General features: G+C 33.4%; 76 protein-coding genes and 2 tRNA genes (1 of these 78 cut by a window edge). 44 read left to right on the forward strand and 34 right to left on the reverse strand.

Annotation, left to right across the window (positions count from 1 at the left end):
* The 4 genes from N4A31_00875 to N4A31_00890 form a co-directional block, all read left to right on the forward strand.
* Positions 1–2,208, forward strand: the 3' portion of a protein-coding gene (locus tag N4A31_00875) for a VirB4 family type IV secretion/conjugal transfer ATPase (protein ID MCT4634785.1). It extends 216 nt beyond the left edge of the window; 2,208 of the gene's 2,424 nt are visible here — the last part of the coding sequence; the start codon falls outside the window, past its left edge; it ends in the stop codon at positions 2,206–2,208.
* A complete protein-coding gene (locus tag N4A31_00880; GenBank protein ID MCT4634786.1) occupies positions 2,205–4,370 on the forward strand; it encodes a type IV secretion system protein in 2,166 nt (721 codons plus the stop codon). Before N4A31_00875 ends, N4A31_00880 begins: the two co-directional genes overlap by 4 nt.
* A gap of 78 nt (positions 4,371–4,448) precedes the next feature.
* The gene (locus tag N4A31_00885; GenBank protein ID MCT4634787.1) at positions 4,449–7,055 is read left to right on the forward strand and encodes a type IV secretion system protein; all 2,607 of its coding nucleotides are present in this window, start codon (positions 4,449–4,451) and stop codon (positions 7,053–7,055) included.
* A gap of 5 nt (positions 7,056–7,060) precedes the next feature.
* The gene (locus N4A31_00890; protein MCT4634788.1) at positions 7,061–12,637 is read left to right on the forward strand and encodes a type IV secretion system protein; all 5,577 of its coding nucleotides are present in this window, start codon (positions 7,061–7,063) and stop codon (positions 12,635–12,637) included.
* Between the two features lie 43 nt (positions 12,638–12,680).
* On the opposite strand, the gene N4A31_00895 is transcribed toward N4A31_00890, so the two are convergent.
* Complete coding sequence (locus N4A31_00895) at positions 12,681–14,705, reverse strand: hypothetical protein (protein MCT4634789.1); 2,025 nt, start codon at positions 14,703–14,705, stop codon at positions 12,681–12,683.
* Between the two features lie 152 nt (positions 14,706–14,857).
* Between N4A31_00895 and obgE the strand changes: the two genes are divergently transcribed.
* From obgE to N4A31_00950, 11 genes are all read left to right on the forward strand, one after another.
* On the forward strand, positions 14,858–15,853 hold the full coding sequence (gene obgE / locus N4A31_00900) for a GTPase ObgE (protein MCT4634790.1): 996 nt from the start codon (positions 14,858–14,860) through the stop codon (positions 15,851–15,853).
* Positions 15,850–17,229, forward strand: a complete 1,380-nt coding sequence (gene murF, locus N4A31_00905; GenBank protein ID MCT4634791.1) for a UDP-N-acetylmuramoyl-tripeptide--D-alanyl-D-alanine ligase — start codon at positions 15,850–15,852, stop codon at positions 17,227–17,229. The genes obgE and murF overlap by 4 nt, the downstream gene beginning before the upstream one ends.
* Positions 17,230–17,231: 2 nt before the next feature.
* The gene (locus N4A31_00910) at positions 17,232–17,732 is read left to right on the forward strand and encodes a hypothetical protein (protein ID MCT4634792.1); all 501 of its coding nucleotides are present in this window, start codon (positions 17,232–17,234) and stop codon (positions 17,730–17,732) included.
* A gap of 2 nt (positions 17,733–17,734) precedes the next feature.
* Positions 17,735–18,358 (forward strand): CatB-related O-acetyltransferase, encoded by a 624-nt coding sequence (locus N4A31_00915; protein ID MCT4634793.1) that lies wholly within the window; start codon positions 17,735–17,737, stop codon positions 18,356–18,358.
* 91 nt (positions 18,359–18,449) lie between these two features.
* Positions 18,450–18,929 (forward strand): response regulator, encoded by a 480-nt coding sequence (locus N4A31_00920; GenBank protein MCT4634794.1) that lies wholly within the window; start codon positions 18,450–18,452, stop codon positions 18,927–18,929.
* A 30-nt stretch (positions 18,930–18,959) separates the two neighbouring features.
* A complete protein-coding gene (locus tag N4A31_00925; GenBank protein MCT4634795.1) occupies positions 18,960–20,399 on the forward strand; it encodes a response regulator in 1,440 nt (479 codons plus the stop codon).
* Between the two features lie 266 nt (positions 20,400–20,665).
* A complete protein-coding gene (gene mraY / locus N4A31_00930; GenBank protein MCT4634796.1) occupies positions 20,666–21,754 on the forward strand; it encodes a phospho-N-acetylmuramoyl-pentapeptide-transferase in 1,089 nt (362 codons plus the stop codon).
* 20 nt (positions 21,755–21,774) lie between these two features.
* On the forward strand, positions 21,775–22,287 hold the full coding sequence (locus N4A31_00935; protein MCT4634797.1) for a rhodanese-like domain-containing protein: 513 nt from the start codon (positions 21,775–21,777) through the stop codon (positions 22,285–22,287).
* Between the two features lie 53 nt (positions 22,288–22,340).
* Complete coding sequence (locus N4A31_00940; GenBank protein MCT4634798.1) at positions 22,341–23,195, forward strand: MBL fold metallo-hydrolase; 855 nt, start codon at positions 22,341–22,343, stop codon at positions 23,193–23,195.
* A gap of 102 nt (positions 23,196–23,297) precedes the next feature.
* Positions 23,298–25,703 (forward strand): ATP-binding cassette domain-containing protein, encoded by a 2,406-nt coding sequence (locus N4A31_00945; GenBank protein MCT4634799.1) that lies wholly within the window; start codon positions 23,298–23,300, stop codon positions 25,701–25,703.
* 107 nt (positions 25,704–25,810) lie between these two features.
* The gene (locus tag N4A31_00950) at positions 25,811–26,347 is read left to right on the forward strand and encodes a shikimate kinase (GenBank protein ID MCT4634800.1); all 537 of its coding nucleotides are present in this window, start codon (positions 25,811–25,813) and stop codon (positions 26,345–26,347) included.
* Here the strand turns inward: N4A31_00950 and N4A31_00955 are convergent.
* The 4 genes from N4A31_00955 to N4A31_00970 form a co-directional block, all read right to left on the reverse strand.
* Positions 26,344–27,435, reverse strand: a complete 1,092-nt coding sequence (locus tag N4A31_00955) for an extracellular solute-binding protein (protein ID MCT4634801.1) — start codon at positions 27,433–27,435, stop codon at positions 26,344–26,346. The genes N4A31_00950 and N4A31_00955 overlap by 4 nt on opposite strands.
* A 212-nt stretch (positions 27,436–27,647) precedes the next feature.
* Entirely contained in the window at positions 27,648–28,115 is a 468-nt protein-coding gene (locus N4A31_00960) for a chemotaxis protein CheW (GenBank protein MCT4634802.1), read from the reverse strand.
* A 2-nt stretch (positions 28,116–28,117) separates the two neighbouring features.
* Entirely contained in the window at positions 28,118–30,679 is a 2,562-nt protein-coding gene (locus N4A31_00965) for a chemotaxis protein CheW (protein MCT4634803.1), read from the reverse strand.
* 24 nt (positions 30,680–30,703) lie between these two features.
* Positions 30,704–31,309 carry a histidine phosphotransferase family protein gene (locus tag N4A31_00970; GenBank protein MCT4634804.1) on the reverse strand — a complete coding sequence of 202 codons (606 nt, stop codon included), beginning with the start codon at positions 31,307–31,309 and terminating at the stop codon, positions 30,704–30,706.
* A gap of 88 nt (positions 31,310–31,397) precedes the next feature.
* Here N4A31_00970 and N4A31_00975 point away from each other — a divergent pair, with 88 nt between their 5' ends.
* Entirely contained in the window at positions 31,398–31,973 is a 576-nt protein-coding gene (locus tag N4A31_00975) for a 5-formyltetrahydrofolate cyclo-ligase (GenBank protein MCT4634805.1), read from the forward strand.
* 56 nt (positions 31,974–32,029) lie between these two features.
* Here N4A31_00975 and N4A31_00980 read toward each other — a convergent pair whose 3' ends face one another.
* Positions 32,030–32,773 carry a response regulator transcription factor gene (locus N4A31_00980; protein ID MCT4634806.1) on the reverse strand — a complete coding sequence of 248 codons (744 nt, stop codon included), beginning with the start codon at positions 32,771–32,773 and terminating at the stop codon, positions 32,030–32,032.
* A 225-nt stretch (positions 32,774–32,998) separates the two neighbouring features.
* Between N4A31_00980 and tilS the strand changes: the two genes are divergently transcribed.
* The 3 genes from tilS to N4A31_00995 all read left to right on the forward strand — a co-directional run bounded on the left by tilS (position 32,999) and on the right by N4A31_00995 (position 35,819).
* Positions 32,999–33,952: a tRNA lysidine(34) synthetase TilS gene (gene tilS / locus N4A31_00985; protein ID MCT4634807.1), complete on the forward strand. Its 954-nt coding sequence runs from the start codon at positions 32,999–33,001 to the stop codon at positions 33,950–33,952.
* Entirely contained in the window at positions 33,949–34,500 is a 552-nt protein-coding gene (locus N4A31_00990) for a GNAT family N-acetyltransferase (protein ID MCT4634808.1), read from the forward strand. Before tilS ends, N4A31_00990 begins: the two co-directional genes overlap by 4 nt.
* A gap of 161 nt (positions 34,501–34,661) precedes the next feature.
* Positions 34,662–35,819 (forward strand): dicarboxylate/amino acid:cation symporter, encoded by a 1,158-nt coding sequence (locus tag N4A31_00995; protein ID MCT4634809.1) that lies wholly within the window; start codon positions 34,662–34,664, stop codon positions 35,817–35,819.
* A gap of 24 nt (positions 35,820–35,843) precedes the next feature.
* On the opposite strand, the gene N4A31_01000 is transcribed toward N4A31_00995, so the two are convergent.
* Entirely contained in the window at positions 35,844–36,575 is a 732-nt protein-coding gene (locus N4A31_01000; GenBank protein ID MCT4634810.1) for a gamma-glutamyl-gamma-aminobutyrate hydrolase family protein, read from the reverse strand.
* Between the two features lie 65 nt (positions 36,576–36,640).
* On the opposite strand from N4A31_01000, the gene N4A31_01005 reads away from it, so the two are divergent.
* The 4 genes from N4A31_01005 (at position 36,641) to N4A31_01020 (ending at position 40,090) form a co-directional block, all read left to right on the forward strand.
* The gene (locus N4A31_01005) at positions 36,641–37,999 is read left to right on the forward strand and encodes a DNA photolyase family protein (protein ID MCT4634811.1); all 1,359 of its coding nucleotides are present in this window, start codon (positions 36,641–36,643) and stop codon (positions 37,997–37,999) included.
* Positions 38,000–38,136: 137 nt separating this feature from the next.
* Positions 38,137–38,652, forward strand: coding sequence for an NAD(P)H-dependent oxidoreductase (locus N4A31_01010; protein MCT4634812.1), 516 nt, complete (start codon positions 38,137–38,139; stop codon positions 38,650–38,652).
* 61 nt (positions 38,653–38,713) lie between these two features.
* Positions 38,714–39,547 carry a hypothetical protein gene (locus N4A31_01015; GenBank protein ID MCT4634813.1) on the forward strand — a complete coding sequence of 278 codons (834 nt, stop codon included), beginning with the start codon at positions 38,714–38,716 and terminating at the stop codon, positions 39,545–39,547.
* Positions 39,548–39,619: 72 nt separating this feature from the next.
* Positions 39,620–40,090, forward strand: coding sequence for a hypothetical protein (locus N4A31_01020; protein ID MCT4634814.1), 471 nt, complete (start codon positions 39,620–39,622; stop codon positions 40,088–40,090).
* A 20-nt stretch (positions 40,091–40,110) separates the two neighbouring features.
* Here the strand turns inward: N4A31_01020 and N4A31_01025 are convergent, their stop codons facing one another.
* The gene (locus N4A31_01025; GenBank protein MCT4634815.1) at positions 40,111–40,443 is read right to left on the reverse strand and encodes a hypothetical protein; all 333 of its coding nucleotides are present in this window, start codon (positions 40,441–40,443) and stop codon (positions 40,111–40,113) included.
* A 137-nt stretch (positions 40,444–40,580) separates the two neighbouring features.
* Here N4A31_01025 and N4A31_01030 point away from each other — a divergent pair, with 137 nt between their 5' ends.
* The 9 genes from N4A31_01030 to lpxB all read left to right on the forward strand — a co-directional run bounded on the left by N4A31_01030 (position 40,581) and on the right by lpxB (position 50,662).
* Positions 40,581–41,495 carry an ABC transporter ATP-binding protein gene (locus N4A31_01030; protein MCT4634816.1) on the forward strand — a complete coding sequence of 305 codons (915 nt, stop codon included), beginning with the start codon at positions 40,581–40,583 and terminating at the stop codon, positions 41,493–41,495.
* A gap of 4 nt (positions 41,496–41,499) precedes the next feature.
* A complete protein-coding gene (locus N4A31_01035; protein ID MCT4634817.1) occupies positions 41,500–42,273 on the forward strand; it encodes an ABC transporter permease in 774 nt (257 codons plus the stop codon).
* Positions 42,274–42,468: 195 nt separating this feature from the next.
* Positions 42,469–43,212, forward strand: a complete 744-nt coding sequence (gene tolQ / locus N4A31_01040) for a protein TolQ (protein MCT4634818.1) — start codon at positions 42,469–42,471, stop codon at positions 43,210–43,212.
* Positions 43,193–43,618, forward strand: a complete 426-nt coding sequence (locus N4A31_01045; GenBank protein ID MCT4634819.1) for a biopolymer transporter ExbD — start codon at positions 43,193–43,195, stop codon at positions 43,616–43,618. The genes tolQ and N4A31_01045 overlap by 20 nt, the downstream gene beginning before the upstream one ends.
* Positions 43,619–43,622: 4 nt before the next feature.
* Positions 43,623–44,426, forward strand: a complete 804-nt coding sequence (locus N4A31_01050; protein MCT4634820.1) for a hypothetical protein — start codon at positions 43,623–43,625, stop codon at positions 44,424–44,426.
* A gap of 11 nt (positions 44,427–44,437) precedes the next feature.
* On the forward strand, positions 44,438–45,736 hold the full coding sequence (tolB, locus tag N4A31_01055) for a Tol-Pal system beta propeller repeat protein TolB (protein ID MCT4634821.1): 1,299 nt from the start codon (positions 44,438–44,440) through the stop codon (positions 45,734–45,736).
* Between the two features lie 210 nt (positions 45,737–45,946).
* Positions 45,947–47,701: a type I secretion system permease/ATPase gene (locus N4A31_01060; protein ID MCT4634822.1), complete on the forward strand. Its 1,755-nt coding sequence runs from the start codon at positions 45,947–45,949 to the stop codon at positions 47,699–47,701.
* A gap of 17 nt (positions 47,702–47,718) precedes the next feature.
* Positions 47,719–49,422: an HlyD family type I secretion periplasmic adaptor subunit gene (locus N4A31_01065; protein MCT4634823.1), complete on the forward strand. Its 1,704-nt coding sequence runs from the start codon at positions 47,719–47,721 to the stop codon at positions 49,420–49,422.
* A gap of 112 nt (positions 49,423–49,534) precedes the next feature.
* Positions 49,535–50,662 (forward strand): lipid-A-disaccharide synthase, encoded by a 1,128-nt coding sequence (lpxB, locus tag N4A31_01070; GenBank protein MCT4634824.1) that lies wholly within the window; start codon positions 49,535–49,537, stop codon positions 50,660–50,662.
* A 1-nt stretch (position 50,663) separates the two neighbouring features.
* Here the strand turns inward: lpxB and N4A31_01075 are convergent, their stop codons facing one another.
* From N4A31_01075 to fabI, 3 genes are read right to left on the reverse strand one after another with little or no spacing between them, the layout of a single operon-like run.
* Positions 50,664–51,278, reverse strand: coding sequence for a carbonic anhydrase (locus N4A31_01075; protein ID MCT4634825.1), 615 nt, complete (start codon positions 51,276–51,278; stop codon positions 50,664–50,666).
* Positions 51,279–51,299: 21 nt separating this feature from the next.
* Positions 51,300–52,082, reverse strand: a complete 783-nt coding sequence (locus tag N4A31_01080) for a DUF3431 domain-containing protein (GenBank protein ID MCT4634826.1) — start codon at positions 52,080–52,082, stop codon at positions 51,300–51,302.
* 10 nt (positions 52,083–52,092) lie between these two features.
* Positions 52,093–52,932 carry an enoyl-ACP reductase FabI gene (fabI, locus tag N4A31_01085; GenBank protein MCT4634827.1) on the reverse strand — a complete coding sequence of 280 codons (840 nt, stop codon included), beginning with the start codon at positions 52,930–52,932 and terminating at the stop codon, positions 52,093–52,095.
* A gap of 448 nt (positions 52,933–53,380) precedes the next feature.
* Between fabI and N4A31_01090 the strand changes: the two genes are divergently transcribed.
* On the forward strand, positions 53,381–54,322 hold the full coding sequence (locus N4A31_01090; GenBank protein ID MCT4634828.1) for a cation diffusion facilitator family transporter: 942 nt from the start codon (positions 53,381–53,383) through the stop codon (positions 54,320–54,322).
* A gap of 18 nt (positions 54,323–54,340) precedes the next feature.
* Complete coding sequence (locus tag N4A31_01095; GenBank protein MCT4634829.1) at positions 54,341–54,769, forward strand: nucleoside deaminase; 429 nt, start codon at positions 54,341–54,343, stop codon at positions 54,767–54,769.
* A 17-nt stretch (positions 54,770–54,786) separates the two neighbouring features.
* On the opposite strand, the gene N4A31_01100 is transcribed toward N4A31_01095, so the two are convergent.
* The 4 genes from N4A31_01100 to N4A31_01115 form a co-directional block, all read right to left on the reverse strand.
* Complete coding sequence (locus N4A31_01100) at positions 54,787–55,524, reverse strand: Bax inhibitor-1/YccA family protein (GenBank protein ID MCT4634830.1); 738 nt, start codon at positions 55,522–55,524, stop codon at positions 54,787–54,789.
* 204 nt (positions 55,525–55,728) lie between these two features.
* Positions 55,729–56,736 carry a DMT family transporter gene (locus N4A31_01105; GenBank protein MCT4634831.1) on the reverse strand — a complete coding sequence of 336 codons (1,008 nt, stop codon included), beginning with the start codon at positions 56,734–56,736 and terminating at the stop codon, positions 55,729–55,731.
* A 213-nt stretch (positions 56,737–56,949) separates the two neighbouring features.
* Positions 56,950–59,220, reverse strand: a complete 2,271-nt coding sequence (locus N4A31_01110) for an AAA family ATPase (GenBank protein MCT4634832.1) — start codon at positions 59,218–59,220, stop codon at positions 56,950–56,952.
* Positions 59,221–59,298: 78 nt separating this feature from the next.
* A complete protein-coding gene (locus tag N4A31_01115) occupies positions 59,299–59,955 on the reverse strand; it encodes a hypothetical protein (protein MCT4634833.1) in 657 nt (218 codons plus the stop codon).
* A gap of 72 nt (positions 59,956–60,027) precedes the next feature.
* Here N4A31_01115 and N4A31_01120 point away from each other — a divergent pair, with 72 nt between their 5' ends.
* Positions 60,028–60,960 carry a sulfate ABC transporter substrate-binding protein gene (locus N4A31_01120; protein MCT4634834.1) on the forward strand — a complete coding sequence of 311 codons (933 nt, stop codon included), beginning with the start codon at positions 60,028–60,030 and terminating at the stop codon, positions 60,958–60,960.
* A 37-nt stretch (positions 60,961–60,997) separates the two neighbouring features.
* Positions 60,998–61,765, forward strand: a complete 768-nt coding sequence (locus tag N4A31_01125) for a hypothetical protein (protein MCT4634835.1) — start codon at positions 60,998–61,000, stop codon at positions 61,763–61,765.
* A 2-nt stretch (positions 61,766–61,767) separates the two neighbouring features.
* On the opposite strand, the gene pstB is transcribed toward N4A31_01125, so the two are convergent.
* The 5 genes from pstB to N4A31_01150 all read right to left on the reverse strand — a co-directional run bounded on the left by pstB (position 61,768) and on the right by N4A31_01150 (position 65,932).
* The gene (gene pstB / locus N4A31_01130) at positions 61,768–62,529 is read right to left on the reverse strand and encodes a phosphate ABC transporter ATP-binding protein PstB (GenBank protein MCT4634836.1); all 762 of its coding nucleotides are present in this window, start codon (positions 62,527–62,529) and stop codon (positions 61,768–61,770) included.
* 3 nt (positions 62,530–62,532) lie between these two features.
* A complete protein-coding gene (gene pstA / locus N4A31_01135; GenBank protein MCT4634837.1) occupies positions 62,533–63,681 on the reverse strand; it encodes a phosphate ABC transporter permease PstA in 1,149 nt (382 codons plus the stop codon).
* Positions 63,674–64,855, reverse strand: coding sequence for a phosphate ABC transporter permease subunit PstC (gene pstC, locus N4A31_01140; GenBank protein ID MCT4634838.1), 1,182 nt, complete (start codon positions 64,853–64,855; stop codon positions 63,674–63,676). Before pstC ends, pstA begins: the two co-directional genes overlap by 8 nt.
* Before the next feature lie 3 nt (positions 64,856–64,858).
* Positions 64,859–65,149: a YggT family protein gene (locus N4A31_01145; GenBank protein MCT4634839.1), complete on the reverse strand. Its 291-nt coding sequence runs from the start codon at positions 65,147–65,149 to the stop codon at positions 64,859–64,861.
* A gap of 123 nt (positions 65,150–65,272) precedes the next feature.
* Positions 65,273–65,932: a hypothetical protein gene (locus tag N4A31_01150; GenBank protein MCT4634840.1), complete on the reverse strand. Its 660-nt coding sequence runs from the start codon at positions 65,930–65,932 to the stop codon at positions 65,273–65,275.
* A gap of 629 nt (positions 65,933–66,561) precedes the next feature.
* Here N4A31_01150 and N4A31_01155 point away from each other — a divergent pair.
* From N4A31_01155 to N4A31_01165, 3 genes are all read left to right on the forward strand, one after another.
* Positions 66,562–67,305: a carbonic anhydrase family protein gene (locus N4A31_01155; GenBank protein MCT4634841.1), complete on the forward strand. Its 744-nt coding sequence runs from the start codon at positions 66,562–66,564 to the stop codon at positions 67,303–67,305.
* Between the two features lie 26 nt (positions 67,306–67,331).
* Complete coding sequence (rbfA, locus tag N4A31_01160) at positions 67,332–67,712, forward strand: 30S ribosome-binding factor RbfA (GenBank protein ID MCT4634842.1); 381 nt, start codon at positions 67,332–67,334, stop codon at positions 67,710–67,712.
* Positions 67,713–67,810: 98 nt separating this feature from the next.
* Positions 67,811–68,647, forward strand: a complete 837-nt coding sequence (locus N4A31_01165) for a hypothetical protein (GenBank protein ID MCT4634843.1) — start codon at positions 67,811–67,813, stop codon at positions 68,645–68,647.
* On the opposite strand, the gene N4A31_01170 is transcribed toward N4A31_01165, so the two are convergent.
* Together N4A31_01170 and N4A31_01175 are read right to left on the reverse strand one after the other, a co-directional pair.
* Complete coding sequence (locus N4A31_01170) at positions 68,637–69,536, reverse strand: hypothetical protein (protein MCT4634844.1); 900 nt, start codon at positions 69,534–69,536, stop codon at positions 68,637–68,639. The genes N4A31_01165 and N4A31_01170 overlap by 11 nt on opposite strands.
* 16 nt (positions 69,537–69,552) lie before the next feature.
* Positions 69,553–70,251: an outer membrane beta-barrel protein gene (locus tag N4A31_01175; GenBank protein MCT4634845.1), complete on the reverse strand. Its 699-nt coding sequence runs from the start codon at positions 70,249–70,251 to the stop codon at positions 69,553–69,555.
* 317 nt (positions 70,252–70,568) lie between these two features.
* Here N4A31_01175 and N4A31_01180 point away from each other — a divergent pair, with 317 nt between their 5' ends.
* Positions 70,569–71,852, forward strand: a complete 1,284-nt coding sequence (locus N4A31_01180; GenBank protein ID MCT4634846.1) for an amino acid permease — start codon at positions 70,569–70,571, stop codon at positions 71,850–71,852.
* A gap of 56 nt (positions 71,853–71,908) precedes the next feature.
* The gene (locus N4A31_01185; GenBank protein MCT4634847.1) at positions 71,909–72,862 is read left to right on the forward strand and encodes a hypothetical protein; all 954 of its coding nucleotides are present in this window, start codon (positions 71,909–71,911) and stop codon (positions 72,860–72,862) included.
* A 1-nt stretch (position 72,863) separates the two neighbouring features.
* Here the strand turns inward: N4A31_01185 and ftsY are convergent, their stop codons facing one another.
* The 11 genes from ftsY to thrS form a co-directional block, all read right to left on the reverse strand.
* Complete coding sequence (ftsY, locus tag N4A31_01190; protein ID MCT4634848.1) at positions 72,864–73,775, reverse strand: signal recognition particle-docking protein FtsY; 912 nt, start codon at positions 73,773–73,775, stop codon at positions 72,864–72,866.
* A complete protein-coding gene (locus N4A31_01195; GenBank protein ID MCT4634849.1) occupies positions 73,769–74,368 on the reverse strand; it encodes an ATP-dependent Clp protease proteolytic subunit in 600 nt (199 codons plus the stop codon). The genes ftsY and N4A31_01195 overlap by 7 nt, the downstream gene beginning before the upstream one ends.
* A gap of 146 nt (positions 74,369–74,514) precedes the next feature.
* Positions 74,515–75,903, reverse strand: a complete 1,389-nt coding sequence (gene tig, locus N4A31_01200) for a trigger factor (GenBank protein MCT4634850.1) — start codon at positions 75,901–75,903, stop codon at positions 74,515–74,517.
* A gap of 24 nt (positions 75,904–75,927) precedes the next feature.
* Positions 75,928–76,012: transfer RNA gene (locus tag N4A31_01205), tRNA-Leu, on the reverse strand.
* A 152-nt stretch (positions 76,013–76,164) separates the two neighbouring features.
* On the reverse strand, positions 76,165–76,830 hold the full coding sequence (locus N4A31_01210; GenBank protein MCT4634851.1) for an outer membrane lipoprotein carrier protein LolA: 666 nt from the start codon (positions 76,828–76,830) through the stop codon (positions 76,165–76,167).
* Positions 76,814–78,154: a glutamate--tRNA ligase gene (gltX, locus tag N4A31_01215; GenBank protein MCT4634852.1), complete on the reverse strand. Its 1,341-nt coding sequence runs from the start codon at positions 78,152–78,154 to the stop codon at positions 76,814–76,816. The genes N4A31_01210 and gltX overlap by 17 nt, the downstream gene beginning before the upstream one ends.
* A 130-nt stretch (positions 78,155–78,284) precedes the next feature.
* Positions 78,285–79,313, reverse strand: coding sequence for a hypothetical protein (locus N4A31_01220; GenBank protein MCT4634853.1), 1,029 nt, complete (start codon positions 79,311–79,313; stop codon positions 78,285–78,287).
* 182 nt (positions 79,314–79,495) lie between these two features.
* Positions 79,496–81,160 carry a chaperonin GroEL gene (gene groL / locus N4A31_01225; GenBank protein ID MCT4634854.1) on the reverse strand — a complete coding sequence of 555 codons (1,665 nt, stop codon included), beginning with the start codon at positions 81,158–81,160 and terminating at the stop codon, positions 79,496–79,498.
* Positions 81,160–81,450, reverse strand: a complete 291-nt coding sequence (gene groES, locus N4A31_01230) for a co-chaperone GroES (protein ID MCT4634855.1) — start codon at positions 81,448–81,450, stop codon at positions 81,160–81,162. The genes groL and groES overlap by 1 nt, the downstream gene beginning before the upstream one ends.
* A 135-nt stretch (positions 81,451–81,585) precedes the next feature.
* Complete coding sequence (gene infC / locus N4A31_01235; GenBank protein MCT4634856.1) at positions 81,586–82,104, reverse strand: translation initiation factor IF-3; 519 nt, start codon at positions 82,102–82,104, stop codon at positions 81,586–81,588.
* A 31-nt stretch (positions 82,105–82,135) separates the two neighbouring features.
* On the reverse strand, positions 82,136–84,049 hold the full coding sequence (thrS, locus tag N4A31_01240) for a threonine--tRNA ligase (protein MCT4634857.1): 1,914 nt from the start codon (positions 84,047–84,049) through the stop codon (positions 82,136–82,138).
* A 157-nt stretch (positions 84,050–84,206) separates the two neighbouring features.
* Between thrS and N4A31_01245 the strand changes: the two genes are divergently transcribed.
* Positions 84,207–84,626 (forward strand): hypothetical protein, encoded by a 420-nt coding sequence (locus tag N4A31_01245; GenBank protein ID MCT4634858.1) that lies wholly within the window; start codon positions 84,207–84,209, stop codon positions 84,624–84,626.
* A gap of 32 nt (positions 84,627–84,658) precedes the next feature.
* Here the strand turns inward: N4A31_01245 and N4A31_01250 are convergent.
* A tRNA-Asp gene (locus N4A31_01250) sits at positions 84,659–84,735 on the reverse strand.
* A 368-nt stretch (positions 84,736–85,103) separates the two neighbouring features.
* Between N4A31_01250 and N4A31_01255 the strand changes: the two genes are divergently transcribed.
* Both N4A31_01255 and N4A31_01260 read left to right on the forward strand, forming a co-directional pair.
* Positions 85,104–85,817 (forward strand): outer membrane beta-barrel protein, encoded by a 714-nt coding sequence (locus N4A31_01255; protein ID MCT4634859.1) that lies wholly within the window; start codon positions 85,104–85,106, stop codon positions 85,815–85,817.
* Positions 85,818–85,853: 36 nt separating this feature from the next.
* A partial coding sequence (locus tag N4A31_01260; protein MCT4634860.1) for a hypothetical protein occupies positions 85,854–86,664 on the forward strand: 811 nt, incomplete at its 3' end.

An 86,664-nucleotide genomic window follows, 5' to 3' on the forward strand; every position in this document is an offset into this window, starting at 1 on the left:
TTTAAAGGTTTCCAAACCGGTGGATTTTTACTTTACTTTCACACCCTTAGGAGAAGAGCAGATCCTTTGGAAGGGGAAGTTACTTCTACAGATCCTTATATAACCAGGCCCAAAAGCTTTAGTGATTATGTGGCTCAAGAATGGGATAAAAAATATTCTAGTAGACAGTCTTTTGTAAATGAGCTTTATGTTTCAGTAATAAAAAGACCTGATACTAGAGGAGCTGCAATTGTTGAGCATTTAATTAAAAAATTTAAGGCTACAGCAGATAAAAGAGCGTGGGAAGAAGATATTCGTGATGCATTCGAAGAATTGGAAGAGGCTACCGGAAGAATATTAAGTACTTTAAGGGATTATAATCCTGAAGTATTGGGAGTGAAAGTAAAAGAGAATGGGGCTTTCTGCGAGATATTAGAATTTCTAGGAAAACTGGTAAATTGTGGTTCTTCTTCGCCAATGTTGGTTCCTACAACTAGTATAGATAAACACTTGCCCATAAATCGTCTTTATTTTGGTAGTAAGGCTATTGAAATAAGAGGAGGCGATAGAAACAGAATGGCCGGCATATTAAGCATTAAGGAATATGGTCCAACTTCTAATGCCGGGATGATTGATGGTTTCTTGCAAATGCCTTTTGAGTTGATTATCTCACAATCTTTTAACTTTGCTAATCGTCAAGTTGCAATTGGTAAGATGCAATTACAGCAAAATAGGATGGTTCAGGCAGAAGATAAAGCTGTTTCACAAATTGCTGAAATTAATCAGGCCCTTGATATGGCAATGAGTGGAGACATTGCCTTTGGAGAACATCATTTAACTATTTTATGTATTAATGATGGTCTTAAATCTTTAGAAAGTTCTATTTCAATGGCTTCAGTAGAGCTGCAAAATGTAGGTGGTCAGCCAGTGCGTGAGAAGGTAAATATGGAGCCTGCATATTGGGCTCAACTTCCTGGAAATGATGATTTTATTGTACGGAAATCTACAGTCAACTCTTTGAATTTAGCTGGCTTTGCATCCTTACATAATTATCCTACGGGAAAAGCGAAGGGTAATCATTGGGGTGATTCTGTAGCTGTGTTTGATACTACATCTGGTACTCCTTATCATTTTAACTTTCACTTAAGAGATGTTGGGCATTCCTTAATTATAGGTCCTACTGGAGCTGGTAAAACAGTGTTGATGAACTTCTTATGTGCCATGTCACAGAAATTTAAATGTAGAATGTTCTTTTTTGATAAAGATAGAGGTGCGGAGATTTTCATTCGAGCCTTGGGAGGTGTTCATACTATTATTGACCCAAGTAAAAGATCAAATTTCAATCCATTTCAATTGCCGGATAATGGTACAAACCGTACCTTCTTATTAGATTTGTTAAAGTTATTAGTTACTGTAAATGGTGAGGAAATTTCTGCGGAAGATATAATGGCTTTAACTCAAGCTGTTGCTGGTAATTATAAATTAGCAAAAAAAGATAGATGTTTATCAAATATTGTGCCTTTCTTGGGGATTGAGGGTCCTGGAAGTTTAGCTACAAGGATAGCTATGTGGCATTCTAAAGGTTCTCATGCAAATGTTTTTGATAACCCTGAAGATGCTTTAGATTTAGATACTGATCGAATCTTTGGTTTTGAGATGGCAGAATTACTTAAAGATACTATTTGTTTAGGTCCTGTCTTGTTATATATTTTCCATCGTATTAATATATCTCTTGATGGAACGGCAACCATGATAGTGCTCGATGAGGCTTGGGCTTTAATAGATAATCCTATCTTCGCTCCTAGAATTAAAGATTGGCTTAAAGTTTTACGTAAACTTAATACCTTCGTAATTTTTGCGACACAAAGTGTTGAAGATGCTAGTAAAAGTGAGATAAGTGATACCTTAATTCAACAAACTGCTACTCAAATTTTCTTACCTAACCTTAAAGCAACTGATGTTTATAAAACTGTGTTTATGTTGAGTCAACGTGAGTTTACGCTTATTAAAACAACTGATCCTAGTAGTCGTTATTTCTTAATAAAACAGGGTCCAAGTGCTGTGGTGGCCAGAATAGATTTAAGCGGTATGCCAGATATTATAAATGTGCTTTCAGGCAGAACAGAAACTGTTTTACTTGTGGATAAATTAAGAGAAAAATATGGCGAAAATCCTGACAAATGGCTCCATCATTTTTATGAGCAATTACAACAGGCGCCGAAGAAATGAATAAGATTAGAGTATTAGTTTTAACCCTCTTATTATTGTTGTCCTTTAACCAATTTGCTTATTCATATGGTGATGATAATTCTTTAGATGATACTTGCACTGAAGGTACTGGAATTTTAAATAGAATAGTGGCTGATATTACCTCTTTAGGCCTTTTTTCTGCTTATAGTGAAACTTTTTATATAGAAGGCGCCAATGGTCGTGGTGACGAAAGGGGTTGTGAAAAAGACTTTTATGCATCAAGCGGAACTAGCTTCAGTGATGGAGAATGGCATAAAGGTAAATATTGTGAAGATGGAGATACTTCTGCCGAGTGTAACCCTAGCTATGCTGAATGTGACCCTGAAGGTGGAGTTTTTTATTGCTATAAACAAGACTATGTACCATATGGAGATTATGGATGCAGCTCATTTGAGGGTTGCACAAATATGGATGTATGTGAATGGGCCCAGGATGGATATGGTCCCAAGTGGTTTTGGACACCTCCAGGAACCATTCGAGTAGCAAAATTTGGTGATAAATTATGTGTACAATTTGATACTACTTTATCATATCAGTCTATTGGCTGTAAATATCTTCCCCAATGTGAGACTTTTGAACTAGAAGAAGATTGTTTTGTTGCTCCATCTTGTTCTGACCCAAAGGCTCAAGAATCTATTACTATGTTGCCGTTAACTGGAATCATAATCCAATGTATTAGCGAAAGTCTCACTAGTTTATTTGTTCAGGATGAAGCCTGTACTGATGGTGGAAGCTATACAGTAACTTCTTTTCCTGCTTTTCAAGACGCTATGCGCAATGTTGTAAGAAGTTGCTTAATGCTATATGTGATACTTTATGGTTTAAAAATTGTTCTTGGAGCTGATGTTCCTAATAAGAAAGAAATGTTTGTTTTTGGAGCTAAATTTGTTTTGGTTATGTATTTCTCCGTAGGTATTAATATACATATTAATGAAGATAAAAAAGCAGAATATTCTGATGGTATAACCACTTATATGTTGCCTCTTTATTTTAATGGATCATCCGAATTAGCTAATATGGTTTATTCTTCGGGAGGATCTGAAGGTCTTTGCTCTTATGATGACGAAGTTTATCCTGATGGATATTCTTATCTTTCTCTTTGGGACAGCATAGATTGTAGAATATTATATTATTTTGGTATAGATCAAAGTAATTTTGCTGGTCAAACTGATATTGATTTATCAAATTTTGAGCCTAATTTATTAGGCTTGTTATTACCTGCAATATTCTCTTTCCAATTAGTATTCCTAGTGTTTAGTATAATGTTTTTTGTTTTTTTCCTCTCGATAGTGATTTATTTTGTTAATATTACAGTAATTTCTCTAATATTAATGAATATTCTAATATATTTGGCTCCTGTTTTTGTTCCAATGGTGCTTTTTGAAGTGACAAAAGGTTATTATGACAGTTGGTTAAAGCTAGTGACTTCATATGCTTTGCAGCCCATGATAATAGCAGTTTATATTGCTATGATGATGACAATTTATGATCAAACAATGTTCGGTGATTGTAAGTTTACAAAATCTACTGCTAATGTGACATTGGGTGGTTATACAAGAAGTGATGTTCCTATTTTTACAATATGTGATCCAGCTAATGATAGTGCTTGTACAACCTCTGCAAATGTTTGTGAAGCAGATGATGAAAATTGTGAAGCGGATAGTAATATTACACCATGTGAGGATAGCATAGGTTATATATTAAACCCTATCATTCCTGATCAAAAATATACACAAGATATTGATGCTATATTTTTTACAATTACAATTTTGAAATCAAATGTGGTGACGGATATGCTTAATGGTCTTGTTACATTATGTCTATTTGGATATTTATTCTATAAATTTGCTGATATGTTAAGTGAGATTACTGGAGAATTAACAGGTGGTCCTCCTATAGGGGCAGCCGCTGGCAGTCCTATGGCACTGGTAGACAAAGCAGGAGGTGCAGTCAAGTCTGCTGCTAAAGCTGCGATAGGAGGCGGTGGTAAAGGTGGCTCCGGTGCGTCTTCATCTGATGAAGGGGGGAAACCAAGATCTGGAGCAGAAAGTAGTGCCCAAGGTGGAGGTGGTTCCGGAGCTTCTTCGGCTGCTGAAGGTGGTAAAAAGTCCGAGGGTGACAAATCTGAAGATAATAAATAACTTAATCCATAGGATGATCAAAATTGATAAAATTATATAAGTTTATTAAAAAAAATATGGATAATAAAGGCATGTGAAGTGAAAAAGCTATATCTATATTCATTGCTTATAGTCTTATTTGTCTTATCGGGTTGTAGTTGTGGCACTGATGCAGTAACAGGAGACACGGATAATTATATAACTTATAACTCCTCAGTAAATATTTTTGCAGATGGGTGTAGCGATATTAATGGCTCTACGTCCATGAGTCAAACAGGAAATTCTAGCACCTCTTCTGTTTATTCTCCAACAGGAGAATGTGATGATTACTATGGAGGATCAGGAAGTTGGGCTAATCGTGGACGTTGGATAAAAGTTCCAGGTGATGCTTCTTCGGTGTTAAATGGAGATAATTTTTCTGTTACAGTTCACGGTAATATTAATTATTGCTCCTATGGGTATGACAATAAAAACCCTTCTCCTTTAATTACCGCTGTACCTAATAACTCTATGCAAACGTGGTTTGAATATGACTCTACATTATATAGCGAAGGTGAACTGCCAGCTCCCACACAATTGCCTGTTCAGGCGGGGCAATTAATTGTTCTAGAAATATCCCAGACTCCTCTTACTACAGGAATATCACTAGCTAAAGCTTCTGACAATATAACAGATATTTGTGCTGACACTGACTATGATGGTTTTGTCGCCGGAACTTGCAGAGGTATAAACGGATTCGGTTTAACTATTTACGTTGGTGATGATAATTCTGGTTACAAAGAAGTGGTTACTCTTGATAATAAAGCTTCAAGTGATTCAACTTATACAGCAGCTACATCTAGATATCCTGATATGTTTAAGCCTCTAATAAGCACAAGGTATTATGATGACGCTACGCAGACATGGGTTACAACTACATATGATAATGCATTAGAGAATTTTGATGAATGGGTTTTTGACAAATATGGAGTTGAAAGTATTTCTACTATAGGTCCTGGAAAATATGTTTTTAAGGTTCCTGAAGACATGAATGGAGTTTTAGGTTTTTCTATTGCTCAAGGTACCGTGTTTTCATCAGAAGCAGTAAATGATTATGACGGATACTATACTATAAATGTTTTATCTGCACATCCTGGTTGCCATGTTAGAGATTCTGTTGTTAGTGATCTTGGAAGTAGAGGAGCCATGCAAATTTTACTTGTAGAGCCTGGGCTTAATCCTAATATTGAAGATACAACTACAGAGTTTCCAGATAATACAACAACTATTACTGAATATTATCCTGAATTACTTAAATTTATATCACAAAATGCAGGTATAACTATAGAAAGCGATGCTGCAGTATTAGGTGACTTGGCTGCTTATTCAGAATATGAACAAACTTTGATTTTAGTAGATTCTCAAGAATATAGTGGAAGAGCGCCTGGAACTGGAGATCTGTGGTTAAAAGTACGAGACGATTATTATCATGATAATGTAGGCCAATATCAGGCGGATGTGGAGGTGACCACAAAAAAGCAAACTTTAGTTTCGAGTTTCTTAGCTGATATATCTGATCCAATTATTGATTCTCTTAATACTACTACTAAAATTATTTATGATAGTTTTTCTACAAGTTCGAATTGGACAAACATAATGCAGATGTCATTATTTCTGTATATTATTATTTATGGAGCTGGGTTTATATTAGGCATTGCTCAAACATCTGCAAATGACATGGTAATTAGAGTTATAAAAATAGGTGTTGTTACTGTATTATTTGAGCCCAATAGTTGGGACTTCTTTAATACTTATTTTTTCAAGTTGTTTACTGACGGTAAAGATTATTTGATTTCGGCTGTAACTGGCGATACATCAAGTGATTTATCAGGAGTTTTTGGTTTTATTGATGATATGTTCTATACATTCTTTTCCCAATATACTTGGGAAAAGCTAGCAGCTCTTGTTCCTTACCTGATTGGCATTGTGTATATATTTATTTTTTTAACCACAATGGTTTTATATATGGTGGCTATGTCTCAGGTATTTATTGTTTATCTTTTAACTATAATTGGAATTTCATTGTTATTATCCATAGCCCCGTTATTTATGGTTACTCTGTTATTTGAAAGAACTAGAACAATCTTTCTCAATTGGGTGAAATATCTTGCAGATTACGCTATGCAACCTGTAATACTTTTTGCTACTTTATATGTAATGAATGAAATCTTCATGACATTCTGGAATACTGCGCTTGATATAGATATTAGATATGGAGGAGTATGGGAGCTAGACTTTTTTGGAGTGGATGGTTGGACTTATGGATGGATTCCTTCTTTTAGCTTTGGTTGTGTGCAATTTTGGTATATTGATGGGGGGCTTGATGTATATAGTATGTTTGTTAGTGTGCTGATATTGTATATATTTGTTTATACAATTCAAGCAATACTTGCACATATTCCTCAGTTGACCGAGCATCTTATGAGTACATCCACTGCATCTAGTACTTTTGGTACTGCTGGTAAAATAATGCAACAAGCTGTTAACTTTGCTCAAGGGGGAGACCCGGTAGCAAAAATGAATTATAGAAAAGGGTTAGAAGAAAGAGCTAAGAAAGAAGAGAAAGATAAAGAAAAAGGGGATAGTATAAGGGGAAGGGGTAAAGACGTACCAGATGATGGTAAAAACAAACAAAAACCAGATGAAGATAAAGAAGAAATGAAGTAGGTGATATGATTAAATTTATAAAAAATACATATTATACTGCCTCTAGCAAGCTATTAAAGCTAATATTGCTATTTTTAGCTAGTCTTCTAATTTCTGCTTGTGATCAAGACCTTCCTCCTATTGAGGCAGATGATTTTGGCTATCCCAAAGTTACCGTTTATGCAAAAGGAGAGAATGTTTCAGGTGAAGAGGAGAATCAATTATCTGAATGGGTGCCCACTGGCTATAAATACAATGGCGATAAGATTGTAATAATGGTATATAATCCCGCCTATAGTTATGGTGGTAGTCAGCCTCCTCTGAAATATACCTGGAATTCGTGGCTTTGTGAAGGAGAGAGTGATATATGTTCATCTATGTATAACTCGCCAGCTTGCAATTTTCCACAAGGTTATTGTCATTCCCCAACAGATAAATATGAAACAATTGACAATGCTCCATGTTATCTATCTCAGGGACAAGGTTTATATCTTCTTGTGACATATCCTGATGGCGATGTTGATGATCCTAATATTTATGAAAGTATTAACAGATTACCATCTGAAGCTGATATGTATACTAAGAGTTTGTGGGATCCTCCTGTTTCTGGTGCTGAGATGTATAACAATGGCTCAGCAGCTTATGGATTTAGTGGGGAGTTAGAGCCTAATCCAACTATTAGCACTGATTCTGAGACTAAAGTAACAACTGAAATTCCAAGTGATTTAAGCCAAAGTGATTATGTAGGTGGGAGAGCATATTTTAAAATTCTTGATCGATATTATGGTGATAATTCTGGACATCAATATGCTGTTATGAAACGAGGTTTTGATTCCGTGGTGCCTCCTCCAATAGCTACTGTTATTGAATTTGTGACTGAAACTATGGATAGAATGTCAGAATCTTTATATAAAGAAATTGTAAATAATTATGACTTCCGACTTTCAATAAAAACCTTATTAGTTTTATATATTATTGTTCACGGGGTTTTATTCATTGGTGGGGCATCAGACATGACTCAAAGTGAGTTAGTGTCTTTGTTTATAAAGCTAGTTATAGTAATTCAACTCCTAACAGGAGAAGATAGCTGGACATTATTTAATAATTATTTCTTCAAGTTTTTTACTTCGGGGCTGGATGAAATGATTGGTATCGTCACCTCTAATATAGATCAAAGTGACAATGGATTCACGTTCTTTGATACTTTACTTAGTTTGTTATTCTCTTATGAAACCAGTATGAAAATTCAAGCTTTAGTCTGGAGCTTCCCTTCTGGATTTTTGGTAACTTTTATAATATATGCAGGCTTTGCTTTATTTACTATTGCTATAGCTAAAGCGGTAATGATTTATTTACTAGCATATATGGCTATTGCATTATTGATTATTGTAGCGCCTATTTTTATATGCTTTATGTTATTTAATCAGACCAGACCATTATTTGAAACATGGCTTAATGCATTTGCTAATTATTTTCTACAAGCGGTATTAGTTATGGCTGCCTTGAATTTATTAGGACAGATAATAGTGGATCAAATATATATGATTTTAGGATTTAAAGCCTGTTTTGAAGATAATCCCTCATTAACAATTGGCACTTGGTGTTTTTCTAAAACTTGGTTCATTTGTTCTGACCTTTCTACCGGACTTGTTCCTACTGAAGTTCCTGGATATGGATATAATACTACTACTACTGTAAATTGTGATGCTAGTTCCGGCTTTGAATGTCAAGACACAAGTGTATATTGTGAACCGTTTGAATGTATTGATGATCGTTACCCAGATCTACCATTTCTTGATCCAGAGATAGAAAAGGAACATGACTTAATCGATAATTTTAAATCTCCAAATTCATTAAGTATACCGATGCTTTACGAATCTTCTGTTTTATTGTTAATGTGTTATTTGATGATGAAATTTAATGATGTTGTTCCAGGATTAGGTAAAGGTTTAGCGAAAGGAGGAAGTGCTGGAAGAACTGCTCTTGGAGCTACGGCCAGCTCGTCTATGACTGATTTCAAGAATACATTATCAGGAATGAAAAATGCTAGTTTGAAATTAGTAACTGGAAAATCTGAATTAGAGAGGGGGATTGCTAGAAGAGAAAAATTTAATGAAGTTGTTAATGTAGTCAAAAGGGACGTTGTTAGGGCAGTCGCATTAACAAAGGCAACTGTAACAGGTTTTGACAAAGCTGCAAGCGATGTATACAAAAAATCTGGTAAGCTAAAAGCTCTCTTTTATCCGGTAAAGAAAGTGAAGCAATTAGCAGTTCTTGCTGCTAAATCCCCTGTTCTTGTTCTAAAAGGGGGGCTCATAGGAGCTAGTCTCTTGAAGGATACGATTCTTAAACCAGGAAATTTAATGATAGGAACTCCTGAAGAAATTGCGGCTAGAAACAAGGCTGTTAAGGAGGCTAAAGCATATAATAGAGCAAAAGATGCATCCGAAGGCAAACAAGTTTCTCTATCCTATAAAGAAAAACTCACAAAAAGCATACAAGATAAAACTGGCATAACAAAATTCAATCAGAGAGTTGCTGATTTTGATGAAAAATACACGAAAGATGGGAAACTTCACTTAAGATCTGTTGGTGGAGCAATGAGAAGAGGTGTTGGAAGAGCTCTTTATAATACACGACCAGGGAAAGCTGTTTATGACGGTGCTACACGCTTGAAAGATTCTATTAAAGAAGAATATAGGGCTAGATTTACTGAACAAGGCAGAATAGATCGAGAAAATGCTAGAAGAAAAGACAATCAAATTCGTGCTCTTGCAGAACAATATCAGAAGGATGCTCCAGAAAGAAATAGAAGAGAAAAACTAGATCGCCTTGCATCTGAAGCTTTGGAACAGCATTGTAAAAATTTAAATCTTGATAAAGAGTTATTATTAGGAATGTCTCAAGAAGACCAAGAACTATATATTAAAAGAGCCTATGCAGAACTTCCTGAACATCTTAGAAGTTCTATCGCAGCCACAACTTCCTTTGATATGCTCAAAGCTCATCTAGAAAATGATAGAATTAACAGAACGATAACAGATACAGACCCAAGTATTTTAGTAAATGAAGCTTATGATGCGTTAGATATAGACAAGGGAGCTTTTAACTCTCTAGATACCAAAGGAAAATTAGCGGCTTTAGAAAAAGGATTACGTGCTGCAGACCTTACAGGACCAGGTGCAATGGATTCATATCGTGCCTATCGATATTTAAAAGAAAAAGCTGAAGCTCAATTAGCGCAAGAAAAAGCAGCCCAAAAAGAGCAGAAAAGACAGCAATCATTTAGATATAAAGCTGGACAAGCTATAGGTGGAATGAAGCGAGGTATAGGACAAATGGGCCGAGGAATGAAGGGGCTTGGCCAAGGGGGTGTCCGTAGAGTGCAAAATGGCTTAAGTAGAATATCTAGAATAAGAGCAAGAGATATAACCTTAAGAAATGTTGCTGTTGGTACAGCCAGTGTTGCTTATGGAGCAATAAAATTTGCTACAAAGCCAGTAAGAATGACCGGACGAGCTATTAAGAGGTCCTTTAATGAAGCTTTAGATAAAAGAGGAGTGAAAATTGACTTTAGTATGGGGTTCTATCGTCCTGCCACCTTTAGCTATACCAGAAAAGTTGCTAGCTTAGAAGGAAAAGGAACAACAAGGGAGAAACAATTATTGGGCTATAAGCAAAGATATGATAAAGACAAACTAAAAATTAATTATAAAAATGCAGATAGAATTTTACAAGAATCTTGTGCTGTTTTGGGAATTACCAAAGCTGCAATAGATACAATGCCACCTGAAAAAAGAAAGGCATATATAGAAAAAGAATTCAATTCAACAATAGATATGGATATTTCACGAGACTTTGAAAGATATAAAGCTTATCGTGCTGCTCAAGCGGTGGTGGAGCATCGTGCTGCACAACCAGAAAAAACCAAGCTTGCCAAGAAACATAAGAAATCAGTTATAGAAGAATTGAATAAAAAAGAGGTTGATAGAAAACAAGCCATTGCAGATGCAAGGCGAGCTGAGCAGGTAGGAATAGCAAGAGAGCAAGCAGAAGAACGTAAAGTGCTAGAGCAACGAAGAAATAAAGATACCGCTCAATTATGTAAAGCTTTAAAAATGGATTATAAAGAGTTTGTGATGATGGACAAAGAGTCTCAAGGAAGGTATCTATCCAGAGCTTATGCGGAATTACCACAAGATAAAAAAGACGCTAAGTTAAATAAATTATATAGAGAAATAAGAGATGATATAGCAAGTAATGGAGAGATAACAACAGCTATAACCAGGATGAATAAAGGACTAGCTGAGTTAGGATTAAGCGAAGCAAGATATAACTCCCTTTCTCCAGAAGATCGTTTGGCAGCTTTAGAAAAAAGATTTAAGGAATCTGATCTTAATGTTAATGGTGGAGAGAAATATGCTGCATATCAATATTTCAAACGTAAAGCTCAAATAGAGGTGGACAATCTTGCAAGAGAGGAAGCAGCTAAAGGAACATTTTCTTATAAAGCTACAGGAGCAGTAATAGACGCAGTGGATAAAGCAAGTTCTGTTTTAACTAGTGTTAAGAATAAAGCTAAAGGTGCCAAAAACTATCTAGGTGAACAGGCAACTAAAGCAGGAAATACATGGGATCTTCTTAGAGGTAGAAGTGTAAGGCTAGAGGGAAAACAAACAACAGTAGCAAAAATGGCTGATTCTCATTATGCACATGCTAAACGTATTGTTAATGATGATAATGCAGGACAATTATTTACAGAAGCTTGTTCCACTTTAAATATTGATACAACAGCCTTTCATTCCATGAGCAAAGAAAGGAGTTTAGAATATATTTCAGAGAGACTTGATGCAAGGGCAGCTGAAATTACAAAAGGCAAAAAAATAAAAGAAAACACCGATGCGTTTAATACACTTGCTGATTCAACACGTGCTCATGCTAATTTAAAAGCAATTATAGAAAAAGGTGCAAAGGTTGAAGATCCGCTTGCTTCTGTTCAAGATCAAAGAGAGAAAACTATATCTTCTTATGAAAGTCAACATAGACAGGATCGTCATATGCAAGAAGTTACAGGAGAAGGAGATTCTTCAAATAGCTTGATAACCCGTGATGTTGGTGTTGAGTTAGGTCTAAATGGTGCTGTATTAGATTTAATGACTCATAAAAAAATTAGAACAGAAGCGATTGGAGAAAAAGCTGCAGAAGTTTTAGGGTTTAGTGAAGAAGATGCACAAACTTTCCTATCTTCAGAACAAGAAAAACAGCTTGAAATGCTAAATAAGGCAATGAGAGAAGAAACTATGGATTTATCTAGGAAGGAAGATGGTAATGCTGATTTAAGTGATGATAAACACTATCTTGCCTATAGGACCTTAAAAGAAATAGCAGATAAAAATGTTCCTGCCTCAACTAATCCTTTTGATGATAACTACGTTGACCCTGCAGAAACCGCTGCTTCGTCTATAATAGAAGAAACCGCTCCGAAAAAACCAAGTATTTTTGAAAAGGGTGAAAAAGATCTTAAATCTAGATCCAAAAAAGATCTTTTTGGCGATGAATCTGGTGATGATATGCTTGATTCAAAAGATCCTAAAAATAAATAAGAGGGTATAAAGATTTGAGAATAATTGCTGAAAAACTTTAATATTATTTTGATCTTTGATTGGGGTTTTTAGTTTTTATTACGTTCCGAGCCCAGCTTCCTGCATTCTTAATTTTGGCAAAAACAGAACTTAATTTACTAGCTTCCTTTCTAGCTTCAGTCTTCGCTTTAGGAGTTAAAGATTTACAAGATTTATAGTAAATAGGAACTATGGTATATAAATTTTTAATGACAAAAGTTCTATTATTTGTTTTGGCAACAAGTTTTGAAATGGTTATTTTATCTTCCATATAATCTGCAAGAGCGTTTAGTCCTTCTTTATTGCCTATCCTTTTTGCAAATTCCGCCAATTTCTCTTCTTTTACACCCAATCTATTTAATTCTACAACATTAGGGTTACTAGGATTATTCCTGATAAAATCGCCAATTAGTTTTTTTAATTGAGGATCTGCAAAAAAACTTTGTATGGACTCACTATCCATATCCTCAGATGCTTTGCGAATAACATCAGCAATATTTGTATCTTTTGAAGTGCTGGTTTTAACTAATTCTATTTCTTTTGTTTTAGGTTCTGAGTTTCTTTTTCCTCTTATTTTGCTAGAAATGGATTCTGCCATTCTTTTGAGAGAGTCAAAATAATTCTTTCCCTTTTCTGTTATAATTTCTTGCTTATTGTCTTCAATTATTTCTGGAGAATCTTCTAAAGCTCTTTCTGACACAGCTTTAATACTAGTATCACTATATGCTTTCAATATAACCTTAAGTATTTGAGGTTTTGTTGATAGAGTATTGGCCATGTTTTTAAATAAATCCCCATATTCTCTATATCCTGCAAACCCTTCCATCTTTAAAAGATTATCTACAAAACTCTTTGATAATAAAGGAGTAATCTTTTCTGCTATTCTTGGTTCAGCTGCAATTTTAGAAAATTCTAGTATCATATCTGCTCTAATAGCTTCATTTTCTGGAGTCTTTTCATCGGTTGAAGATAAATAAGCAAGTAGTTTTGTTGTTGCAGGAAGAATAGTTTCTTTATAAGGACTGGCTAAAATTGCTTCAACTAAATCTTGGAATTCTTTAGGGTTATCTTTAGCTAAGTCAGAAATTAAAGTTCTAGAATATTGTTGGTTTTTCAAGGCATCGAGATTGTAAATATCCTCAATTAATTTTTCTGTTGCCACTTTCTTTAAATCGCCCCGAACCTCTTCTTTAGAAGCCAGCTCTACAAGAGAATGGATCATTTCCTCCCAGTTCTTTTGAGTTAGTTTCTCTAATTCTTTATCATTCGTTTCATTATAAGGGAGGTTTGTATAACCTAATATGGCATTGGTGACTTTATCTCTAGTTTTTTTGTCTTGAGAAAGAATTGTTCCAACTAATTTTTGAGATTCCTTAGGCCGATTACGGGGCAGATTTGAAAATAATTTTTTAGAATTAGGATATATATCCAATCTAGGAATTTCATGAATATGATCCATTAACCTAGAGGTTGCGAGAGGTTTTAAGTTTTCTCTAACTTTTGGTTCTGAAGCTAAATCTACTAAAGAAATTACAAATTCATTATATCTATTATTAACATCATCAATGGTAACCGGAGGAACTGATGCAAAATTTACATAAGTGGATTGATAGCGAGTTAATTTCTCATATATGTTTAAGAGGGTTTTTGGTTTTGCTAGACAAGCAGCAATAAATTCTGGGGCATTTAAATGGTTTGTGATGTTTTTATATGACTGTTGTTCTATAATCAAGGGGTGATTAAAAACAATTTCTAATATTCTTTGTAATTTTTCTGGCTCTATTTCAGCTAATTCTTCTGCTAACCCATTTTGAAGAAAGGTTCTTAAAGGATCATCACTAGCTTTTAGCCATAACCTTGTTCCCCTATAAAGAAAAGTGCTTGATCCTCTTAAGCCAAACTGCCAGAGAGTTTTTAATGATGGAGTTTTACCCTTTTGCCAATGGGATATATTATCTAATAAAATAAGAGTAGATTCAGGATTTCTAGCTAATTCTTGAGCAACCAGATTTATATCATATCTAATATTTTCGTCTATATCAGACGTCATAGCTTTCTCTAATTCTCTAATATTGTAACTTATTATTTAAGACATAAGAATATTCTAATATAATTAATTCTTTATTAAGATTTATTGATTCTTGCACATTTAAGGCCTTACAGCTATAATTTGCTATGGTTTTGATAATGTTCGAGAAAAATATGAAATTTCTAGATGAAGCAAAGATATATATAAAAAGTGGTGATGGTGGTTCTGGTTGCAGAAGTTTTCGTAGAGAGAAATTCGTTGCTGAAGGTGGACCTAACGGAGGTAATGGAGGAAAAGGTGGGCATGTTTATGTTGAATGTGTGGCCAATCTTAATACATTGATAGACTTTCGTTATCAACAACATTTTAAAGCTAAAAATGGTGCCTCAGGTGGTGGACAAGACTGCCATGGAGCATCTGCTGAGCCTTTGGTTATTAAGGTTCCTGTTGGAACAGAAATATTGACTGAAGATGGAGAGCATGTGATTGCTGATTTCACCGAAGTGGGGCAAAAAATATTATTAGCCAAAGGTGGTGATGGTGGATTTGGTAATGCTCATTTTAAATCTTCAACTAATCAAGCTCCTGAGCGCAAAACTCTTGGCTGGCCTGGAGAAGAAATGTGGGTTTGGCTTAGACTTAAATTGATTTCTGATTCTGGATTAGTGGGCTTGCCAAATGCAGGAAAGTCTACTTTTCTTTCTAGTGTTTCTGCAGCAAAACCTAAGATAGCCGATTATCCTTTTACCACTTTAAAGCCTCAGCTTGGTGTGGTTTATATTGACGATAGTGAATTTGTGATTGCAGATTTACCAGGGCTTATTGCTGGGGCACATGAGGGGGTAGGCCTTGGTGATAAATTCTTAAAACATGTGGAACGTTCGGGAGTTTTACTTCATTTAATAGATGCAACTCAAGAAAATATTATAGAAGCTTATGATATTATTCGTACAGAATTGGTTGAATATGGATTAGAGAATAAAATTGAAGTGATTTCTTTAAGTAAATGTGATGCTTTGGATGAAGAGGAAATAAAGAAAAAACAGGCTCTTTTGAAGAAACATACTAAGCAAAAAATTTATGCCATTTCATCGGCAGCGAAACAAGGAATAAAACCTGTATTGCGCGAGCTTTATAAACATATTGAAGAGTTTAGAGAAACTGCATGAGTTGGACATCTAAAGAAGCAGTTTTAGCAACAAAAGGAGAGGCTTTCTCAGATTGGCAGGGAGAAAATATTGTTTTTGATAGTCGTCTTATTAAAAAAGGAGATATTTTCCTAGCCCTTCCAGGGGGAGCTTCAGATGGTCATGATTATGTAAAATCTGCTTTAGAAAAAGGAGCATCTGGCGCCATTGTTTCAAGAGTTCCTGAAATGGTAAATAAAGAGAAATTGCTCTTAGTTTCTGATTGCCTAAAAGCCTTATCAGACATGGCTCTTTACAAACGCAAGAAATCCAATGCTAAATTTATAGCAGTGACCGGCAGTGTTGGTAAGACTAGCACCAAGGAATTATTAGGTCTTGCTTTATCTGCGCATGGTAAAACATTTATCAGCAGAGGAAATTATAATAATTTTTTAGGTGTGCCAATTAATTTAGCTTCCTTGTCCGATGATGCAGAATATGCAGTTATTGAAATGGGCATGGATCATAAGGGAGAGATCACTCCTTTAAGCAATTTAACCAAGCCTGATATTGCCATAATCACAGCAATTGAAAAAATCCATATAGCAAATTTTGATTCCATTGAAGGAATTGCTGAAGCTAAAGCAGAAATCTTCACAGGAATGAATAAAGAAGGAATCGCCATAATAAATTCTTTAAGTAATTGTCATGAGTTGCTGAAGAAGAAGGCCGCTCCACATGGAGCAATTAGTTTAGGGGTGGAAAGCAAGGTTTCTAATTATCAGGTTAAAAATAATGCTACTAAAGCTGAGTTAAATATATTGGATAAAGAAATTACTCTTAATATAGATAATATTTTAGGAATTCACCAAATTAACAACATGGCTATGGCATTATCCTGCGTGGCAAGTTTAAATCTTGATCCTGCAAAATCAATTCCATATTTAGAAAAATTTCAATTGCCAAGGGGCAGGGGGCTTGTTTCTAAAATTTCCGTTAATGATAAAAATATTACCTTAATTGATGATAGCTATAATGCGGGACCAGTTTCTGTTAAAGCAGCTCTTAAAAACCTTAGTTACTATAATGGAAGAAGAGTTGTTATTTTGGGCGATATGGTTGATATGGGCGATGAGGCCTTAAAACTTCATTTAGACTTGAAGCAAGATATAATAGATAATAAAATTGATAAAGTGATTTGCTTTGGCAAAATGATGAGCAATTTATATGAAACTTTGCCTGAAGATAAAAAACTGGGTAAGTACTTAACCTTAAAGGAATTGGCTTTAGAGCTGCCAGATAAATTAGCAAATGGAGATGTTTTACTTATTAAAGGATCTTTCTATTTGACTAAATTATATTGGTTTACCCAGCATTTAATGGATGGAACTTTAGATATTATAATTGGAGAAAAGTAGTAATGAATAAAAATGTTTCTGTGCTAAAGAAAATAACAAAGTTTTTATTTTTGAATTTAATAGTTTTTGCTGTGCCGATTGTGCTTATATGGATGTTTTCTGACTCTACAAATGCTGTAATGGTGGAGAAAATCTTGCGAAGCCTTTGCCCCAAAGTTGGGTTGGATACTTCCTTAAAATATAGTTTGATAATCTCTTTTTCATTGCTTCTTTGCTCTTTTGTTTTTTTATTCTGGAGCATTTGTAAATTATATAAATATTTAATTACCAAGCTAAGTAAATCTTTCAATATAATTATGGCAGTGATTATCTCTGCAATTTATGTTGCGATATTTAGAGGGGTGCTGGTTATACTCTGGTTAATAGATTCCTTCTATTATGAAATGCCTTCAAACCGTGAATCTATAAATTATTTAGGAGAGCATTTTATTTGGTTCGGTGGAGCTTTGTTTATTGTGACTCTGGTTTGGAAGATTTCTAAAATTTATAAGAAGAGAAAGTAGCTATGATACATCCTGATCCAAGTGTTTTATATCCCATTGAAGGAGTTACAAGAACCTGTTTTTTAAAAAACATCATAACCAAGCCACAAATAATTGTTGGTGATTATACTTATTATGATGATCCTGAGGATATATATAATTTTGAGAAAAATGTTCTATATCTATTTGATTTTTCAGTAGAGAAGCTCATTATTGGTAAGTTCTGTCAAATTGCCACTGGGGTTAGATTCATTACCAATGGAGGGAGTCATTCTTTTAATGGCATTTCAACTTATCCTTTTAAGGTTATGGGAAAGTCTTGGGCTAATTCTTCAATGAAAACTGTTAGTAAAGGTGATACAATAATTGGTAATGATGTTTGGATTGGCAATAGCGCCACTATAATGAATGGAATTACTGTTGGTGATGGGGCCATTATTGGTGCAAATAGCCTGGTAACTAAGGATGTTGATCCTTATACTATTGTTGGGGGAAACCCAGCAAAAGTTATTCGCAAAAGATTTGATGATAAAACAATAGAGTTTCTTCTTGAGCTAGCTTGGTGGAATTGGTCGGTTGAAAAAATCACCAAGAATCTTAAGGCAATAACTACTGGAGATTTAGAAGCTTTAAAGTCTAAAGTTTGAGGTTGAAGAAAGCATTGCTTTTTTATTTCCTTGTTATATATAATTATGCTATAGTTAATTATTAAATTAATTGTAATATAAAGAGAAATATATGCTATCAGAGAATAGTATTATAAAAAAAGATGATCTAAAATTTACTTTTAATGTCTTTAAGGAAGTTAGTATACCCAGGGGTGACAAAAAGATAAATATTATTGTAATAGACGACAGTAAAAAAGATGTTGAGCTATTAAACGATCTTCTGTTAGAAGAAAGTGATCTAAATTTCCATCTTGAATCCTATAATCATCCCAATGAAGCTATGTCTTCGTTGTCTAATAAATCTATAAAGCCTGATTTAATTATTGTTGATTTAGTTATGCCAGAAATGAATGGTAATGTTGTACTAAATAACCTTAAAGAAATAGAACATATTAGAAGTGTTCCAATAATCATTCATTCGTCTATGAATAATTATGAAAATATTAAAAAAGTATGTGGTTTAAATGAGCAAGTAGTTGCCTTTTTTGGTAAACCTATAAGGGTAAGTGGGTTTATGTCTTTGTTTCAAAAAAAGTTAAAAAATAGGTAGTTACGTATCTTTTTTATCTAAAGGAAGAAAATGGAAGTTTTAATATTTGGTCAAAGGCCAAATAGAGCATATTATCATCTTTTATTGAGTGATATATCTCTTTTGCATGTAGACTATTTTGAAAATTTAAATAGGTCAATCGAAGCTCTAGAAAATAAAATATATGACCTTATCTTAATTGACTATACGATCCCTCTCACAGATTTAGTTTCTTTCGCTAAGGCATATAGTTTAAATGAGCATAATAATAATGTTTCCATCATAATTCTAACTTACAAACAAAATCAAATAGTAAATAGCATACTGATGGGAATAACTAATAATATTAAACCTATATGTATAGAAAAGAAAAAAAATATTTCATTATATGCTTCTCAAATGGCGATTAAATCTTTTATCGATAACGATAATTTTTTTGATATTCTTATTATTGATGATTCTATAGAAGATTGTGAGTTATACTCTAGATTATTAGAAAGGATTTTTAGTAACTATACAATTGATCATTGTGAATCAGCAGAAGAAGGAATAGAAAGAATAAAACATAATAAATATTCATTAATTTTGTTGGATTATTATTTGTATGGTATGAATGGAATTGATTTTTTATCTGAAATTGCCCCTTTGAAACAAGAAGCCCCTATTATTGCCTTAACGGGATCAGGAAATGAAGAAGTTGCCATTAACTTTATGAAAATGGGAGTAGGAGATTACATAACAAAATCCAATGTAAATTTTGATATTCTATCTGAATCTATTCTGAATGTATTGAAAAAATCTAGAAACGTAAAAATAGAGCAAGAAAAGCAGCATGAACTTTCTCTCTTTGCTTATAATGTTGCTCATGACCTTAAGTCTCCTTTAGGAAGAATTAATAGCTATGCTCAATTAATCTACAAAAAACATCCTGAGTTAGAGTCAAGATATATACAAAATATTATTGAAGATTCTCAATATATGGAATCTTTTTTAAGTAATCTTTTGCTTTACTCAGAAATGGGTAGATCTAGACTGTCATTATCCAAAGTGGATTTAAATTCTGTGTTTAGGCAAAGTATTTCTAACTTAGAATTAGAAATTAAGAATAAAAATGCTGTTATTAAAATAGAAGAGATGCCTGAAGTTTATGGGCATTATATTTCCTTAGTACAGTTGTTTCAAAATTTAATAGCCAATTCTATAAAATATTGCACGAAAACACCCATAATAAAGGTTTTTTCTAGAATAGAGGATAATAATCTGCATATAGAGCTATCCGATAATGGAATAGGAATTGATAAAGACAAGGCCAAAGATATTTTTAAACCATTTACAAGAATAGATAATAACCTAAACACATTAGGTACAGGTATTGGGTTGGCAATCTGCTTAACAATTGTAAAGCAGCATCATGCTCAAATAAAAGTTGAATCTAATGAAGTTGGAGGTGCAAGATTTATAATTACTTTCTCCTTAGGCCCTCTAAATTAAAATATCTTTGGCTGTTTTTGCGTTCTTGAAGAAAAAAACAGTTAAGTCAGCAATACATTAATACTTCACATAATTACTGATTCCTCAGGGTTTTCTTGATTATCTCCAATTACCTGACCACACATGCACAAAGCAAAGGTAATGTCCATTATATTTCCTAGAACAAGTCTTTATTTTATATAAATATAATTAATAATATAGTAACATAATTCGTATATACTTCAAAACATAAGTAATTATAGATTACTAAGAAACAGGAAAAATTAATGCTTTATAATTTGTTATATCCACTTGCTGAACAGCTTCATTTATTAAACTTATTGCGCTATATTACATTTCGCAGTGCTGGGGCGCTTCTAACTTCGCTAATTATTGCTCTTGTTATAATTCCTTATTTAATTAAATATTTACGCAAGACTTTTAATAAAGGACAGCCAATTAGAGATGATGGACCGCAGCAGCATTTATCTAAAAAAGGAACCCCCACCATGGGAGGAATAGCAATTATTGCTTCGGTGATAGGTTCGGTGCTTCTATGGGGAGATTTAAATAATTATTATTTATGGGTGGTGATATTTGTAACTATAGGATATGCAATTTTAGGTTTTATAGATGATTATTTAAAGCTTGCAAAATATAATACCAAAGGTGTTCCTGGAAGAATAAAGCTGCTTTGTCAGATTACCATAGCAATTATTGCTGGACTTGGAATACAAAGCGTTGCTGATCCTTCTTACAACTCACATATTACTTTACCTCTATTTAAAGATCTTCTTATTAACCTTGGATGGCTTTATATTCCATTTGTTATAGTTGTTATTGTTGGAGCGTCTAATGCTGTTAATTTAACTGATGGGCTAGATGGATTGGCAATTATGCCGATAATTATTGCAGCTAGTTGCTTTGCACTGCTTGCCTATTTAACTGGAAGTTTAAATTTTGCATCTTACTTGCAAATTCAACATGTTCAAGGAGTAGCTGAATTAGCTGTGTTTGGTGCTGCTATGGTTGGAGCGGGGCTTGGTTTTCTTTGGTATAATTCTCAGCCGGCAGAAATTTTTATGGGAGATGTTGGAAGTCTTGCATGTGGTGGAGCCTTAGGCGTTATGAGTGTGATTGTAAAACACGAGGTGTTATTAGCAATTATTGGAGGTCTTTTCGTAATTGAAGCTACATCTGTTATTGTTCAGGTTTATTATTTTAAGTTTACGAAGGGAAAAAGGTTCTTCAAGATGGCGCCAATTCATCATCATTTTGAAAAATCAGGTTGGAGTGAATCAAAAGTTGTTACAAGATTCTGGATCATAGCGGTTATTTTTGCAATTATTGGCCTTTCAACTTTGAAGATTAGATAGATTCAATTTAAGGAGTATATATGTCACTAAAAACAGTGAATGCTCACACTTTAAAAGAGTGGATAAAAGAAGATAAAGCAATTGTAATTGATGTTAGAGAAGAGGAAGAACATCAAGCAAATAATATACCTTATTCAATATCTATTCCACTTGGAAAAATAAGCAAGAAACTTCTCCCCAAGAATGATAAGAAGCATATTGTGATTCATTGCCTTTCAGGATCTCGTAGCAATAATGCTGGTGAAAAGTTATTGGCTGAAGACCCTAATCTTGAGCTTTATAATCTTGCTGGAGGAATTTCTGAATGGAACAAATTAGAGAATCCATCAAAAATATCAATAGATCGACAAGTGTATATAACTGTAGGTTCTGCTGTTTTGATAACAAGCATTTTAGGATATTTTATAAGTCCCGTATTTCTTTTGTTAACAGGATTCTTTGGAGCAGGCTTAATGTTTTCAGGTCTTAGTAACTTATGTTTTTTAGGAATATTACTTGCACGCATGCCCTGGAATAAATCTTCCAAGCCCTAGGCTATGATTATAGGAATATTATTAATTAGAACACTCATATTTAAGGTAATCTAATGAAAATAGAACATTTTTTTGATCAAAAAACTTCAACTTTTACATATTTGGTAATAGACACAACAAGCAATAAATGCGCTATTATTGATTCTGTTTTGGATTACGATATGAATTCTGGAAGAGTTACGACCGATTCAGCAGATAAAGTAATTCAATACATTAAGCAAAATAAACTAGATTTAGAATGGATATTAGAAACTCATGCTCATGCTGATCATTTAACGGCTTCCTCTTATATAAAGAAAGCATTAGGGGGAAAGATTGGTATTGGTGAACACATAAAGAAAGTTTTAGAATTTTGGGTTCCTTTATTTAACACGGGGCATGATACTAAGCTTGATGGATCACAGTTTGATCACTTATTTAGAGATGAAGAAGTTTTTAAGATAGGTTCTATTGAGGTTAAAGTTATTCACACTCCGGGCCATACTCCCGCTTGTTTGAGTTATTTAATGGAAGATGCTGTATTTGTTGGTGATACTATCTTCATGCCATATGTTGGAACAGCGCGTACAGATTTTCCTGGCGGAAGCGCAAAAACACTTTATCAATCAATTCATAAATTATTTTCTCTAAAAGATACAACACGCATTTTAACTTGTCATGACTATCCTCCTAAAGGTCAAAATGTAAAATTTATGTCTACAGTAGCGGAGCAGAAACTTAATAATGTTATGATTAATGTAAACGTTAGCGAAGAAGAATATATAATTGCTAGAAATAAAAAAGATGAAGGAAAAAAGGTTCCTCGTTTACTATTGCCTTCAATTCAAGTAAATATGCGGGCAGGAGACTTAGGAGAAAAAGAGAATAACGGAAAAAATTATATAAAAATTCCTATTAACTCCATTTAATAGTGAGAAAGTATTGGTTTGTTTATAATTGACTTAATAGTAAAGATTAGTTAGGGTTTGCTCGAATTCATCTGAGAATCAGAACAAACCTTGAGGCCATCTATGTTATATTTTTCTAAAGAATATTTAAACAATATTTGGAATAACTATGTTGTTAATAATCTAGATTATATAAATTTTGCAGCACCTTTTTTATTTGCAAGGTTACTTACTCCATTTAGAGCAAATGAACCTGCGTCCAATAGGCTCATGGAAGGAGTTCTCTTCTCTCTAAGTGCTTGTGCTGTTCACTATAATATAGAAAATGAAAATTTAGAGGATTATTCTTACAGCTATATTCCTGTTATTGGATCCATGGTTTATCATAATATTGATAGCAATAACCAAGTTGTTAAATTTGCTGGTGCCAGTATAGCAGGTTTGGTTTTTAAGGGGGCTGTAGACTCCAATAGTTTAATTTCTTTAATCCCTCCTGTTATAACTTATGGTGTGGCTAAACTAAATGATATTTCGACTCCACATGCAACAGCTTTGGCAGCTTCTTCAAACATAATAGATAATTATTTCTCTTTAATAAATAATCCTGCTAATTGGGGAACAGTTGGAAGTATTATATCTTATAATTTAGCTTCTAAATATCATAGCGCAAAGTATCTATCTTCTTCTGTTGGATTTTTAGCTGGAACCATGATTTCTTTGTATCAAGATATATTGCTGGATCAATTATTCACTCCAAATCATTTTAAAAATTCATATAACTCAATAGCTCAATTCATTGAGCACAGTCAACTAAACCCCGCATTGGCTAAGCATTATATTATTATGTTGAATGTGCAGATAGGAATGGGGTTTTATGGCAATTATTTATTAACTAGAATGCAAGAAAAGACCAATGTCTTTGCTACTATGGGTGAAGGACAGCATGATAAATTGATCAAATTCGCTTATTTATCTACAAAATATGTAGGAATTGCTGTTTGCTATACAACTGTTAGAACCTTAGTGGATGGAATAAATGCATATCATATAAGCCAATTAACGTCTTCTATCCAGAATGATATACGTGATAATTATTTTACAACTAAAGAAAATTTTATTCTCCTTTCTAAAAGTAACCATACTACCCAGACATATTTGAGTGATATTAGAACGATATTAAGTTCTAATAATGATGTTCTATTATGGACTAGTTTTGGCATAGCTAAACTTAGCAAAATAGATTCTTTTACTTTAGAGTCATATTTAGGAATTGGAGGAGTTGTAGCAATTGACTACTGCGTTAATAATCTATTTCAGTTGTTAATAATAGAAATGCAGAAGTTTTCTGAAAGAGGAACTAAGTGTTCCTCTGAGTTTGTAAAAAATAATGAACATGATAAGGAATATGCTGTAACTATTTTGCAGAAGAATGCATTAGATTATATTCGCGATGAATGGAGTGTTTCTCAAGAATGTGAGCAATATAATAGTTTAGGAAATGCTGTACTTGCAAGTTCTATTAATGTTTTGATGGGGTTTTATAACCAAGATGTATTATATCCTATATTACATATTCTTGTGGCTCATATGAGTGTTAAGGGGGTTATTGATGTAGGAGAATTATTTTTATATACACGCACATTACAAACTTCTGTTGAAATAATTCTATTTAAATCAAAAAATCAAGCAGAATTTAGTAAAATAGATTCATCTATTGATAGACTGAATGAATTATCTATGTATTTAAACTCTGCTAAAGATACAATTTCAAAAGTTTATTTTTATACAAATGAATCTAGAGAGAGTCTACTAATAGAAAACCTTGAATTTGTTAGAGGAAACAAAGAGCAGGCAACAAGAGTATTTATTGAAAATATAGAGTTATTTATAGGAAAAATTTATGCAGTTACTGGAGCTAATGGCAGTGGAAAATCATCTCTTACTACATTACTACAATATGTGATAGAGGGAATTTCAGATCCAAGCTTTTCTGTTCTTAATGGAACTATAATTTATCCTAGCTCTTCTATTGCAGTAATATCTCAAAAAGATTACGTTCCTTTAAAAAGTTCTTTATTTGATTTGATCATGCATCCTTTTAAATCATCTCAATATCCTGAAAATATAAGAGATGAAATTGAAACAAAAATAATTAAATATGTAAATGAATTTCAGGTGTTTAAGAACCCTATAACTTCTGGTTCATTGCATGAAGTACAAGAAAAATGGAACGATTTAAGTGGAGGGCAAAAGAAGAAATTATTTTTAATACAAAACCTTATTGAGTGCCCTAAGATTTTAATTATGGATGAAGTTTTTGGTCCTCTAGATTCAGAAGCAAGACATTTAGTAATGGATAAAATAGAGCAATCTTGCCTAACAAATTCTTTATTAATGGTGGTTTGGCATCAAGATAAAAATTCAGATAATACAAGTTGTGTCACTGAAAATTTCTTTGATTATGAGCTTCATTTACAAAATGAAGAAGTGTTCTTAGGAGAAGTAGGAGTAAATTGTTTAGATTATTAGCTTTTTAAGCAAACAAAAACTATTTTGATATAATCATTGTTTTTAAGTAGTTAGTTGGTTATACTGTGATTAATAATCAATTAAATTTTAGTTTGTAGTAATAAGTTATGGCATATATGGATCTTGTTTCATTAAACAAGCCGATAGTATTAGTAGGGACGATGGGGGCTGGAAAGTCAACTGTAGGCACTCGCTTGGCTAGAAAGCTTAAGGTTTCTTTTTATGATACTGATAATCTAGTTCAAGATATGGCTGGTTGTTCAATAGATGATATATTTAAATATGCTGGAGAGGCTTTCTTTCGTGCTAAAGAAAGACAAGTTGTTGAAGAGCTTCTTAACTTAACAAATTGCATTATATCAACAGGCGGTGAGGCTTTTATTGATCCTACCAATCGTAAACTTATAAAAGAAAAATCTGTGTCCATCTGGCTTAGAGCTGATTATGATACTATTTTAGAACGCGTTTCTCGTAGGAATACTAGACCTACTTTGAGAGATGGTAACAAAGCAGATCTTGTGGATAAGCTTATAAAAGAGAACTATCCAATCTATGAGGAAGCAGATATTTGTGTTAACAGCGGTAATGGCCCGCATATGCTGATAGTTGATGATATTATAAAAAAAGTTGCTGCTCTAGTTTAGTAAACGTCATCACTCAAAAATTTCATCCATGCTCTATTGCGCAGACGATTAAATGCTGAAGTAGAAATCTTTAAGGTGTGTAGGGACTCACCTCGGTTATGTTGTAAGGGATATAGGTTAGAATCTTCTCTGAGGATTTTATGAATTAGGGGGTAGCTTTCTATATTAGGGCTTGTAAATCCTGTAGAATTAGCTATTTGGGCATTAATCTCTGGACGCATAAGGAAGTCCATAAATTTATAAGCATTTTCTTTATTAGCTGCAGAAACTGGGATAGCCATTAAATCTAAAGTCATTACAGATCCTTCTTTAGGTAAAATATATCTAATATCTAGATTATTTCCAGATTGTTCAGACATTTTTTTAGCATGTCTAATGTCCCCTGAATAACCAATGACCAAACAATTATCACCACTGGCTAAATTATTGAAATATAATGTTCCATTTATGTTATTTACAAAGGGACGAATTCCATGGAGAACTTCAAAGGCCTTTTTTAAGTCTTCCTCTGATTCACTATTTGGATCAAGTCCTAAGTATATAAGGGCCAATGCAAAAATCTCTTCTGAAGAATCCAGCATCTCTACACCACATTTGGCAAAATTCTTAACTATGTTGGGGTCAAAGACCATGTTAAGGCTATCAAGAGGGGCATTTGGCATTATTTCTATAATTTCTTTATGATTATAACCAATACCAACGGTATCAACCATAAAAGGAGCGGCGTAATTTTCGCTATTATTTGCTTCTTTTTCGAAAGCAATTACCTTCTCGTCAATATACTTATAGTTTTTAAGTTTAGAGTGATCTAAAGCTTGGAACAAACCAAATTGCACTTGGCGCATAAAGAATGGAGCTAAGGCTGGCAGAGTTAGATCGTAATCATTATTAATAGAAATGATTTTTGCCTCTAATGCGTATTGACTATCTACATAATCTAAATTGACTTTAATTCCAGATTCTTGTTCAAATTGTTTTATGATAGCTGGGCTAATATAACCAGCCCAGGTAAGAAAGTTTACCTCACCACCGGATTTTGCTACAGCTAAAAATGGCACTAAAATAAGTAGTAATAAAAGGTTTCTCACCTGAATAATATTTTATTTAATAATCTTTTTTAAAGAATATCATAGTTAAAGATGGCTATCAAGAGGGGGTTAATGAAGCGTATAATGTTATTCGTCTTTATACTCTACTCATAATTGCCAATTACTTTGAATCCTAAGTTTTGATATATTTTATATCTAGAATTAGAAGAGGAAGAAAGACAAGCGTAGCTAGAGCCATTTACTTAATTTTGTTATATAGAATCACTCTCTGTTTTGGATACCAACTCTATCAGTTTATTAATATCTAGAATTATCACTAAGTCATCTTCATTCAAAGAAGGATGAATGCCTAAAGATATTTTTTTCCATAATTCACCTAAATTATCTGGAGTTTTTACTAAAGAATCTGTAGAGAACTCCCTTACTTCTTTAACTTCATCAACTGTAAAACTAAAGGTATCTTTAATGCAGTCTAAAATTATACATCTTTCAAGATTGTTATTTTTTGAAGTATTATTGATACCTAATAATAATTTTATATCTAGATCTGTAACTATTTTTCCTCTTACATTAATTGATCCTTTTATTTCTTTGGGAGATAGTGGAATAGGAAAAATTTTCTGAGGCAATAATACATCAATTATATGCTGTGTTGGAATACCAAATTCTTGATTACCCAATTTTATAATTACTATTTTTTGTAAATCACTGTTTACCATTTTTAAGTACCTGTAAGTAAAGAATCAATAGTCGTAATTAATTCTGAATGATTAGATTTGGGAATGAAGTCTTTTATAATCCCACTTGCGGCTTCTTTAGTTTTTTTAGGTAATTTTACTATTGAAATTAAGCTGATAATTGGAATATTTTGTGATTTTGAGTTTTCTTTACATTGTTTTGCTAACTCTAAGCCATCCATATTAGGCATATCAAAATCTGTTATAATTAAATTAAAGTCTAGATCTTCTTCTTTTATTAAGCCTAGTGCTTCTTGGCCATTTTTTGTAGGTGATACGTTATATCCTTCTGATCTTAGCAATGAAGTAATTAATTTACGGAAATAAGGGCTATCCTCAACTAATAAAATTTTATATTTAGAATTCTCAGAGTTAACTGAGTCTTCTGAAGTAAAAAATAATTTATCAAAATAACTATTAACGTCAATAATATCTGTGGTCTTCCCATCTAGGACCAAAGTGGATATATTATCTAAACTACTATTCATTTTGTCTTCTATGTTTTGCTCAACTATTTCTATAATTTTTTCTACTACTAAACCAATCAGGTGCTCGTCATTATCTAATACTATAACTAATTGCTTTTTATTTTTAGAGATTTGATGATTCGGATCAAGTGATTCTACATACATTAATGTATCTCGGTATTGGATTACTTTATTACCTTTAATAATTTCCAATTTGGTCATGTCTATTTCTTCTATCCTGGAAACTAACTCTAAAGGGATAGCTTTATATTCTTCTCCAAATTTAACTAGAAGAAAACTAGATAATATATCCTCATGAGCTTCTTCTTTTGTGTTTTGTTCTATTTCAGTATGAGTCAAAGAAACTTGTTCTGTAATCCCGTTAAGATCAAGTATTATGATGATTTCTCCGTTACCAAGAACTGTTATGCCTGAATATAGCTTTATAGATTTCAAGACTGATGATGTGGGTTTTAACACTATCTCTTCTGTGTCATATATATTATCTACAATAATACCAAAGTTAATATTATTTATGCTGCAGACTATAACATAGTATTCTTGCTTCTCCTTAGGTTTTTGTAGTTGTAAAATCTCTGATAACGTCACTAATGGTAATAAAGACTCACGTAATCGTAAAATTTTATGATTACTAATTTCTTCGATTTGTTGTTCGGACTCTTCGTTAATCAAAATCATTTCAAGAATATTGTTTTGAGGGATGCCAAATTTTTGCCCTTCTGTATCTATTATTAAAACAGGCATAATTGCTAAAGTTAATGGAATTTTAATAATGAAGGTAGAGCCTTTTCCTGTTACTGATTTAAGTTCAACGCTGCCCCGAATTTTATCAATATTATTTTTCACCACATCCATTCCAACGCCCCTACCAGATACGGAGGTTATAGCTGCGGATGTTGAAAATCCGGCTTTAAAAATGTATTGTATTATTTGTTGTTCAGAAAGAGCTTCAAGCTCCTTTTCTGTAGCTAAATAATTTTCTAATACTTTACTTTTTACTTTATCTATATTAATTCCATAACCATCATCTGAAACTTCTATTATGATATAACCACTGGAATGATAAGCTTTAAGAGTTATGGTTCCTTCTGCTGACTTTCCAGATGCCAAACGATCTTCTTCTTTTTCTAATCCATGATCAGCAGAGTTACGCACCATATGCATTAAAGGGTCTTTAATTGCTTCTATTAATTGTTTATCTAGTTCTGTTTCCTGGCCGACCATTTCTAATTTTATTTTCTTATTTAGGTCTCTTGATAGATCTCTAACTAATCTAGGCATTTTTATCCAGGCGTTGCTAATGGGTTGCATTCTAGTTTGCATAACTATTTCTTGAAGCGATGTTGTAAGACTATTTAAATCTTTGAGAGAAGATGACAATTTATTATTACGAATGTTACGATCAAGTTGAAGCAATCGATTACGACTTAATACTAGTTCGCTAACTGTTTGCATTAATTCTTCTAGTCTTTTTACCTTAACTCTAACTGTTTGATTATCCTCATTTTCTTGGGATGAGGATGCAGGAGCAGGAAGGCTATCTACCTCTTCCTTTTTATTAGGTTCTTCGGTAGGAGTCGATTGTTTTGTTTCAATTTTGGGGTCTTCTTGTTTTTCTTTGTCAGGGGACTCTGGGGCAGCAGAGGATGATTCTTGTTCTTCTGCTGATGAAGTGTTATTTTTTCCTTTTATGCTGCTATTGATTTTGTTGATTAAATCTGAATAATCTGTTTCTGGTTCTTTCCCATTATTTTGAATATAACTAACTATATCTTTTATTGTGTCAATAGATTCAAAAATAATGGAAATATTCTCTGAGCTAATTGGAATTTTTTTGCTTCGCATTTGATCCAGAATATTTTCACCTGCATGAGCAATAGATGCAAGTTTGTCTAATCCTAGAAAACCACAGGTTCCTTTGATGGTATGCATGACCCTAAAAATTTTGCCTAAGAGTTTATCATTTTCTGGGTTGCTTTCTAGCTCTACTATTTCATTATCAAGGTTTAGTAGGCTTTCAGAAGCTTCGGATATAAAATCTGCAACTAATTCATCCATTACATACCTATTATAAATAAAAAATTATTTTATAATAAACTCCGCTGTGCTAGAGGTTTTGTTTATTGTTATTGAATATTTAGCATCATTCATAACCATATGAGTATAGTATATTTGAATATTAGCCGACGATAAATTAATATAGCTTAAATCTCCTTTAAGTAGTGAAATTGTTTCGTCACTTAGAATAAGATCTTTTCCTTTGAGTGTTATTTTTAGCTCTTCTTTAGTTGCAATAATCTCTAGGTCTCCACCATAAATCATCGCCCCCACAGCTATAATCACAATATTCATAATTAACTTGTTAAAACTACTACTAATTATGATATTGTTATCATTGGAACAAATTAATGTGACTTTTGTTTTTTCTAAGAATTCTTCAACTAGAGGAAGAGCATCACGCAAAGAGATTTCTTGATCATTTACAGGGCCATATGCTTGGCGAAAATATTTAAGACGAAGAATGGCTTCATTGCTGCTTGATTTTACAACTCCTAAGGCTTTGTCTCTAATTTCTTGATTTTCTTCTTCAAAAAATTCAAGACTATTATTTACAGCTCCTATTGGACCTGCTAAGTCATGAAACATTCTAGCACTCATTAATTCTAATAGTCTTATTTGATCTACCATTTTACATCCTCTACTATATTAGATTTATCTGTACCTTTATAAGGATACCATGTTAATGTTAACAAAAAGCTAATTTTTGTAATTAAAAATGTTTTCACAAGATAAAAAACAAATTCGTAAAACCATTATATCTCTTCGTAATAATTTACCCGAGTTAGAAAGGCAACGTTTGCAGCTTTCAATTGCTAAACAATTTAAAGAGCTTATTTTGCCTATCATCGGTGAAAAAAAACTAGTAGCTGTTTATTATCCCACAAAGTATGAATTAGATATTTTGACTGTTTTCAAAAAAACATCAATAAAATTATTACTTCCTGTGATTAATCAGTCATCAAAAGTCTTAAATTTCTATTCTTGGAAGCTTTCTGATAAAATTACTTTATCTAAATATGCTAAAGATATAAAGGAGCCGTATTTTCAATTAGATCCTATAATTCCTGATGTTGTAATTGCTCCACTTATTGCTTGTGATCTACAATGTAATAGAGTTGGTAGTGGAAAAGCTATGTATGATTATACAATTGAAAAATTAAGGCGCCAAAATCCTAAGATAATTTATATGACTGTATGTTATGATTTCCAACTTCTAGATTCTGTTCCCACTGAACCTCATGATCAAAAGTTAGATATTATTTTAACTGAATCAAGAATTATTCGTAGATAAGCATGGTAAGCATGGGAAGCTATTTTATAAAATAGCTTCGTCCATGTGCAATAATTTTATTCTTCCATAGCTGCTGATGGTTGAACGCTATTTTTTTCTTCTTCTGTTAGAAGATCTTCCATTGGATATTCTTTTAGCATATATCCACGTCCCCAAACTGTTTCAATATAGTTGGTTCCACCAGAAGCTTCTGCTAGTTTTTTTCTTAATTTACAAACAAACACATCTATAATCTTGAGTTCAGGTTCGTCGATACCACCATATAAATGATTCAAGAACATTTCTTTAGTTAGAACAGTTCCTCTTCTCATAGCAAGTAATTCTAGGATAGCGTATTCTTTGCTCGTTAGGTGAACAGGAGCTGAGTCCACTTCTACAATTCTAGTGTCTAAATTCACTGCAACTTTATCAAATCTAAGTACAGATTCGGAATGTCCTTTAGATCTTCTTACAATGGCTTGAATTCGAGCGACTAATTCTCCACGATTAAATGGTTTTGTTAAATAGTCGTCTGCTCCGAATCCTAAACCTTTGATTTTTTGATCAGCACTTGATAAACCTGACAAAATTAGCACAGGGATTTTTACTTTTGCAGAACGAAGACGTAACAATACTTCATAGCCATCTATATCTGGTAAAATTAGATCTAATATAATTAAGTCATACCAGTCATAAAGTTTACCAACTTCTAAACCTTCTTGACCTAGTCCACAGACATCACAAATGATACCTTCGGACGCAAGCGCTAGTTCAATTGAACTAGCGGTAGAATTATCATCTTCAACAAGTAATACTCGCATCTTTTGCTCCTAATAAATACAGAATTTTATATTAATTAATTGACGTTTTATATCCATATCGCTATATATAATAGATATGAATTAAAAGGCCAATTTAACTATCATAGTTTTAATATCTCATAGAATTAACACATAGCGCAACAAAAAAAACACAAGTTTTACGTTTTTTGTTAACTATTTTTTAAGACTCTTCAAAAACAACTAATTAGCAACAGTATATAAGTTATGATTTACTCTAAGTTTTGCCAAGATATTGTTACTCCCTTAAAGGAGATCCAAGTGGCTGTGGCTGTTTCTGGAGGAAGCGATTCTGTGGCTCTATGCATCTTGTTAAATAGATTTGTTAAAGAGTATGGAGGAGAGCTACATTGTTTAACTATAGATCATCAGTTAAGAAGCGATTCATTATCTGAAGCTATTAAAGTTGGAGAAATTTTAAAAAAACGGGGCGTTAACCACCAAATTATTTCATGGAAGGGAAAGAAGCCTAAGTCTAACATTCAAGAAGAAGCACGTCTTGCTAGGTATAGCTTACTTACAGAATATTGTCATAAAAATAATATTTCTTATTTGGCTACTGGCCATCAAAAAAATGACCAAGCCGAAAACTTTATTATTAGGCTTGATCACGGAAGCGGAGTTTATGGATTATCTGGTATTCCAAGGATTGGAGAATTTAATAAAATTAAAATTATTAGACCCCTCTTAAATTTTACTAAACAAGAGTTACAAGAGTTTTTAGTTTCTCAAAATATTAAATGGATTGAAGATCCTTCTAATCACAATGAGAAATTTACTAGGGTGAAAATTCGTAATATATTAAAGCAATATCCTGAATGGATCGACAAACTTGCAACAGTAAGCGATAATTTATCCAAAACTAAAGACTGTATTGAATATTTTCTTAATAAATCAATTAAAGAATTAGTGGAGGTTCACTCTGACTTTGTTTCTATAAAACAAGAAGGCTTTAATGAATTGCCCCAAGAGATTAGATTTAGAATGCTAACAAAGCTGTTGCAGGAATTTAGTTCTAATTTAAAGCCTGCAAGAGGGGAAAGATTAGAAAATTTATTAGCAAAGATTAAAACCGGCAAAGAATTTAAAGCATCCACTTTATCCGGATGTTTGATCTCTAGAAAAAAAGATAACATTATTATTACATTGGAAGAAAAATGAGCATTATTATAGAAACTGAAAGATTGTTTTTAAGAACTTGGGAAGAAAAAGATATTGAGCCCTTCTATTCTATGAATCAAGACCCTAAAGTTATTGAATACTTGGCTGGTCCTATGGATATAGAGCAAGTGGAAGACTTTATTCAAAAGATGAAAATTCAGCAACAGAAAAGAAATTATAGTTTATGGGCTGTAGAGTTAAAAAGCTCAGGTGAATTTATTGGATTTATTGGTCTTAATTATACAGATTGGGAAGCGCATTTCACTCCAGCTGTTGAAGTGGGATGGAGGCTTGATTCTAAATATTGGGGAAATGGTTACGCACCTGAAGGAGCAAAAGCCTGCTTAGATTATGGTTTTAATAAAATAGGCCTTGAAGAGATTATCTCTTTTACCGTGCCAGAAAATGCTAACTCACTGAGAGTTATGGATAAAATTGGTTTAAAAAGAGATATAAAAGATGACTTTATACACCCTAAGCTGCCGAAAGAGAGTCGACTATCACAACATGTGTTATATAGACTAAGGAAAGAACCTTACTTAAAATAATATTCTTGTCTTTATTTTTAAAATTCATATAATCTTAAATTATGGATATAAAACATGAAACTCAGTTAACTATAACTACTACAACCGGTTAGTCCGGTCATATATCTTTTCGCTCATTTTTCAATTGGTTTTTAAAAATTTCTTAAATTAAAGAGAGTCTCATGTTTCGTCAAATGCCTTTTATTTTATTAGCAATAATTTTAACAGTTATATTGCTAAATCCTCTATTGCCTTTAAGTTTGCAGCAATTTTTATATGCAATAAGTCTATCTATAAAGTCTATAATTATTATTATATTGCCTTTTATTATTTTTGCTCTGTTATTTAAAGCAGCAGTTACTTTATCTAATAAAGCCACCAAGATTATTGGGTTTATTCTAATATTAATTTGTTGCTCTAATTTTATTGCCACTTTTTTAAGTCATTATGTAGGGATGTGGATTTATAATTTTGATTTATCAATGCTTGCTCCAGAGAAATCATCCGAGCTTAATCCATTATGGTCTTTAGAATTTCCAAAGTTAATTGCTAATGATAAGGCAATGTTTGCTGGAATTATCTTAGGTTTAATTGCCACAAAGTTTGCTGAAAAGAAATCAACAAAAATAGCGAATATCTTTGATATCATTGTAAATAAAGTTTTGAATTGGATTGTTTATGCTATTCCGTTTTTTGTTGCTGGATTTGTTGTGAAATTGCAATCTGATGGAGTGGTGGGGATTATTATAAAAGACTATGGCTTAATTTTCCTCATTATTGCCTTAGCTCAGTTTAGTTATATTATATTGGCTTATTTTATTTTAAATAACTTAAAGATTAAAGCGGCTCTTAATAATATAAAAAATATGATTCCTGCTGCTATAAGTGGTTTTAGTACTATGTCTAGTGCTGCCAGTATGCCTCTTATAATTATTGGCGCAGAAAATAATGCAAAGAATAAAGATTTAGTGCGTTCGGTTATTCCCGCAAGTGTAAATATACATCTTATAGGAGATTGTTTTGCTATTCCTATTTTAGCTTTTGCCATCTTAAAAAGTTTTGGCATGAGTGATCCTTCTATGCTTAATTACCTTATCTTTACCTGTTATTTTGTTTTAGCAAAGTTTTCAGTAGCTGCAATCCCAGGTGGTGGAATTCTTGTGATGCTACCAATATTAGAAGGATATTTGGGGTTTAATTCTGATATGATGTCTTTAATTACAGCTCTTTATATTCTATTTGATCCTGTAATAACCTGCGCAAATGTTTTTGCTAATGGTGCCTTTGCTAAAATGATTGATAAAGTGATCTCTTTTGGTCATAGGGGAAAAATAAAGTAGAATTTAAGTGGTTAAACTCAATGATTAGTCATAAATTGCAGCTCTTATGAAAGCTTTGATAAGGAGCAGGTCATCTTCAGTGGCGAGAAATTCTGGGTGCCATTCAACCCCTATAACAAAATCATAATTTGGCATTTCAATTGCTTCAATAATACCGTCTTCAGCAAGAGCAGAAATTATCATTTCAGGATCAACTGATTTAACGGCCTGATGATGTGAGCTATTCACTTGCATTTCTTCTTTCTGGATTATTTTATGCAATAAACTTCCTGGTTCTATTTTTATAGAATGAGATGTTTGTGACATTGGAATGCCAAGCTTTATTTGTTCATGTTCTAAAGCTTTTGGATTATAGCGGTTAATATCTTGAATGAGCCTTCCACCATACATTGCTGCAAGTAATTGTTGGCCAGCGCATATGGCTAGAATTGGAATATTTTTGGCTAAAGCCGCTTTAATTAAAGCAGTTTCAAAATCTGTACGATTAGTTCTTAAATTTCTGGTGCCTTCTTCTATTTCCTCTCCATATACTGCTGGGTCAAGATCATAATCACCCCCAGGAACCATCAGAGCATCAATTATTTCTAAATAAGCATCTATTGCATCCATATCATAAGGAAGGGTTATGGGAATGCCGCCATTTTCTGAAATACATGAGGTGTAATTTGTTCTTATGGCATACCAGTCATGAGATTTAGAATATGTGGGGGAATCATCCCAATCAAGTGTGATGCCGATTATTGGTTTTTTAGTCATGTTTTTTATCTAGTTATTCTAAGGTGATTAATGTAGTATATAATTTTAAACTAAAGGGAAACAAGATGCTATCTTTATTATGGCTTAGAAGGGATTTAAGGTTAGAGGATAATTTATCGTTATATTCTGCTCTGCAAGCTGTGGATAAAATTCAGCCAATCTTTATTTTTGATGATAATATTCTAGCAAGATTTACCAATCCTAATGATAGGCGGATAAGCTTTATTATTGATGCTTTAAGAGCTATGAATAAGGAATTGGAAAAAAAGAATTCAGAAGTTTTGGTGTTTTATGGTAAGCCTGAGGTTTTAATACCGCAAATATCTGCTTGCTTAAAGGTGAATAAAATATTCGCTGGGCAAGATTATGAGCCATATGGAATGAAAAGAGATGCGAATATAGCAAAACAAGTGGATTTAGAGCTAAATAACGATCATTTATTGATGGCGCCGGACAAGGTGTTAAAAGATGACGGAAACCCTTATAAAGTATTCACTCCATATTTTAAGAGATGGCAGGCTGTCATAGGTTTAAAAGATTATGATAGTTACAATGCAGATGATTCAGGTAGGTATGCAAATAGTAAAACTTTAAGAGAAATTTTAGCTCAACATGATTTACATCCCTTAGATTTAAATGAGGATGTTCCTGGGTATAAATATCAAGAAGTTACTAATTGGCCGATAGATGCTTTGGTGGATAGGTTTAATAATTTTTTAGATAACAAACTGGTTAATTATAATGAAGGGAGGAATTATTTAGCTGAAGATAGAACTAGCTGTTTATCTCCTTACATTCGTTTTGGTTTAATATCAATTCGACAATGCTATAGATCCGCAAGGGAAATGAAAGGTTCCTGGCAATGGATTGCTGAACTTGCTTGGCGAGATTTCTATGCGATGATTTTATATCATTATCCTGAAACTGTTTCTAAAGAGATGCAGCCGCAATATAGAAATTTAAAATGGAGCGAAGACTCAAAGCTTTTAGAGAAATTCACATTAGGGCAAACAGGATATCCTGTGATTGACGCGGCAATCAGGCAATTGCTGCAAGAAGGCTGGATGCATAATAGAGCAAGAATGATTGTGGCAAGCTTTTTTACTAAAAACCTATGGCTTAATTGGCGTTTAGGTGAAGAATTCTTTGCTCAACAGCTAATGGATTATGAACTAAGTTCTAATGTTGGTGGCTGGCAGTGGAGTGCTTCCACAGGAACAGATGCTCAACCATATTTTAGAATGTTTAACCCCTATCTTCAGTCAAAAAGATTTGATCCACAAGGAGATTATATTCGCAAATATCTGCCGGAATTAAAGAGTTTATCAAATAAAGAAATTCATATATCTGGATTATATCCGCCTATAGTTGATTATGAATCTTCTCGAAAGAAAGCAATAGAGAGTTTTAAGAAGATTGGTTAGGTATATTATGCTGACCTTATTAATTTAGTGGAATATAGAGAGGAACCTCTGTAATATGTTGTTTTTATAGTATTCAAGTTAAAGAATTATACTTGCCCCAAGTTCCCCGATGGGCTAAGGATGTAAGAGGAGACATAATGAACAAACCAATCATAATTATAGGAAGTGCTAGAAGCACCGGCCAAACAAGAACAGCAATTGAAACAATAATTGAGGATGCTAATATTCCTATTGTTGATTTGCATTCTTTAAACATTAGCCCTTTTGATTATGAACATAAAAATGAATATGATGACTATATTCCCTTGATGGAGAGAGTGACAGGGGAGAATGATCTAATTATTCTGGCAACTCCTGTATATTGGTATAGCATGAGTACCACCATGAAGATATTTATTGATAGAGTGAGTGATCTACTTTCTATAAGAAAAGATGTGGGGAGAAAATTAAGGGGTAAGAAAATATTCGTTATTGCTAGTTTTGGCACATCTTTACCAAGAGGATTTGAAGATCCTTTCTCTCAAACCTGTGAATATTTGGGGATGGAATACCGAGGCTGTAGTTTTATCTATCATGGCAATGATCAGGATTTGCTTCAAGGAAACAAGGAGCAAATTAGGAAAGCTCAAAAAGAATTGGCTATTACTGTTTGACTAAACCTGTCTGTTGTTTTATAAAACTTATCAATTCAATAACAGTAATGGAGAATATATAATGCCGCAAGATAGTCTTGAAGATTTAATGGGTAGCTATAAGAACGCTTTTAAGTGGGTGAACAAATTTATCAAAGATATAGACTTTAATAAAGAGAGCCCAACGTTTGCCACTATACCTATAAATCGTATGGGAGAAGATAAAGTAGCGTATATCAGAAATTTAAATATTAAAATGAATATAGAGTTAGAAGTGGTTTCTAGGCTTTATAAAGAAATAAGTGCAATAATTGAAACTTTAGAAAGTAATCTGGAAACTGATCCAAATATTACCATTTCTCAATTGCTGAAGATAATGAAGTTTTATCCAGATGAATCTATAGCCCTGTTCACGGGGAATATGCCATCTGTTCTGGAGTCTGCAAGAGCTGCAGATTTATTACCTCAAATGATAGAAACTAGAGACTCTCTTGATGTGGCTTACTATGCCGTATTAGCGGTGTATCAAATTAATGATGTTACTGCTAGAGGGATAGAAGGGACAAGAAATGAAGCAGATTCAAACAGAGCTGAAGAATGCGTGGAATATATCAAGAAGATTAAAGTTATTAGAACAGAGATACTCAATAAAAGAAAAGCTGCAGAGCAGGAAATTAAAGATGCTCAAGCCAAAGAAGATTCTAAAGAGGATGGTGAAGAGCATGATGGAAAACCAACAGCAGAAGAATTTGATGAAATGCAGGCTAATTCTTCTTGTGAGCCTAGCTCAGCACCAAGTTCTATTCCAACGGGAATGCCAAACGCAATGCCGACGGGAGTTCCCATAGAAATGCCTACGGAAATGTCTGGGGGAGTATATGCGGTTTCTCTTCTTATGTTTGATGAAAGTTTTTAGTTAAAAACTTGATTTAGTTATAGCGCTTCTTTACAATTAAGAAATGTGGGTAGTTATAAGGAGTATATAGCAATGCAAGATCTTATTATAGATTTGATGGAAGATCCAGAAGGGTTTAAGACCAAGGTAAAAAATGGTTTAGACGTGAATGCTCAGGATGAGAATGGGAAGACCATTTTACATCATTTAGCAATAAGTCTTGAATACGCTTCTAATGTGGAGGTGAAGGAAGATATTTTTGCTGCTATGAAGGTGGTATTAGATTTGGGAGCTGCTCCACATCTTTTAGATAAGGATGGCAGAGCTGCGGGGGCTTATATAGATCAAATAGAGGAAAATAATCCCGCGCTTAAGATGATTTATGAGGCTCAACAGAAATTTAATCCTGGTAAATCTCAAGATAAATATTCTCCAATAGGTAAAGAGACTAAAGAGCAAGCTCAGACTGCTGCTGCTCAGTTGCAAGATTTAATGCGTCAAAGTGGAGAAAAAGGAGTTATAATTTGCAAGCAAAATAACTCCAGAAAAGCAAAATCTAGATAGTTTAATATAAAACTAATGAGTTAATAATCAGAGCAAAGATCAAATAAATTATGCTTAAATTCTTCGGTTATTCCTGGAATTTGATATTGATTGAGATTATTGCACAATAAAGCGGTTTCTTCAGGGAAGTTGTTTTGTAGGTCCTTAAAATTATCTTTAAATTGTGTTAGAAGTTCATTCTTTAGAGATATAGGGTGATCAGGATTAATAAAAGAATAAGCCATATCTGATAAATCTAGCAAAGATCCAATATCTGTTTTAATTGAAACGGAATTAATGCTTCTTTTTATTGTATCAAGGTCAGGTAGATTTTTTAATGATTTTAATACAGTTTTATAATTTACATTTGGCATTTTTATATTCCTCCAGTGAGTAGTTGATGTTGACAATGTATCATAAAACTAAATTTGCGTAAAGATTTTATAGTAAAAACAATTTTTATTGAATATTAGATCTTAACTTGGCATTATCTTTGATAAGAGGTTTTTAAATGACACTAGCTATTGAAATATCGAACTTATATAAAACATATCCTCCAGAGGTTAATGCGGTTAATGGTTTGTCGCTCTCAATAGAGCAGGGGAGCTTTTTTGCTTTATTGGGGCCCAATGGTTCTGGAAAAACCACTACTCTTGGAATTATTTCTTCCCTTGTGAATAAAGATGCCGGAATGGTTAAAGTATTTGGCCATGATATAGATAAAGAGCCATCCAAGGCTAAAAGCTTTTTAGGGCTAGTTCCGCAAGAATTTAATTTTTCTATTTTTGAAACTTCACTTGATATTTTAATTAATCAGGCCGGTTATTTTGGTGTTAAAAAGAGTATTTCTTTAGAGAGGGCTGAGAAATATCTCAATATGTTAAATTTATGGCATAAGAGAGACACTCCAGCAGGAAAGCTCTCAGGAGGAATGAAGCGTAGATTGATGATTGCCAGAGCAATGATGCATAATCCAAAAATATTGATTCTGGATGAGCCAAGTGCTGCTTTGGATATCGAGGCAAGGCATCAAATTTGGGATTTTTTGAGGCTGGTGAATGAGAAAGAAAATATCACTATCATTCTAACTACCCATTATTTAGAAGAGGCTGAACGTTTATGTAAAACAATAGCTATTATTGAAGCCGGAAAAATTATCACTCAAGACACAATGGAGAATATATTATCTTCATTTGTGAGACAACGTTACGTTGCTGAATTGCATAAACCAGTTGAAAAACTACCTATATTAGAAGACGTGCATTTGAATTTAAGAGATCCTAAGAAATTGGAAATAGATTTTAAAGTGCCAGAAGATATTTCGTCTGTGATGAGTAAGCTTGCTAAAGAAAAAATAGAAGTGAAAACTTTGAGTTTGCAAGGAAATAGATTAGAAGAATTATTTTTAGAGTCAGTAGGGAAATAAACAGATGAATATAAAACTTATGTTAACAGCAGTTTTTACAATTATGCGTAAAGAAATTATGCGTATTTTAAGAATATGGCCGCAGACTCTTATTCCTCCTGTGATTACCACTAGTCTTTATTTCGTGATTTTTGGTAAAGTTATTGGAAATAACCTAAATTTAGTTGAAGGGGTTAGTTATATTAGTTATATCATTCCAGGACTCATCATGAACGTGGTAATTGTTAACTCTTTTGCCAATACAGTTAGTTCTTTTTTTAATGCCAGAATGTATCATTCTATAGAAGAGATGTTAGTGTCTCCTATGCCTAATTGGTTGATAATATTAGGTTATGTTGCAGGAGGTGTAACTCGTGGATTATTAGTTGGGGTATTAATTATTATAGTAGCTTATTTTTTTGACAATATTAATCCGGTACATTTATTATTTACCATAACTGTAATTATATTTTCTTCAATGCTATTTTCTTTTTTGGGAATTATAAATGGCTTATTGGCACGTAATTATGATGATATGACTTGGGTGCAGAATTTTGTTTTAACTCCTTTAATTTACTTGGGAGGGGTGTTTTATCCCATTAGTATTCTACCAGAATTCTGGCAGCAAGTTTCTTTATTTAACCCTATATTATACATGGTCAATGCATTTCGCTATGGAGTGCTGGAGATATCCAGTGTTGATCCATATATAGCGTTGTTTTCTTTATTGTTTCTTAATGTAATAGCTTATTCTGCATTATGTAAAATGATGAATATGGGAGTGGGAATTAGGAAATAATATGGATAATATTATGTACTATTTATGCATTGCCGCCACTCCAGCAAGAATAGATAAAGAATCTAAATTTTCTTTTGAAAGTTAACAATTTAGAATGTTAAGTTAAAATTTAGAAAAGTAGGGTTTTGCTTGTAAAAAATCTTCCTGTAATGTACTCTGTTTTAAGAAAAATATTTAATATGAAGGATAAAAATTATGAGTCAAGAAATTATGACTAATGTTGTTTCTAAAGGGGCAGATTTATCAATTATAGGATTGATTTCTGGGGCAGATATAGTGGTAAAATTAGTATTGTTGTTGCTATTGATGGCTTCAGTTTGGAGTTGGGCAATTATAATTGATAAATATTTACTGTTGAATAAGGTAAAGCAGCAGATTATAAAATTTGAGAAAGTTTTCTGGTCAGGGCAATTATTAGACCAATTATATGAAAAGCTAAAGAGGAGAGCTTCTCATCCTTTGGCAGCTGTATTTGTTGCTGCTATGGATGAGCGGAGTAGGCAAAGACAGAATAAAGGACAAAAGACTTTGTCTTATTTAAGTATTGGTTTAAAGGATCGCATTGCTCAAGTGATGGACATGGAAAAGAACCAAGGAATGGAAGAGTTGGAAAAGAATCTCTCCTTTTTGGCTGTAGTTGGTTCAACCTCGCCCTTTATTGGGTTATTTGGAACTGTTTGGGGAATTATGAATAGTTTTCAAGCGATAGCTGCTATGAAAAATGCAACTATTGCAGTAGTCGCCCCTGGTATTGCTGAAGCTTTGTTTGCAACAGCTGTTGGCTTGGTGGCTGCTATTCCTGCGGTGATATTTTATAATTTTCTCTCAAGTAAAATTAATGAAATTAATAATAAAGTAGAAAGTTTTTCTAGTGAGTTATATTCATTGTTTGCTCAAGAAATTGATAAGGGAATGGAAAATGGCTACCAAGATAGTTAATTCAAGAAGAGGAAAAAGGGGGTTGATGAGTGAGATTAATATCACTCCGTTTGTTGATGTGATGTTGGTTTTATTGGTAGTGTTTATGGTGACGGCTCCAATGATGATTTCTGGAATTAATGTTAATTTACCTGAAGCTACATCATCTCCTTTAAGTGGAAGTGATGAGCCATTAACCATAACTGTTACAAATAAGGGAATGGTTTATATCCAAGATGTTGTAGTTAATAAAACGGGGCTAATTCCTAAATTAAAAGCTATAACAAAAGAGCAAAAAGATAGTAGAATTTTAGTTCGTGGGGATAGAGCAACTAATTATGGTGATGTGATGTCAGTAATTGGAGCAATTAACGAGGCTGGGTATAATCATATATCGTTAGTAACCCAAATTGAAAATAAGAAATAGTTTTATGAAGAAGATTACTCAGATTATAGCTAATATAAAGCAGCATCTGGGAATAAGTATTTCTGTTTTCTTTCATTTTATTCTATTTGTCATATTATTATTCAATTTTCCTCAATGTCAGCGCAAAAAACCACCGGAAGCAATCATTTCTATAGATCTATTGCCAATAGCTAAAAAGACAAATATTGAAAACAAAGAAGCTATTAAAAAAATAAAGGAAGCTAAAATTATTGATAAACCAAAAGCGTCAGATAAACCTAAGCCAGAACCTGTAAAAGAGAAAGTTAAGCAAGAAGAGAATTCTAAGGATAAACCTAAGCCTAAAGCAGAGAAGAAGGAGAAAAAGAAGTCGGCTCCTAAAAAAGAAAAAACCAAGGTGAAGTCTAAGCCTAAAGTTACAGCAGAGGATCAATTATTAAAGAGCTTATTAGCAGATGTTGCTAAGAATGAAGCAAAGGAACAAAAGGCAAGCAAAGGGCCAATAGAAATAGAAGAATCCTTGTCTTTAAGCGTTAAGGATTCTATCAAGAAGCAAATAGAAAGCTGTTGGAATCCTCCCGCCGGCAATAAACATGCTGCAAGGTTAAAAGTTTTACTTAATATTAGTTTTAAACAAGATGGTGAAGTTGCAAATGTAAGAATTATTGATAATAATAAGTATGCTAAAGATGATTTATATAGAGCTGCTGCTGACGCGGCAATGCGAGCAGTATATAAATGTAGTCCTTTGCGAGATCTTCCTGCAGATCAGTATAAAATATGGCAGAATTTAGAGTTTTACTTTGATCCAAGTGAATTAATTTATTAAATAGGTGATTTATGAAAAAATTATTGGTGTTATTAGTGGTACTAATAGGTTTACAAGTTTCTGCTGTTGAAAGAATTGACATTACTAATGGTAAAGTTGATCCTATGCCCATTGCTAGTCCAAATTTTGTGGCTAATAATGCTATAGCAGGAGAGATACTTCAAGTAGTTCATAACGATTTGCAAGGAACAGGTCTATTTAGGATAATTAATAAAGATGCTTATATTGAAGCAATTCAAAATGTGAGAAAATATCCTAAATTTTCAGCTTGGAGAATAATTAATGCTTCCGCTTTATTAACAGGAGAAGTTTCATTTACTAATTCTAAAGAGATCAAAGTAGAATTTCATTTGTGGGATCCTTATGGAGAGAAATCTATAAAAGCAGGTATTTATCAAGGTAAGGAGAAGGATTGGAGACGAATTGCACATAAAATTGCTGATGATGTATATAAACGTCTTACAGGTGAGGAAGGGTATTTTAACACTAAGATTATTTTTATTGCAGAATCAGGTCCAGCTACGCATAGGATAAAAAAATTGGCTATTATGGATCAAGATGGAGCTAATTTAAAGTATTTAACTGATGGGAGAAATCTAACTCTTACTCCTAGATTTTCTCCAGATAGTTATAAAGCGCTTTATCTTTCATACAAAGATAACAAGGCTAGAGTTCATTTGCGTGATTTGAATACTCAGAAAGATAATATCTTAGGGCATTTTAAAGGAATGACTTTTGCTCCGAGGTTTGCACCTTCCGGAAAAGAAATGGCTATGTCTTTAGCTATGAAGGGAAGCAGTGACGTAATGGTGATGGATTTAGAAACCATGAATTATAAGAAAATAACATCTGGATCTTATATAAATACTAGCCCATATTTCTCTCCAGATGGAGAAAAAATAGCTTTTATTTCTGATCGTAGTGGTGCTTCACAAATTTATGTAATGAACAAGGATGGTAGTGATCAGAAAAGAATTAGTTTTGGTCAAGGACGCCATTACACACCAATTTGGTCTCCTAGAGGAGATTTTATAGCTTTTACAAAGAGCTATCAGGGGAAATTTTATATAGGTGTGATGAGGCCAGACGGTTCGGGTGAAAGAATTTTAACACAAGGATATTTTGTTGGCAATCCGACTTGGTCACCAAATGGCAGAGTTATGATGTATACCAGAACAGAGAAGTATCAGGGGGGAGGGAAGCCGCTTAAATCTAATTTATGTACTATAGATATTACTGGTAATTTTGAAAGAACTTTGCAGCTTCCAACGGATGCTTCTGATGCTAACTGGTCAAAGTTATTAAAATAACAAAAAGATATTATTAATTATATACTCTTTAGTGCTATAATAAGCTATAATCTTGAATTTAGTTTAAGAAATCTTGGATAAAATTAAGATGGGTCTTGAAATAACATAGTGTGCTTATTACATAACGGTTGAATACTGTGTAAAAATAGTGTATAATAATTGAATATTTATTAACTTTTTCGTTATATAGTTGTAAATATTAATTAAACAATTGAGGGTAAATCAGTGAGTAAGAATTCACAAAATACGTTAGTTAGAGTTTTAGATCAGTGTCGTCCAGTTTTTTGGGTGGTGTTTGCGTTTGCGTTTGCAGTAAATTTATTAATGCTAGTCACTCCTCTTTATTCCTTACAAGTTTTGGATAGAGTTTTATCAAGTCAAAATAAAAACACTCTATTAATGCTAAGTTTACTAATGGTAGCTTTGTATATTGCTCTGCATATGATTCAGGTTGCAAGGTCATTTACCTTAATCAAATTAGGTGAATGGTTAGATAGGCAGTTATCACCAGATTTGTTTGCGAATTCTGTAAGAAGCGCAGCAATGAAAGCATCTGTTGGTGGTGCGCAAAACCTTCGTGATTTACAAACAGTAAAAACATTTCTAACAAGTGTAGGAATTAATACGCTTTTCGATGCTCCTTGGTCTATTATTTATATCATAGTTTTATTCTTGATCCATCCATGGATGGGGTGGCTATCTGTGATTGGTGCAATGTTGCTTTTAACTTGTGCATTTTTAAATGCATATGCTACGAATACAAAGCTAAATGAAGCTAATCAACAATCTATGCATAGTATGAATCAGTCGGATATTGCTACTCGTAATGCAGAAGTAATTGAAGCGATGGGTATGATGAACGCGGTTATAAAGAATTGGCAAAGATACCAACAAAAGTCTCTAAACTTTATTTCTACTGCAAGTTATAGGAATGGCATAATCTCTAATATGGCTCGTTTCATTAGAATGATCCTTCAAATGTTGGTAACTGGGCTTGGTGCGTATCTTGTGATTGTTGAGCCACTAAATATGACTATGGGGGCTATGATTGGTAGTTCTATTATTATGGGTAGAGCCTTAACTCCTTTTGATAACGCTATTGAGATTTGGAAACAAATAAGTGGGGCGATGAAGGCTTATGATCGTCTTAAAGTTGCTTATGTAAAACTCTCCGATCGTCAAGAGTCTATGAAACTTCCAACTCCAACAGGAAAGTTATCTGTTGAGAATGTGTTTTTTGCTCCAAGTATTCCAGGTGCTACTGGACCTGTGCCTTACACTTTAAAAGGGGTGAATTTTAATTTAGACCCAGGAGATATCCTAGCTATTATTGGTCCAAGTGCTGCTGGTAAATCAAGTCTCGCTAAAGTGATGGTTGGTGTATGGAAAACAATGCAAGGATCTGTAAGATTAGATGGAGCAGATGTTTACACTTGGAATCGTGAAGATTTTGGCAATCATGTAGGATATTTACCTCAAGATGTAGAGTTATTTGGTGGAACTATAAAAAGTAACATTGCTAGACTAAGAGAAGATGTAGATCCTCAAGACATTGTAGAAGCTGCTCAAATGACAGGAGCTCATGACTTAATACTTCGTTTAAAAAATGGTTATGAAACAGATATTGGGATTGGTGGAGCTAATTTATCTGGTGGGCAGAGACAAAGAATAGGTTTAGCACGTGCATTTTTTGGTAATCCAAAATTTGTAGTGCTTGATGAGCCAAATGCTAATTTAGATGAACTTGGTGAACAGGCTTTAGTTGGAGCAATTAATCATGCTAGAGCTAAGAAAATAACAACAGTGGTTATTTCTCACCGTCCATCTATTTTATCTTGTGTTGATAAAATTTTAATATTGCAAGAAGGAGCGGTAGCTGCTTTTGGAACTAAAGATGAAATTATGGCAAAATTTGCAAAACCTGCTAATACTGCCATTGCCAACCCAGGCGCTAAACCACAATAATTTAAGTGATGATGATTATGAAAATTAAAGGTACCTCAAAAATTATATCTGAAGAAGAAGTGAAGGAAGAAAGCTTGGCTTCTGCAGCATCAGAAAAGAAAAAAACTCAAGAATCTATTGTGCAAGAAGAAGAAAAGCATGAGCAAGAAAACTTGGTTTCTGCAGCAGAAGGATCAGATTTATTATATGAAGAAGTTCCTAAAGGAAAATTTCATCAAGTAAAAAATTTGGCTAAGGATATGAAGCAGGAGATTGTTGAGCAAGGTAAAAAGCATAAACTTCTTGCAAAAGAAACTATACAAAAAGCTAGAGGGCTTTCTCCTCATGTTGATAAGTTTGTTACAGTTATGGATAAGTCAATTAACTACTTATCAACTCCTCAGTCCGCAGAAGGAAGAAGTGAAGTAGTTCAAGAGACTAGAGCTCCTTCTGTTTTTGGCATTTGGGTATTAATTATTACCTTTGGATTCTTTGGGATGTGGGCAACTTTAGCGCCGTTAGATAGTGCGTCACATGCTCAAGGTAAAATAATTCTTGATTCAAAGAAAAGAATTATTCAACATCCGGAAGGAGGAATTATTAAGTCAATTTTAGTTCGTGATGGTGACGAGGTAACTAAAGGTCAAACTTTAATATTATTAGATGATGCGCAACTTAGAGCTCAAAAAAACCAGTATAAATATAAATATATAACTTCTCTTGCCGAAGTTACAAGGCTTGTTGCAGAGAGAGATGGTAAAGAAGAGGTAGTTTTTCCTAGTGAACTAACAGATGATGTTGATGATCCAGAAGTTAAGAAAGCTATAGATAATCAGCAAAAAGTTTTTGATGCTAAGAAAGCTAATATTGCTTCAAGAATTGCTCTTACAGAAAAAAATACTGCTCAATATCTTGAAAGAAAAAATTCTATATTACCGCAAATTGAAGCGACAGATAAATTAATTCAAATTAGTTCTGATCAAGTTACAACTTATAAAAAATTATTTGCTAAAGGAAATTTAAGTAAGCCTGATTTACAAAGGGCTGAGGGGCAGAAAGCTGAATATGAAGGTAGAAAAGGAGATTTATTAGCAAAATTGGCAGAAACTGAACAACAGATTCTTCAGAGTCAGATAGCATTACAAAATGATAAAGATAAACAATTTGAAGAAACTGTTAGCCAGTTGAAGGCTGCCCAAGCAGAGCTTTCAAGAGACTATGAAGCTTTAAAAGATATTACTGAGCGGTTGAACCGTACAGTGATTACATCTCCTGAAGCTGGAGTTGTTTCGAATATTTATGAAAAATTAAGCCCACAAGGTACTATTCAGCCGCAGCAACCACTTATGGAAATTGTTCCTCAGGATGATGAATTGATAATTGAAGCAAAAATTAGAGCTGATGATATTTCTGTTGTCAGAGTTGGTCAGCTTTCTAGAGTGCGTTTAACTGCATACAGAGCTAGAGTGGTTCCAGTATTAGAGGGTAAAGTGATTAGTTTATCTGCTGATGCTGTAGTAGCTGATGGCCTAGAGCTTCAGACAGGGGTTCCTCCTTTATACTACAAAGCACGCATCAAAATAGATCAAGAAAATCTAAAGAAAATATCTGATCTTAAAGGTGTAGTTCTGTATCCAGGTATGGGGGTTGATGTTATGATAGTTGTTGGTACAAGAACTATGTTGAAATATCTAATGGATCCTATAACCATGACATTGGATCATGCATTCAAAGAGAAATAATAGTATTTATATATCGGCGTCAAAGTAATATGACGCCGTATTTTCTTTATTTTCTTCGTATTTATTTATATGATATAATCCTCCAAACAACTTAAATCACGGCTCTTAAATCATGAGAAAAATATATATAATTGCCGGTGAAGCTTCTGGGGATAATATTGGCGCTAAGTTAATGAAGGCCATAAGGTCACAAAACCCCAACGTAGAGTTTTATGGTATAGGTGGTGATAAGATGCAAGGGCAGAAAATGAAACTGCTCTTTCCTGCTAAAGAATTATCAGTGATGGGTTTTTTAGAAGTTCTACCACATATTTTTAAGTTTCTTAAGTTAATTAAACAAACTATCGAAGATATTATTAGAATTCAGCCAGATGTAGTTATTACTATTGATTCTCCAGGCTTCTGTTTCCGGGTGGCTAAGAATGTAAAAGAAAGAATCAAAGGAAAGCTAGTTCATTATGTGGCTCCAACCGTATGGGTATATAAACCAGAGCGAGCAAAGAAAATTGCTAAATTATATGATCATTTATTAGTAATTTTACCTTTTGAACCAGAATATTTTTTAAAGGAGGGACTTGCTACTAGCTATGTTGGCCATCCTGCTATTGAAGATCTAAAAATGCAAGATAAACAGATCTTTAGAAATAAATATAAGATACCTCAAGGCAATTTATTAGTTTGTTTGGCTCCAGGTAGTCGAAAACAGGAAATAAAAAGATTGTTACCTATTTTTTTAGAATCTATTCAATATTTATCTAAAAAGGTTAAACAAAACATTACTATAGTGATTCCGATTAAAGATTATCTTAAGAAGATGATAGAGGAAGGGATTGATGAATCATTGGATATAATATTAGTAGATGAAAAAGATAAAGAAGGTCTATTTAGTTCTTGTGATGTAGCATTAGCTAAGAGCGGCACAATTACTACAGAATTAGCATTTTACCAAATGCCAATGGTAGTTGGGTATAAAATTAATCCCATTTCTTATTGGTTGTTAAAAAGAATGGTTGTTGGTAAATATGCGACTATTTTGAATGTATTAGCGGATAAAGAACTGGTTCCAGAGTTATTGCAAGATAAATGTAATCCATTAGAAATAGGTGAAGCTTTATATCAGGCCACATTGCTGCAAAACAGGACTAAATGGAATAAAGAAGTAAAGTTGCAATTAGCAAAGCTACAAGTTGGTAAGAAGATACCAAGTCAATTGGCTGCTAAGGTAATATTAAATATATAATCTATGTTTCTAAAAATTCTACTTTAGCTGTTTCTAGGTTGAGTACCGCTCCTACAATCTTAATTTTCCTATTAGCTACCATTTCCTCAATAATCTGGCTGGAATGAGATAATTGATCAACAGAGGCCATCACATTTGCTTCAACTGCTTGATCCATTTTATCTGTGTGAGATAAATCACTCCTTTTTGCAATGCAAGAAATATGTGGTTTGATACGACTTACTATGCCATGGATATTTTTAGATTCTATAGGAGTTTTATTTTCAATATAGTCAATGGTGGCATTTATGGCTCCGCATTGACTATGACCCATAACAACAACCAGCTTTGTACCAAAAGTGCTTGCAGCAAATTCTACACTACCTACTAATGATGGTGCAACAATATTGCCGGCGACACGTATTACAAATAAATCACCGATATCTTGATCAAAAATCATTTCTACTGGAGCTCTAGAATCTGAACAACAAAGAATGATAGCTTTAGGAGATTGTCCAGTTTTGGCAAATTCTTTAATTTTACGCAAAGAAGAATGAGAACATTGAACAGATTGTCCTTTCAGGAATCTTATATTACCGTCTTTTAATTCTTGTAAGATCTGATTTGAATAATTCATGATCCCTCCTGATTGTGACTTTTAATTAAGCTCTTTATATTTTCCATTATCAAATATAATATCCCATGACTTTTCGAAGAAATATCCTTCTTCTTGATTAGATCTTTCAAAAATATTTATTAGGTTTTTATAATATTGTTTATTATGAATCATTATTACTTCTTTATCAACTGCAAATTGGGCTCCCATAGCCCATCCAATCACAGTATTATTAGGTAATTTTCTTTTTAAGATTTTATCTATAAAGTTTTGTAAGTTATCATTTTCTATTCCTTCTCTAAATCCTATATAATGTGGATGAGTCTTCAAATAAGATGATTGATCGTCTAGTCTATCTGGATCTCTTCTATAATATGATTTAATATAGGAACTAAAAGAATCTCCACAGCGTGCAATAATGTTTCTACATTTATTAGATATATTTCCAAAGATACGAGTTTTATACCTTATCAAAGGCAAATATAATTCATTTTTATGATCATAAGGGTTTCCTTGAAGGAACAGAGTTCTGTCAGCCAGATTATTATAATTACTAATAATATGATATAGATATGTATGAGATTCTCTACCTATATTGGGTAATTGTACGATATTCCAGTTAGGTTGAGAAATAATATTGTTTTCACCTTTGTTATATATAGTAATTTTTTCATCTGGGAACTCAGTTTTTAGCCAATTTAAGTCTTCATTATATCTGCTGACCACAACTTCAAAGGATCTTAAGCCATTTAAGTATGAAGCTATAAAATATGTTGCAATTAAAACTAGTGTTAATGTACAAAAATATGCAATATATTTGTTCAAGTTTCTAACTCTATGATGTTTCTATATCAGGTGCGTCAACTTGTTTCATTCCCACAGTATGATATCCTGAATCTACATGAACTAATTCTCCAGTGATACCACTACCTAGATCTGACAATAATGCAAGTGATGCCTTACCAACGTCCCAAATGGTGGTGTTGCGTTTTAATGGTGAGTTATATTCATTCCATTTTAGTATATAACGGAAATCACCAATTCCAGAGGCCGCTAATGTTTTTATAGGACCGGCGGAGATTGCATTAACTCTAATGTTGTCTTTACCCATATCATTAGCTAAATATTTTACACTAGCTTCTAAGGCTGCTTTGGCAACTCCCATTACATTATAATGAGGTACGTATTTCTCAGCGCCATAATAAGATAGGGTTACCATAGAGCCAGCATCTTTCATAAGTGGTGCAGCCATTTTCGCAATTTTAGTGAAAGAATAGCAAGACACATTCATAGTATTGAGAAAGTTATCCATACTAGTATCGCTATATCTTCCTTTCAATTCATTTTTATCTGAGAAAGCAATAGCATGAACTAAAAAGTCAAGTTTCCCCCATTTCTGTTCTATTTCTTTAAATAAAGCTTCAAGACTTGCATCATCTAGAACATCGCAAGAAATCAGCAAAGAGCTACCTAGAGACTCAGCGAGAGGTTCTGCTCTTTTTTTCATTATGTCACCCTGGTAGGTAATTGCTAAATCGGCTCCTTGAAGAGCGCAAGCTGCAGCTATTCCCCAAGCTATTGACTTATCATTTGCAAGTCCCATAATAAGGCCTTTTTTTCCCTTTAGTAAAGAACCTTGTGGAAGATTTTCTAAGACGTCTTGAGCTAAATTCATAATATTTACTATCCTTTAATTATTGATAACTTTGCCTTTGTCACCTGGTTAACTATAGGTAGTTTTATATCCATCTTGAGTTTTTCAGTGACAGTAATCTTTTGAGCATTTTTTATGGTCATAGTATCAGTTATATCCTTAGATTTTCTAACTCGATTGTCAATAAAAAGAGTTATCAATTTTTCTCCTAAAGTTTACGCCCAACAGACATAGAATACCTATATTTTGCTTTTTTTACCATAGTTTTTAGCATGGCATATAAGTAAGATTAAGATTATTATTAAAAAACTATATGCGTTATGCGTTGACAAGCCTTCTATTAGTTATAGTTAGTTTTACTTAATAGATTTATATCATTTTTTTATAAATTGCAATAATAATGATTGTAAAGTTCTTAGTGAAGTGAGATTATTAGCGTTATTTGGAACAGTAATGATACTATAAAATTATGGGTAATCACGGACATCATTCGCCTATTCATGACTTAAAGCAAGAAGAAAACCAGAAATTAATGAAAATTTCTACCTATATTACTGTGGTTGGGGTTTCTTTAATAATATTAGCTAAAATATACGGTTGGTTCACAACAGAATCCGTAACAATTTTAGCAAGTTTAGTAGATTCATTGTTAGATATTTGTGTGTCTATAATGAACTTATTGGCGCTACATTATGCATTGCAGCCTGCAGATCATCAGCACCGGTTTGGGCATGGAAAAGTTGAAGATATAGCAGTTTTCTCTCAAGCAGTTTTTTTTGCTCTTTCAGGCCTAGGTCTAATATTTACAGCGGTTAAGCGTTTTTTTTATCCTAATGATCAAATTCTAAGTTCAGGTAATTTAGGGATAGAAATTCTAATTTTTTCTATAATTATTACGTTGATTATAGTAGTGTTTCAATATTATGTAATGAATAAAGCTAAATCTCATATTATAGAAGCAGATTCTGTTCATTATATCACAGATTTTCTTGCCAATGTTGCCGCTATTATTGGTATTGTTGTTGCAGTGCATTATGAAATGCCAATGTTTGATAGTATTACAGCTATTGCAATCTCAATTTATATTATTTTAAATGCTGTGAAGCTTTTTAGAAGAGCATTTAATAATTTAATGGATCATGAATTAGATGAGAGTGAAAGACAAGTTATTATAGAAATAATAAAGTCGCATAACAAAGTGAATGGGTTTCATGACTTAAAAACACGTTATGCGGGGACTAAACCATTTATACAATTTCATTTAGAGCTGGACCAAAATATGACTTTAAAAGAGGCTCACGTTATAGCTATTGAAGTAGAGCACAAGATTTTAGATCAAATACCTAATGCAGAAATTATTGTTCATCAGGATCCTGATGGTGTTGAAGAAGAGGTTTCATACGTAGATTAGATGTTTAAGAGTCCATATATGAAGTCAGCAATTAAGATGGCTACAAATGCTTTTATTTCTGAAGAAGTTCCTGTAGGAGCGGTTGTTATCAATCCTAAAACAAAAGAAATTATATCTCAGGCACATAACTTAGTTGAGCATAAAAAAGATCCTATAGCTCATGCCGAAATATTAGCCATTCAATCTGCCTGTCAATCCTTAGGGAGCAAAAGTTTATCTGGGTTAGATTTATATGTCACCTTACAGCCTTGCTCTATGTGCTTACAGGCAATATATAATGCTAGATTAAGGCGAGTTTACTTTGGAGCATATGATATTACGGCAGAGGATAATATAGTTTCAGTAAATAGTAAAATAGAGATTTATGGTGGTGTAGAAGAGGAAGAATGTAAGTGCTTGCTAGATAAGTTTTTTCAGGAGAAAAGAAGAAGCCCTATAAAATTATAGGGCTATTTTTATTAAGATTAGTCTCTTCTTCCACCAAATAAACGAAGAAGCATTATAAATAAATTTATGAAGTCTAGATATAATCTTAATGCCCCATGAATAGCAATTTTGGTAGTAATTTCTCTGTCCATTCCTGCTGATTGTAAATAGATGTTTTTTAATGCTTGAACATCATATGCAGTAAGGCCTGTGAATACTAGTACCCCAATTACAGATATTGCAAATGATAGTGCAGAGCTTGCCATAAACATATTAACTACAGAAGCCAATAATATACCTATTACACCCATCATTAGGAATGACCCAAAAGCTGTCAGGTCTTTTTTAGTTGTATATCCATAAATACTCATCGCTCCAAAAACAGATGCAGTAACAAAGAATGTTCTAGCTATGCTTTCCCCAGTATAAGCTAAAAATATCGGAGCTAATGACAGACCCATCAAGGCAGAATAAGCCCAGAACACCAATTGAGCAGATTGAACAGACATAGTATGAATTTTAGCAGATAGGAAAAATACCATAAATAAAGGTGCCAGCATAACTACCCATCCTGTAAGAGAAAGGTTCATTCCTGTATTACTTTGTGTATATAACATGCTTAAAAATGCTTGAGAATTTCCAGCTACATAAGAGACCACACCAGTAATTGCTAGTGCTAGGGTCATGAAGTTAAAAATTTGTAGCATATAGGCACGTAAGCCTTCATCATATTTGACAGATGTTTCAGCAGATGCGTTGTATTTTGTGAAGTTCATTTTATACCTCTAAATTATAAGTTTATAACACGTATGTTGTTATTCTTGGAGCCAAGTATACTCAACTAAACTTTAAGTGTCAATTATATGTATTTCATATATGTGTTATAAGGTGCTATTTCAAGTGACATAATTAGTATTATATCAGCTATGCTCTATGCTCCTAGCTGTTATATTTAAGGAGCATAGTAGATTTTCTAAAATTTATACTCCATGCACTAGCTTGGCCAATTTCTTTTTATGTCTAGCTTCAGCGCTTAGCAGATATATTCCGGATCCTAAAATCAAGCAATAACCAATATTTGAACTAAAGTTTGGAATGGTTCCAAAGAAGCAATACCCTAATATTCCACCAAAGACTAATCTGGTATAGTCAAAGGGAACTACTACAGACATTTCTGCTATTTTTAATGACTGAAAATAGCAGGCAACATGCATAAAATGAAGCATTGCTGCACAGATAAGCAAACCAGTAAGTTGAGGAGTTAAAGTGGTGAACGGATTGACGTCATTAATCCATAAAATATCAATTCCACTTATAGTTTGTGTTTCCCAGCTGAATATTGCTGCAGGAAAAGATACTAATACAGATATTAATGATACGTAAAATAATTGAGTTCTATTTGATTCAGTTTTTCCTAAAGTTTTTACAATAGAGCTATTTATTGTCCAAAGTACAACTGCAGCCAGTATAATTAAGTAATTATAGTTAAATTCTGGAGCTTCTGATCCATCAAATAATGGTAAATTTAAACCATTGTCAGTGATCTCTATCAATGGGTATACAACAAATAGCATTCCAATACAGCTTAAGATTACAGTGGTTACCCTAATTTTGGAAAGCTTCTCATTAAAATATAATGCTCCGATAATCATTAATAAAACAGGTTCCATTTTATTAAGAGCAGTTGCGCTGGCTACACTTACCTTACTTAATCCATAAAAAAATAGCAAAGCAGCAAGTGTGCTAACAAAACCTCTAACTAAATGAAGTTTAAGTTTTTTAGTTTTAATGCAGCCAATGCCATCATATAAGACCCATGGAATAACAACAGCTAACACTAAGAATTTGTAGAAAAAAACTACCTGATTGGAAGCTATATTTTCGGTTAAATATTTTATTATGACATAAAGCATCGAGGTGGCGAATGCATTTACCAACATTAAAAAAATTCCGTTGGTGTTTTTATAGAGGTGATTTTTGGAAGACATATATTATCCCTAAAATTGAAGTTATAAAAAATGATATCAATAAAGGAAAATGAAAAAATTTAAAGTAGCCGCTACAGGGGCTTTTTCTAAACTAAATTTATGATATCAATTTAACGTAAAAGAAATTTATGTTCTAGTCAAGGGAGTTTATATTTTTAGATTTTTATTTAGTGAAATTCAATAACATTGTTTTCTAGTCCTAGTAAAGGTGCTTTATGTTGCCATTTCAAGGTAGTTGAACTTTAGCTTATTTATTTCTGTATTTAATCCTATGTGAACTGCTCCTCCTTTGGTTAAAGTACCGGCAATAATTTCATCAGCAAGAGATTGTTTGATTTTCTTGTCAATTATTCTTTCTAGTTCTCTGGCTCCTCTATATTTATCAAATCCTATGTCGGATAGATATTCTTTGGCAGTATCATCTACCGTAATAGTGATATCTTTTTCAGCTAGTTGTTCGGATAAATTAACAAAATATTGACTTATAATTTTATCTATTGCCTCTTCACTTAAAGGGCTAAATTCAATTATTGCATCTAAGCGATTGCGAAATTCTGGAGAAAAGGTACGATTGATGTGTTCATTACTCTCTTTACTATTGTTTACCATTTGCTTTAATTCGCTAAAGCCCATTTTATTTTTATTGAGTGATGCAGCTCCAGCATTAGTAGTTAGTATAACTATACTATTACAGAAATTTACAGCAATACCATTGCTATCAGTTAGTCTTCCATAGTCCATTAATTGCAAGAGAAGATTATGAATATCCGGATGAGCTTTTTCAATTTCATCAAGCAGCACAACAGAATGAGGATGTTTTCTTACTTTGTCTGTAAGCAGTCCGCCTTGATCAAAACCTACATATCCAGGAGGAGAGCCAATAAGACGAGAAACAGAATGCTTTTCCATATATTCTGACATATCAAAACGATGAAGTTCCATACTAAGAGCTTTTGCTAAAGCTTGAGATAGTCTTGTTTTTCCAACTCCGGTAGGACCTGAGAAAAGATAGCAGCCAATTGGTTTTGCGTGGTCACGTAGACCGGCTTTCTCGAGTTTTATAGCGTCTACAAGCTCTTCAATTGCTCTGTCTTGCCCAAATATTTGAGATCTTAATTCATCTTCAAGCCCCTGTATTGTTTCTGATTCATCTTTTGAAATAGTTTTTGGAGGTATATGAACGATTTTAGCAATAATATTTTCAATATCATTTTCAGTTACAGCCGCTTTATCATTTGGATTTTTTTTATTCAGTTTAATGCGCGCTCCAGCTTCGTCCATAACGTCTATAGCTTTATCTGGAAGTCTTTTATCATTTATATATCGATCTGATAATATGACGGCAGCTTCAATAGCATCGTCTTCATATTTAACATTATGGTGGTTTTCATAGAATGATTTTAGTCCTTTTAGCATTTCGATGGCTACTTTGTAAGATGGTTCATCAATCACAACCTTTTGAAATCTTCTCGCTAAGGCTGCATCTTTTTCAAAGTGGTTTTGATATTCTTTAAAAGTTGTGGAACCTATGCAGCGTATTGACCCTCTTGCCAGCATAGGTTTTAATAAATTGCCCGCATCTAAAGAGCTTCCATTATTAGACCCTGCTCCAATAATGGTATGAATTTCATCGATAAATAAAATTGCTGAAGGTAGTTCTTTAATTTTATTTATCACTTGTTTTAATCTCTCTTCGAAGTCTCCTCTATATTTTGTTCCAGCAACCAAGGATCCCATATCTAAAGAATATATAACAGATCCTTTTAAAGCCTTGTTAACTTTTTCTGTGGCTAATAGTGAAGATAGTCCTTCAACGATAGCAGTTTTACCGACTCCTGGTTCCCCTACTATTAAAGGGTTGTTTTTATTGCGTCTGCATAGAACTTCAATCACTCTTTCTATTTCTGTATCTCGACCAATTAAGCTATCAACTTTTTTTGCTAATGCCATTTCATTAAGATTAATACAATATTTGTTTAAAATATTAGTATCGTCATCAATTGACTTTTTTTGGGTTTTATGCTCAATAGTTGATAGATTTATAGAGTCTGACGAATTAATTATGTCTTGTTTTGTATATTTCTCAATAGCTCTAGGAGTAACTTTGTGTTTAGTAAGAAATAAAACCGCATATGAATCTTGTTCAGAAAAAATTTCAGCTAAAATATCAGCTCCGTTTATTTTATGTTTACTAGTTTTGTTAGCATTCATAGAGGCTTTATGAATAACTCTCTGGAATCTAGCAGTAGGCTTACTTTCCTTTATGGTTTTCAAAATCATTGTTTGTAAATCATCGCTTAGAAAATTATCAAGACTTCTAGTAAGAGAGTCTAGATTGACTTTGCACGATAGAAGAGCTTTTCTTGCGTCATTATCTTCAATTAGAGCCATCAGTAAATGCTCTAATGTTGCGTATTCGTGTTTATACTCTTTGGCTAAATTTAAAGCATAGTTCAATGTTGATTCTAGAGTTTTTGATAACATTGTGGTATTTCTTGAATAATAAGTTTGATTGTTTGCAATTGTAACAGCAAGTTATTATCAAAAGGTTAATAAGTAAGATTAATTATGTCTAGAATGGGTTATTTGTTTTGACTTATGAAAGGCTTTATGTGCATCATCTAGGACTTTCAAAGCTTCTTTATCTAATTCCATATTAAAATCAAGTTTTATATCCTTTAGAGCTTCTTTAACCCCATGCTTTATGGCATTGGTAATAAAATTGTTCTGGTTAATTTTTTCCTCTGATTTTCCTTGATTGATTTGATAAATTTCAAATTCCGCAGCATTTCTTAAAAATTTTCTAAAATCTTTTTTATGTTTTTTTTGTAAGATTTCTTCTGCGGTTAAATCTCTCAAATTTTCTATATTTTCACCAATGCCATTTAAAACAGTAAAAACAAAAACTTGCAGCATTTCATTAACAGATTTAATTTTTCTTTTTTTTAAACTTTTAGATACAGCTTTAAATCGGGAGATGAGAATCTTTTGTTGTTCTAAGGTTAATGAGTCAAAGTTAGGGATTTCTTCGACATATTGTGCGAAGAAATTCATCATGTTTTCTAGCATATAAGAGACTTGATTTTCTAAAACTACGGGATCAATAGTTTCAAGATTCTCTATAATATTAGTGATCTTTAATTTTAAGTCGCTATTTCGTGAAGCTAAATCAATTAATCCAGGATCTTCTTTTGTATTGTTGTTCTCAAGGGTGGACATATAAACTCTAGATTGTTCTAACTATTTCCAATATTATTATAGTATGTTTGATTCAAATTTAATAGGGTAATAATGTTTTTACGTTTATTGTTGCTGTTGATTTGTATTTCTTCAATTGCTAGGGCAGATAGTTTTTTACATGTTTCCTTCGATATTACTCGTGAATTATGTAAAGAACTAAATGCTGAGTTTGTAAAAGAATACAATATCAAAACAAAAATTCGCCAATCGCATGGTGGATCTGGCAAGCAAACTTCTTCAATAATTTATGGTCTTCCAGCGGATGTTGTATCTCTTGCCCTGCCATATCATATGGATTTATTGGCAGATAAAGGTTTGGTGGCTAAAAACTGGAGAGATTTATTTCCTAATAATTCTGCTCCATTTACTACGAGTATTGCTTTTTTAGTGCGTAAGGGAAATCCTAAAAATATTCAAGATTGGTCAGATTTAGTAAAGCCAGAGGTCAGTATAATTCCAGCAAATCCTAAGACTTCTGGAGGAGCTTTGTGGAATTATGTGGCTGCTTGGATATATGCAGACAAAGCTTTTGATGGGGATCGGGTATTGATGCAAAATTATATGAAGAGATTTTATCAAAATACGCCGGTATTAGATGCTACTGCTAGAGGTGCTGCTGTTACTTTTATAAAAAGAAAGATGGGTGATGTATTAATCACCTGGGCAAATGAAGCCAAGTATATTGTAGAGAATTTAGATCCTAATTATGAAATTGTTTATCCATCTCTAACAGTTAAAATAGATGTTCCTGTGGCTACTATTATCAACAGTAAAAAGAATTATCAGGAATTAGCGAATAACTATATTAATTTTCTTTTCTCTAAAAAAGGACAAGAGATTATAGCCAAATATTATTATCAGAAATATGATGGATTAGAGCCTGTAAATACCAACATGATAGATGTAGAGGACTATGTTAATTGGAAAGAGTTTAAAAATAAGCATTTTTCAGAAGGTGGAATATTTGATCAGATTTATCAGTAGCACAACAATCTTAATCTTTCTTTAATAATATGTTATTATGCTAGATGAAGTTATATTAGTAATGAGGGTTGATATAATGGTTGGTAATAAAGTGGGTGCTGAGTTAGATTATAGCCATTCCAAAGTATGGGATAGAATTGGTAAGGCAGCAATAGAAGATATTAAAGATGACGAATTAATTGCCACAGAAAGCAATAAAGACTCTCCCATAAATAGATTGTTCCACGAGTTAAATAGTTCTCCTGACAAGCATTCTGCTTTATTAAAAAAGGCTAATATTAATTTAGAAAATATAAAAATAGATTCAGGTTCAAATAGTGAAAATCTAGCTTTAGATGGGGTAATTGGGAAAGTAATTGCCGAGAAAAGAGCTGAGAGTTGGGTAGGTGGAAAAGGCCCTAATCTTGAAGGAATAAAAGGCAAAAGGAAAATAGAAGAAGAGACAGAAAGGTTTTGGGAAAATGAGCGCAAAGTATTAAAGGAAAATATTTTAGCGGACTATGAACAATTGAAGAAGGATATTAAATCTGGAAAGGTAAAAGTTAAAGGCGTTCATCCAAAAGAGAATGTTGTGGGTAGGGCCGTGAGTACCATTAGAAGATGCTTGGGAGCTATTCCTGTTATTAATAATAAAGTTGGTATAGATCTATCTGAGGATAGCATAGGTTCAAACTCTACAACAAATACTGTAAATTCAAGCCTTTCCGAAGAAGTGGATAAAAAACACAGAGAAAAGCCTAAAGTTAGTAGGCCTCCATCTTATCGTTCTCCTCCAGGCAGAGGAAGGAAATATGGTAGAATGTAGTTTTATCCAAACCTTCCAGTTATATAATCTTGAGTTTGTTTAGATTTTGGATTAGTAAAAATTTGCTCAGTCTTACCATATTCAATGATTCTTCCTAAATGGAAAAAGGCAGTATACTGTGAAATGCGAGCTGCTTGCTGCATAGAATGAGTAACTATTATAATAGTATAGTTATGCTTTAGTTCATCGATTAATCTTTCAATTTTTGCAGTGGCAATTGGGTCTAAAGCTGAGCAGGGCTCGTCCATTAAAATTACATCAGGATTTATTGCTATAGCTCTTGCTATGCACAATCTTTGTTGTTGACCTCCTGAAAGTGCTGTGGCTAAACTATCTAAGCGATCTTTTACTTCTTCAAATAGTCCGGCTTTGGTAAGACTTTCTTCAACAATTAAATCTTGAGATTTTTTAGTTGTAGCCATTCCATGAATTTTGGGAGCATAAATGATATTGTCATAGATTGATTTAGGAAAAGGATTTGGTTTTTGAAATACCATTCCAACAGAGGTTCTGAGTTTAACCACATCAATAGATTTGTCATTAATATCACGGCCATTAATTAGCAATCTTCCACTGACTCTACAATTTGGAATAGTGTCGTTCATACGATTTATGCAGCGCAGGAAAGAAGACTTTCCACAACCAGAAGGACCTATAAAGGAGGTAACTTTATTAGTTCTTATATTAATATTTATATCAAATAAAGCTTGTTTATCATCATAATATAGATCTAGATTACGAGTTGATATTTTAGTATCTTTCATTGATTACCACCGATGTTCATATTTTTTGCGAATATATACCGCAATCATATTAATAATAACTAGGATAGCCAGTAATATCAATATTGCTGCAGCGGTTTTTGCTTGGAATCCTCTCTCTGGGCTGCTGGCCCATAGGAAAATTTGAACTGGCATTACAGTGGCTGGATCAAATATGGTGTGAGGGATGTCAACTATAAAAGCTATCATGCCAATGAGGATTAAAGGAGCTGTTTCTCCAATTGCCCTAGCAATACTTAAAATTACCCCGGTCATTATTCCTGGGATTGCTAAGGGTAAAGTGTGATGGAGAATAACTTGCATTTTTGTTGCACCTAAAGCAAGGGCTGCGTGCTTTATATTTGTTGGAATTGTTTGAAGGGCTTGTCTAGTGGTTATAATGATTAAAGGCAGAATCATCATTGCTAAGGTAATGCCAGCGGTAATAGATGAAGATCTAGGTAATCCTATGCTGTTGATAAGAACTGCCAATCCTAATAGTCCAAAAACTATTGAAGGCACGGCGGCTAAGTTGTTAATATTGATTTCAATTAATGAAGTAATGATGTTTTTATGAGCGAATTCTTCAAGGTATATTGCTGTACAAACAGCTATTGGAAAAGCAATTATAATACAAATTAATATTGTATAAATGGATCCTATAATACTAGTAGACATTCCTGCAAGCTCTGATTCACGTGATTCCTTGCCAATAAGAAAATTGTAATTAAACTGTTCTTTGATTTTCAATCTATTAACAATGCTTTGTTCAAATTCATCAAAATTATAGAAAGAATTATTTATTTTAGCTGAGGCTGTTAACAATACGCTTCCTTTTAAGTTTCCTTCTTGAGCTAAGTTTACGATTTCTTCTTGAGCTGATATGCTAAAAAAGTCTAAGTAGTCCTTAGAGGGGGAAACATATTTTATTAAAAAATTTATTGCTTCTTCTTCGTTAGTGAATTTATGCTGATTAGTGTTTTTAGGGAAATCTATTTTGATTTTATAAATTGTAAATGCTGGAATAGATTTAATAATAATTGATCCAAATAATATGGAGAGAACTATACAAGAAACTATAACTGCGGCTTTTCCTAAGTTTTTTAAAATATGATCAAATCTATAGCGATTTCTAACAAATTTTGTATTACTCATATCTTTTTCTATTCCTTTTAATAATAATTAAGGCCCAAATATTTAGGAATAAAGTTATAATAAATAGAGCTAAGGCTAGAGCGAATGCGGATAATGTCTTAGGGCTATCAAATTCTTGATCTCCTACTAATAATGCTACAATTTGAGCAGTGAATGTAGTCACTGCTTCTAGAGGATTAAATGTTAATTTAGCATTTATGCCGGCAGCCATTACAACAATCATAGTTTCACCAATAGCTCTTGAGATGGCTAATAAAACGGCGCTAATTATTCCAGAGGAAGCGGAGGGAAGAACCACTTTTACAATCATTTCGGCTCTAGTAGATCCTAGAGCTAAGGCTGCATCCCTTAAGTTTTGTGGTACTGCGGTGATAGCATCATCACTTAAAGATAATATAAAGGGAGTTATCATGATCCCCATTACTAATCCTGCAGCTAAAGCACTTTCGGTGCTTACTTCTAATCCTAAGGCTTCTCCCATCATTCTAATAGCTGGTCCCATTATAAGAATGGCAAAATAACCATAAACTATGGTAGGGATTCCAGCTAAAATTTCGAGGATTGGTTTGATAATGTCTCTAGTTTTTTTTGTAGTATATTCGGTTAAATAAATTGCGGATAATAATCCTAAAGGAATAGCAATAAACATTGCTATAGCAGTTATTAATAAAGTTCCTGATAGAACAGGAATAACTCCAAAGTTTTGTCCATGATCTTGTGGTGACCATTTAAGTCCTAGCAAAAAATCTTCGATAGGAATTATATTAAAAAATTGGCAGGCTTCAAAAAGAATAGTGAACAAAATTGATAAGGTAAGTAATATAGATACAAGGCTAGCTACGTTTAATATTTTCTTCAAGGTTAATTCAAAATACATTTGAGCTCTAAATTTTCCTCTTAAAGCTGCAAAAATGTATATTACTAATATTGTAGTAATGCTCATTATTGCTAAATACCCATATACCTCATTAACTACGTAGCCAAAATAGGTAAAAATATGCAGTGTGAGTATTGCTAATATTGAAGCGGATAAATTCCAGGTGGCTATATTTATTCCATAATATTCAGGTAAGGAACGTGTTTTTATTCTATAGCGCGAAGAAAGAAAGATTATTCTTTTTTTTGCTATATGGTAGCAAAATAAACTGAATAAAAAGGCACATAGCAAGAGCATATATTATACTTTATATAAATATGTAAATAAGAATTCTTTTGTAAAATTTAGTAGTAAAAACAAGAAGATAGGTGATAAATCTACACCTCCTATAGGAGGAATGATTCTTCTGATCTGTGCCATGGGGGGCTCAAAAATTCTAGAACCAAATTTCATAATTTGTTTTACTAGTGTTTGATATCCATTAATGATCTGGAATCTAATTAACCAACTTAAGATTATCCAGATAATAAAACCTGTGGTATAGAGAGAAATAATGTTAGTAGCTAATATAACAAAGGGGTTTAAATTCATAATTATAATCTTTATCTAAGATGATCATATTAATATTATATATATTTTTTGTCTAAGCTCTAGTTTGAATTAAATATTGGGCGTAAGGAGAGAATGATTTTTCTCTCCTTGTGTTGAAAATGTTTATAATTCAGCGTGATGATCTATATCGCCTGCGTAAGTTATATTGTTGCCATCATTTATGGTAGTATTTAAATCTATAGATTCCGCTTTATGAATAGCTTCTGTTACTGGTATTAATAGTGATTGAATTAATCCATATACAGTAGCTCCAACCTTTGCTCCTCCAATAGCACCTGCAATTACAGCTCCATATATATTTCCTTCTTCAGCTTTTAAATAAGCATGTGCAGCTGCATCAAAAGATTCAATGGCTATGGTAACGGGGCCGTATACTAGTGGGTTATCATTGCAAAAATCGATGGCTCCACAAAGTTCATAACCCGTGGTGCTAATTGCTCCTATTGCTGGGTTTTGTCCAATGACTGAATATTTAAATGCTCCACCAATACCTCCAGATGTCGTTGCTAGCATTATTTTTGATGAAGTGTCATCTATGTTAAAGGCTTTTTTTCCAATTTCATTGATAGTGGTTCTGATATCGTAGCTTATACCAGCTATCATAGAATTATAGACTGCATTTTCTGGAGCAAAGATTAAGTAGGCAGGGAGGTCAATCATTGATGCTTTTTCTATAGAACTTGGTATAGCATCAAATGCTTCTTGTGAAATTTCAGTTGCAGTTATATTTAAGTTTAAAGTTGTAGTAATTGTACTAGTCATTTTTATACTCCTTATTTGGTATAATATTTATTATTTATTGTGTTTTGTAATTTGATTTTCTCTTTTGCCAGCCTTTACGGCGGAGTTTTATGTAATAAATCATTGTTTTCCTCTGTTATAAGTTATAATAAAGACAATCCATATTGATTGAGATTATTTCTATATAAGCTATGTACAATCTTCATATTTGGAAGATTGATAAAAACTTTTTTATTTAAGATTTTTTTGGAAATTAAGCTGAAGGCCAGCGATAATGTGCCTTTCGTGCAGAGCGTAGAACTGTAGACATGAAGATGTCTCCTGAAGTGATATTAAGAGTATTATTTGTGATAACCTGATTTAAAGTTAACATGGACTATTCCTAATAAACATTTATATATTATAAAAATAATTACTGAAATATAATGCAGCTTCCCACAAATGTCAATAGGAAAATGTTCTTTAGGGGATTATTAAGGGTTTTCCAGTAAGACTCTCTATGGTTAGATTTAGTTATTATCTTACATGTGTTCGGTTTTATTTAAGAATTGCAATTTATTTTGATTAGTGTGTATAATGAGGATGTAGCTTGTTAGGGTGCTATAAATTTAAAGTTTAGGAATTATAGGAATTAAAGGGGTAAATTAATTATGCTGTCGAAAAAAATAAAAATTGCAGCTGCGGTTTTATTAAGTCAAACAATGTTGGTAGGTGTGGCATCTGCTGAGCATTCAGAAAATTGGTCATATGTTGGTATAACAGGACCAGATAAATGGAGTGAGCTGGATGCAGCGTTTGAAAAATGTAAGGAAGGGATTAAACAATCCCCAATTAATTTAGAGCAAAAGAAATTAGTTGGTGATAAAGCTCCTATTATATTCCATTATGAGCCATATAAAATTAATTCAAAAACATTTGGGGTTAAAGTGACTTCTAACGCTTCTAATAAGTATATAGAGGTAGGTGGAAAAATTTATAATCTTGTACAATTTCATTTCCATGTGCCTGGTGAGCATTCTATCGATGGTAAGATATCTCCAGCAGAGCTTCACTTTGTTCACCAAGATGACGAGGGTAATTTAGCAGTTGTTGGAGTAATGATTGAAGAAGGAAATTCTAACCCAATGATTAAATATATTGTAAATAGTGCAGGTAATAAACACGAGAAAATTGCTGTAGAGAGTAGTGATCTTACTAATCTATTACCTATGGACAAAAGTTATTTCCATTACATGGGATCTCTTACAACACCACCTTGCACAGAAGGGGTTAATTGGTTTGTGTTAAGAACGTCTATTGAGGCAAGTAAAGAAGAAATTGCATCTTTGTCTAAAATTATGCCAGGTGGCAATGCACGTCCTGTACAACCTTTAAATGATAGAAGTGTAAAGTAACCAAATTTAGAAGGCGCTAAAGATTTATGTTAGAACTAGAAAAGATAATTCCTAAAAAAATTCCTGTCAGACAATTAAGGGTGGCGGAATTAATCAAATCGGTTGTAGCTGAATCTTTAGTGCAAAGAAAAATAGATGCAGAGGTGTTGTTAGAACATTTTATTACTGTGTCTAAGGTGAAGGTTAGTCCTGATCTTCAAAATGCTACGGTGTTTATTACTATCTTTCAATCTAACAATACTAAAGAAATTCTAAAGCAGATAAATAGCTTGGCTCCTAAGTTTAGATCAATAATTAGTAAGAGTATAAAATTAAAAACCATCCCTCAAATTATCTTTCGATATGACGATACTTTAGAACATGTAGAGAAAATAAATTCCCTTTTAGATTCTATAAAAGAAGATTAGTAATTAATGTTTTTCCTCTTGTATTAACTAATAATTAACTATGCTGCTATCATACTATTTCTTATAATTTTTTATTAATTTATAAGGAGTATTGATTTATGACAGAAAGAACAAGTACAGTTAATAGGGTTGAAAGTATTTATTACAACCAAGAATATTATCTCAAGGGAACTGATGCAGGCGATGCGGTTATAACTTATCTTGCAATTGAAACTAAAGAGAGAAGTGATTTATTAGCTCTCAGGGATGCGGTTAATAAATATAAAAATTCTCTTTCGGGCGAATTAACTCTTTATAATGCTGCAAATGAATTGCTTGAAGTAATTGAAGCGGAAATTGTAGGTGATGCCGCTTTGACGGGGATAACCTTACTTGGCGAAGAAACTAAAGCATCTGACTCTTTAACTGAAGGGGTTTCCAGTATTAATGAGGCAGTAGAGACTGCTGTTGGTAAGGATGCGTTGCCGAGTGTTACAATGCTTGGAGTTAAGACAGACGCTGCGTCATCTGTTTCTGGAGAATTTACTGCGGTTAATGGAGCATTAGAGACTGCTGTTGGTAAGGATGCGTTGACTGATATTTCTTTATTTGGAGTGGTTACATCGGCAGCAACCTCTTTGTCTAGTCATATAAATAACCTAGTTGCGGCTTTAAAAGACTCATTAGGTAGTACTAAAATAGCTCCTGAGACTCCTGTAACTGTAATGAGCTGCGCTCGTAATAAAGGGAAATACACCCTAGATAAAGAAATTTATACTACCTCTAATGATGTAACTAAAACAATATTTAATATATTAGAATGTGCTAAATGGGCAGATGCTGGAAGAAGAGATGATCTTTATTTTACTCCTACAGGATTAGCAGATGATTGTACTCCTTTGTTATTAGGCAAAGGTTTTGAAGTATGTGCTCATTACCTACACCCTAATCCATAATTTCATCTATAGCAATGCCTAGGGCCCCTATACACTCGGAGAAAACTAATTCACTTGGAAGAAGAGGGCCGCATCCACTGGTGTCTCCTGTGGTAGTAAAGTAGTGATCTATTGTTTTTTTATTTTCCCAGGTTGCACAATCTAAGAAGGCTTTCATTATACCTAGAGTAGATGTGGCCCCTTGAGCTATTACATCTCCTAGCTCATAAACTTTATTAATACGTTTGCAGCTGATGATCACTTTAGGCTCTCCAGATATGGTATATGAAGAAGTTCCCAATGTGTTGAGGGCGGTATTTGCTTTGGTATCAATATCATTAATCTCTGCAGCTTCTGCTTTATTAGAAATTTGTAATATCTTATAGACATTCTTTATATTTTTATCTAACTCTTTTAACTCAGACTCTGTGATTTTATCAGTTGCTTTTAGATCTTCTATATCTTGCGACATGGAGTTCATATCATTCCCCATGGAGCTTATGGAGTCGTCATGGCTTTTTAGTTTTGCATCTCTAGCACCATCTTTAGCATGTATATCAGCTATATTATCTGATAGTAAATTTACAGATTCAAGCATGTTTGTACCTGGTTGATCAACGGAAGTTGTTGATTTACCAGTAGTAGGAGGTGGGGTATAGCCAACAAAGGTTTGTATCTTTGCTAGATCAGAACTACTTTTTGAGATGAGGGAGCCAGGAGTTGGTATGCCTTTTGATGATGCTGTTGCGATAAAATCTTTTTTGATAAGCTTCTCTAGTTTTGCTAGCACCTCTTCGCTGGATGAACTTTCTTGAATGTAACTTCTTGCTGTATTTTTAGAAGTTTCTTTCTTTAGTACAGCATTTATACCATTATTAAAATATGTAATTTCTTCGCTGGTTAATGGCATATATGTTCTACTCGACTTAAAATTTCATTTTCAATCCAAAGGTTAATACGTGGTCTGCAAGATGGGCATGAATAGGAGATAAGTTATATTTAACTCCGTTATCATCTAAATAATATGGTTGAGTTTTTATTTCTCCTCTATTAACAAACATATATTCTAATTCTGTTATAATTATTGGTGTTGCTTTAAAGTTCACTCCAAATCCAGCGTTCCAAGTAAAGTTATTAGTGGTTTCTCCAGGATAATATGAGTTAGATTCAGTTTCTGTATCGTAAATTGTATAAGTGTAAGATTGATTATAAGCCATGCCGATACCGCCTCTTAAATAAGGAGTGGCTCTAGAATCTGTCATTATATCTACAGAAAGATTCAGCATTAATGTATCACTTTCTGTTGACCAAGAGGTTGGGTTATCAGTTTCTCCAGGAGAGGAGTCTTGGGTGGTATTTTTGCCTCTATGCATATATTCCAAATCTACAGAGAGCATTTTATGAAATTTTATTCCTATAAGAGCCCCGGCTGCACTGGTTGGTTCTCCTGTGTCTAAACCAGTATTTCCATATAAAGGAGTTGGTTGAACAATGCCAGCTTTTACGCCAGCAAATTTATATGGAGTGAATTCTTTAGGATTGGTAGCATTAGCTATTATTGTATTTAACATACAAATATAAATAACAATAAAAAAACTTATGGAGCTGTAACCTAATATTCTCATTTTATTTCACTAATTATCTTTATAATAAGACTATCAGCATCACTTTGGTGAAGCAAGATGTGTTTAATTATAAGGATAATTCTGGTTGTAGTTTTTTTATGGTGTAGATTTTAATATTGGTTTGACTCATGAATAACTATAGTTTATGATCATGGATCACAATTACTGGGTTTATTATTTTTAAAATGATAGAATTTTCTACTGTTACAATTATCAAATCTCTTCGAAAGGGCCTTTTACGGGCAGCTTAATATATATTCTTTTCACTCTCAGTTCAGCGTTTTGCTTTTTATAAAATAATTAATGGATTTAAAATTATGTCTAATAGAATTGGTTTTTGGTCAGTTTTGGCTTTAGTAGTTGGAAGTCAGATTGGTTCAGGTGTCTTTATGTCTCCGGCAAATTTGGCCCCTTTTGGAATCTATAGCATTTGTGGTTGGGTTGCTTCAGCCATTGGAGCTATAGCTTTGGCTATGGTATTTGCTTCTCTTTGTGCACGTTTTCCTAAAACAGGTGGACCGCATGTTTATATTGAAAAATTATTTGGCAGAGACATTGCATTTCTTTCCGGTTGGACTTATTGGGTGGTTTCTTGGGTGAGTACAACAGCAGTGATAGTTGCAGCTATAGGATATCTTTCTCCTTTAATAAATAGCCAAGATACTATGGTTTATTTGGTATTAGAAATATTATTAGTGTTATTAATGGGGTTTTTGAATTTATTTGGAGTGAGTGTTGCAGGTAGAGCAGAAACATTGTTTACCTTATTAAAGTTTCTTCCTCTTTTTATAGTTCCTGTTATTGCTATTTGGTATTTTGATTTAAGTAATTTTCAAGTTAGCGGTGAAATTGCAGCCCAGAATGTTTCAACAAGCATTGCTCAAGCATCATTATTAACGTTATGGGGATTTATAGGGCTAGAATCAGCCACTACTCCAGCAGGTTCTGTAGAGAACGCCAAAAAAACTATTCCAATAGCGGTTGTTACAGGAACCATTATTGTAGCTCTGATTTATATTTTTAATAGCGTTGCTATTATGGGCTTGATACCAGGTTCAGAACTACAAGAATCTTCGGCTCCTTATGTGGATGTGGCAAGATATATTTTTGGAGGTCAATGGCATATATGGGTTTCAATAGCCGCATCCATTGTTTGCATTGGAACAATAAACGCTTGGATTTTAACATCAGGACAAATATCTTTGGGACTTGCTCAAGATAAAATGATGCCGAAGCTATTTTCTAATGTTAATTCATGGAAAGCACCTTATGCGAGTATTATAATTAGTTGTTTGGGAATAGTGCCATTATTGATTCTAACGGCTAATAAAAATATTGCAGGACAAGTGGCAATAGTAATAGATTTTTCGGTAACTTCATTTCTATTTATATATATATTATGTAGTATAGTGCATTTAGTTCTTTCATGGCGTGAATCAAGTGGAGTGCTAAGTATTATTACAGGTATAGTGGCAATTATTTTCTGTGGATGGATTATTGCAGAAACTTCGCTAGATACTTTGTTAATTAGTGCTTTATTTACAGTTAGTGGAATCCCCCTGTATTTTCTTTGGTATAGAAAGATTCATACTGTTAATTAATTATTAGTCTTTATGTTTTAAGCTTAAATTGATACCTAGAATGGATAATAATCAATATGGCAGATTTAGATAAAGAAAAAAATATAAAATTTAAAGGCAAAGGTAAAGTACTTGCTGGTATGGCAATGATGGTTGCTGCTCCTATAACTAGTTTTGTGGGTATGATTTCAATGGGGTTTGGTGCAACAGTTGGTATAATTGGAGGCATTGGAGGCAAAGCTATATCTTGGTGTTGTTCTGATCCAAATAATAAGGCTTATTGGCAACAAAAAAGTAAGAAAGCAAGGTCTTGGGGAACTAAGGCATTTTTAGGAGGAGCCCCCTTCTTTATTTCTCCTTTGATTGCTGGAATGGCAATAGTAGGTGAAGGGCTATATAATCAAACAGGAAAAAATGAATATGGTTTAATGCCCTCTCTTAGGGCTGTTGCTAGACTCACAAGTGGGGGGTTGCCTCAACCTGGAGATCCTGTTTTATCTCAAGAACCATCCCTTCCAAATCAGCAAAGTAATGCACAGCATCCACCTCTTAATCAATTTCAGCCTGTTAAATCTATTAGCAATATGAGTTCAATAGTAAACGCTCCAAGTTTTAAGGAGGCACAGACTGCATATAAAGAGGAGCTTGGTAAGACTAGTGAAGATCAAAGATATGTTATGGGAGAGCCACAAGCTTGTGGTAATGGAAATTATAAGGCAGTTTTTGTACCACCTGAATATAAAGGGAAGGTAAAGGAGTGTCCTAAAGAGTTGCAAGTAGAACAAATTTTTAATAAAGATATGGAAGTTATAGGAATTGAAGCAGGGGCTAACGCTACATGTATTTCTCCCCCTATCAGAAAGAGTAAATCTGAATGGGGAATGAAAAAATATGAGAATGGCGTTTCAATAAGTGGAGGGCCGCCTCAATTAGTTCAGAATATGAGAGGGGGTTTAGTTCAAGAATCTTCCCATCATCCCCCACCCCCACCAAATGTAAAAGAAAGGCGGCAACAACATAGTATAAGATAAATTATTTAACTAGATTCTCTGCAAAGTCTTGGGCAGAAAATGGGCGTAGGTCATCGATTGATTCTCCAACTCCTATAGCAAGAATAGGGATGTTATGTTTGAGAGCAATTGCTACTATAATTCCACCTTTAGAAGTGCCATCTAATTTAGTAATAATTAAACCATTTAAAGGTGATATTTCTTGAAATTTCTCTAATTGTATTAGAGCATTTTGGCCGGTGGTGGCATCTAAAACTAGAATAATTTCAGGAGTAATTGCTTCATTAATCTTTTTAACCACTTTTATAATTTTAGCGAGTTCAGACATAAGATGTTCTTTGTTATGAAGTCTTCCTGCTGTATCAATCATTAATAGATCTATCTTTTTGTCGCTAGCTTCTTTAGCAGCCTTATAAGCAACACTTGCTGGATCTGAATTTTCTGTACCTTTAATAATTGGAATATTGAGCTGAGCTGCCCAAGTTTCCAATTGATCAATAGCTGCTGCACGGAAAGTATCACAAGCAGCCAGCATGATTGATTTTCCTTGTTGTTTATAATAATGAGTTAGTTTTGCTATAGAAGTGGTTTTGCCGCCTCCATTAACTCCACACATGATAATAATTTTGGGTTTTTGATCGAATGTTATTTCTTTGCCAGATAAAGGGGCCAAAATAGATGCAATAGAATTAGCAAGTGTCTGTTTAATTTCATCTTCGTTTACTTCTTTATTGAAACGATATTTTTCAATCAATTCTTTAACTAAATGTTGAGATGCTTCAACGCCAAGATCAGCGCTTATGAGCAAATCTTCTAACTCTTCGGCAGTTTCTTTGTCGAGTTTGCGTTTATGAAGAATATTATCGATGCCAGTTGTAATTTTTACTGAAGTTTTAGAGAGCCCAGCCTTCAGTTTATCTAACCAACTCATAATTTATTTTGTTTCTCACGATTAGTGATAATTTCGTCAATAAGACCAAATTTCTTGGCTTCTTCTGGACCCATAAAATTATCTCTTTCCATAGCACTTTCAACAACAGCATATTTTTTACCGGTATGGTGAGCATAAATTTCATTTAGCTTACGTTTATTATTCAACATTTCTTTTAAATGAATCTCGGCATCTGTGGCTTGTCCTCTGAATCCACCAAGCACTTGATGGATCATAATTCTTGCATGAGGAAGAGCATAACGCATTCCTTTTTCACCGGCAGCAAGTAGTAAAGATCCACCAGAACAGGCCTGTCCTACGCAAATAGTTCCAACTCTTGGCTTTATATATTGCATTGTATCATACATTGCTAATGCAGAGGTTACAACCCCTCCTGGTGAGTTAATATACATGGCAATATCTTTATCAGGATTTTCTGCTTCTAGAAACAATAATTGCGCTACTACTAGGCATGACATAGCGTCATCAATTTGCCCATTAATAAAAATAATTCTTTCTTTTAAGAGTCTAGAGAAAATATCATAAGATCTTTCTCCGCGGCTTGACTGCTCTACTACCATTGGTACTAAATTCATTGATGTATGTAAATGTTCAGACATATATAACCTTGTTAATTTATTTCAATTTAAGTCAATTATAGGAGGAAGATATTTTATAGTAAATACTTTGTTTAATATATTTTATTTCCCCTAGTTTTGAATTCAGTAGGGGAAACTAAATATTAGTCTTGTGCTGGCTCTAGCAATTTTTTAACTGTTATTGCTTTGTCGGTGGTTTTAATTTCTTTGAAGATGTTTTGAACAACCTTTTCTTCAATAATTGGACCTTTTAAGCTTTCTACAGCATCTTTGTTTTCAGTATAGTATTTAATAATTTGTTGAGCTGCAGCTGGGTTGCCCATGGCTTGTCCTCTCACTGCTTCAACTAAATCATTTTGTTCTACTTTTACATCATATTTTTTTGCCATTGCAGAAAGTAGTAGACCTAATTTTACTCTACGTTTCGCAAGTTTCTGATATTCTTCTTTTAGTTCTTTTTCTGTTTTATCTGTTTCTTTGCGTTCAATCATTCCTTCAACGTTTTTCCATAATTGTGAGAATTCTTGATCTACCATCATTTGTGGTAGGGTAAAGTTACAAATTTTATCTAATTTATCAAATAAAGCAATTTTCATTTGAACATGATTTTTTTCATTGCATTCTTTTGTTAAAGCTTCTTTTACCTTAGCATTCATTTCATCTACTGATGCAAATCCTACGTCTTTAGCAAATTCTTCTTCATTATCACAAGTTTTAGCTTGTAATACTTCGTGAATAGTTACAGAAAATTCGGCTTTTTTGCCGGCGAAGTCTTTTTGGTGATAATCTTTGGGGAAAGTTACAGTTACTAACACTTCATCGCCTGCTTTATGCTTTAGAAGTTGATCTTCGAAGTTATCAATGAAGCTTTTTGTTCCAAGTTCTAGAGTATGTCCTTTTGCTGTTCCTCCAGGAAATACAACATTATCTATTTTTCCTTCGAAGTCTATAACTACTTTATCTCCATTAGCTGCTTTATATGTATCTTTTGCTTTTACATAAGTTTTATGACGGTCAAGTAATGTTTTAACGCGATCTTTTATATCGCTATCTTTAATTTCATAAGTCAACTTTTCTAAAGAGATGTCTTTTACTTCAGGTAAGTCAAATTCTGGAGATAAATGTAGGGTTACTTCAAATTCTAATCCTTTTTCTAGATCAAAATGTTTGAGATCTATTTTTGGTGAAGTAACTAGATCTACATTTAATTCATTTACTATTCCTTGTGTTGTTTCATTGATTAAATCATTGGCCATTTCATTTAGAATTTCACCTTGATGCTGATTCCAAATTACATTTAAGGGGGCTTTCCCAGGTCTAAATCCTTTAAGATTTTTGCTTTTTGCAACAAACCTCAATTTAAAGTCTTTAATTGCATTTAAGGCTTCGGTAGGAACTGTCGCAGAAAAAGTTTTGATTAGTTCTTCGCTAGATAATGGGTTAACTGTTGCTTGGTAAGCTATTGTTGTTCCATCACGGTTTGCTGTTGTTAAATCTAACTTATAATTCTTTGTTATTTTTTCTGCGCCCATTTGAATTGCCTCTTAAAAATATTATGGTACGGGTGAAGGGACTTGAACCCCCACAACTTTCGATACTAGAACCTAAATCTAGCGCGTCTACCAATTCCGCCACACCCGCAAAATCCAACTTATTAACAAAAAAGTTGAATGCTTGTTTTTACCACATTGAATAAATGATTGCAAGATTCATATAATTTTTTTTTACTTTGGATTTTTGGCTCAATTGAATGGTTTGCAAAATAATCACAAATAAATTTAGGCAATAGGTTTTTATCTTCTAGTTTTAAAAAGGTCGCGGTGAAAATAAAACAATTGCTTACTTATTGGTTGGTTATAAGTTATCTGATCAAAAATCATATCTATTTCATTTTCATGAGTAGTAATAGTAATTTGTTTAAGTTCAATTTTAGGGTAGGAGAACTTTAGAGTTAGAAATAAGGGACTATTAAACTTTTTTACGCGTTCTTTCATACTAAGTGTTATGAATTGATCATCTTTATCTATTTCAACAATATTAACAGAGCTAAAACGTAAATCTTTTATGGTTAGTAATTTTAAAGAATTAATATCGGAACTTGCATGGCTAACTTCATCTAGATCTTGGTCATAGAAAGTTACTTTGTTCTGATTAATGATTAGAAGCACAGGAGAAGGCTTAAAATATTCACAGCGAATTTTACCTGGTTTGCTAATAAAGAACTTACCATATCTTATTGCTCCTTCTTTATTGGATTGCTTAAATTGAGCAATGAAAGTATCGAAGTTATTAAGGTAATGTTCTAATTCAGCTATTTCTTTAGCGTAGATGTCAGTAATTGCTGGAGACGCATCATCATCACCAAAATATTTTATTGGAGGAGCAGACACAATAATATCACTACTTCCTAAGCTATAAAGAGGAAAAAGCAAAAACAATAACTTAGTCCATTTTACCATGCAATCTATCCTCTACTCTTTTTCTTCCAATTAAAGGTAATAAATATTTTAGTTCTGGTCCATGTTCTTGTCCAGTTAAAGCTAAACGTAATGGCATGAATAACTGTTTTCCCGTTCTGCCAATGGCATCCTTAATTCTACTTATCCACTTCCCCCAGCTTGAGTCGTCCCAGTTTCCTTGAGGCAAGAGCTCACAAGCTTTTTTTAAGAACTCTGAGTTTATAGGATCTATTACAGGGGTAATTGTTTGGTTGCAAATTTTCCACCAATGAACAGCTTCATTAACGGTATTGATATTACCATGAACTGCTCGCCAGAATGTATTATCAATGTTTACTTCAAGTTTATCAAGACTAGGTTTAATTTCTTCATAACTTAGATTTGTAATTAATTTATGATTAAGGTGAAGAAGTTCATTAAAGTCATAATTAACTGCAGATGGGCTGAATTTATTAATTTCAAACTCAGAAATTAACTGAGACATATTATAAAAGGCTTCTATAGAGTCAGATGTTCCCATTTTTGCTAATAATGAATTGATAGCCATTGGTTCAATAAACTGTTCACGAAGAGACTGGATATCAAACCCTCCTAAGCGCTTTGAGATTTCCCCAGTTTTACTTTGTAATAAAGAGGTATGCCCCATCTTAGGGGCTGTTCCTCCTAAAGCTTCAGTGATTTGAATCCCGATAGCAGTGTTGCTTATGTGATCTTCACCCCGTAAGATATGAGTTATCCCAAAATCCATATCATCTACAGCTGAACATAAAATGTAAGTCATTGAACCATCTTCTCTGATGACGATGGGATCATTTAGATTTTTAGCATGGAATTGTATATCCCCTCTTACTAGATCATTCCATTTTATTGTCTCATCTTTAAGTAAAAAACGATAATGAGGTTTTTTACCTTGAGCTATTAATTCTTCATGATCTTTTTCTGTTAGCTTTAAGGCTGCTCGATCATAGAGAGGTGGTTTTCCTCTGCTTAAAAGCATTTTTCGTTTCATGTCTAAATCAACTTGGCTTTCATAGCACGGGTATAATCTACCAGATGCAATTAGTTGATGTTTAGCTTCTTCATATCGGTTAAGTCTTTCAGATTGTTTTGCTTCTTCGTCCCAGTTGATCCCTAGCCATTGTAGATCTTTTTTTATAGCTTTTTCATATTCTAGTTTTGAGCGAATAAGATCAGTGTCATCCAAGCGAAGCATAAATTTACCGTTGTGAGCACGAGTAAATAACCAATTAACTAAGGCAGTTCTAACATTACCCACATGTAACATGCCGGTCGGACTAGGGGCAAAACGAGTTTTTACAGACATAAAGGCCTTAATCTTACAATAAATACAAAAATGATTATAGGCAAAATCATACAGCATTACTTAAGTATTGGCAATCTATGAATCAAAACAGTTTTTGTTTAGATTCTAAAAATATTATATATATACTATATTAATTTTGATTCAAACCTATTAAATCCACTTCTTGTTCTGCTGGATAGAGACTATTCATTTGCTCTAAAGTTAGATAAAGCAGCTCTCCCTTTTTATAAAATGGAGCAGTCATTACTTTATAGGTTTTATTATCATCCATATTATCTGAAATAGACTCTATGTGCTCTTCTTTCCAGGCTGGCCAATGAGTTGTTTTGACATAATCATAAAGTTTTATATCAAACTGATTTCGCTCAAGAATTTTTGATAATAATTCTTTATAGTCTTCATCCTCTTCTGTAAATAGTTTTACTCCAGAAATTGCAGCTCTTGAATAAGCTACGTCTTCTACTCCATAATGGTTTGCCATTAAAGCCATAACGTCATCTACTGCTTCATTAGGAGCCACGATTGTAAATATTTCTTTTATATTTTGTATGGCTTTTGTATAAGTTTCTTCTGTACACTCACCACTCATATACTCTTCACCAGCTAATGCTCTAGTTTGTAAATTATCAATTTCTACATTTTGCATTAGATTAATTACTTCATCTTTTGTGAAAATATTTTTTTGGAAGAAGTAATTTCCCCATGACTTCATTCTTGCCCCAGGTTCTCTTACGATTGTAATATAATTTACTTCCATTCCAAAATAATTTTTATCTGGCTCATTTGGGTGTGAAGGTAATGGCATATGGCCGTATATATATGGGGCTTTGATTTGTTTTGCTAAAAAGGGAGTCAAAAGGTGTTCAAGTTCTTTTATGGACGCTAAGGCTCCAATGCATCCTTTAGTAAAAACATTGCTAATAATTTGATTATCGCAAAGTTTTTCAAAAAAAAGTTCTTTCGTTTCTGTTTCTTTAGTAACAATTCTCATGAAATAGTTTAAGCTGGTTCCACCAGTTTTAGAGTTATGTATAAGGACTACAGGTTTGTTTTTTAGAAATATATCATATTTTAGATGAATTTCTGGTAGTACCAAAAATTTGTTGCTTGTAAAAAATAACTTAATATTTCGTTCAGGGTGGGTAGTTCCATCTTTCATGCTTAACTCTTTATAAAGATTATTATAAGCAAGAAATTATCATTTATTTTTAACAGGGTCAATGTAATTATAGGATGAAATTTATGTTTGTAGATATAACTGTAAATATTCTCTATACAAAAACTCGGGAAGTTTCCTTACCCGAGTTTTTTATTTTTAGTTATAATGTTGAAGAAAAGGATTTAGAATCCCATTCCGCCCATTCCTCCAGGCATACCACCAGGCATTCCATCCATGCCACCAGGCATTTTTGCTGCTTTGTCATCTTCAGGTTTGTCAACAATTAATGCTTGGGTTGTAATAACTAATCCAGCTACAGATGCTGCATCTTGGAGAGCAGTGCGTACAACTTTTGTTGGATCAATTATACCAGATTTAATCATGTCAACATATTCAAGTTTTTGAGCATCAAAACCAAAGTTTTTATCTTTGCTTTCAAGGATTTTACCAGCTACAACAGCACCATCTAAGCCAGAGTTAGAAATGATTCTACGTAATGGTGCTTGGAGAGCTTTACGTACTATATTTACACCGGCCTTCTGGTCTTCGTTCTCTAATTGAAGATTATCAAGGGCTTTTGTTGCATATAGTAAGGTTGTTCCACCTCCAGGTACTATTCCCTCAAGAGTGGCAGCGCGAGTAGCATGTAGAGCGTCTTCAACGCGATCTTTACGCTCTTTCACTTCAACTTCACTAGCCCCGCCAACTTGCAGAACAGCAACACCACCAGTAAGTTTGGCCAATCTTTCTTGAAGTTTTTCTTTGTCATAGTCAGAAGAAGTTTCAGCAATTTGCGCTCTGATTTGGTTGCTACGGGCTTCAATAGCGGATTTATCACCAACTCCATCAACTAAAGTTGTGTCTTCTTTTGCTATATGTGCTTTTTTAGCTTTACCTAGCATTTCTAAAGTTACGCTTTCTAAGCTCATGCCTAAGTCTTCGCTAATTAATTGACCGCCTGTAAGAATAGCAATATCTTCTAGCATAGCTTTACGACGATCACCAAAACCTGGTGCTTTTACAGCGCATATTTGTAGTCCTGCACGTAGTTTATTTACTACCAATGCTGCTAAAGCTTCACCTTCAATGTCTTCAGCGATTATTAACAAAGGTTTGCGAGCTTGCATAATAGACTCTAGTAAAGGAATCATTTGTTGTAAGTTAGAGAGTTTTTTCTCGTATATCAGGACGTAAGGATCTTCAAGTTCTGCTGTCATTTTCTCAGAATTGGTTACAAAATAAGGTGATAAGTAACCACGATCAAATTTCATTCCTTTAACAACATCAAGTTCAAAGCCAAATGATTTACCTTCTTCAATAGAGATGACACCTTCTTGGCCAACTTTTTGCATCGCTTCTGCAAGTTTATCGCCAATTTCTTTGTCATTATTTGCAGAAATTGTACCCACTTGAGCTATTTCTTGTTGAGAGCTTATTTTTTTGCTTTGATTTTTAATTTCTTCACAAACAATATTAACGGCTTTATCGATACCACGCTTTAAGTCAGCAGGATTCATTCCAGCCACCACATATTTATGACCTTCGCTAGCTAAAGCGTAAGCCAAAACTGTTGAAGTTGTTGTTCCATCTCCTGCAACATCAGCAGTTTTACTAGCAACTGATCTCATAAGTTTAGCGCCTAGATCTTGATATGGGTCGCTTAATTCAATTTCTTTTGCAACGCTAACACCATCTTTAGTGATTTTAGGGTCACCATAGCTTTTTCCAATTACAACATTATTACCACGAGGTCCTAATGTGCTACCAACTGTATCAGCTAAAATTGCCATACCTTCTAGAATTGCTTTTTGACCTTCATAGCCAGATTTAATTTGTTTTACCATAATTATAATACTCCCATTACATCAGATTCTTTCATTATTAACAATTCCTTGCCATTTATCTTTACTTCGCTTCCAGCCCATTTACCAAAAATTATACGATCTCCAGCTTTCAATTCCATAGGAACTAAATTACCTTGCATGTCTCGAGCCCCTTTTCCAACAGAAACTACGGTTCCTTCCACGGGTTTTTCTTTCGCGCTATCCGGTAGGTAAATGCCACCAGCAGTTTTTTCTTCGCGCTTTATTACTTCTATAACCACTCGATCACCAAGTGGTTTAAATGATGTAGACATAAATCCTCCATTATTAGTTTGTTGATAATCTATTTAACAAAAGATATATAGTCATCTTTATTGAATACTTCAAGAGCATCTAAAGATTTTTAGAGTAAAATATACAGAAATATAATTTATTGTTTGTCACAGAGGCTATTTAGGAACTACTATCATCATCAATTGATTGCCTTCCATTTTTGGTTCGTATTCCATTTTTGCCTCTTCAGTTAACTGAAGTTTTATTTTCTCAAAAACTGCAAAACCAAGTTCTTGATGAGTTATTTCTCTGCCTTTGAACCTTAAGGTGATTTTTACTTTATCTCCAGCCAAGATAAAGCTATTCATACTTTTGATTTTAATTTGTAGGTCATGTTCACCAATTGTAGGGCGAAGCTTTATTTCTTTTAGGGATACAGTTCTTTGTCTTTTTCTAGCATTGTGCATTTTTTTCTTTTCTTGGTATTTATGTCTACCAAAGTCCATCATTTTACACACAGGTGGCTCAGAATTGGGAGATATTTCAACTAAGTCAAATCCAAGCTTTTGCGCTTGTTCTAATGCTTGTTCCAGTGAAACTACTCCAAGCATCTCACCTTTGTCGTTAACTAATCGTACTGTGGGGGAAGTTATTTCTAAATTTGCTTTTGCAAAACTACTAGATTTTTTTTTCATTTGCGCTTTTAATAGCATCCTCTAAAGATTTTTAAATATAAGTTTTATTATTAATAATATTTTTTAGCATACTCAAAGACTGAGTATATTGCAATATTTCTTGCTTGTCAGTTCCTAATTTACGTATTGAGACTGTGTTATTTTGCATTTCATTTTTACCAACTACCATAATTATAGGAGTTTTTGCTAAAGAATGCTGACGAATTTTATAATTAATTTTATCGCTCGAAATATCAATTTTAGCTCTAATATTATTATCTTTTAAGTCCTTACAAAGGCTTTTAGCGTATTCATTAGCATCATCAGTTATAGTTAATATAATAACCTGTACAGGAGATAACCATAATGGGAATTTTCCTGAGTATTCTTCAATTAATATGCCGATAAATCTTTCCATTGATCCTAAAATAGCACGGTGAATCATAACAGGTCTATGCTTTGCACCATCCCTGCCAATATAATTGGCGTCTAATCTTTCAGGCAGAACAAAATCTAATTGCAGGGTGCCGCATTGCCAATCTCGACCAATAGCATCTTTGAGAACAAATTCTAATTTAGGGCCATAAAATGCTCCTTCCCCTGGGTTCAAGGTATAAGGTAAGTTAGTAGTTTCGATTGCAGATTTTAATTCTTTTTCTGCATTATTCCAAACCTCTATATCTCCGGCATATACATCAGGGCGTGTGGCAAATTTAATTGCTATTTCGGTGAATCCAAAGTCTTTATATACTTCTTTGAGGAGCTTTATAAAGCTAACGGTTTCTGATGTAATATCTTCGGGAGTGCAGAATATATGTGCGTCATCTTGGGTCATTCCTCTAACTCTCATGAGTCCGTGCATTGAGCCAGAGCTTTCATTGCGGTGACAACAACCAAATTCGGCCATTCTAAGAGGTAAATCTCGATAGCTGTGAAGTTTTTGTTTAAAAATTTGAATATGAAGAGGGCAATTCATGGGCTTTAAAGCCATAGATTTATCGCCATTCTCAACGGTGAACATATTCTCACGAAATTTATCCCAATGTCCTGATTCTTCCCAAAGAGTTCTGTCTGCTAATATAGGGGTTTTTACTTCAGTATAGCCATTATTAAGAATTTTATCTCTTATATAGTTTTCTACAATGCGATATAACGTCCATCCTTTATCGTGCCAAAATATCTGCCCAGCTGCTTCTTCCTGGATGTGAAAAAGATTTAGCTCTTTTCCTAGTTTTCTGTGATCACGTTTTTCTGCCTCTTCTAACCGAACTAAATATTCTTGTAATTGTTTTTCATTGGCCCAGGCTGTGCCATAGACTCTTTGTAGCATAGCATTGCGATGATCTCCGCGCCAGTAAGCTCCAGCTAACTTCATAAGCTTGAAGGCTTTTTTGTAGCCTGTGCTCGGTGCATGGGGGCCGCGGCATAAATCTATAAAATCGCCCTGGCGGTATAGACTAATTTTTTCTCCAGCAGGAATGGATTCAATAATTTCAGATTTATAAAATTCTCCAATACTTTTAAAAAACTTGATAGCTTCGTCTCTGTCCCAAACTTCTCGTGATATTGGTTGATCGCGCTTTACAATTTCATGCATCCTCTTTTCAAGGGAGACTAAATCATCCGGGGTGAATGCGACATCTCTTGCTACATCGTAATAAAATCCATCTTCAATAGCAGGGCCAATAGTAATTTGTGCGTCGCTAAATAATTCTTTTACAGCTTGAGCAAAAATATGAGCACTGTCATGACGAATAATTTCTAGCCCTTCCTCGGTATTAGGGGTGATTATTTCTACTTGAGAATCTTTAGTGATTTTATAGGATAAATCTACTGCTTCCCCGTTAACTTTCATAGCGATGGCAATTTTAGCTAAACTTTTTGAGATATCATTTGCTAAAATAAAGCCATCAATTTCTTTTTCGAAATTACGGATAGATTTATCAGCTAAAGTAATTGCAACCATGTTACTAGCCCATAATTTTATGTTGGATTAAGAATTTAGACTAATTTGAATAAATGTTCAAGGAAAGAATATTGACTTGGTATTTAAAATAAAATACGATATTAAAACTTTTAGTTGAAAAAGTTAATAAGGTCGTAATGTTAAAGGAGAAAAAGCTATGGCTATAAAAAAAATAACCTCAGAAGAATATAAAGAAAAGTTGATTAAAAAGGGGGTTGATTCTGAATCTCCTTTACTAAACAGTAAATTAGAAAATGTACATTATCTAACTTTTAAAAATATTTTAGCTGTTGAAAAAGGGATCTCAAAAGAGAAGGCTTTGGAGCAAGCTCTTAAGTTTGAGTGGCCCAATCTAAGAGTTTACACATGGTATAACATGGTTGAAAAGAAAGGCAAGCTCTCGGTGGATGAGGCTCTTATGATAAAAGATGAATCACAATTTCATGATTTTAGAGGTTTTGTAAATGATGGGCTTAGCAAAAGCAAGGCCTTTAATAAACTGGGATTCTCTGTGCCTGATGATTCTGGTGTCGAAATGGGTGGTGTTGGAAGTTTTGCTGATGCAGCAGAGCTATAAAAGTTAGTAACTTATAGTTACAAGTATGAAGGTGGCGGGAGTGACGGGACTCGAACCCGCGGCCTTCGGCGTGACAGGCCGACGCTCTAACCAGCTGAGCTACACCCCCAATTTGGAATTAAGAAAAATATCAGTGTTTAAATCAATTGTAAAGTAAATATTTTCAAAGTTATTAAAAAATCTTATGGCTGCCCTTTTTTCTATGGAAAGAGTCGTTTTTGTTCTATTTTATGTGGAAGGTTGTTCCTTAGGCTTTATGGGGTTGTGTTGTTGTATATATGTCTATAATAAATATTTATTAGAAAAAAAACTTTTTCAACTAAAAGTTTATCTTGCGATTCAAAAGAATGTTATGTTAGTATCTTATGTTAATTATTAGGTTTATTAACTAAATAATAGGTCCTAACAGCAAATATATAATTAATATGTTGCTTGTTTAAATAACTTTTAATAACAAAATAAATTAAGGATAGTGTTATGAGATTACATAAATTAATTAAGCCGGCTGTTTTATTGGCGACATTGCCTCTAGCTTTTTCTGCTTCTGCTGGTGACTCAATGAAAAAGAAAGTTGCTGAATATAACTTTGCTACGGTAAAAGCAGGTGGAGTGTTTCCTACTAGTTTGGAAGGAAACTCAGGGTTAAACACTGGGGATACTACATATGCAGTGGGTTTTGAAGTTGGGCGTAAGATTATGAATCGTTATGCTGTTAGCTTAGAATATAGACATAGAGGAAAAAATACAGCTCATGGTTATGGAGTAGAAGTTGAAAACTCCAACGGGAATAGTAACTCTTGGTCGGCTAGAAGTGACGCAATTATGCTGAATGGAGCTGTTGATCTTGTTGTGGATTCAAAGGTGGTTCCTTACTTTAAAGTTGGTTTGGGTGCTGCAAGAAATAAATCAAATGATTATAGAAATAAAACAACTGATCCTGATGGTTTAATGAGTACTCAAGTTTTCTCCGGTGATACTGTTAATAAATTTGCTTGGCAGGCGGGAGCTGGTTTGAATATGAGCACTTGTTCTATGTTTGATACTCAGATCGAATATATGTTTGTTGATAGCGGGGAAATTACAACGAAAGTTAATTATGTCGATGCTAGTGGAGTTACCCAGAATTCTCCAGCAAGAACTGGAAGATTAAAAGATCATGTGTTAACTATTGGTTTGAAATTTAAGTTTTAAGAGATATATCAGTTATAAAAAAAAAGGAGTAAAAATATGGCTACAGATATAGATAAAGAGTATTATAAGAGTGTAGTAAATTCACAAGGGCTACCAAAAGGTATTGTAAGTACCTTATATAAAGAAATTAACAAGGCTGCAGATGATGCCACGCTTATGGATAAAATTAATACTATTGCTGGTAAAAATTTATTCAATGCTGTGTCTAAAGTAACTAACCCTCCAGCAACGGTTGTTACAGTGCTTAGAGAGTCTTCCTCTACGGATTCTGGTACTGTACTAGATAATACTAATTTTAATAATGCGACACAGGCTATTAATACTATTTCTAGTAAAATAGTTGGTTCTTTGAATTCGTCATCAACATTTAATGGTAAAAGCACAATTTCTGCTGCTATAGATCAAATAACAACTGCATTGGATGCTAGTTTTGATGATGATACAACATTTTATGGAGAAGGTACTGTTACCGGCGGGTTTGGTGAGGTTGAAACGGATATTAATTCCATTGTTGCAGGTGGTGTATCGGCGGGTTCTATTGCGACAGCAGCCTTGGCCGATAGTGCAGTAACAGCAATTAAGATAGCTTCTGATGCAATAACTGGAGCAAAGATTTCAGATAGTGTAGTAGCTTCTGAACATTTAGCAGCGGCATCAGTAACCAGAGCAGCGATTTCAGCTGATGTTATTGATGGTAGTAAGATTTCAGATAGTGTTGTGGCCTCTGAGCATTTAGCAGCAAATGCAGTTACAGCAGCAGCGATTTCAGCTGATTCAATAACTGGAGCAAAGATTTCAGATAGTGAAGTTGCTTCTGAACATTTAGCAGCAAATGCAGTTACAGCAG

Source organism: Rickettsiales bacterium (genome assembly GCA_025210695.1).
Taxonomy (GTDB): Bacteria; Pseudomonadota; Alphaproteobacteria; order Rickettsiales; family CANDYO01; genus CANDYO01.

What these genes read in the sequence shown, in the direction of transcription:
- N4A31_00880 (MCT4634786.1), top strand. Translation starts at nt 2,205, where the DNA reads ATGAATAAGATTAGAGTATTAGTTTTAACCCTCTTATTATTGTTGTCC.
- N4A31_00890 (MCT4634788.1), top strand. Translation starts at nt 7,061, where the DNA reads ATGATTAAATTTATAAAAAATACATATTATACTGCCTCTAGCAAGCTA.
- N4A31_00895 (MCT4634789.1), bottom strand. Translation starts at nt 14,705, where the DNA reads ATGACGTCTGATATAGACGAAAATATTAGATATGATATAAATCTGGTT.
- obgE (MCT4634790.1), top strand. Translation starts at nt 14,858, where the DNA reads ATGAAATTTCTAGATGAAGCAAAGATATATATAAAAAGTGGTGATGGT.
- murF (MCT4634791.1), top strand. Translation starts at nt 15,850, where the DNA reads ATGAGTTGGACATCTAAAGAAGCAGTTTTAGCAACAAAAGGAGAGGCT.
- N4A31_00910 (MCT4634792.1), top strand. Translation starts at nt 17,232, where the DNA reads ATGAATAAAAATGTTTCTGTGCTAAAGAAAATAACAAAGTTTTTATTT.
- N4A31_00915 (MCT4634793.1), top strand. Translation starts at nt 17,735, where the DNA reads ATGATACATCCTGATCCAAGTGTTTTATATCCCATTGAAGGAGTTACA.
- N4A31_00920 (MCT4634794.1), top strand. Translation starts at nt 18,450, where the DNA reads ATGCTATCAGAGAATAGTATTATAAAAAAAGATGATCTAAAATTTACT.
- N4A31_00925 (MCT4634795.1), top strand. Translation starts at nt 18,960, where the DNA reads ATGGAAGTTTTAATATTTGGTCAAAGGCCAAATAGAGCATATTATCAT.
- mraY (MCT4634796.1), top strand. Translation starts at nt 20,666, where the DNA reads ATGCTTTATAATTTGTTATATCCACTTGCTGAACAGCTTCATTTATTA.
- N4A31_00935 (MCT4634797.1), top strand. Translation starts at nt 21,775, where the DNA reads ATGTCACTAAAAACAGTGAATGCTCACACTTTAAAAGAGTGGATAAAA.
- N4A31_00940 (MCT4634798.1), top strand. Translation starts at nt 22,341, where the DNA reads ATGAAAATAGAACATTTTTTTGATCAAAAAACTTCAACTTTTACATAT.
- N4A31_00945 (MCT4634799.1), top strand. Translation starts at nt 23,298, where the DNA reads ATGTTATATTTTTCTAAAGAATATTTAAACAATATTTGGAATAACTAT.
- N4A31_00950 (MCT4634800.1), top strand. Translation starts at nt 25,811, where the DNA reads ATGGCATATATGGATCTTGTTTCATTAAACAAGCCGATAGTATTAGTA.
- N4A31_00960 (MCT4634802.1), bottom strand. Translation starts at nt 28,115, where the DNA reads ATGGTAAACAGTGATTTACAAAAAATAGTAATTATAAAATTGGGTAAT.
- N4A31_00965 (MCT4634803.1), bottom strand. Translation starts at nt 30,679, where the DNA reads ATGGATGAATTAGTTGCAGATTTTATATCCGAAGCTTCTGAAAGCCTA.
- N4A31_00970 (MCT4634804.1), bottom strand. Translation starts at nt 31,309, where the DNA reads ATGGTAGATCAAATAAGACTATTAGAATTAATGAGTGCTAGAATGTTT.
- N4A31_00975 (MCT4634805.1), top strand. Translation starts at nt 31,398, where the DNA reads ATGTTTTCACAAGATAAAAAACAAATTCGTAAAACCATTATATCTCTT.
- N4A31_00980 (MCT4634806.1), bottom strand. Translation starts at nt 32,773, where the DNA reads ATGCGAGTATTACTTGTTGAAGATGATAATTCTACCGCTAGTTCAATT.
- tilS (MCT4634807.1), top strand. Translation starts at nt 32,999, where the DNA reads ATGATTTACTCTAAGTTTTGCCAAGATATTGTTACTCCCTTAAAGGAG.
- N4A31_00990 (MCT4634808.1), top strand. Translation starts at nt 33,949, where the DNA reads ATGAGCATTATTATAGAAACTGAAAGATTGTTTTTAAGAACTTGGGAA.
- N4A31_00995 (MCT4634809.1), top strand. Translation starts at nt 34,662, where the DNA reads ATGTTTCGTCAAATGCCTTTTATTTTATTAGCAATAATTTTAACAGTT.
- N4A31_01000 (MCT4634810.1), bottom strand. Translation starts at nt 36,575, where the DNA reads ATGACTAAAAAACCAATAATCGGCATCACACTTGATTGGGATGATTCC.
- N4A31_01005 (MCT4634811.1), top strand. Translation starts at nt 36,641, where the DNA reads ATGCTATCTTTATTATGGCTTAGAAGGGATTTAAGGTTAGAGGATAAT.
- N4A31_01010 (MCT4634812.1), top strand. Translation starts at nt 38,137, where the DNA reads ATGAACAAACCAATCATAATTATAGGAAGTGCTAGAAGCACCGGCCAA.
- N4A31_01015 (MCT4634813.1), top strand. Translation starts at nt 38,714, where the DNA reads ATGCCGCAAGATAGTCTTGAAGATTTAATGGGTAGCTATAAGAACGCT.
- N4A31_01020 (MCT4634814.1), top strand. Translation starts at nt 39,620, where the DNA reads ATGCAAGATCTTATTATAGATTTGATGGAAGATCCAGAAGGGTTTAAG.
- N4A31_01025 (MCT4634815.1), bottom strand. Translation starts at nt 40,443, where the DNA reads ATGCCAAATGTAAATTATAAAACTGTATTAAAATCATTAAAAAATCTA.
- N4A31_01030 (MCT4634816.1), top strand. Translation starts at nt 40,581, where the DNA reads ATGACACTAGCTATTGAAATATCGAACTTATATAAAACATATCCTCCA.
- N4A31_01035 (MCT4634817.1), top strand. Translation starts at nt 41,500, where the DNA reads ATGAATATAAAACTTATGTTAACAGCAGTTTTTACAATTATGCGTAAA.
- tolQ (MCT4634818.1), top strand. Translation starts at nt 42,469, where the DNA reads ATGAGTCAAGAAATTATGACTAATGTTGTTTCTAAAGGGGCAGATTTA.
- N4A31_01045 (MCT4634819.1), top strand. Translation starts at nt 43,193, where the DNA reads ATGGCTACCAAGATAGTTAATTCAAGAAGAGGAAAAAGGGGGTTGATG.
- N4A31_01050 (MCT4634820.1), top strand. Translation starts at nt 43,623, where the DNA reads ATGAAGAAGATTACTCAGATTATAGCTAATATAAAGCAGCATCTGGGA.
- tolB (MCT4634821.1), top strand. Translation starts at nt 44,438, where the DNA reads ATGAAAAAATTATTGGTGTTATTAGTGGTACTAATAGGTTTACAAGTT.
- N4A31_01065 (MCT4634823.1), top strand. Translation starts at nt 47,719, where the DNA reads ATGAAAATTAAAGGTACCTCAAAAATTATATCTGAAGAAGAAGTGAAG.
- lpxB (MCT4634824.1), top strand. Translation starts at nt 49,535, where the DNA reads ATGAGAAAAATATATATAATTGCCGGTGAAGCTTCTGGGGATAATATT.
- N4A31_01075 (MCT4634825.1), bottom strand. Translation starts at nt 51,278, where the DNA reads ATGAATTATTCAAATCAGATCTTACAAGAATTAAAAGACGGTAATATA.
- fabI (MCT4634827.1), bottom strand. Translation starts at nt 52,932, where the DNA reads ATGAATTTAGCTCAAGACGTCTTAGAAAATCTTCCACAAGGTTCTTTA.
- N4A31_01090 (MCT4634828.1), top strand. Translation starts at nt 53,381, where the DNA reads ATGGGTAATCACGGACATCATTCGCCTATTCATGACTTAAAGCAAGAA.
- N4A31_01095 (MCT4634829.1), top strand. Translation starts at nt 54,341, where the DNA reads ATGAAGTCAGCAATTAAGATGGCTACAAATGCTTTTATTTCTGAAGAA.
- N4A31_01100 (MCT4634830.1), bottom strand. Translation starts at nt 55,524, where the DNA reads ATGAACTTCACAAAATACAACGCATCTGCTGAAACATCTGTCAAATAT.
- N4A31_01105 (MCT4634831.1), bottom strand. Translation starts at nt 56,736, where the DNA reads ATGTCTTCCAAAAATCACCTCTATAAAAACACCAACGGAATTTTTTTA.
- N4A31_01110 (MCT4634832.1), bottom strand. Translation starts at nt 59,220, where the DNA reads ATGTTATCAAAAACTCTAGAATCAACATTGAACTATGCTTTAAATTTA.
- N4A31_01115 (MCT4634833.1), bottom strand. Translation starts at nt 59,955, where the DNA reads ATGTCCACCCTTGAGAACAACAATACAAAAGAAGATCCTGGATTAATT.
- N4A31_01120 (MCT4634834.1), top strand. Translation starts at nt 60,028, where the DNA reads ATGTTTTTACGTTTATTGTTGCTGTTGATTTGTATTTCTTCAATTGCT.
- N4A31_01125 (MCT4634835.1), top strand. Translation starts at nt 60,998, where the DNA reads ATGCTAGATGAAGTTATATTAGTAATGAGGGTTGATATAATGGTTGGT.
- pstB (MCT4634836.1), bottom strand. Translation starts at nt 62,529, where the DNA reads ATGAAAGATACTAAAATATCAACTCGTAATCTAGATCTATATTATGAT.
- pstA (MCT4634837.1), bottom strand. Translation starts at nt 63,681, where the DNA reads ATGAGTAATACAAAATTTGTTAGAAATCGCTATAGATTTGATCATATT.
- pstC (MCT4634838.1), bottom strand. Translation starts at nt 64,855, where the DNA reads ATGCTCTTGCTATGTGCCTTTTTATTCAGTTTATTTTGCTACCATATA.
- N4A31_01145 (MCT4634839.1), bottom strand. Translation starts at nt 65,149, where the DNA reads ATGAATTTAAACCCCTTTGTTATATTAGCTACTAACATTATTTCTCTC.
- N4A31_01150 (MCT4634840.1), bottom strand. Translation starts at nt 65,932, where the DNA reads ATGACTAGTACAATTACTACAACTTTAAACTTAAATATAACTGCAACT.
- N4A31_01155 (MCT4634841.1), top strand. Translation starts at nt 66,562, where the DNA reads ATGCTGTCGAAAAAAATAAAAATTGCAGCTGCGGTTTTATTAAGTCAA.
- rbfA (MCT4634842.1), top strand. Translation starts at nt 67,332, where the DNA reads ATGTTAGAACTAGAAAAGATAATTCCTAAAAAAATTCCTGTCAGACAA.
- N4A31_01165 (MCT4634843.1), top strand. Translation starts at nt 67,811, where the DNA reads ATGACAGAAAGAACAAGTACAGTTAATAGGGTTGAAAGTATTTATTAC.
- N4A31_01170 (MCT4634844.1), bottom strand. Translation starts at nt 69,536, where the DNA reads ATGCCATTAACCAGCGAAGAAATTACATATTTTAATAATGGTATAAAT.
- N4A31_01175 (MCT4634845.1), bottom strand. Translation starts at nt 70,251, where the DNA reads ATGAGAATATTAGGTTACAGCTCCATAAGTTTTTTTATTGTTATTTAT.
- N4A31_01180 (MCT4634846.1), top strand. Translation starts at nt 70,569, where the DNA reads ATGTCTAATAGAATTGGTTTTTGGTCAGTTTTGGCTTTAGTAGTTGGA.
- N4A31_01185 (MCT4634847.1), top strand. Translation starts at nt 71,909, where the DNA reads ATGGCAGATTTAGATAAAGAAAAAAATATAAAATTTAAAGGCAAAGGT.
- N4A31_01195 (MCT4634849.1), bottom strand. Translation starts at nt 74,368, where the DNA reads ATGAATTTAGTACCAATGGTAGTAGAGCAGTCAAGCCGCGGAGAAAGA.
- tig (MCT4634850.1), bottom strand. Translation starts at nt 75,903, where the DNA reads ATGGGCGCAGAAAAAATAACAAAGAATTATAAGTTAGATTTAACAACA.
- N4A31_01210 (MCT4634851.1), bottom strand. Translation starts at nt 76,830, where the DNA reads ATGGTAAAATGGACTAAGTTATTGTTTTTGCTTTTTCCTCTTTATAGC.
- gltX (MCT4634852.1), bottom strand. Translation starts at nt 78,154, where the DNA reads ATGTCTGTAAAAACTCGTTTTGCCCCTAGTCCGACCGGCATGTTACAT.
- N4A31_01220 (MCT4634853.1), bottom strand. Translation starts at nt 79,313, where the DNA reads ATGAAAGATGGAACTACCCACCCTGAACGAAATATTAAGTTATTTTTT.
- groES (MCT4634855.1), bottom strand. Translation starts at nt 81,450, where the DNA reads ATGTCTACATCATTTAAACCACTTGGTGATCGAGTGGTTATAGAAGTA.
- infC (MCT4634856.1), bottom strand. Translation starts at nt 82,104, where the DNA reads ATGAAAAAAAAATCTAGTAGTTTTGCAAAAGCAAATTTAGAAATAACT.
- thrS (MCT4634857.1), bottom strand. Translation starts at nt 84,049, where the DNA reads ATGGTTGCAATTACTTTAGCTGATAAATCTATCCGTAATTTCGAAAAA.
- N4A31_01245 (MCT4634858.1), top strand. Translation starts at nt 84,207, where the DNA reads ATGGCTATAAAAAAAATAACCTCAGAAGAATATAAAGAAAAGTTGATT.
- N4A31_01255 (MCT4634859.1), top strand. Translation starts at nt 85,104, where the DNA reads ATGAGATTACATAAATTAATTAAGCCGGCTGTTTTATTGGCGACATTG.